The sequence below is a fragment of the Adonisia turfae CCMR0081 genome (genome assembly GCF_011009555.1).
GTDB classification, from domain to species: Bacteria; Cyanobacteriota; Cyanobacteriia; order Phormidesmidales; family Phormidesmidaceae; genus Leptothoe; species Leptothoe turfae.
Map to the genome: position 1 here is coordinate 227,239 of NZ_QXHD01000003.1, position 115,343 is coordinate 342,581.

Below are 115,343 nucleotides of genomic sequence, written 5' to 3' on the forward strand. Positions count from 1 at the left end.
GATTCAGCTGAAAGATCTGGAAATAAAAATGTTGGAAAGGCGAGAGCGAGAAATTGCGATCGCACGGGATGAAGCCCTTGCTGCTGCAGAATCTAAAAGCAATTTTTTGGCCAATATGAGTCATGAGATCCGGACGCCCATGAATGGAATTCTCGGGATGTCCGGGTTACTTCTCGATACTGAACTCACACAGCAACAGCGGAATTTTTCAGAAACAATTTGGAATTGTTGCAATTCGTTGATTACTATTATTAACGATATTCTTGACTTTTCCAAGATCGAGTCCGGCAAGCTTGATCTAGAGGAATGCCCTTTTGAATTACGTACCTGTATTGAGGAGTCCCTTGATCTACTCGCCGCTAGAGCAGCTGAAAAGGGTTTGGAACTTGCCTATATTGCTGACCCCTCCACGCCTACTAGATTCCTAGGGGATGTCACTCGTCTACGCCAGATTTTAGTAAACCTGATTGGTAATGCAGTGAAATTTACCCATGAGGGTGAAGTATTAGTTAAAGTTCGCACAACGCCACTCCAACAATCTTCCATAGAAGATATTGAACTAAAAGACATCAGTCATGCACAGGGTAAAGAATCCCTGGTTACCCTTCATTTTGATATTCAAGATACAGGAATCGGCATTCCTACCGATAAAATGGATCGTCTTTTCAAATCATTTAGTCAGGTTGATGCATCTACTACTCGTCAGTATGGTGGTACAGGCTTGGGGCTAAGCATTAGCAAACAACTCTGTGAACTAATGGGTGGCAAAATGATGGTAACTAGTGTTGTTGGAGAGGGATCGTGTTTCTCGTTTTCGATAGTAGTAGACGCTCTACCCACGCTAGAAAATGAGCAAGTCTCTGATATCGCCCATCAACTTAAAGACAAACGGGTATTGATTGTAGATGATAATGCTACTAATCGTGAGATTTTGACCCTCCAAACTCAGTCCTGGGAAATGCAACCCATCACTGCCCAGTCAGCCTATGAAGCTTTAGGCATCTTAAGTTGTCAGCCTTCCTTTGATGTGGCTATTCTTGATATGCAAATGCCAGAGGTCGATGGCCTGACCCTGGCTCATAAAATTCGTGATCAGGTCTATGGTAAGAAATTACCTCTGATCATGCTCACATCCTTAGGTAGACCTGAGGTTGATCCTAAAGCCCTAGATCAAGCTAAATTTAGTGCTTTTCTAAACAAACCCATTAAACAATCTCATCTTTATGATGCTCTTGCCCAAGTATTTAGTGATCAGCCTATCAAAATACAAAAGTCTATATCTGATCAACAATCTGGACTAGATAGCACTTTGGCTCAAAACCACCCCCTCAGAATATTGGTCGCAGAAGATAATCTGGTCAATCAACAACTTATTCGTCAATGGCTTGATAAACTAGGCTACCGTTCTGATATTGTCGGCAATGGTTACGAAGCCATCGATGCCTTAAAACGGCAGCCCTACGATGTCATTCTAATGGATGTTCATATGCCTGAAATGGATGGACTGACTGCTACAGAGAAAATTTGTGAGCAGTGGTCTACAGCTGACCGGCCTCATATTGTTGCCTTAACTGCCAGTGCCATGAAAGGTGATCGCGATCTATGTATGGCTGCTGGCATGAATGACTACATCAGTAAGCCAATTCATGTTCCAGACTTGATCGCTGTACTAAAAAAAGTAACACCTTTAGAAGTATCTAGTTGTGCTCCTACTTTAGACAGAAACCTACTGGAACCCACCTTAATAGCGTTAGGGGGGGTAGAGTCTGATACATTTTCAGACTTTAAAGAACTATTTATAAGTGAAGCATCAGCCTTAGTCTCAAAAATTGTAGAGGCTATTCAAACCAATAATCATGAACAACTAGAATATACTGCTCACGCCTTAAAATCCAGTAGTGCAGCACTTGGTGGAGTAAGTCTTCAAACGTTGTGCCAAACTCTAGAAAAAACTGGTCGCTACAAAGACCCAATAGATACTAGTTACACTGAGCAAATAACTTCAACGTTTATGACGTTTAAAACAGCGTTAGCAGCATTACAGTAATTTACTGTTTACAGCATCTAATTTCAAACTTCAACAGAAAGGTCTTTTTACCGCTCCATAAAGTAAAACTTATTTCTAGAGTAAGCGACGCTAATTTTTTATTATAAGGACTGCTAGATTATGAAAAGAGTAGCAAAGAAACTTTTGCGCCAGTTTCGGCAAAGTTTAGCATTACGCTACTTAACCATAGCTGGGTCTTGTGCACTCACTACGCAACTGGTTTTTGGGCTAATCCAAGTCCAACGAACTCAAGCACGACAAATCACTAGCTTACGTAATCAGGTAGAAAGCAAAGCTGATTTTCTTAGCGATGTTGTTCCAGAAGCAATCTTGAGCCTCGATCTTTTGTACTTAGAGACATTAATGCAAAAGACTACGGAAGATGTCGACATTGTTTATAGTGTAATTATCAATCAAGAAGGCAAGATCATCACACAATCCCTCGACCATAAGAATTCTTTAGTCAAATCAACAATAGATAAGTCAGGTACTCAAGCTAGTGATACATTAAGTGTCTTACAATCTCTCAGTACTCTACCCCAAATACGCCAGGTAGAAATTCCCATTGAATCACTTGAACAGCCCTTAGGGGAAGTTCGCTTGGGCTATTCACATCAAAGACTACGTCAAGAAAGCATCTTGGCAGTCCTATTCCATGTCAAAATAGCGGCATTGGTAAGTCTGCTATTGGGTCTACTTACGATAGTCCTATTTCATCGGCAAGTACATACCCCTCTTCGAGCATTAAACAAATTTGCCCGATCCTTTGAAGAAGGGAATTTGGAACAACGCATTCAAATTAAATATCCGGATGAAATTGGTCAGGTCAGCCGAGCCCTTAATCAAATGGCTGATCAATTACAGGAAAATTTAGTTGGACTTGCGATCGCACGTGATGAGGCATTGGCTGCTGCCCAATCAAAAAGTGATTTCTTAGCTAACATGAGTCATGAAATCCGTACACCCATGAATGGCATCCTTGGAATGTCTGGTCTATTACTCGACACCGATCTCACCCAGGAACAACGAAATTTTTCAGAAACAATTTGGAACTGTTGTAATTCCTTAATCACTATTATTAATGACATCCTCGATTTTTCTAAAATTGAGTCAGGGAAGCTCGATATGGAAGAGTGCCCATTTGAGCTTCGAACTTGTATTGAGGAATCGCTAGATTTACTTGCCACTAAAGCAGCTGAAAAAAACTTAGAACTTGCTTATCTAGCAGAGCCAGGTATACCTGACCGACTAGTGGGTGATGTCACTCGATTACGCCAAATTTTAGTCAACTTAGTGGGTAACGCAATCAAGTTTACCCACGAAGGAGAAATATTAGTCAAAGTTCATGCCAAGCCTTTTACTACTGCTTCACAAACACATATAGACCAAGATATCGAAAAGGATTATGTAACCATCCATTTTGATGTGCAAGATACAGGTATTGGCATCCCTACCGACAAAATGAACCGTCTCTTCAAATCCTTCAGTCAAGTGGATTCTTCCACTGCACGAAAATACGGTGGTACAGGATTAGGACTTGCTATTAGCAAACAACTTTGTGAACTAATGGGTGGCAATATGAGTGTCACGAGTGTTGTGGGAGAAGGTTCTTGCTTTTCTTTTTCGATTGTTGTTGAAGTACTGCCCTCCTTAGAACTTGACATAGAATCTGAAACACATCAACTCAGAGGAAAACGCGTACTAATTGTGGATGATAATGCCACCAATCGTAAAATGTTGGCTCTTCAAACTCAATCCTGGGATATGCAATCAACAGTAGCCCAGTCTGCCTATGAAGCCCTGGGTATTCTAAGTTGTCATCAAGATTCCTTTGATGTAGCTATTCTTGATATGCAAATGCCGGAAGTGGATGGGCTGACACTTGCTAATGAGATTCGCACTAAACCTTATGGGAAAACTCTCCCTCTGGTAATGTTAACATCTGTGGGAAAACCAGAACTTGCAGAAAATGCTTTGAAGAAAGCTAACTTTCAGGCATTCCTCAATAAACCCATTAAACAATCTCATTTGTATAACGTTCTCAACCAGGTGTTTGTCGATCAGCCTGTCAAGATACAGACACCTGAGGTGACAAATGAGGCGGATTTATATGATAGTACGCTAGCCCAAAAACACCCTCTCCGAATTTTAGTTGCAGAGGACAATCTAGTAAATCAGCAACTGATCCGCCAATGGCTTGGCAAAATGGGTTACCGACCTGATTTAGTCGGTAATGGTTATGAAGCCATCGATGCCCTGAAACGGCAAACCTATGATGTAGTTCTGATGGATGTCCATATGCCTGAAATGGATGGACTGACAGCGACTGCTGAAATCTGTAAACAATGGTCTGTCGACAAACGGCCTTATATTATTGCCTTAACGGCCAATGCAATGAAAGGTGACCGTGAACGGTGTCTAAATGCTGGAATGAATAACTACATTAGTAAACCCATTCATGTTCCAGATTTGGTAAAGGCATTGAAACAAGTGCAACCCTTAGAAACCTCTCACCAAGCTCTTGCCTTAGATATGACAAGACTTGAGTCAACATTAGGCGCATTAGGTGGAGTAGAGTCAGAGGCATTTTCTTCCGTTAGACAACTTTTTATCACCGAAGCATCAACATTAGTCGATAAGATCATTCAAGCCATTAAAACAGGCAATTCTGAACAACTAGAACAAAATGCCCATGCATTAAAATCGAGTAGTGCAGCTTTGGGTGGTGTAATTCTTCAAAACCTATGTCAAGCGTTAGAAAAGTCAGGTAGACAAAGGGAAGTTGTGGATCTAAAGCTATCTGATGAGTTAAATTTAGCATTTTCCAACTTTAAAGCGGCTCTAGCAAGTCTATAAAGGCAATTAAGCGCCCCTGGCTAATAGAGTTAGATGCTGCTGTTAGTAGCTAAAATATGATCTTTTACACACTGATGAGTACATGCGTAAGCATTAACTTTAAGCTGGGGCATCTAACACAATCAGACATCCTTCTACAGTTAGATAAGCTGTCCGACCTTTACCGATAGCAACCTCATGCCCTCCAGTAAATGCACCAAAAGAGGGTAGCGTTAGCCGTTGGAACTGATGCTCATGGTAAAAGCAGGGCAGCCGCAGACTATCAGTAGTAGATTTTAATTACACAACCGGGTGTGTATGGCTACAAATATTCATGTAGCCTTTGGGTAGGTGCTTCAGGCTAACGGGCTCATGGCTGAGCAATAGCTTGCCTAGAGAAACTGAATGATATAGTTCATATTAAAAACAGACTTTAACACTATTCGGTCATGATTACCAACAATTAGGGTAACTTTAGCATCCATCTCTTCCAGGAATTTAGACCAGGCAGTTGCTATTTCAGCCACCATGCCCTGACGAGAGTGGAATAGATCTCCGAGTACAAAAATTTGTTCGGGGTGGACTTTGTTACAGTGCGATCTCAATCGCTTCAATGTTTTGCCATTCACCTGCTGCGCCACTGGGATCCCGGCCATTTGAAACGTTTCTGCCTTACCCAAATGCACATCTGATAGTAGCAAAGTATGATATTTAGGCACATACAAAACCCGTTCTAATAATACCAGTGTCTTTCCCTGTGATAGATCTACCTGGTGCCCGATTCTCATGTCATTTGACATATTTAGTCAACCTACTGAAGGCACCGCATAGTATTCTGATGCCGGTAATAGTATTAATCCTAAACTACTACAGGTAGATAGGATTAACAAAAATATTTGTCCGTGACATCTCTATTAATATGGTGGTTTTACTAGCCTAAGGAGCATTCAATAAACCAAGCTCAAAAAAACTGTTTTATTTGCATTTTAGGCAGTATAAATACAGATTTATCATCATTTCTGGATTTTTTTAAGCCTAAATCATGCCTAAAAGAACTGATAAATGACTAGACTTTACAAAGAAATCAAATATTGCAGTAAACCGTATATTTTCGGATTTCTCTGTTCATGCTCTGTCACTAAAATAACACTATCTAAAACAAATTGCGTAGATAAATTGCATAGGCAACAGACAAACAGCGTAATCGTTTGAATTCACTTTAAGGCATTGCTATTTCGAACTCGGGCATTCTAAGCCTTTAGACTGTATCGGAATTAAAAGAGAGACGAAACTAATCCACAGCTTTATTAAACAAGCATTTCAAACCTTTTTGAGAACCCCCTAAAATCGTTTCATATCAAAATTCACACTGTTTCAAAAAGTCACTTAGCCAACTTATCTCAAGTATCAAGGGCACAGACATGCTTTATCAATAGTCCCAAGACTTTTTCATATTTTTTGTTGCTTACTGTTATCTAATCAAACGTCTATCTTTTTACGAGTCCCAGTTCATCATGAAATCCTCTGTCAGTAATTATTTAAGCTGAGGTTCTACTCTTATTATTATTCCTGACATGAATGAGCAAAGAAGTCTTGAAAGATTATTTCCTTATATCGATGGTGCGTTTCAAACCATACTGGATCAAGCCTTGGTCAATCAGCATATATCCACTAGAGGTTTCTCTGTATTTATTAGGGAGATCACTTAGTGATTCAACAAAAGTTAAGCGAAATTATGTAAGCAATTTGTTGCAGATCTGGTTGTTTTTTCCCATCTCAATGTTCGGCAAAACAGATATCTTATTTAGTGAACCAATGAATAAAACCAGGTTAGTGCATCTACGTTTTTTCTAGTTTATGCTTAATCACAGCTATAGAGCTTTCTATATATCAGGTTGCTATCTATCAATGAATGTTTTCTACCATCAAATTTCATTTGCTAATCATCATATACACTTAAATGACAATGCAAAAGCATGCTCTGATGCAGCGAATTATAGAGCAGTTGTTACCAGAAGAACAATGCTTATTTAGCGAATATCAGATTGAAGCCCTCCATCGATCTGCTCTATCTTTACCTAAAAGAAATCATGCCATCAATGTACGTTTGTCAATTCCTTTCCCAGGAAAAGGAATTTATCTCGTCCTTTTTGCAGGTAAAGAACTCCGTTCAAAAAAACGTCTGCTTGCTGACAGAGACTTTCAGATACTCCCTAGAGTTATTCTTCTTCTTATTTCACTTCTCGGTTGTGCAACTATCTTTGGTCTAGCTTACAGTCAACGCATATTAGCTATCAATAATCAACGTAATGCATCTAGTCTGAATGAATCATCAGACGTAATCCATCCTACCGTCGTGCCTTTCAAATATGATCAAGAGCAATGTGAGACAAGCTTTCGTGAGTGGAGGGATGGTGAATGTATTGATTACGAGCACGACCATACTTTCTAGGTTCAAGTCTAACGCTTATCCACTAAACTACATACTCTCAAAAATAGTTATTTATTAGCAAGTTGATCTTTCAAACGTTCTATACGCTCAAGCAAACTCTCATTAGATAGGCGTGCGCTAAGATGCTCTACTAACAAAGGAAATGCTAAGGGTGAAGGTCGTTGTGTAGTTTTCCACACCACCTTAAACGCCTGTAGCCGTGCCAAAGCTATGCTCAGACGTTCTAGCTCTAGTTGTTGTTCTAGGACTTCCCTCTCTGCCTGGAGTAGCAGTAAGTTATCTGCCTCGTATTTAGAAAAAACCTCGTAAATTAAGGAAGCACTGACTTGGAGTTGGCTACCGGTTTTACGGGATGACGGATATCCTTGAAAGATCAGATTAGACACCTGAGCAATACTGCGAAAGCGTCGCTGGGTCAACTCTGAAATGTTGAGACTGGCTCGAATGTCTTTAACAATATTATTCAAGTTAAAGAAATGAGCCTGGTGGTTTTGAAAGATAGACTCAAAAGAATATCCTTTGGGAGCTAATATTTCAAAATCGTAATCATTGGCAAAGACGGTGAATGTCGCTTTTTTATAGGGCAAAACGATGGGTCCATAGAAATCCTAAGCCCTCATGAGCAAATCTTCCCTCAAAGGGGAATGCATAGAGATGTTGTCCTTAGTTCATGCCACTCATCCAAAATCACGGTCCGTAAGTTACCAAATCGCTGACGCGCCCCTTTGTAGGACAGCGGCACCGATAGAGACTCAGGTGTAGTAATCAAAATCTCATGCAGTTCTTCTTTTGCCGCTCCTTCTGGGATGCTTTAGTATCCCCAGTGCGAGACTCTACCTGGAGTGGCCAGCCCATTGCTGTAATGGGCTTTTGGATGGCTTGTTCAATGTCGCGAGATAGAGCTCGTAGGGGTGTGATGTAGAGTAGCTGTAGGCCGTGACCAGGATTAACCAGCATGTCGGCAATGGGTCCCATGACGGCTGCATAGGTTTTACCGGAGCCAGTAGGTACCTGAATCAGACCACTTTTGCCTGTCAGGTAAGCTTCCCAGGTTTCTTTTTGAAAGGGTAAGGGTTTCCATTTCTGGAGTTTGAACCAGGCCAAAATTGGCGATAGGGTAATTGCCATGGATACTTAACCTGGATGTTAAATGCCTTGCCTACAAACAATTGCCCAGGTCATCCACAAGGAGATGGAAACTCGGATTCTGTGAATTTGGATCGAAATCCTTGTTCTCTCCTCCATTGTCTATCTTCTGTAGTCCCTCTTATCTTCATCCTCCGCCCACTTATGAGACCTTTGCTTTGCCCAGGGTATAGCCATGGCAAAACACTCAAAACCAATGAAATTTCTTACCCCAAACTTACCCCATAAATCGATCTAAATTAGACTTAATAATCACCTAACGCATGTTCTGGTATATGTACATTAAGGGCATAAAAAGCGGATGATGGGACTCGAACCCACGACATTCAGCTTGGGAAGCTGGTGTTCTCGCTATATTTAGCGAGGGTTTCAGGCTTTGCTTTTTGCTTTTATACCAGTTTTATACCAGTTTTGATTTTATAGTTCATTTGTTCGTTAGACGCTCAGCTTTTTAGGCTGAGTGTTTAACCTCGTTTGCTGCAGCGGAAAATTTAAGCGTTGCATTGGTTGATGGTTGAGTAACCTCCTGATCGATTTGGAAGAAAGCATTCGCTAGATAGGAGTTCAGGTAGTAAAGCTGAGAGCATGTTTGCATCAGACTTACAGTCATGTGTTTATGTGCAGTGTTCTCAGAGGCGTGCTAATCCAGATGAGATGGTTTCTATCTGAAATGGCAGCAAGCCAGGTATTTGCTCTGGAATAGAGTTGAAATTATTGGATCTCAGACAGCGTAAGCTATTGAACTATTGCTTTATTATCCTCCAAGCTTGGATGGCTAGAATATCAAAAGGTTTGAAACCTTGAAGCTAAGGTCTAGGTTAGTAGTATGGATCAATCGACAAGCCTGATGCCTCCTGGCCAGACTACGCTATTAAATCTGGATATTGATTCAGCCCGTTTGAAGCAACGGGATATCCCACGCTCACGCCGTGCTCATTACAGGGCAATCACAAATTGGCTTACCAAATATGACCTTTCCATAGCCAAGACAAATAAGGATAAGTTAAAGGGCATTCTTGAAGCATTTCATCATTTTTGTGCCCTAGAAGAATGGACAAATGCCGCCTATCTTCTATATATGCCTCTGAATACCCCCACTCGTGAGGAAGTTCATAACCAACTGTTTACTTGGGGCTATTACAGCGATGTAATTGCACTCTATGAAGAACTGTTAGGTAAAGGTAGCGCAATGCTAGATGCCGTGCTCATGAATGGTTTGGGGGCATCGTATGACGTATTGGGAAACTATGACCGGTCGATTGAGTGCTACCAAAAATGTTTGGCAATCGCTCAAGAATTAAATCATCCAATGATTCAAGCTGAGGCCTTTTGTAACTTGGGCAATGTCCTCAATTCACAAGGTTACTACGGTGAAGCGGCGGAGTACTATCAAAAGTATTTAGCAAGTGCGAAGGAAACCCAAAGTTTTGAGGATGAAGGAAGAGCTCTAAGTTTACTGGGTAGCATCTATGCTGCCATAGGGGAACCTGAAAAAGCGATTAATGTTCTGGAGAAGGGATTAAAAATTGCACAGGATGTCAAAAATTTGGAGGAGGAAGCATCTGCCTGGGGGAATTTGGGGATTGTTTATCAAAACTTAGGCCAGTACTCAAAAGCTACGGAGTATTACCAAAATTATTTACGGATTGCTGAAGAGATTGGCAGCTCATATCATCTGGGAGCTGCTCAAGGCAATATAGGCGAAAATCACTACACTGCTGGAAGGTATGGTGAAGCTATCGATTGTTTTCAGAAATATCTTCGCCTTTCAGAAGATATCGGTAATGAATGGGACAAAGCTTCAGCATTAATCAGCTTAGGCAATGGATATTTAGCAATAGGAGATAGTTCGAAAGCCCTTGAATTGCATCAAGCGAGTTTAAATATTGCACTGCGCTTGAACTCAAAGTCTATTCAGGCAGATGCTTTCAGATTTCTAGGGAAGACCCATCAAGCAATGGATCAGCACAGTGAAGCTGTGGATCTGTTGGGGAAAAGTGTTGTTCTCTTTTCTGAGATTGGCGATCGCAAACGGGAAGCACGTGTCCTAAGTGAGCTAGGGCTTAGTCTTCAGCACTTGGGCAGGTATAAAGGCGCGATCGCAACCTACCAAAAAGGACTTGCGATCGCAAAAAAACTAGAAGCCCCTCAAAGCGAAAGCCAGTTTCTATGCAATCTAGGAGCTGCCTATGATGTGATTGGTGACTATCCAAGGGCGATTGAGTATCAGGAACAAAGTTTAGACCTTGCTCTATCTACTGACGATACTAAGAATCAGGAAATCTCTCTTCATAACTTGGGCCTCACCTACTTTAATCTGTCAGATTACTCAACAGCCCTTGACTATCAACAACGTAGTCTGGATATAGCACAGACAAACGGTAGCCAATATGGAATTTTACAAGCCATGATTGCCCTTGGAACAATTTGGCAGACCATTGGTGACACTGGAAAGGCTTTGTACTATCAAGAAGCTAGTCTGGACCTGGCGAAAACTATTGGAGATCGTCGGCAGGAGTGTAACGCTCTCGGAAATCTAGGGCTAATTTACGATGATCTTGGAGCTTATAAGAAGGCTCTAACCTTTTTTCAACAAAGTCTTCAAATTGCAGAGGAGATCGATAACCGTGAGGATCAGGCGCTTTCTTACGGAAATTTAGGAAATATCCAGTACTACTTGGGCGAGTATATCGAAGCGGCTAAATTCCATGAACAGCATTTAGAGATCGCAAGGGAGCTGGAAGACCCCAGTGGTGAGTCCCAAGCTTTAGGTAATCTAGGTGTGGCGTATGATGCCATGGGGGAGCATAAGAAGGCCATTGATTTATATTATCAAAGTCTTGCCATAGCTAAAGATCTTGGCAATCGTCAAGGTCAAAGTCAATCCCTTGGTAATATTGGCTTTAGCTATTACTGCTTAGGGGATTATCAACGGGCCTATCAGTTTCAATCTCAACATTTAGCGATCGCCGAAGAGATTCAGGATCCTTGGGAAACTAGTAATGCTCTCTGTAACTTGGGGGCAACCTCCATCAAACTGGAACAGTACGTCGAGGCTCAGGAATTTCTAGATGCTTCGTTGTTGCTGTGTGAGGAATTAGGGAATTTACCGACCAAGGCAGAAGTGCTTATGCGGCTGGCAGAATTGGCCTATTGTTTGGGGGATTTCAATCTAGCTCGTGCCAGATGTCGTGAGGCGCTAACGCTTGCAACAGACCTGGAAATCCCCTTGATTGAGGACTGTCAAAAGCTACAAGAGAGCATTGACCAGGAGGAGAACCATGGATAGTATTCTGCCACCTGCCGATGCCATTTTGGAAAAGCTTGAGATTGAGCCGAAGTCAGTCAGAACAATTAAATCCGCTAAAAAACGTAGTCAATATCGGGCTGTAATAAATTGGCTGACGCGCTACAGTTCCTCGGTTGGAGCAGGCAATCTGGAGCAGGTGCGGGGTTGGTTAGAGGCCTTTCATCACCTATGTGAGCTGGAGGCTTGGGAAAAAGGGGCAACCCTACTGTTTAGTCGGTTGGAAACGGAGACCCGTGAGGAACTGCACGATCAGTTGAATATCTGGGGGCATCATACCGAACTTAATCAGGTGTACTCTCGGGTGGCCAATCAGATCTCACCTAAACTGAATGCCATTATCCTCAACTCTCTGGACCGCCTATGGACTGACCTGGGGGACTATGACAAAGCCATTGACTATCATAAACAGAGCTTAGCGATTGATGAAGAGTTGGGCCAAATGCAGGGGGTTGGCGCGTCCCTCGGTAACCTTGGCATTATCTACTCTTCCATCGGGGAATATGAGACTGCGATTCAGTACCATGAGCAGCATCTGAAGGTAGCTCGTAAGATTAAAGATAAGTAGCTAGGCACAATTAATTATTAGATGGTCTAGGGCATAATTACCTGCTTCACTCCGGTCTATCATGCCATCGATAATGGCTTCAGCTAACTCATCTTCGTACTCGAACATGCGACCCGCAAGTTCATGAGTTTTGAGCTGAAGCCACTCGGTCTCAATCGGATTTAATTCAGAGCAATACGACGGCAAGAAGACAATCACCAAACCTTGAGAGCGCCATCTCCCCCAGCGTTCTTTGACGACCCGGCTTTTGTGAATTGAGCCGTTATCTTGAACAACGATGGTTAAGCGCTGGGTTTCAACAAAGGTGCGCTCTGCCTTGGCCGCGATCTGGTCCATGACCGCCATATAGCGTTGTGAATCAATGCTCCCAACCGCCAAGGCATACTCAAAGCTCTCCTGGGGATCCCAAACCCCTAAAATGCTCACCCGTTGTCCCCGACGGGACGTTTGTTCCAATCGTTTTTGAGTGCCGATGCGAACATAACTGTAACTGACAGCGGACCATTGTGCACACCCGGTTTCATCGAGATACTTCACCTCAATCTGGCCAGCCTCGGCTAGAGTCTCAAGGATAGCGAGGTGCTTTTGAGCGAGCGCTTTAGCGGTCGCATCCTGACGGTTAAGATGGCTGTGACGGGTCCGTTTCCAACGAAATCTTTTTTTTCAACAGACGACGAATCCGATCGGCGCTGAGCGTCACCTTCCGGTCTTGCTCTAGCTTGACCGATAACTGACGACTATTGTAGGTCCGTTCATCGTTGGTTACACAGGCTTCTAGATAATCAAGGTCAGCCGGTTGCCAAGTCGGTTTACGGCCTCGACCTTTCGATTCCCAAAGACCACACAAACCATCTGTTTTCCAGTGCTTAATCGTCGTTCGGATGGTATGTTCGTGACAGTTAAACACCTCGGCTAGCGCCGGAGCATTCCAGCCGGATGCATTGAGGAGAATGATATGAGCCCGATCTCGAACCCGATAAGGCACCATCCCTGCCTTGCGTAACTCGGATAGGGTCTCGATTTCGTTGGCGGTCAAAATGGCTCGCAGAGCAGCTGGCATCGCTAAAGGTAATTCATCATCTTTTCTATCTTATAGATAATTACACTGATCTACTTATTCCTGGGGAAGGAAATGCTTTGGGTGGTTTGGGGCTGGCCCATTTAGCCCTGGGCCACATGCGTAAAGCGCTGCACTGTCATCGACAACATTTGAAACTGGCCAAGACTAGCGGTGATTTGCAGGGGCAGGCGATCTCAACTGGCAGTATTGCCAATGTTTATCTATCTCAGGGGGACCTGGAGCGTACCCTGGACTTTTGTGGCCAGAGTTTGGCACTGTCCAGGGAAATTGGCTATCGACAGGGGGAGTTAAACGGATTGGGGACCCTCGCCAATATTCATTTAGAAGCTGATGATATTGAAACAGCGATTGGATATTACCAGGAGGTTCTGGAGATTGCTGAGGAATTGCGAAGTCGTCAAACTCAAGGAATTGCTCTGCTAGGGTTAGGGGTGGCCCACAGTGAGTTGGAGGACTATGAGACGGCTTGGGACTATCTACGTCGCAGCTTTGCGATCGCGCAGGATATGGACGATTATTCTGGGCAGGCATCAGCCATGAGTAATATGGGGCTGGTGCTCACTAGCCTGGAGCAGTACGACGAGGCTCAAACTTGTTTAGAGGCGGCAGCCACTATGCTCAGTCAATTGGGAGAGCCCTATGGTGAAGCGATGACTCTGCGAGGACTGGCTGAACTACATGGTCAATTAGAGCAGTATGAGGTGGCTCTGAACTATTGCAACCGAGCGTTGGCATTGGCTAAGAAATGGGGGCTGGAGATTGCAGAAGACTGTGCTCAACTCCAGCAGGAACTAAAAATCTCAGTTATTCACACACCCAGCTCAAACACTTTGCTTTAAAGTTTGAATCTTTTTTATCAGTATTCTCCTTTTTGGCTAATCTAAAAGTGATTATTGCTGATTTTTATAAATGTTTTCCATGTCTTGTTGAATGAGCGATATCTGCTCACTCACTTCATTGACCTTTTCATGCTGCTCTAACGCTTCATAAGCGCTAACAAGATGCTTGAGAACTTCCATTTCATGTTCATAATCGCCAGTCTCACGGATAACGCTTAAGCTTTGTTGATATGCATTGATTGCTTTTAGCTCATCTCCTAGAGAGTAATACGCTATCCCTACACCTCTAAGTGCAAATGCCTCTACTTTCCTATCATTTACCCTCTTGGAAAGTTCTGCTAACTTCTGATAAGACTCAGCTGCAGGTAAATACATTTCCAAAGCTAAAAAAGAGTTTCCAATTTGCATAATAGCCTTGCATTTACCGTCTAAATCATTGATGCGTTCTGCAGTAGCTAAGTGCTGTAAGGAATATCCAATGGCTTTTTGATAGTGCCCTACTTGAAAAAACGCATGGCTCAGATTTCCAAGTGTAGTGCTATGTAATACTGGGCTATTAATTTGTTGGCTAATAGATAAACCCTTTTGATAACAGTCAAATGCTTGAAGGAATTGCTCTGTATGCAAATAGATGCTTCCTAAACTAGACCATGCTCTTGCTTCACCGTCATGATTTCCAACCGTTTGTGCATTGTGTAAACTTTTCTGGTACTGAATAAGAGCCTGGTGATAATTTCCTAAACTGAAATAGACATTACCTAGTCCAAGAAATGTTGAACCTGCTCCCCGGCGTTCTCCTAATTCTTCTTCAATAGAGAGAGCATCTTGATAGTACTGAAGAGCTTGAGAATACTTTTTTAAGTAGAAATAAGTGTCACCCAAATGTGTTAAGGCTGTTGCTTCACCATTTCGATCTTCTATTTTTCTTGCAAGGATTAGCCACTCTTCGAAATGCTTAAGTGCTTGTAAGTGTTTACCAGTTGCGTTATAGATGGCTCCTAGATTTCCTATTGTTCTTCCTTCTTCAGGGCACCTCGATAAATCCAAAAATGGAGTCTCAATATGAGATCATGATCAGAGATTAGGTTGATAGGGAATCATCTGATGGGACAACAAGGATTTTGGGATGTTGAGACGCGTCATCAAAAACTGGAATCCAAGAAAGATCTGTTGATCTGCCTGGATGAGATGATTCCATGGGATGAGTTTCGAGAGATGTTAGAAAGCGTCTATGCGCAGCCCCGAAAGCGTAAAGCAGGTCGCCCCCGGATAGATGTCATCGTGATGTTTAAGCTATTGATACTGCAACAGCTTTACAGGGCACTCGGCAACAATTTAACCATTTCAGACCTGAACTGCTTAACGCTAAAGCGACAGAGCGGCAGCAACGTTATCACACATTGTTGACTATTGTTGGAACGCTTCTTGTGCCCCTACGTCCTCATCGCTGTGAGCCGAGAGTCCTCAAGCGTAGGCCCAAACCCTTCCCCAGGATGCAGCAACCGCGTTCAGTTCTCAAAGCTAAACTAGTGGCTTGATTCGACCTACGTCAGTGACATTCTGCTTTAGGGATTCTGTTTGATTGCCAATTGCAAAATAAACATTGCCGAGACCGAGTAAAGCACTTCCTTTGAGTTTGGAATTGCTTCCAGCAAGTTTTACCTGTTTAGTATGATATTCAATAGCGTGAGAATATTGCCCAAGATTATAGTAAGCATTCCCTAACTCATTTCGGTAAATCGAATCAAGAACTTTATCGACTTTGCCCAACAGCTTTTCATAAAGAACAACTTTCTCTTGATGATATCCCCACCGACCGAGTCTAAGGCTAAGGGAAAGACCTTCGTCCTCAGGACTGCTGTAGTATTGAAGCGAGCGAATTTGATTGGCTTTAACCCATTCCTCTGCTTGGCATAGATGATTAAAAGCTTCTAAATAACCTTTAAGGTTTTCCAAATTAGAAGCTTCTGTCGGAGGCTGGTATTTCGTAAGCCAATTGACAACAGCTCGAAAATGGGTGCGTTTCCAGTGAGATTTGATAGCTTTGAGTTGTTCGGGGGCAATTCCAAGGGTTATGAGCAAAGATTCACCAGCAGCTATAGAGTTATGCATTATCCTTAGCTAGTTTCTTAAGATTTTCTAATGGTGTGGCCCTAATGCAAATTGTGTTGCCTGTATAGGTATAGCGCTGGCTATCAACAGGGTGACAGCTCCAATAGGTTTAGATGCCAATATCGCTTTTGTCATTCATTTGTGTATTTTAGCTTGATGCTATTTTTTATTAGATTATTTTGTAGGAAAGGTTTAAACTTAGAAGACTTATAGGAATTAAGAACATAAAAGGTTGAACCTGGCTATAGTGGGAACTGCAAATCCTTATTAGAACTTGAGCTAGCTTCCTTATGGCGGAGTCGCTGCTACCTCCACCACTGCCAAGATTAGCTTTGTTAGGGATCACGCCTGACAATGTGCGGTATGTAGAGCCCCGTAGTCGTCGTACCCATTGCCGGGCAGTGATGAATTGGCTGACTAAATATGAGCCAGTGGCTGATGCCACTAATCTAGAGCAGGTCAAAGGCTATCTTGAGGCGTTTTACCATCTGTGTGAGATGGGTGAGTATGAACGGGCGGTCAGTTTGATCTCCACCAAGCTAAATACGGCGGCGGATGCTCATCTGCACTATCAGCTGAAGATTTGGGGCTATTCCCAAGAACGAATTGACCTCTACGAAGCGGTGATTGATCATGTGAACCCTCAGTGGAATGGAATGTTTCTGCATTTTCTGGGGACGACCCACTACACCCAGGGGAATTACCAGGAAGCCAAGAGGTGTTGCGATCGCAGCCTACAAATCACCCAAGAAGCCGGAAATGAAATAGATCGAGGCATGGTGCTCAGCAGCCTGGGAGATATCTACTATGCCCTGGGAGACTACGATCAGGCCATTGACCATCAGGAGCAGTGGTTAGACATTGCTCAGCAGGAGGGTGTTCGAGCAGGCGAGGGCATTGCTCTGGGCAGTCTTGGTAACATTTATGAGTCTAAAGGAGAGTATGCCAGGGCGATTAATTACCATCAACAACATCTAGCCATTGCCCATGAAATGGCGGATCTGGAGATGGAAGGGACAGCCCTGGGTAATCTGGGTAGTTGTTATCACTCTCTGGGAGACTATGATCAGGCTAAAAACTATCATCAACAACATATCACTCTGGCCCAGGAGATTGGTAATCGTCAAGGAGAAAGTAATGCGTTAGCAGGGCTAGGGAGTGCTTGTTACAGTTTGGGCGAGTATGGCGATGCCAAAACCTACTTTGAGCAACAGCGGCAGATTGCCCAGGATATTAAGGATGCAGTGAGTGAGGGGAATGCCTTAGGTGGCCTGGGGAATGTATGCTTTGCCACCGGAGACTATGACAATGCCCTCAGATTTCATCGACAGCATCTATCCATTGTGCAGAATCTGGGGCATCAACAAAGTACTCTCCATGCCCTGGGAGACTTAGGGAATATCTACAGTGCCATTGGTCAATATGGGCAGGCGGCTGACTACTATCGACAACAATTAACCATTGCCCAGGATATTGGAGACTCCCTGGGAGAAAGTGTGGCCCATGGCAACTTGGGGGTGGTTGACCATGCCCTAGGTAACTATGGGGATGCACTACAGGCGATTGAGCGGCAGCTCGTGATTGTTCGGCGAATAGGGGATCGCTATCGAGAGGGTCAAGCGCTGGGGAATCTGGGGAATGTTTATCGCTCTACAGGTAATACCCCCAGGGCAATTGAATGCTTTGAACAGGCGATCAGTATTGCTAAGGAATTGGGGGATAAGCCGGGTGAGGCTAATGCCTTTGGTTATTTGGGGAATCTGTTTTATGCTCTGGGCCAGTTCCCAAAAGCGCTTGATCATTACCAGCGACATTGGAGCCTGGCTAAAGCCTTGGGGGATCTCCCTGGTGAGAGTCGGGCGCTAGGAGAATTGGGCAGTGTGCATCTAAAGCTGGGCAACTATGAGCTAGCGCTAGAGTATCATCTGCAAAACCTGGAGTTAACCAGGCGCATGGGAGATGTTGCCGGGGAAGGTGCCACCCTGGGTAATATTGGCAATGTGTACGATCAAATGCATGACTATGCTCGGGCAATCACCTATCATCAGCAGGATTTAGAGATCGCGCGGCAGATTGGTGAACGACGGGCGGAGGAAGGGGCGTTGGTGAATTTGGCCAATGCTCAGAGTGAATCAGGGTCTTGGCATGAGGCAGCTGAAAATTATCAGCAGGCCTTGGCCATTGCACAAGAAATAGGCGATCCTTGGGGCGAGGGCCTAACCCTATCGAATTTGGGTGAGACGCTGACTAAGCTAGGGCAGTATGACGAGGCTTTGGAAATGCTACAGACGGGTCTCAAAATTATCAAAGAGCAGCAGGCGCAATCGCTGGAAGCATCAGCCTATCAATATTTAGGGATGCTATATCAGGCGATGGGGGATAGTCAGCGGGCGGCTAATTATTTTGACCAGGCCATTGCGCTATCAACTGAATTAGAGATGCCTTTAGAGGAGGAATGCCGACAGCTGCGAGCGGCTTTACTGTCCCAGGTGAAGGAGTGAAAGATCAGCCATGGCCCAATTCTCCGTTCCTTCCCAAAGTATTTCAATTGAGTCAGAGCAGCGGGTTTTGCCAGAGTTTTCTGATCTGTTGTTAGAGCTAGAGATTGATCCGGAACAGGTAAAAATGTACGACCTCGCAGTCGGCGGAGCCATTACCGAGCTGTCTTAAACTGGTTAAGGACTCCCCAGATGAGGAGCAAAGGTTCAAACCTGGCCTCTATCCAGGGAGCATTAGAAGCGTTTGAGCATCTCTGCAATTTAGAAGAGTGGCAAAAGGCAGGAGACTTATTGTCTGTTGAATTGAGGACGCCTACTGAGGAACAGTTACATATTCAATTAGAGACTTGGGGGCATGACAGAGAGCGTATAGAACTTTTCAGCCGAATCTTAGGAAAGTTGGATGAGGATTGGGACAGCATTTGGCTGAATGGTTTAGGCAATTCCTACTTCAGTCAAGGAGACTATGAAAAAGCATTGGTGTATCACCAACAGCAGTTAGAGATCGCACAGCGAGCGGAGGATTTAGAACGCCAGGGTGTAGCCTATCGTGGTTTGGGAAATATCTATGAAGCCCAGGGCAGGTATGCGGATGCGATCGCAGCCTATGAAACCTATTTATCATTGAGTCAGCAAGCGGAGGATATTGCTGGGGAAGCGACGGCGCTATCTAATCTTGGTATTGTTTATGATTCCCAGAGTCAGTTTCAAGCTGCAATTGATGCTTATCAGTATAGTTTGGAAATTATCGAAACGCTGGAAACCAAACAGGATACCTGGATAGATCACTCAAACATATTGGGCGGATTGGGGAATGCCTATTATTCTCTGGGACAGTATCAGCAGGTCTTGGACTATCATCAGCAGGTTTTGTCGATTGCCGAAGCGATGGAGGATAAGCCTGGCCAGGGAGCGGCTTGGGGCAACCTGGGCAATGTCTACTATGACTTGGCAGACTATGATCAGGCGGTAGAGGCCCATGAAAAGGCTTTGGCGATTGCCAAGGACATTGGCGATCGTGAAGCAGAAGCGACTGCCTTAGGTAATTTGGGCAACGTCTATGATGCGTTTGGAAACTATGGGAAAGCCGTACGACTGCAGCAGCAGATGCTATCCATAACCCGGACAATTGGCGATCGCAATGGTGAACACAAAGCACTGGGTAATTTGGGCGCAACCTACTATATCCAAGGCCAGTATCAGGAATCCCTCAACTATCATCAACAGTATCTCGCTCTGGCCGAGGAACTGGGTATTCCTCAAAGCCAGGGTAAGGCCTATGGCAATTTGGGAAGTACTTATGAATCTCTGGGTAATTACGATAAAGCCCTTGACTATCATCAGAAACATTTAGCACTTGCTCAACAGATTGGTGATCGCGAAGGAGAAGGCACAGCCCTCACTAATTTAGGGAATGTCTATTTTTCATTGGCAGAGTATGAAATAGGGATAGATTATCTTCAGCAATCCTTTTTTCATTGGCAGAGTATGAAATAGGGATAGATTATCTTCAGCAATCCTTGAAAATTTGTGTTGAGATTGGCGATCGCTTAGGGGAAGCGACAGCGCTCGGTAATTTGGGAAATCTCTATGCCGAGCAGGGAGATTATGGCCAGGCATTAGACTATTACCAGCAGCATTTGGAGTTAGCACAACAGATTAAAGATGTGGCAGGACAACAACGTGCTTTGAGTAATTTGGGCATGCTTTATGAGTCTTGGGGAGAGTATAGCCAGGCGATAAATTGTTATCAACAAAGTCTAGCGTTAGCTGAGCAGTTAGAGAGTAAATCTGGAATAGCAACAGCGCTGGGGGCACTAAGTACTGTGGCGTTACATCTTGGCAAAATGTCAGAAGCCTTGGAGTATGGACAGCAGGCATTAGCTCAGGCTAAGCAGACAGAAGAACCGAATGCTGAGGGAACTGCCTGGGGAGATCTCGGCAATGTCTATGCTGAGTTACAGGATTATGAGCAAGCACTAGACTGTCATAATCGGCATTTATCGCTGGCCCAGGAAAATGAGGATTTAGATGGTCAAGCTATGGCATTTGGGAACTTAGCGAACTGCTATGATTCTTTGGAGCAGTACGAATTGGCCATTGACTATCATGGGAAGCTATTAGAGATCGCACGGGATCTGGGAAATCCAGAACACGAAGGCATGGCGTTGTGTAATTTAGGTGTGACGTATCTGAACTTGGAAAACTATGATGCTGCATTGGTGCAGTTAGGTGCAGCTTTGCAGGTATCGGAACGTATTGAGAATTATCCCACGGTTGTCAATGTATTGTTTAATTTGGCTGAGGTGCATCAAAAGCTTGAAAACTGGGATGTTGCTATTGATTATTATGAGCGATTGCAAAAGTTAGCCATGCAGATGGAGATTCCACTTGTAGAAGAGTGCCAACACCTACACTCTGAATTGATTGCTGCTCAAGAAAGTCACCGTTAATTTTTCTAAAGGGAAAGTACTTTGCGAATCTTTTAATCTAGTGAGCAGTTAATGGAGCAGTGACGATAGTGGTGGAATATATATCCTGAAAATGGTTCAAAATTCGTTATCTGATTATGATGTAACCGCTGCTGGTCAGGAGCTTTTTCCGCAAATCAAGCGGTTACTGTTAAAGGATGGGAAAAGACCTTCTGCTAAGAGAAGATCCCATGTTACAGCAATCAGAAACTGGTTATGTCACTATGCAGCACCTCGCGAAGCACCTAATTTAGAACGTATCCGGGGATATTTAGAAGCGTTTTTTCATCTATGTGAGATCGATCAATGGCAAGAATCGGCCAATTTGCTGTTACTCCAGCTTTATCCTGATAGGGATGACAACCTGTCATCCCAGCTTGATGTATGGGGATATTATCAAGAACAATTAAAACTCTTTCAGCAGTTGCTGGGTAAGTTAGAACAGTCACGAGAGGTGTGGATTTTACGAGGTGTGGGCAATGCTCTGAGTTCCCTTGGAAATTATCAGCAGGCTATTGGGGTTTATGAGCAAAGCCTACAAATGGCCCAAGTCTGTGAGGATATGTATGGTCAGGCTTGTGCCCTTGGTAACTTAGGCAATGCCTGTGAAGCATTAGGAAACTATAACGATGCCATTGATCGGCATAATGAGAGTCTGCAAATCTTTCAAGAGATTTCTGAACCAGAAGAAGAGGCCAAGGCACTTGGAAACTTAGGGATTGCCTATGACTCTCTGGGAGAATACACAACAGCCCTTGACTATCTTGAAAAGCAGTTGGAGTTATCGGAGAAAATCAATGACGTTCGCCAGCAAAGCACGGCTTTAGGCAGTCTGGGTAATGTTTATCAGGTATTGGGTGACTATCAGAAATGTATCGAGTTGCAAGAGTAGAAGTTAGAGATTGATCGTGATGTGGGTGATCGATATGGGGAGGGTTCTGCTTACAGTAACTTGGGAAATGCTTACTATTCATTAGGAGAGTATGCTAGGGCTCAGGAGTTTCATGAGCAGCATTTAGCAATTGCTGAAGAGATTGGCGATCAGTATGGGCGGCAGACGAGCTTTACTAACCTGGGTTTAGTGAGTTATGCGTTAGGACGGTATGAAGAGGCTATTGTCTCACATCAGAAAAGTTTAGGACTGGCCCAGAAATTGGGCAATCGTCTCGGGGAGGCCAGTGCCTTTGGCAATATAGGTCTGGTTTATATTGCCAAAGGGGACTATGAAACAGCTTTGACATTTCTACAACCACATCTGGAACGTTCCCAGGAAATTGGAGATCAGTATGGGGAAGGCATTGCCCTCAAGAATTTAGGTCATGTCTATGGGGCTTTGGGGGATGTATCGAAAGCGTTGGAATGTTTTCAAGATAGTTTGCAGGTGGCCAAAAAGATTGGGGATTTGCCTGGTGAAGCAGCGACACAAGGCAGTTTGGGTAACTTCTATTTTAGTTTGGGTAACTATGAGGAGGCGATAGAGGCTCACCAGAGGCATCTTGAAATTGCAAAACGGACTGGGCGCAGATATGCGGAAGGAACGGCTTTAACGAATTTAGCCAGTGCTACCAATTTTCGATACATAAGCTACAAATAGAGTAGAGGAAATCAATGGAAGTCATCCCCATGGCCAGACCCCTTAAACTCGATATTAAAGAATCTGTCGAGGACTTGAAAATACTCTTGGGAAAACAACAAACCGGCCAAGGGAAAGAACGTATACAAGCCCTATATCTACTGAAATTAGGTGATATCAAAACAGTCACTGCCTTGGCGACTGTATTAGGCCGTCATCGCGTGACGGTACAGGATTGGTTGGCTCGCTATCGAGCCGGTGGACTCACAAACTTGTTGAGTGAGAAACCGACGACGGGAGGTCGTAAATGTTCTATACCTCCCTGGGCAGTCAAGGCCTTACGTGAGCGATTGAGGGAACCTCAAGGGTTTAATAGCTATGAGGCAATTCAACAATGGCTGTATAACACGTTGGGGGTGAAGGCCTCCTATTCGGCGGTTTATCGGTTAGCCCATTACAAGCTGAAAGCTAAGTTGAAAGTTGCCAAACGCCAAAGCCCAAAACAAGACCCCGAGAAAGTAAAACAGTTTAGGACGTATCTCGGTGATGACTTGACGGTATTGAACAGATTTTGCCAAGAGCAATTAACCCCGAGTGATCGACCGGTTCGGTTTTGGCTTCAGGACGAAACCAGGTGGAATTTGACCAGTATTTGCCGACGTTTAATTACGACCACAGGTGTCAAACCCGTTGCCCCCTTTCAATGGAAATGCGATGGCTACTGGTTGTACGGCCTGGTAGACCCGTTGAGTGGAGATCAGTTTTATTATGAATTCTCTCATCTCGACCGAGTTTGTTTCCAACAGTATTTAAGGTTATTTGCTCAGACGTATTCTGATGAGTGGCACATCATTCAGTTAGACCAAGCTTCTGCCCATACAGCCAAGGCACTCAAAATACCCGAGAATATCATTTTGATGTTTCAACCCAGTCATGCACCAGAACTTAATCCGATTGAGCGGTTGTGGGAACATTTGAAAGATGCCATGGCATGGCAATTGTTTGAGACTGTTGAAAACTTACGACATCACGTTCGAAACCTCCTAGAGAGCCCATTTGAGATCTTTTAGCAATTACGCGAAAATGCTAAGTAGTGTCTACTCCAGGTATGATGGCATATTCAAGCAGTCTGACTGATGCAGAATGGGACATCCTAGAACCACTGTTGCCCGAGGTGTTGCCCCCAAGGAAGAAGACTCGTCCTCCAGAATGGAGTTATCGAGACATCATTGATGGCATGCTGTATCGCCTCAAGAATGGCTGTAATTGGGAAGACTTGCCCAAAGATCTGCCCCCCTATTCAACGGTCTACTGGCACTACAAACAGTGGCGGGATGCCGGAACGATAGAGAGGTTGATGACGATTCTGCACGCACAGGTGCGTGCCCAGGTTAAAAAAAACCGAAATGGACCACATTGATCATCATTGACTCTCAAGCGGTGAAGAATACCTGCAACGCCAGTATCGAAACCAAAGGATTCTGTGTCTACAAAGCAACGAATGGCATCAAACGGCATCTCGCGATTGATACACTTGGATTTCCCTTCTTTACCCTGTGTACCCCAGCCAATGTGTCTGACGATGCGGGGCTGCTTGAGTTGTTCACCATCAACATCGACTATTTCCGCTCAAAACCCGTCAATATTCCAAAGATTACTATCTTGGTAGACCATGGCTACCATCCGGATACGCTGATACCTGCACTCGAAGCGGTGTATCCACAGATCATGCGAAAAATCAGATTTGAGCGGTCATCCAAACCCTCCAAAGCCGAGAAAGCCGCCGCCGGTAAGACAGGCTTCGTCCCCGTTGCGGCCCGTTGGATTGTCGAGCGTTCCAATGCCTGGATGGAACGCTGCAAGCGTTTAGCCAAGAACTTTGAGAGAACCTTGTCTCATGCCAATGCTCTAATTAATCTATGTTTTGTTAGACTCATGCTCAAGCGGCTTGCAGTCAATGCTTAGAGATCTCAAATCAGTTCTAGAGAATTTGATTACAGATATTGTGAAGTCTTTGACAGGATGGGATTATATTTTAGATGCCCTATTTGTAGCTGGCATTTCGTAAAACGGTAGCCTACACTGCGATGATGGACTATGAGCAGGCGCTTACTGCCTATCAAGAGGCGTTGGATATTGCCAGGGACATTGGTGATATCCATAGTGAGGGTCTGACATTAGGGAATTTGGGGAATGTTTATGAGGATTTAGAGGAGTACGAAAAGGCCCTGGAGGTTTATCAGGCAAGCTTCCGAATTTCTGAGGATCTGGGGGATCAGCATGGGATTGCTTCGGCCCTGGCAAATATGGGAAGTGTTTTTCTGGTGACTGAAAACTATGAGGAAGCTGAGGAGTATTTGCTATCAGCCATAGAGATTTTTGAGGATATTAAGCAGCTTTCTGCTGAGGCGATTACGGCCCATAAGCTGGCGATTGTTTATTTCTCGGTAGAGCTGTATGAGTCAGCTCTGGAATATTGTGATAGAGCCATTGATCTTGCTGCTCAAACAAGTCTTCCTTTAATTGAGGACTCTAGAAGGCTGAGGGAAATGATCGAGCAAGCTGAATAAGGTTTCAGAAAACATTGCCTAGCGATTAGAATGGAAATAAAGGCTACCTTAGGAAGCCTTTGCCTGTTCAGATAGGACCGGGTCCAAAACAAGGGTAGACATGAGCGATATTCTTCCCCCCGCTGAATCAGTTTTGGAGAAGCTTAGCATTAAGCCGCAAGCGATCAAATCTATTAAACCACCCTCAAAGCGCAGTCAGTACCGTGCCGTATTGAATTGGCTCACTCAATACAAACCGCCATCGGAAGCAACTAATCTAGATATTGTTCGGGGGTGGTTAGAGTCTTTGCATCATCTTTGCAGAGCTAACGAATGGGAAAAAGCTGCATTACTACTATGCAATCGACTCCAAACATCTACCAATGAAGAGTTTCATAATCAGTTAAATACTTGGGGATATTACAATGAGCAGTCCGTCCTGTATCAAGAACTGCTAAAAGTTTTAACAAGTGAATCACATTTAGAAAATTTATACAATAAGTTTCAGAATGTAGGCATTAATATCGAAGATCAAAATATAAAAGCAATAATTGGGAACGTATATGACGATTCCCAAAATTTAAGGAGACTTCTACAAAGTATTTGCCTAAATGGTTTAGGCAATGCTTCCTATTGTCTAGGAGAATATGATGACGCGATTAGTTACCATAAGAAGAGTCTAACTACCTCACAAGAAATTAGTAACCGATCAAGAGAGATGATATCTCTCGGAGGTTTAGGAGTCGCTTACTTCTCTAAAGGAAACTACTCGAAAGCAATTCAATGCCAAGAAGAAAGTTTCAAGATCTCACAGGAAATCAAGAATCTTAAGGGAGAGGAGCAAGCTCTAGGAAATTTAGGGAATACTTATTTTGCCCAAGGGAACTATTCCAAATCTATTGAATACCAACAGAAAAGCTTAGAAATCGCACAAAGGATTATGGATCGTCGAGGAGAAAGCTCTATACTCGGCAGCCTAGGACGTATTCATGATTTGACAGGTAACTATGAGCAAGCAATTCAGTATTACTTGAGAGGCTTAGAAATTGCTAGTGAAAACCAAGATAAATTACAGGAAGGAAAACTCCTGGGTAACTTAGGAGCTTCCTATCAAGCATTAGGAAATTTTCATGAAGCAATTTATTATCACAACCGACATTTAGAGATCTCCAGAAAACTTCAAAATCGTTACAGCGAAGGAATGGCACTTGGAAACCTAGGAATTGCTTATTTTTCAATAGGAAACTATGAAACGGCAGCCAGCTATCAGCAGCAACGTTTAACCGTGGCCAGCACTATCCAGGATCTTGAGGGTAAAAAATCGGCTTTAGGGAATCTTGGAAATATTTATTGCATAACAGGGTTATATTCTGAAGCACTTGAGTATTACTTGCAGTGTCTAAGTATTTCAAAAGAAATCAACGATCTTTTGGGAACTGAACAAACTGTAGGAAATATTGGAACTGCTTACTATGCTTTATAGCGTTCCTATTTGATTGGTGAGAATGTTCCATACATATGCATTTTGGGAAAGTCAAAGAGTTCCAGGGCACAAAACTGCTCAAATAGAGCTTTGAGGCCAGTGAATGACGGCTTCAATCCAGCCATCTGTCTGACCCAGGTCTTGGCTTGTAACCAAACATCCTCAATCGGATTTTGAGTTGGGTCGTTGGGCGCAAAGCGAATGCAGTGGATACGCCACTGGGATTCTGGCAGTCCTTCATTGAGCTCGTTTAAGCACGCTTGAATCTCCTGAGAACGATGATAACTGGCTCCATCCCATAGAATAATCAAGCGCTGGTTTGGAAACTGACGCTGCAAGAACTTGAGATAGGCCAATGTACAGGTCGTATTGCCGGCAGCGTGGGCCTCAACGAAAACGCGTTTACTTAGCAGGTCCAAGGCCCCATAGTACGTCTGCCGGTCGCGTTCATTGACAATCGGGACCTCAACGCGCTGATTTCGACGTCCCCAAACGTAGCCTTCGAGATCCCCACTCATCAGATGACATTCATCGACAAACAACACCCTCACTTGGCCACATTCAATCTCGGTGCGGTAGCGTGCCAATAGCCGTTGGATGTCGGCTTTTTTTTAGCCACTAGAGCGGGATCGGTTTTGGGGTTGACCTTGCTGGTTTTCTTCCAACTCAGACCAGCGGTCTCGAATAAGTCGTAGTAACTCTGTTTGGACTCATAGCTGACCCCATATTCACTGGCCAGGTGATACTCCAATTCATTCAGTGTCCAGATAGCTTTGGTCCCGAGCCACTCGATAACAGCGGCCTTTTGAGCAGCACTCAGATAGCTTTGACGACCTTTATGACGCGGTGCAAAGCTGCTGAGTCCCTCGGCCTCGTATCGCTGCTTCCAGTTTGCAATGAAGCCCATCGACACGTCGAGAATACTGATAATCGATTCGTAGGTATGCCCCTGATAGAGCAGTTTAACTGCTAGGGCTTTCTTCACCTGACGACCATCACGTTGCGTCTTGATGAAGGTTTTCAATTCTTCGATGGCTGCGGTTTGACTGGATACTGGTATCTCCGAACTCATAACGATACGGGGGGAACATGCTCTGATGAATACAATTTCTCAGATCATACCGATCTACCCTCAAGAATCAAGACGGATGACTATAGCATCCTAAGACAATCAAACTAGTTACTTGGGTATAATACAGATTGAATCAGATACAACTGTCCCACTCGATATGCATCAGGACGTTTGCTATAACCAAGGTAGTGTAATAGTTTGGTTTGGAGAATAGGAAATTGGTGGGCACCATAAGGACTGTTGGGCAATTCACTAGCCTGCAGTTCGTAATATTTGCAGCTATTGTTGTAGCTAGTTGTGACCAAGCTTTATAAGACTGAACTCCTATGGCTTATTGCTTGAATCCTCAGTGTTCTGCACCTGAAACGCATCAACCTAACCTAAAAGTCTGTCCTAGCTGTGGTTTCGTCATTAGCCTTCGATCTCGTTATGTTGCCATCAAACCCATTGGTCAGGGTGGTTTCGGTAGAACGTTTTTAGCAATTGACCAAGGCTTTCCCACTAAACCTCGATGTGTCATTAAACAGTTTTTCCCAGCGCTCAGGTCAAGCAAGCATCCGGATACAGTTACTAAGCTTTTTTATCAAGAAGCCAATCAACTTAAGAAGCTAGGCCATCATGGGAACATACCCAGGCTAATAGACTACTTTGAGCAAGATAATCATCTTTATCTTATTCAGGACTATATAGAGGGGCAAGACTTAGCCCATGAGCTACAAAAGACAGGCACCTTTTCTGAAGCGCAAATCTGGCATGTCCTAAATCAGGTATTGCCCACGTTAAAATTTATTCACAATCACAATATTATTCATCGTGATATTAAGCCTACCAATATCATTCGTCGCGCCACTGACCAGAGCCTGGTATTGGTAGATCTGGGGGCAGCAAAACATGTCACGGGTTTAGCCCTGGCCCAAACGGGTACAGTCATTGGCAGTGCTGAGTATACAGCCCCTGAGCAGGCGCGGGGAAAAGCTGTTTTTGCCAGTGATATTTATAGCCTGGGGATTACCTGTATTCACCTACTGACAGCTGTTTCTCCTTTTAGTCTCTATGAGACTGGAGAGGGAAGATGGGTTTGGCAAGACTATTTACAGCAGCCCGTCAGCCCGAGACTCGCTCAATTGCTAAATAAGATGATCCTCATGCCAACAAATCATCGTTATCAAACCATTGAGGAAATTCAGACATCTATCGATGGGGAGAATGCTCAATCAGGTCCCGCATCATTCCTCAAGACTCCCGAATCCAAAGCACCCTATGGCAGGGGAAAAAGATCTTCTAATCGCTTCAAGAACAAAGAAGCTTCCCCATCACCTCAGCCATTGATTGCTAAAACTCCGGAAGAAAGTCCCCTCGCTGTCCCCTCACCATCGTCTGAATTATTAGATACCGATCAGTACACACTATCATTAGATGCCAGCGATCAATACACACTGCCTAATTCTAACCTCAAGACTCCCGAATCCAAAGCACCCTATGGTAGGGAAAAAAGATCTTCTAATCGTTTCAAGAACAAAGAAGCTTCCCCACCACCTCAGCCATTGATTGCTAAAACTCCGGAAGAAGGTCCCCTCGCTGTCCCCTCACCATCGTCTGAATTATTAGATGCCGATCAGTACACGCTATCATTAGATGCCAGCGATCAATACACACTGCCTAATTCTAATAATACCGACAGGCAAGTTACTCGAAATAGTACTAATCCATTTATCTTTATAACAACAATTTCACTTGGCTTGCTAGTAGCGTTTTTTGGGGCGTTGGCGGTAATATACTATCCTTCTCTACTAGAAAGTACTTTTCAGCGATATGGAACTACAGGCTGGCTTAATTCGGAAAAGAGTAAGTCGATGTCGACTGATGCAGACATTATTGTTAATAGCGAGGGTTTAGAGCTATGGGGACCAATTATCAGCAGAGATGGAAAATTGTTGTATACAATTTCGGGACCTATCGAAGATCTACATGTTAAAGTCTGGGAACTTGAATCCGGCAATCTGGTAGATGATATTCCTATAGAAGAATCCCATATTGAGACGAGCTATGATCGACATCAATACCTATTAGCAGGTCATAACTATCAGGGGCTAACAATCTTTGATCCGACTAATGAGCAGATATTTACACCAGTTGATGATTTTATACCTCCAGGAGAATTTGCCCATAGCCCGGGTTCTGATATCTCGGATTTTAGCCTAAGCGAAAATCAATCCTTTTTAGTAGAAGATGCGGTAACCCAGACAGATCAAGGGGAACCCCTACATAGCATTAGTGTTTGGGATTTAAGGTCACATAAACGATTGATCCATGAAGAAACAATTTATTCATCCGATAATCCCTGGGTAGGGATCTTCTGGTCTTTGTTATCTAGTAACGATCATCATCGTAGCCACCTATTTAGTGCTGATAGTCAACATATTGTTGTTGACAGGCCAAATGGGGTTGAAATTTGGAATGTGGATTCTGGTACCCGACTCTTTTCATTAGGAGCAGATGCTGCTAGCTTTACCACAAAGGAGAATATTCTCATTAGTGAAAAACATAGAGAAGTTGTGGTAGAAAATGATACTACTTCATTTTCTAGGCTGGTCCCCTATGACATTACTGTTTGGGATACCAGCCAGCAACGTCCTATTTTAGAGTTAGGAGAAGGTCGCATTAGCTTTACTGGGACTGGAGAACGATTTGTGTTTTATGATAACCAAACAAATCAGCTCAGCCTATTTGACACCCAGTCAGGAAAAGAAATTCGTGAATTTTCCCAATATGATCTATCTGCCCATGAGCAGATCTCTTATATCACACTCAGTGATGATGGTGATTTACTCGCTACTATTATATCCGAAGATCGTGTTGATACTCCGAATTCTTGGCAAGATCGCCTGATATGGTGGGATACTAAAACAGGTGAGGTTGTAGGTAAACCTCAAGCAATTGGTGGTGATTATCAGGGTTTCAACATTGTTCAATTTACCCCTGATGGTCGTTACCTTGTGATTGGTCAAGGGTTTGATGATGCCCCATTTCAAATTTGGAAGACGCCGAAGTGGGACTGAGAAATTTAAGTACCCGATATCCCAGGTCACCCTATAGGTGACATGCCTCCCTCGCTTGGTAATGTTTTTTGCTCCACACTCAATGCAGCAAATGCCCTCGGCCCAACACATCGTGCGAACAGTCTTGTAGCATTTATCCTCATCGATTAACTTAAAAAGCGTTAGCATTGCTGGGCTGACGGGAGGCGGTATGCCCTGACATACCCTGCTCAACTTGAATTTAGCACCCTTCCTGAAGCAGCTATTGAGCCATTGTATATAAGCTGTGTAAATCAAGGTGTTATCACCACGAAAGTGGCGGATAAGATCCAGAATTATGGGTCTGATCTACCAACTCTAACGCTGAATATATAGCTATTTCGGCACGCAAGGTATGTCTGTTAGGGCTTGGGAAACCTGCTTTAAGCGTGCAACATAGTAAATCACTGGAGCCGACGACCTCCGCTAGCCGACGGCATCGTACTCGACAAGTGTTAGCGGCTTAGCTCAATCGTTGGACGGCAATTGAAAGTTCGCTACCAGAACAATCAAACTTACACTTTCTTTCTGGAAGCGATAATTACATCGCTCCACCACTACCCTAGTTCGCATTTAGGAGGACAAGATGATCAATTGCTACTTGCTGTTTCATAAATGTGGGAATAACTACATCCAAAATGTCCATCGCATCGATAAAAAGACTGGGTTTGTCAATAGCGTGCAGCCTGATAAGGCTGACAGTGTAGGCGGCTACGACAGGCCTGGGAGCGTGGTGAATATCCGTTGCCGCAACTTCGGTTCCGAGGCACTCGAAGCAACGGGCCTCCTGGATGTCGAGTCAGCGAGGTTCTTAATTTTTACGCGGGACCCGGCAAGTTTTATCTTCAGCGCAGCGAAGTACCATTTGCGAGGTGGTGAAGCATGGGCGGTAGAGAAAGTTCATGCAGCTCTCGGCGGACAGACTCTGACGCAAGTTCTCCGGGACGCAGAATCTCTTGACGAACAACATATCGCCATCATGAGGCAATTTGATTGGCTATATGAGCGCCAGGTGTCGCTTCTCGAACACCTGACCGATTCGAGGTTCATGCGAGTTCGCTGTGAGGACATCTTCACTTCGACTGAGGACGCTTACTTCGCCAGAATCGCTAGCTTCCTGCGCTGTTCGGCACGACCGTCGATTCTGGACAGGTTGCTCCGTCAAGCCAGCAACGAGCCACGTTTTCTGAGCGCCCTCAAAGCCGCGTCACCCGTCTTCAAGCAAAAACTTCCGAAGCATTCGACGGGTGCCTTCGCTATCGAGAGACCGTATCATGCGTTAGGTCCCAAAGCGAAGCGTTATTACGATGCTCATTGGCAAGGGTACGCGCGCGCGCTGGGCTACGACTGTGGCGACTGAGTTGGCTAACCGTCTTACAAAATGTTCTGCTACGAACATCCAGTCATACGAGATTTACCCCACATGCTGAATTAACGTTGCCAAAAAGTTTACTTCAGAATCAACACTGGACAGTGAGATAATCGCACCACTTGTTCAGCCACCGACCCAATCAAAAAACGACTGACACCTTTGCGCCCATGGGACGGCATGACAATTAAGTCCGCATCTATCTCTTGGGCATAGTCCACAATTTTTGACGTAGTGTCCCCAATGACCACCTCAATGTGAAGCTTGTCGTAGCCCATTTCGTTAAGCTTTTCATGGGCAAAGGCCTGGACTTTTTGCTTGCGGTCTTCATCACTGACTGTGTCCCACATGGCCGCTGGATCGGCAGGGTGCAACGGTGCAAGCACATGAATCAGTTTCAATGATGACCCATCGTCCACAAGTTCTTTGGCAGGCCCCAGTGCCTGATAAGAAAGGTCAGAAAAGTCTATGGGAATCAGAACAGATTTTCGCTTAAGCCAACTCATCTCAGTTACCTCCATTTATTTAAAGACTGTTTCCTGAGCAATTGGAGTCTGGGGTAGCATTTCTCCCGAATTGAGCCGCTCCATATAGCTCTTCAACTCCCTAGCAATCAGTCCAGACATCAAGAAGCAACCCAACAAATTAGGCAGCGACATTGCCAGGGCCATAATGTCGCTAAAATCAAGCACGGGACCTAAGTTAACCACTGCACCGACAAAGACACAGAACAAAAAGATGCCCTTGTAGATGTTAACAGTGCTGTCACCAAACAAAAATGCCCAGGATTGTTGTCCATAATAGCTCCAGGAAATCATGGTTGACAGGGCGAACAAAAATCCGGCCACGGCAATCACATAGGGGAACCAGCTAATAACTGTTTCGAAGGATGCTGCCGACAGCTGGGCTCCATTGAGATCAGCAGCGGTGGGATCGGCATAAACTCCGGTCAGAACAATTACCAGTGCTGTCAAATTACAAATAAACATGGTGTCGATAAAGGGTTCTAGCAAAGCCACAATCCCTTCTCTAATCGGTTCATCTGTCTTGGCAGCAGAGTGGGCAATGGCCGCTGAACCTAATCCTGCCTCATTGGAGAATGCTGCCCGCTGAAAGCCAATCACCAGGGCACCAATCGCTCCACCTGCCACTGCCTCTGGGCTAAAAGCTGTCGCAATAATTGTACCAATGGCACCGGGAACCTCCGGTAGTTTAACTAGCATGACCCAGAAACAAGCGATGGCATAAACCACAGCCATAAACGGCACGAGAACGCCGGCAACAGCACCAATCCGTTCAATACCTCCCAAGATAACCAAACCCACAATCAGAGCTAAGACAATACCAAATAGCCAGCTAAAACCGTTTAGAAATGGCAACACATTAGAAACAGCGGCAAAGGCCTGGTTGGCCTGAAACATGTTGCCAATGCCCAAGCTACCAATGGCACAAAGAACAGCAAAAATGACTGCTAATGCTTTACCCACCGGAGCCATGCCCATGGCCGACAATCCCCGAGATAGGTAATACATGGGACCGCCACCCACGGTGCCATCAGGTTTGATGACGCGATACTTTTGACCCAGGGTACATTCGGCAAATTTACTCGACATGCCTAGAAAGCCTGCCATGGTCATCCAGAATGCAGCGCCTGGACCACCGAGACGAATTGCGATCGCAACACCCGCGATATTACCAATCCCTACAGTTCCTGAAAGCGCCGCTGCCAGGGCCTGGAAGTGAGAAACATCACCTTCGTCCTCCTCACTGTCGTATTTGCCCCGCACCACATCAATGGCATGTTTAAAGGCGCGAATATTGATGAATTTAAGCCGGAACGTGAAAAAGACAGCGCCAATCACCAGCCAAAGAACAATAAATGGCATACCATTCTCGCCACCAACCTTGAAGTAAAAGATCAGGTTGAGAACATCTACGACACCCTGGACACCAGCCTCAATGGAACCTAAGAGACCAACGGAGGCAGCATCGTCCTGGGCAAAAGCAATCTGGGGGAGAAAGATAAGTAAAAATGCCAGGGCATAGAGATAGTGTTTCAATCTGAACAGTGTTTTTTTCATGGTATTAACTCCAAACGAGAGAGATAATTGAGAATACTGATTGTCCCATCTTCTTTTTTGAGGAGGACTCAGTGAAAATTTTGATTGATCGAGCTACAATGAGATTGCTGCAATCTTTCCTCTGCTAATAGAGAGGGTTTAATCCATTGGCTAAAACCTTATATTGAGATTGATTGGATATCTTGAACCCGCATTGGATGTAGAACCCAATGCTAATTGAGGGTGTCTGCTAAAGTAACAACCTGGCTATGGGGCTCTATACATGGATCGTTTACCGATCGCTCAACCCCTTTAGCGAGTTTTAATTTGATCAGCCTTGTGACTTTGAGTCCCAGGCAGGATATCGCTACCCCGCCTGGAGTAAAATATGAGCTAGAGGAACTAGATTAGTGACACCATCTTAATTTAGAGACTTTAGAGATCTAGTGAGACAACATCAGGAACTGGATAAAGCAAAAACAGCATCACAGAGAGTATCTGCTAGCCGATCGGCGTCTTCTCGACTCATCACCAACGGTGGAGCCAGAATTAGCACATTGGTAAAACCAGGAATTGTGTTCGTGTTTCGACCAATAATCATCTGCTTGTCCATGCAGTATTTAGTTACCGAAGCAACGGCATCGCTATCTAAAGGTGTTTTGCTGGCCTTATCTTTGACTAGCTCCACACCCAGCAGCAAGCCTTTGCCTCTAACGTCACCTACATTGGGATGCTCTAACAGCCGTTGCAACTTTCCAAGCAGATAATCACCCATCTCAGCCGCACGCTCACACAGGTTTTCTCTTTCTAGGATTTCGATACTTCTTAGACTGACTGCTGTGCAGACAGGGGTGCCGCCATAGGTAGTAACATGCCGAAAATGGCTATCACTGCCAGGGTCGTCTAAGAAAGCTTCGAAGATAAACTGTTTTACCACTGTGGCAGACAGGGGCATATAGCCACTAGTAAGACCTTTTGCAAAGGAGATAATGTCTGGCTCCACACCCCAGTGTTGATGGCCAAACATTTTTCCAGTGCGACCAAAGCCGTTAACGACTTCGTCATAGATGAGAAGAATGCCGGTGCGATCGCAAATCTCTCGCACACCTCGCAAATAGCCTTCTGGCGGCACAATCACCCCACCCCCAGAAATGATCGGTTCCACAATCACCGCTGCAACAGATTCAGCCCCTTCATAGAGAATTGTCTGTTCCAGTTCTCGCAAGCAGGCGGCATTGTAAACATCTTCCGGCTGTCCATCACCAAACCGATAGTAGTAAGGTGGGCTTACATGAAGAAAACCAGGAACTAAGGGCTCATACTTGAGCTTACGTTCAGCCTGTGCCGTTGCGCTTAGCGCTCCCATGGTGTGACCATGATAGCCTCGATAGCGAGAGATAATTTTGTAGCGTGGGCCTGAGCCAGCAGGAGCCGTCTGAGCATGGTACTGACGAGCAATCTTAAAGGCTGTTTCATTGGCCTCTGAACCGCTTGTGGAGAAAAACACCTTACCCTCGTAACCCAATAGCTCCAATAATTTATGAGCCAAACGAATGCCCGGCTCATGGCTCATGGTGAGCGGGAAATAGGCCAGATCGACCATTTGCTCATAGGCAACTTCCGCCAACTCCTGACGGCCATAGCCAACATTGACGCACCACAAGCCAGAGATACCGTCGAAATATTCGATTCCGTTTGTATCAGTCACATAACACCCCACACCCCGTGTCATACACTTGGGAGGCTTCTGAGAAAATGACTTGTGTTGCACCAATGGATGCCAAAGTGATTCAGCATCCATTGTTCCTAAATCAGTCTTTTCTGGACTCAAACTAGCAAACATTAAAAATGATCCTTAAAGCGAAAGAGCATTTTCCAAGAGCCAAGTTACTTTTATCGTGAAGCGAATTCATGGGATGTTTTCAACACAATAAAAGTATTTAAAAGCTCTCTTCTGTATATTTACACACGATTCAATAAAGTTTTTCTTAATAGAAAAACCAATTCGAAAGCAATGCTCGTTAAAGAAAACATGTCTATTTCATGACAGCAAAAAATAGACAGCAAGAACAATGACTGAAAAACTTTGCTGCCCTTTTGATACTTTTATGGATTTATAGATAGATGCCAGAGAGAATAAGCCGCACTCCAATAATTGCTAACAAAATAGTGATAATTTTTCGAAAAACATTAGGGTCAAACTTCTTTGCAAGTATGACACCTAACAATAATCCCAGCATTACACTCGGTACAGCCATTAAAAACTGACGAATAATATCTGCCGAGAGTCGATTTTGAAAGCCATGCCCTACAACAACAATCGCCACACTCACCCAGAAAAAACTGGTGAGGTTGCCTTTGAATGTTTCCGGAGACCAGCGTTGACTCGTGCCATACAAAATGACTGGTGGTCCTGGCAGATTAAAGCTGCCCAACAAAATACCTGATGTGAATCCAGCCCCATAAGCCCACAATTTAGACTTCAAAACAGGCACCGCTGGACTCCTTAAGGAATATAGAGCATAGGCAACAATGATCAGCCCTAGGGTAATCAACATCAGTCCTGGAGGAATGTAATTCAAGGCTAGAAAGCCAATGGGAATCCCTAGGACGGATCCCAACAACAAGTGGGTGACCACTTTACGGTCAAACGATTGGCGGTAGTAGATACACAGTATGAGATTGTTCGTTAATGTGGTGAGGGCAACAAGGGGAGCTGCTGCCTGAATACTGGTTATGCCAGACAAAATTGGCATAGCTACCAATGCAAACCCAAATCCCGAAATCCCCTGGATAAAGGCCGCTCCAAACACAGTGATGACAATGATCAATGCCATCGTTATACTGAACTCCGATGAACATGGGTGACCGAAGACTGATCCGTCGGCATGACAAAGATTTCACTGATATTGACGTGGGCGGGACGAGTGACTGAAAACAAAATTGTGTCGGCAATATCATCGGGGGTGAGGGGCGTCATTCCCGTATAAACTGAGTTAGCCTTATCATCATCGCCTCGAAACCGCACATTACTAAACTCAGTTTCCACTAACCCTGGCTCGATGTTAGTCACCCGTACAGGCGTGCCTAGCAAGTCTATTTTTAACCCTTCTGATAAGGACTTCACTGCTGCTTTAGTAGCACAATAGACGCTGCCACCCATATACGTTTGCCGGGCTGCAATGGAGCCAATGTTAACCACATGTCCCTGGCCCCGTGTCACCATGCCGGGTACGACGGCACGGGTGACGTATAACAGACCTTTAATATTGGTATCAATCATCTCCTCCCAATCTTGAATCGGGGATTCATACTGTTTTTCCAACCCCCGGCTCAGACCAGCATTGTTAATCAAGATGTCAATGGTTTTCCACTTTTCAGGCAGCCCTTCCATGGCAGTCATGACTGCCTGGCGATCTTGCACATCTATGCACAGTAGAAGGGTTTCGGTCTGATAGTGCTTTTGTAATTCATCCGCAAGCGCTTGCAGTTTCTCTTTACGACGAGCCGCCAGGATCAGGCGGGCACCTGCCTGGGCAAATAATCGGGCACAGGATGTACCGATACCGCTGCTAGCGCCAGTGATGAGAACGCATTGCTCAGTTAGAGATAGTGCCATAGGGAATAATTACTCCTGGTATTGCCTGTTGTTTAGTCATCTTATCCCCCCCAGAATTGGGGGGCTAGGGTGGCCTCGATCACCGATGGCTTCTTTACCGGTTGTCTTGTTATGGGAATATTCTTCTGCAAAAGAATCAACCCCACCGCCGATCCACACCATGCAGCGATCCCAAGACCAACACCAAGTATCTCCCCACCCAGGAATGCTTAGCGCTGGCAAAGGTCAACCTTCCCAATCTGCCCCACATTTTTGGAATTGAGAGGTCTAAGCCCCAGGTAAATGACCTGGAAACATGGTCAGTATCAACAGATGAGAACAAATATTGTACAGGTGCTGCCTCCAACACCAACCGTTTGAAAAGCTTACTGTTTATAGCTACCTCAAACTTTCCACAGCTTCCGCTGGAAATACGCTCAACCTAGAGTTAAACGCAATCCCTGTTTGGTCATTATTGACCAACAGCTTTAAGCTCAGCGGATCTAAACTGTCATGTAGGCTTACACAAACACTCCAGCGTAGGGCGAACCGACGCCGTTCCATTTGAGCAAGTGCTTATGAAGCCTCCCTTCTTTGAGATTCAAATTAAAGGGCTCATGACTCGGGCTTAGAGATGAAAAGTAGATAAATAGCACCACCATCTTTTGAGGCCTATGTAGCGAGTCTTCAATGTTATAACTCTAGCAAGGGATCGTCATAGTTTTTGTATAAAAATCTACTTATTGAGTTTTTTTACCATTTGTTATCAACAGGCTACAAATTCTATTGGGCACCTCTATTTATTGATTTTTTGAGGAATCGAGTCTCAAATAAGACTGTTATCCAGCCTTGTTTCTGGAAATCAGAATATGAAATAAACACCCCCCATGCATTGTGTCCGTTTTAGAGCTGAATATCCCATCCTTTAGGCAAATACTTCAGCCATGTCTTGTTTTTGCCAGAAGACATACCGCTTGAGATTGTAGGTCAAGTTTTTGAGGCCGAGCATGGTTTTGGCCCTGGCTAACCCAATGGTGCGAACAACTTTGCCCCCCATCTCATTGACCATCGACCCAAATACATGTTCAACCTTGGCCCGGGTTTTTGAACGCTCACGATTGTCCGCTATCTGCACCTCTGTTAGGGGGCGATTGCGATAGGCTCGTTCGTTAATATGGCTCTCAAAACCCATCATCTCTAACACGGTGACAATCGCTATCGAGAGATAGGCGCTATCGGCCCAAATCTCATCATCAGAATTGTCCGCATCTAGCAGTTGACCCAATACCTGAGAATCATGAACCGAGGCATCGGTGACCGTATACCGACGAATAAACCCATGCCCCGCATCCCGATTGATATGGTTTTTATACCCGTAATGAGACGTGCCATTCTTTTTGGTCCAACGAGCCTCCACATCCTTTTGGGATAGCTTATGAGGCTTGTCCTGCCAATCCTCAGGCACCTTGCCTGCTTTGACCTCGGCATTATCGTCTCGACTATTCCGTTGTTTAGGCACTGGCACTAAGGTGGCATCGACGATTTGACCACATTGGGCTTGGTAGCCCGTTGCCTTCAGATAGGCCCCAAACTGCTCAAATAGTCCTTCCACTAACTCGGCCTGGCGTAAGCGCTCCCGAAATGACCACACCGTTTTCGCGTCTGGCACCGCATCTTCCAGGCCCAGATGTAGAAATCGCATAAATGACAACCGGTCATTCACTTGGTATTCCAGCTCATCGTCACCAATGTTGTAGAGCTGTTGCAGGATTAACAACTTAAACATGAGGATGACATCTATCGGGCGACGACCTGCTTTACGCTTACGGGATTTGACATACACGCTTTCTAACAGCGGTCGAAACTCATCCCACGGAATCAGCTCGTCCAGGCAGGTCAACAGGTCTTTTTTTGATTCCAGCTTTTGATGACGGATCTCAAAATCCCAAAATCCTTGTTGTCCCATCAGAAGTCTCCCTGTCAACCCTAATCCGTAACCATGATCTCATATTGAGACTCTATTTTTGAATTAATCGAGGTGCCCTATTGATCAATCATCAAGATTAGTGCTACCGTTCAATCTGTCAATACTGAAATGAGAGCGGGTGGCTTTCCCCACATCCCCACCTTATATTTCAGCAAGTATTACAACAACAACGTTAGGACACACCCTCAACCGATAGGAGGTTAATTTGTTATGAGAATTGGACTGCCCAAAGAGATTAAAGATCAAGAATTTCGAGTTGGATTAACGCCTGCGAGTGTACAGGCCCTGTGCCAACGGGGACACCAAGTCGTCGTTGAGGAAAATGCAGGACATGGGGCTGGGTTTACAAACGTGGATTATGCTGCCGCAGGGGCGACCCTGGTAACGGACGCTGCTATCCCCTGGTCTCAGGATATGGTGGTCAAGGTTAAAGAACCCCAGTCCTCTGAATATGGATACTTTCGGCATGATTTATTGTTGTTTACCTACCTGCATTTAGCAGCAGAACCTCAGTTGACTGAGGCATTGATGGCCAGTGGGGTGAGTGCGATCGCATATGAAACCGTCATGACCAACGACAGCAAACTACCGCTGTTGACACCCATGAGCATTATTGCAGGGCGATTAGCCGTTCAGTTTGGAGCCCGATATTTAGAAAAACAACAGGGTGGTCGCGGTGTTCTCCTCGGGGGTGTTCCTGGTGTACAGCCAGGACGTGTGGTGATTTTAGGTGGAGGCATTGTTGGTACGGAAGCTGCACGCATTGCCGTAGGTATGGGGGCTCAAGTGCAAATTTTAGACATTAACATTGAGCGTCTTGCTTATCTGGAAACCTTGTTTGGGTCACGGGTTGAGCTACTCTATAGCACCTCAGCTCAAATTGAGCGTGTTGTTCCTGAGGCTGATTTATTGATTGGTGCAGTCTTAATTCCAGGTCGTAAAGCACCCACCCTGGTTGACAAAGCCTTAGTTTCTAAAATGCGTCCCGGCTCAGTGATCATTGATGTGGCTGTGGATCAAGGGGGGTGCATTGAGACATTGCGACCTACCTCACACACCCAACCCACCTATATTGAGTCAGGTGTTGTGCACTTTGGTGTGCCTAATATGCCAGGAGCAGCGCCATGGACAGCTACCCAGGCATTGAACAACAGCACCTTACCCTATGTGCTCAAGCTAGCTGACCAGGGACAGGATGCGTTATTAAAAGACGCCGCTCTGGCCCAAGGATTAAATGTCGCTAATGGCAAAATTGTTCATCCAGCTGTACAAGAAGCCTTTCCTGTGATGGTTGCGGCATAGGGCCTAAGCTCACATCGCTCACCAAATTAATGGCATCGGTTCATTTTTCCAAAAGAGCCATCGACGTGACTCAAATGGTGATTGGTGCCAATTCAGTTAGGTGCTGGGGTACCTGCACCTAACTGAATAATCGAGAGAAACCCGGCATAGGTAGAAACAACAAGAGTTTTGCCATCCGAGGATAAGTCCATACTACTAATAGCAGAGCCAATGAATAGCTGCCATCGAAAGTCTCCAGCAATGCTAAATGCTCGGATATAGCCAGAGGCATCACCCACAATAAACTCATCCTGGTGGCTCACTCCAGCATATACTCTGGCTCCATCCTCTAGTTGAGCAATGCGATTATCTTCCTCATAGAAGTCAGTCTTCATCCCTTTTAAGGCATCGGTAAGTATACCGATTGTTGTGCCGTTATAGAAATGACAAGCATTGAATGCCACCATACGCCCATCTGCACTGAACAGAGCATAGTGTGGATATTCACTGTGGGGACCAATCTCACTGATCAGGTTCAGCTGAGCATCAAAAACTAAGTGACAACTGTTTTGCGCACCCACGGCAATCAAGTGACCATCTTTAGATAGCGTCCCATGCTCCATACTTAAGTCCAGAGATAACTCGTCATCTGCGTGATTCTCCTGTAACAAATGGATAAACGGTTGATGCGCTGGTGGCCATTGCTTCCTCAGTCCAACCCAATCACCTGTCTGATTGGCCTGGCGTATAGCCTCAATGGCGGCATTCGCCAAATGCTCACGGCCCGGTTCTTCAGGTTCCTCCCCAGCCTTGTCCCAACTGGTTCGCAAACCCACTTCCACAAACGCATTAATTGCCGCAATATATTGCAGCGTTTTTTCACACCATTCTGCTTGAGAAGATACCTAATTCATGAAGAAAGGTTGCGATCGCGCCTCGTATCATCACAACAAGATCTGACGGTTTATACACTACTGCATTCCCCATCAGTAGTGCTGGAATAAACACATTTGAACTCACAAAGTAAGGATAATTCCAGGCTGCAATATTAGACTTAAAAAGTAATCAATCGAGGGATATCCAGCCTTCGGGTCGAGGTTGAACATCAGAGTGGTGGCATCAAACGCTGTCAGATTTTGGTGCAAAAATTCCGTAATCGGGTTGAGGCATTTGTGGCTGATGTGATGCAAACAGCTTGCGGACTTCACAACGTTCATTTAGAGTTACGTACGGATGTTACGCTATAGCGGGGTAGACGAAGAGGGCAGAGCAAAGCTGTAGATGCCTTTCTCTAGTTCCGATAATGTCTAATAGTTATCGGGTGAACTTGAGCTCGCTTGGGGGCTTGCGAGATTTCTATTAAAATTTAGTGCGTTTCTATTCTCTAAATCTGAGATGTAAGTCTTCTACAAAAAATAGGTTGAGACATTATAAGAAAAGTCAAGCAATATGGGGCCTAGACAATGACCTGCACAAATCTATTAGCTATAGAATCTATTGCCATTAAAGGGCGCGGTGTGGTTACTACAAAAGCCATTGCTGCTAACACCGTGCTTGAAATTGCTCCCGTTGCCTCATTTCCATCAACAGAACGTAAAATCATTGATACAACTCAAATTGCCAAATATTACTTTGTTCAACCAGAAGCCTATCAATGCAATCATGAGGTTGATGGGTATTTTGTTTTTGGTCTTGCTTCGCTATGCAATCATGACAGCACTCCAAATTCAAAAGTTGAGTGGGTAACCGACGAAATTGGCCTATGGTCACATCTCACGAGTATTAAAGATATTGCATCAGGTGAAGAAGTAACCTTGTATTATACCAATATAGATGAGTATGATTTCTCATAAGTATCATTGAGATATATCGAGAATCAGAACAATATAGATGCAAAAAATGGGTGTTTATTTGCTGACTGATGCAAGTATTTTATGTAGTTACTTAACCAGCCGCTGGTGGACACGATTTGAGAAACATCCTGAATTTCGCGGTGTTGTGGTCAGGGAAAAACGTCCAGATGTATCTATATTACAAGCACGCCATGCGTTTCATACGCGATATGCAGGACAACATAAACTCTCAGCAGATCAGTGGCAGGAGCTGATAGAACTGTATCCAAAAATCAGTGAAGCAGAACAAGCAACAATACAGGCCATAGTAAACACGCATGGCCTGTGTTCTGATGCAGTTAGCCATCATCCAGACACGATCTTTCTTGATGATGATGTAAACAGCGAAACTGCTCGACAATGGCTACAGTCAATTACCCAAACAGCTTCATTACCTTGGCTGTTTAGCTGTATCGGGCAACTTTTCAAACCACAGTGGGTGGATACACTGGCTGGGTGTTTGGTGAATAGTCACACTGCTGTGTTGCCCTATGCAAGAGGTATTTACACAATTGAAAATATAGCTGCAACACAAGATATTGTGGCATTTCGGCAAGCTGCGGGGTTTACCATTCACTATATAGATGCACAAGTGGATACAGGGGCAATTATTCGTGCCGAACGTGTTGTTGATCCTTTCAGATTTAAGACTTTATGGGATTTAAAGGCATACCTTTATATGAGCAGTTTCGATTGTTACATCAATACAGCTGAGGTAATGCTAAATTGTCCTGAAACTGTTCCTGCTGGTATTATTCCTGATCCGGCGTTACGTGGCAAAAATTTTAAGAGCAAAGATTTTTCTGCGGCTAAGAGATACGAGGCCGAAACAGGTTACTTAGCAATGAAGGAAATAGTTCGGCTATCTGCCTGATCGGGGCCAGGGATTTCGGGCTTTAACTAATCTAGGAATAGTGCTAGGGATTTGGAGGGTTGTAGGGCACTGGCGCTACTCCATTACTCATCTACCCATCTACAGCCCCAACCAGGGCCTTTATTTTTGTGCAGTCCCCTATGTGCTGTTGATGGCCATGGAATTGCATAGCTCCCGATATTTTTGATGCAGGCGCACTTAGACTCTAGTGAATTAGCGTCTATTCTCCGATCCGAAATTCCGATCCGAAATAACGAATACTCCCCCTTTATATTCTATTCTAAAGTAGTGCTAAGTTTCAGATCGCTATCAAGCTAAGTTAAAATTTATTGGTAGTGTATACATATTCAGGTTCATGCAGGAGAGTCTTGGTAGGGTTTATCCCCTGCACTGACACCGAAGGCGCATTCCCAAAAACGCTCAGGTCGATTTACTGCTGAACTGTAGGAAAATCTGGAGAGTGCTGTTTTAGGCAGCCACCGAAGGGGCAAGCAGAGTAGTCCTAGTTTTGGTTCTAGTCTGTGAATCTCTCAGGTAAAAGGACAGAGAGGGGCGTTATCGAATGCTGTCTTTTTGCGGCGATTTGCCGAGAGGTTTCCCATGGAAGTTTGTGTCTTAGGGGCTGGTGTTGTTGGGGTGACTACGGCATGGTTTCTCCATAATGCAGGGTTTGACGTTACGGTTATCGAGCGGCAGCCAGCCGCCGCTTTGGAGACTAGTTTTGCCAATGGTGGACAAATCTCCGTTTCCCATGCTGAACCTTGGGCAAATCCAGGTACACCCGAGAAAATTCTCAAGTGGATTGGCCGTGAGGATGCTCCCTTGTTGTTTCGGTTACGGGCCGATGTGGGCCAATGGTGTTGGGGATGGCAGTTCTTGCAGGAATGTGTGCACTCCCGAGCCCGTCATAATTTGATCCAGCTGTTGAATCTGGGCACATTTAGCCGTAGCGCTTTGCAAGCCCTGCGCTCAGAAACAGGCATCGCTTACGATCATCTCACGAAGGGCATTCTGCACTTTTATACTAGTCAGCGAGAGTTTAAGGCGGCCATTAAGTCGACCAAGATTATGCAAGACTTTGGCTGTGATCGTCAGGTGGTGACAGCGGAGGATGCTGTTCGTATTGAGCCAGCACTTAAAACTGTTCAGGACAGAATTGTGGGGGCAACCTATACCGACGCTGACGAGTCTGGAGATGCCCATCGGTTTACGCAAAACTTAGCTCACCTATGTGAGCAAAGAGGGGTTAAATTCTTGTGGAATACCCAGGTGCATTTGCTTGAAACACTTGGTGAGAAGGTGAATGGATTGCAAATTTCCCAGGCAGATGGCAGTCGCGCCACCCTTAATCCAGATGCTTGCGTAGTCTGTCTGGGTAGCTACAGTCCACAACTAGTTAAGCCGTTGGGTATTAATTTGAAAATTTACCCAGTTAAGGGGTATTCAGCCACATTTCCAGTGGAATGTGAGGATTTAGCCTATACCACCAGTCTTACGGATGATGAGTATAAGGTGGTTTTCTCTCGACTGGGCAATCGGCTACGGGTGGCTGGCACAGCAGAGTTGAATGGCTATGGGTTAGCGTTGAATGCAGCCCGTTGCAATGCCATTGTTGATCGGGTGATGGAGCTATTTCCGGGGGCCACTAATCCAAAGCTGGCCAAGTTCTGGACTGGCTTACGCCCCTCGACGCCCTCTAATGTGCCCTATATTGGAAAAACTCGTTACTCTAATTTATTTGTCAATACAGGCCATGGCACCCTGGGTTGGACCCATGCTTGCGGTTCGGGTAAAGCGATCGCAAATATCATTTCAGGTAAAAAACCTGAGGTGAACTTTCAGTTTACTCAAACGCTATAGAGAAAGTTTTTGATGAGTGTACTCTAGGGATTGAACTAATTCAACTGTACCTGACCCAAGGGATTTTCAGCGTTCTACCTATAGATGTCGCAAACGTTCAATACATTCAACTCTAAAGGCTCTACGCTCGTAGCGTTACTTTTGGGAGCCTACAGTGAACTCAATATCAACAAATGCAGCAACATACGAGTTACATGGAATGGAATTCGATCTGTACGTTGCCCAACCAGAACGCGTGACGAAGGCTCTGCCGGCCATTTTTGTAGCCCATGCATGGGATGGTTTGAACGAGCCTATGGAGAATATTACCCAACGTGTAGCACAACTGGGATATGTCGCCGTTGCCGTCGATGTGTACGGTAAGGGTATGCGCGGTGATCCCACGGGTGACAACTCGCATTTAATGATTCCCCTGCTTGAGGATCGAGGTGTTTTGCGAGATCGCTTACAGGCTGGTTATGCGGCTATCAGAGAGATAGAGACGGTGGATACTACCCGAATTGGTGCCATAGGGTATTGTTTCGGCGGCTTGTGTGTACTCGACTTGGCGAGGTCAGTGCCAGATGCCCTTCAGGGTGTTGTTAGTTTTCACGGCGGACTGACTAGAAACAGTCTGAAGGATACGAAGCCAATGGAGGCAAGTATTCTTATCGAACATGGTTGGGATGATCCGTTAGTACCCATCGATGATTACCTGGCATTTGCCCATGAGATGGACGAACGTAAGGCTGATTGGCAGGCGCACATTCATGGTGGCGCAGTACACGCGTTTACGTTTGAGGGTGCAAATATGCCAGAGAATGGCCTGCAGTATCATGAAGCAGCGGCTCGACGTTCATGGAAATCTATGATTGATTTTTTTGATGAAGTTTTCTGAGGCTGCTGTTGACCAAAGACGAACACAACAGTAGCTGGGACCATGGGAGCCCGATACCATTGGCCTGCTAGCGAATGCCTTTATTTCCGATTAAGTCTATTCTCTACTTTTCAGTTCAGTATGGAGCATTGGAAAGCAACGGTTTATGGATGAGTATTAGCAGTTTTTAGGATTATCTGTAAATGTCACAGCATAATAATCGCGTTCAGAAGATCGAACTGAAATTTCAGCTTTGGGGATGGGCTTTATTCATCCTATCGGCAAGCTTTTTTATGGCGGCAAGTATTAGGGTGGGAGATGTATTAAGTCTCTTGGGTAGTTTATTTTTTCTCTTTGCTTGTATCTTGTTTGTGATTCCCCTAGTTATTATGAGAAAGTCATGAGTTGCCTAATCAATTGGTAGCGATTCGATGATTCTCTTCAGAATACGCTAGCGGTCGGTCGGACAATGCTGATGCCTTGTTTAGTGTATTCTACAGCACCCGCTTTAGTCAGTCCGACAACAGCATACTTAGAAGCGTAATATTGTGTAGCATAGTGAATGCCATAGCCAGCCTTTGATGCAGGCTCCGGACAGCTTGAAAATTTGGCGATGTCGCATGCCATCCGGCTGGCAATCGACTTTTGTCTGGTGGCGAAGGGCTAAGTCACTTCGCCACCAGACAATGGGCTATCACTGTTCCAGAAGTTCCAACTGGAAGAAGATGCTGAGGATATCCTCGGCGAACCATGCCTCGGTGATTTTGCCGTCGCGAATACGGTAGAAGGCCATTCCGTCCCACTGCGCGCGCCGGTTGGTAGTCTCATAGCTCATGAAGGATGCAGAATTCATTCCGCTGTTGGTAAACCGGTCGATCACAAGATCATCGCCAATCGCATGGATCTCGTCGATCTCCAGATACATGTCCGTGAAGGCGGTTCCAGCGGTTGCACGCACGAAGTCCATATAAGCTTCGATGCCATGATACTCTCCAAGGCTACCGCCGCGCCAAACCATGTCGTCATGCCAGTAGTCCGGAATGGCATCGATATTGCCACCATTGACGACTTCGGCCACGAAGTCACGGATCAGGGTGATGTTTTCATGTTCGACGCAATCCGTCGCGTCTTCGGGGCATCCCGTCCTGCTGACGGTGTCTTCAGCATAGACCGGGAGCGCGGACCAGGAAAGGGTCAGCGCGGTCAGTGCAACTGCGATGTGGTTACCAAGAAATGGGCGTATGGTCATGGTGCTCTCTTGTTTTATTCGGTTTGAAAGGGGGAAATGCCTAAGTGACCTCGTCGTAGTTCACTGAGGTCGATACATCGCGCCATTGGGCGTCGGTCTCAGCGAGGGCTTGCGCGAAAGCACCGGCATATTCGACCGCATCCGTGCCGATCAGTAGTTCGTTCGGGATATCCTCACACCCGGCCAGATCAACAAGCACATTTGCGACTTTGACCGGGTCAATCGGCTGCGTGCCCGACATCTGGCGCAGCATGTCCGCGCAGACTCCGACGGTTTGCTGATAAGGTTCGCTGATGGCCGGTATTTCCATTGAAGATCCAGCCCAATCAGTACGCATTGCACCCGGTTCAATGGTGGATATCTTGATGCCAAACGGGGCGACTTCCTGTGCAAAACCGAGAGAGAAACCGCGCACCGCGAACTTCGCGGCCTGATATGCTGTCAATCCAGGCGAGGCCATGCGTGCTCCTACAGATGCAATCTGGAAGATCACGCCCGAGCCTTGCTTGCGCATAAGAGGGGTAATGGCTTTGCAGACATAGACCACACCAAAGAAGTTGGTCTGCATTTGTTCTTCGAAATCTTTGAGGGTGATGTCTTCAACAGATGCCGTGTTTCCGTAGCCTGCGTTGTTCACAACAACATCGATACGCCCGAAGCGGTCTGTAGCTTTGTCGATGGCGGCTTGCACAGCGTCGGCATCGTTGACATCCAATGCCAAAGGCAGCAGGCGGTCGCCATGTTTTCCAGCCAGATCGTCAAGCTGTTCGGGTTTCCGGGCGGTCGCTACAACCGAATGCCCAGCAGCCAATGCCGCTTCAACAAGATCGCGACCCAAGCCGCGTGAGCTGCCTGTGATGAACCATACTTGTGTCATTGTTTTCTCCATGAAATTTGAGTTGGGAGGGAATTGAGGGACCGAAATGCGATCAGCGATCGAACGGAAGGTTCAGTCCGGTTTTGGATCGTTTTCCGGTTTTGGGCTGTTTGGATAGGTGTGGCTAAAACTGATTTGCATTACAGAAACATGCCGCCAGAGACTTCGATTCTCTGCCCGTTAATCCAGCGGTTGTCCTCAGAGAGTAAAGATGCGATCGCACCGCCAATATCATCGGGTACCCCCACCCGTCCAAGGGCCGTTTGGGATGCAATGAAATTATTGAGTTCCTTATTGTCGCGGACGACACCCCCACCAAAATCCGTCTCGATCGCGCCAGGGGCCACAACATTTACCCGGATTTGTCTGTTACCTAACTCCTTTGCTAGATATCGGGTTAATACCTCAATCGCCCCTTTCGCGCTGGCATAGGCCGAGTACCCTGGCAAGCTGAACCTTGCTAGCCCTGACGAAAGATTCACGATGTGTCCGCCATCTTTGATCAAGGGCAAGAGTTTCTGCGTGAGGAAGAAAACACCTTTGACGTGAATGTTGAACAGGCGATCAAAGCCATCTTCAGTGATCTCAGTAAATGGCTGATTGAATCCAAACCCTGCATTATTGACCAGGAAATCAAAGCGATCCGTTTGCCAGGTATGTTGCAAAGATTGCTTTACCTGTCCGACGAAATCTTCAAACATTTGGGTATTCGAACTATCCAGTTGCAGGGCAACTGCCTCACGCCCCATCTCCTTAATGTCAGAGACAACTGCGTTGGCTTTAGCCTCATTGCTGTGATACGTCACGATCACATCGACGCCTTTCCGGGCCAGGGTCAATGTGGTGTTTTTACCTAACCCTCGGCTCGATCCAGTCACTAATGCAATTTTTTGATTGTCCTGTGGCATGGTTTTACCCTTTCTGCGCTTGCTTGGGTTGATCGTAGGTCGGGATACATTGGCTCTGAATGCCCAAATCTGGCAGGTTATTGCCTAATCCTCTCAACCTAGATGTTGGTCGAGAAGCTATTCTCTACAATGAACCCGTAGGCAACGATTGCAGTCGTCCAAACCCAGCATGCAGACTGAAACGATTTACCACGATCAGATCGCTAGTCGCTGTGCAGAACTAGCGATCCGGGCAGCACGACACACGGATAGTCAGGGCAATGGCGTTCACCTAACTGAGATCGCTCAACTGGCATTCATTCGAGATGATGCTTCCACGATGGTATGTAATGTTTATGAACCGGCACTTGCCATCATTGTTCAGGGCAAAAAGGAGATATTGCTCGGTGAAGAGACTTATCACTACGGTGTTGCTCAATATCTGATGGTTTCTGTTGAACTACCCGTCAGAGGATTTATCGTGGAGGCAACGCCCGACAAGCCATATTTAGGTTTTCTGTTAAAACTCTCCCCCTTTCAACTCTCTGATATTGCTACCCAGGTTCAACTCAAAACAGATGCCAAAGACAGCTCCTGTCGAGGGTTGTTCGTCGGCGATGTCGATTTGCTCCTGATTGATGGTGCGCTCAGACTGACCCAGCTTTTAGATACGCCACAGGATATTCCATTTCTAGCACCGATGATTATCCGCGAAATCTACTACCGTCTGCTCACAGGGAAACATGGTGAAGCGATACGTCAAATTGCCACCTCCGGTAGCCACATGCAGCGCATCGCCGGAGTTATCGAACGGATCAAAACTGACTTTACCCAATCGCTACGGGTTGAAGCGCTGGCACAGCAAGCTAACATGTCTGCTTCATCCTTACATCGTCACTTTAAAGCAGTCACCTCAATGAGCCCGCTACAGTACCAAAAACAATTACGATTGTTAGAAGCGCGTCGCCTGATGCTAACTGAAGACGTCGACGCGACCCATGCTGCCTATCAGGTGGGATACGAAAGCCCCTCGCAGTTTAGCCGTGAATATTCCCGTATGTTTGGGGCACCCCCCATCCAGGATATTCAGCGGTTACGGATAGCCTGATTTGTATCCAAGGGTACACAGTCTTCCTCGCTAACTACCTACACTCGTCTTGGTGTGACCAAGCTCAACTGAATGAAACCGATTGCTTTTTCAATGCTTGCGATCGCAACCCTGGGAATACTATCAAGTCCAGTGGCTGCTGACGATCATGTATCTCCTAATGGTGTTAGAACGTTAACTCCTGAAGGCGGTATTATTCCAACTGCCACATGGAGTCTGGGGACCCGTGCGGGAGACTATATCTTTGTTGCAGGGATGCGGGGGATTGATCCCGAACTGAATGCCCTGGTTCCCGAGGCTGAAGGTCGTGTCCGACAAGCATTTTTAAACATGCAGCTGATTGCTGAATCAGAGGGAGCCAGCCTGCGGGACGCAGTACGTCTAGTGGTGTATGTGACAGATATGTATCGCTATCGCCCAATTGTCAACCAGATTCAGCAAGAACTCTGGGGAGAGGGTCCCTATCCACCCCGCACGATCATTGAGGTAGATCGGCTTAATCAAGACGATATTGTTGAAGTCGAAGGCACATTCTACGCTCCTATCGAAGAATGAGTAACCCCTAAGCTCCTAGCTAATACAATGTCAGTTGTTGTTGGCCAAGGTGCTAACGGTGATGTCAGGGGTGATAATCTTACAACCTTTGCTAGCAAAGGTTGTAGGATACCGTAGATATTTGCAGGCGTACAAGCAAACCGTTCGGCTGTAATCGAGAGAGAATTTTGCTAAGAGACAGATCAATGTTGGAGCAATCGTCTGTCATTACTGTAGTGTAGTCAGCTATCTCACTTGCGATGATCGGTTTTTAGTGATTTATAAATGGGATGGGTGCAGGTTGCGATTGTGGCAGCCTCCGCCAATAATTTTGCCCCGCACACAACGTTAGAGCGGCCTGAGCAAAAACGATCAGCTAAGAGTTAAAGGTACTGCACAGCCGCACAACTCTGCCCCAGCGAAATCTTCCGAAAGTCTATACCTTGAAGCATTATCAGCAGGCTCGAAACTCTCGGATTGAGTTCTTAAAGGTGGTGACGTTCCCATGATGAGACCATTGACCATGGACGACAGAGTTTTCTGCACCACTAAGGGATTTGGAGTCAGAACTTGTGCGCGTACAGTACCTCCATCACGTCACAGAGATAGGCAATGCCCGAATAATCGTCGAAAAACTTTGCTGCAACCTCATCTGAAATCTTCACGGCCATCTCCCGACTTGGGGTAAGTACCTCGAACTTTACATTGGAGTAAGTGCCAGAAACGGTGGGTTGTCCCGACGAGCGCACATTGCGACTGCCTTTACCGCCAGCGTCCACCACCGTATAACCGGGGGCCCCGGCTTCGTCGATGATCTTGGCGATCTGTTTCAGCAGCAACTTTTCCGTGACGATGACGAGCTTGCTGGCTTGCTGGGTCATTTAGGTTACCTCTTGATGCGTTTTGTTGTGATAATTCAAGATAAGAATCTATGGTTTTATCTTGAACCATATATTTAAGTTTATGACAAAGATCGACCAATCCACTACCCTCTTTTGAGTAAGATGGGCTCAGATTAGCGGAAGCATTTTATAAAAAACACTTATCCTTTTGGATGTGGGCTTTGTATCGTTGACGGCTTGTGTGCCGATTGAGGTCGTAAGAGAACAAGGCTTCTTCACTAACTTTGAAAAAAATGTGGTCGTCGAAGCAAATCTAAGTATAGACTTAAGAATATCGTTCAAGGTAAAAGCATAGACTTTTGTCTTTCGTTCGACATCAATGTCAAGTGTGAGCGATCCAGTCTCTCTCCTGGAGAGTATCTCCAGTCACAGGTGAATTTCTGACAGGTGTTTGCGTAACGACGGGCACTTGTCTGCCACCGTCATATATATATTTGATCAGCATGGAACGGACACCATGAACAAGTTTGACTCAACTAAACTGCGGACCAAGTTTGACAACACCAGCGAAGGCTGGCTAGTGCAGGTATATAGCGGTGATCGCCGTTTGCTCTGTGTTTTAGACGCCTCCCACGGTTGGAGCTTCTTGCTCGGTTGCGGTCTTGGTTTACTCCTTTCAGTAACTTGGATAAACGCCGCTCGTTACAGTACCCCCTTAGAGCCGACCCCACCAACAGAACTACCCGCATTGCAAATGGATTGATACGACCCATCCTAGGGATAAGATATTCGCCTTGAGGCATCGTCATTGGACCTCAAGGCGCTTGTGGAGCTACCCATCACAAAGACGGGGTGGCCTCAGACCCCCCATATTCGGGGGTATAGATGGGGCGAGCAAATTGCTAGACGAGAAGAGACAAACACTCTCTGGTTGCACAGGATAGATGGGCGAGTGGATCTCACCTGCCTCGCAAGCCAACCAATTCAGCTGTTGCCGATTGCTAAATATTTGGTTGGGTCCAGCCCAGATAAAGGTGAGATATCAGAAATTTGGTTGTTGGACAGCGACATTAAGGCCTCAAGGGAGGCTAGCGGCGAGATATTAGAAATTTGGTTAGGTCAATAGGGCTCAGGTTTCGAGCAGTTTCAGTGCTGATAGCGGCGGCAGGTCAGATCGCTATGCATACCCCTCGGTCAAGTGCTTAATTGAGGTTTCGTTAGTGGATGTTTGCTAGGCGGATAGGCTCAATATTCTATTGACAAGGTGGGATGGCAGTTATTTGACTCTTGGGTCAAGGGTATGTCGCCTTGAGAAAACTCTGCGATCGCAATTTACATTAACCAGAAGCGAAGATCACCAAACAGAAAAAAGAAAAACTTATGATTGGAATTTGACATTGCGTTCCAAATCCTTGTTGAGAGTGCGCAAAAATCTGTGCATTTCAGGATAGACTTAAATACATAGAGATTTAGATTTTAATAGATCAAAATCTATAGAAGGTAATGCAAAATAGCAGTTATCTTCCAGCCCTGTTTGGAGAGTGGCCCTCTCTGAATACTCTGTCGACAGGTTCTCGCGTAACACCTGTACTTTAGGGGTGAAGCGCTTTACCCCTACTTTTTAAAGCTCACTTATCACAATAATCATTCCTCGTTAGAGGAGGCGGAAGGAGGTATTAGTGGATTTCTTGTCCGATTTTTTGACGAACTTCCTGGCGAAGTTGCAGTCCCCGACACTCGGCTTTCTAATTGGTGGTGGAGTTGTTGCCGCCCTCGGTAGCCGACTGGCAATTCCGGATGCGGTCTATAAGTTCATCGTCTTTATGCTGCTCATTAAAGTCGGCCTGAGCGGCGGCATTGCGATCCGCAATGCAAATCTGGCGGAGATGCTTTTGCCGGCAGCGTTTGCCATGGCAGTGGGCATCCTTATCGTGTTTATCGGGCGTTACACTTTGGCCAAGCTGCCAAACGTCAAAGTCGTGGATGCCATTGCGACCGCAGGCTTGTTCGGTGCCGTGAGTGGTTCTACCCTCGCCGCCGCCCTGACACTAATGGAAACGGGAGGTATGCAATACGAGCCCTGGGCCGCCGCACTCTATCCATTTATGGATATCCCAGCGCTCGTGACTGCGATTGTCTTGGCCAGTGTTTATCTCAGCAAGCAGCGCAATGCCGCAGACGAGCATCTCAGCAAGCAGGAGTATCTCGGCCAGCAAGAGTATCGCGCCCAGCAGGGAGGAGGTACCGCAGTTGAGTATCGTAGCAAGCAGAGCAGTGCCGCAAATAATAAGGTCAAGATATGGCCCATCATTCAAGAAAGTCTCCAGGGCTCTGCTCTATCGGCATTGCTGCTCGGTATTGCTCTAGGTCTCTTGACTCGGCCAGAAAGCGTCTATGAGAGTTTCTTCGATCCCCTCTTCCGTGGTCTGCTTTCGATCCTGATGCTAATCATGGGTATGGAAGCCACGGCAAGAATTAACGAGCTGCGTAAGGTAGCCCAGTGGTATGCCGTATACGCCCTGGTGGCACCGCTGCTGCATGGCTTCATTGCCTTTGGTTTCGGCATGATCGCCCATGCTGTTACGGGCTTCAGCCCTGGAGGCGTCGTCATCCTTGCCGTCATCGCCGCCTCCAGTTCAGATATCTCAGGGCCGCCCACTTTACGAGCCGGCATCCCATCAGCCAACCCTTCCGCCTACATCGGCTCGTCCACAGCTGTTGGCACACCGGTTGCGATTGCCTTGGGAATACCGCTCTACATCGCGCTTGCCCAGGCGCTGATGGGCAGCTGATTCTAAACGGGTTGCGGTCTGCCGGTGCTCCCCTAGTCCGGCGACCAACGCTAAGGCTATGTCAAGGTCTGCGGCATCTTCATTCAACAGCCGCGCGGGTCCATAGGTCTGGGCCAATGACTTCTTTGCTGGCGTTAATGTCCCGCAGGTACACAACACAGCCACCCAAAAAGCCGGGTTCACGCCCCGGCTTTTTGGGTTTAATCGTCTGGGTTTTGTGCTTAGTGGTGCAGGTACTCGATCAAACGTTTAGGATATAGAGTCGCAGTGCCTTGCCTGCACTATCAGAGAACAGAGAAAAGCTGCAATTGTGCTTGGGGACAATTATGTTGTCGTTGTCGTCGTTGTCGTCAATACCCATGTCCAAATTAGTGCTGATTTTGGACTGCTTAAATCTCTCAATTAACTGTCTGAAATAACTGGGCCAAATCCTCTCAAACTGCATGAGAATGGTGTGATTCTTGTCGAGAAAATTCGCATCACATTGGAGTGGTTTTTAGAGATTAGTTATATTGTTAGTATTAAGATATCGTTCGGGATTCCCTTGCAATGAGCCTTATAGAGGTCACTACGCTTTTTACAATGATGGCTGCTTTAGCAGCTTTGCCAAGTGCAAGTGTTGCATTGGTTGTTACGCGTGCAGCAACTTTGGGCGTTAAAAGTGGGATTGCTGTGGCTATGGGTATAGTTTGCGGCGATCTTGTATTTGTGGCCCTGGCAATCCTAGGTCTGTCTGTTGTTGCTGAAACAATGGGTGGTTTTTTTATACTTGTCAAAGTGTTGGGCGGCATGTATCTGATTTGGCTCGGAATATCACTGTGGCGATCCAATGATGAACCTGTTGACATCGCAACGTGTAGTATAGGTAATGCCAAGCGGGGGCTGACAACAAGCTTTGTCTCAGGCTTTATCTTAACCTTGGGAGATGTCAAAGCAATTTTCTTCTATGCCAGCCTATTACCTATGTTTGAAGATCTATCAACGTTAGCAGTCTTTGATCTGATAACTATCGTGTCAATAATAGTTTTTGGAGTTGGTGGCGTAAAGATTTTATATGCTGTGTTTGCTACCCATGTTGCACGTTTTCTGGAACGAAGGAAACTTCAAAAAGTGTCAAAAAAGGTTGCAGGTGGTTTAATGATTGGAGCTGGTAGCTACCTTATAGTCAGGACCTGACATACTCTAGAGAAAAGCATATAAATAAGCACCCGTTAACTAAACGGGATGACGGTACCAGACCCTTCAGTATCGTGGTCATTCGCCTTGGGGGCAGACTATCAGCGGTCTTTTTGACGAGCTGTTTTTAAATTACGACCATCCATCAGCGTATTGCAGAGGGACTGTATCCTGCCCATTGGTGCCAGGATTAGAGGCCAGTGATTGCTCATGATGCTTAGGATCCATAGCTGGAAGTGGTGCGTTAGGGAAACTTTATTGAGAGTTGTTCGAGATTTCAGTCACCGTAAAATCTCTGAGGTTAGTAATCTAAAAAAATGGAATAGTCTGGTAGAAAACCTGATTAAGTCTGGTGTTTAGTCTTTTAGTCTAACAACAGTTTCCTCAGAAAAATCTACAGATACAGTCAGATTATTTCTTGGTAAGAATATATTTTCAACCATGCTAGCTTTAAAGTCCGTGCTCTCCAGCCGTATTCTATTAATTCCGTTCCTGGGTGTTTTATTTCATCTGCCACCTGCCCAAGCCCAATCAATTACAGTGGATAGTAATGGAGCGCAAACCATTGTCACAGTAGATGGCAATCAGTACAATATCGACGGTGGTAGCCTATCAGGAGATGGAGCCAACCTGTTCCATAGCTTTGAGCAGTTTGGATTAAGCTCAGGAGAAATAGCCAACTTTCTCAGTAATCAAAATATTCAAAACATTCTCGGGCGCGTAGTTGGCAGTGACCCGTCAGTTATTAACGGCCTCATACAAGTTAGTAACAGCAGCGCCAACCTGTATCTAATCAATCCAGCCGGAGTCATCTTTGGCGCTGACGCCACTTTAAACGTGCCAGCAGATTTTATGGTGACTACCGCCGATGGTGTTGCCATAGACGATGTTTGGTTCAATGCCATCGGTGAAAATGACTATGCTAGCTTAATCGGTAATCCCCATAGCCTGTTGTTTGGCAGCAGCCCCGGTAGTATTGTTAACGCAGGAAACTTAGCAGTCAGTGACGGCAACAATCTTAGCCTCATTGGTGGCACCGTCGTCAATACTGGCACTCTCTCAGGCAACCACGTCACTATGGCCGCTATACCGGGTCAGCGACGGGTACGGATTGATCATCCGCAGCTGCTACTGAGTCTGGAGATGCCAGCAGCAGCTGAAAATGCGACTGAATTAGCTGATGCAAGTTCTCTTTCAGATCTTTTGACTGGAGGAGACGTTACCGTTGCGACTGGCGTAGACGTAGATGATGCTGGACGGATCTGGTTATTAAATACATCCGTTAATCCAGGCGATGTGGTTGTCGCTGGAACAGTATCTGGTAACCAAGTGCAGCTAGCCGCTGCTAATCAAGTCTTGGTTCTCGAAGATCCCACTCAAACAATTCGCACCCACGGTGGTCAACACAGCGCTCCAATTATCACCCGATTTAGTGAAAACGGCACCAATGCTAATGAGCTAGTCTTTCTGGATGCGATCGCACCCGATTACACCCAACTACTTTATGGAGCCAAGGCCGGGACCACTACGGTAGTCGTGCCCACCAGTGAAAATGGCATTGATCGCGTCACCGAGATTCTCAGCCAAGTAGGAGCGACAGATGTTATTGATGCCATCCATATTGTCTCGGAGGGCAATGAGGGAGAATTTTGGTTAGGTAATGCCTATATCAGTGATGAGACTCTGGAACAATATAGAAGTCAGTTACAACAGTGGGGCGGGTTAATCGGTGCCGAAGCTGATATCTTGATCTACGCTTGTTTAACAGCACGAGGGGAAAGTGGACTGGCACTGCTAGATCAAATTGCTGGATTAACCGGAGTTGATATTGCTGGCAGCACGGATTTAACCGGCAGTAGTAGCCGAGGCGGTGACTGGACTCTGGAGCGTTCGATCGGCACGATTGAAGCGGATAATGCCTTTGAACAAACAACCCTGACGGAGTATGACGGCCTGTTGCAAGTCTTTACGGCCACCGATGCCACCAGTTTGATTGATGCCATTAATACGGCCAATGGCAATGTAGAAACAGATACCATTAACCTGGCCAACAACGTTACCCTCACCGCAGTGGATAACATGACCAATGGGGCCAATGGCTTACCCTCCATTACGGCAGCGGAAAAGCTAACCATCAACGGTATGGGCAATACCCTGGAGCGGGATGCCACTGCGCCTGACTTCCGTCTGCTGCATGTGGCCCTGGGTGCCGAATTAGAAATCAACGAAACCATCCTTTCCGGTGGGGTGGCCGATACTGGTGGTGCAGGAGACGATGGGGGAGCTATCCACAATAGAGGCACCCTTACCGTCAACAACAGCACCATTTCCGGCAATAGAGCGGCAGATGATGGGGGGGGGATTTCTAGCTATGGAACTATCACCAATGCCGCGTTAGTGACTATCAACAACAGCACCATTTCTGGCAATACGGCTGGAGGCAACGGCGGTGGCCTGTCCAACACCACATTCACGTCTCCCGCACCTCCCGCACCGAATGCATCGGTGATAAACGTCAATAACAGCCTCATTACTGGCAATAAGGCGAATGTTGGCGGCGGCATTGCCAGCCTGGGACAAAATTCGGACAATAGTGCAGTGATAACTGTTAACAACAGTACTATTTCTGGCAATGAAGCCGTTTTTGGTGGGGGTGGTATCTACAACCGGGGGCAAACTTCCCTCTTGGGCTCAACCATCACCATCACCAATAGCACCATTGTCCAGAATGAAGTGACCAATCCAGGTAGTTCAGCTGGTGGCATTCTCAATCTTCACGTGGGTGTCGGTGCCAATACGGCGCTGATCACCTTGAACAACAGCATCGTTGCCCAGAATGTGGCTACGGTACATCCGGATGTGCGACGAATAAGTGCCATCATTTCCCCGATTGCCGATGGGGGCAATAACCTGATTGGCGTTGATTCCCAGGGCCTATTCACCACCAGCACCCTGGTCGGTAGTGACGCCGCTCCAGTCGATCCAGAGCTGTTGCCCCTCGGCGACTACGGCGGTCCTACCCAAACCCATGCTTTCTATCTCGGCAGTCCGGTGCGTGACACGGGCAGTAATGCCCTAGCCACAGCGGCAGGTCTCACCACGGACCAACGGGGAGCTAATCGCTTCAATGACCTAGTAGATATTGGCGCTTTCGAGTCCCAAGGTTATGGCCTGACGGTGGTGACTGGAGATGGCCAAAGTACCCTGGTGAACGAATCTTTTGACACAGTTCTGGCAGTTCAAGTCACAGAAAACTTTGTTAATTCGGCACTACCGATTCCTGATGTCACTGTCACCTTTACGGCAAATCCTGGCAGTAGTGGAGCAAGCGCCAGTCCAGATAGCAGTGTCATGACCGATGCCACGGGATTGGCCACCGCTACCAGTCTGCTAACGGCAAATGAAACCGGCGGTGATTTTACCGTGACTGCGGATGCTGCAATGTTAGACTCTGCCACGTTTAACCTGACCAATACGGCACCGGAACCAGAACCAGAGCCGGAACCAGAACCAGAGCCGGAACCAGAACCAGAGCCGGAACCGACACTACCATCTAACCTTTTAGAACTGTGGATAGATCTGCAAGCAACGCGACTACTCTCCGATCCCATTTGTGAGACAGTCCCTGATGTGGACATTGTCGTGGACATACCAGATCTAGACTTTCCAGCTATCTCCAATGAAAAGAGTCAAACTATATCAGAAACAGATTGCCAGTTGCATTACTAGGAAAGAAGATATCCTGCTTGTCTTTTTCATTGATTAATGTGATTAGGTTCCTATCTATGCGACAGAATATTCCTAAGATCACGCTTCTGCTTTCCATACTTTGCGTATCCCCAGTCCTTGCCCAACGCCCTGACCCCAACCAAGATCGCCTACCCCAATCCCTACCCAATCCTGAAGAAGCGATTCCATCTGACACAACTCCCGAGATTACTCCACCTGAATCTCCTACAGAGCAGCCGATACCGGGTGAGGATGTGGTTATTTCTGTTATCCAAATTGAGGTGTCAGGCAGTACTATCTTTGGTCCAGAAGAGTTTGATCCGCTAGTCCAGCCTCTAGAAGGAAGAGACGTTTCTTTAGCAGAGCTACAGACCCTAGCTGATGCCATTACCCGTCTTTACTTTGATCAGGGCTATCTCACGTCTCGGGCGATTCTACCAGAACAAGATATTACTGAAGGGTCTATTCTCATCCAAGTGATTGAAGGCAGTATTGGTCAGATTCAAATTGAAGGCAATCAACAAACTCAAACCCGTTATCTAGAGCAGCGCCTTGGTCTGGGAACCGATACCCCTGTTCAACTGGGGGCAATAGAAGATCAGCTCAGGTTACTACAACTCAATCCCCTATTTGACTCTGTGGAAGGCACCCTGCTCCCCGGAGAAGACCTGGGAGAAAGTGTTCTGGCAGTTACCGTGGATGAGGCAAAACCGTTTAATGCGGATCTCTCCATCGATAACTATTCACCTCCCAGTGTGGGGGATGTACGCATGGGCATCGGTCTAAGTTACCGCAACCTGACTGGTTGGGGAGACCAGATTTCCTTGGCCTATCATCGTTCCACCACTGGGGGGTCTAACCTGTATGATATCGGCTATCGAATTCCGTTAAATGCCATGGACGGAACGCTGCAGCTACGGACGCTGATTAGCGATAGCACCCAAACCTTGACCAGTCTGGATGTCAGCGGTGACTCTGAGTTTTATGAAGTTAATTTTCGCCAACCCCTCGTGCGTACACCCCGAGAAGAATTTGCGCTCTCTTTAGGATTTGCCTATCGTGAAGGCCAAACCTTTCTGTTCGGTTCTCCTTTTCCCTTTGGTAGCGGCCCGGATGCCAATGGCATTAGCCGTACCAGTGTGATTAAATTTGGTCAGGATTACATCCGGCGAGACCCCTCTGGCGCGTGGGCGTTTCAATCTCAATTCAGCCTGGGTACTGGCCTATTTAACGCGACCAATAATGGCTCCCCCACTCCCGATAGTCAATTTCTCAGTTGGCTAGGACAAGCTCAGCGAGTTCAACGGTTAGATAAAAACAATTTGCTGATTATACAAGCCAGCGGTCAACTAGCCTCTGATAGTTTACTGGCCTCAGAACAGTTTGTTATTGGGGGTGGTCAGTCCCTACGGGGATATCGTCAAAATGTTCGTTCTGGGGATAATGGTTTTCGTCTATCAGTGGAAGACCGAATTACCGTGCTCCGCGATCAAGACACTCAATCATCCATCCTCCAAATCATGCCATTCCTGGATATGGGATATGTATGGAATCAAAACGGCAATCCCAATGTACAACCCTCTCAGCGTTTTTTGGTGGGAGCAGGTCTCGGCGTTGCCTACCAACCCTTGGAGGGGCTTAGCCTGCAGCTGGATTATGGATTACCGTTAGTCGACTTGAATGATCGGGGTGACAATGTCCAGGATGATGGCTTTTACTTCACTGTGAACTATCATTATTAACCTTGTTGCAATTGATCTTGGCATACAGGTCAACGTTTTTGATGCTCGGCTGATGCAGTTGTAACATTGACTTCTGCAAGGGCTTCATCCGGCAAAACAAATGAGTTGCGCAACAATGTCTCATCCCAGGCAATCACCTCAGGGAAACAAATCCCCGGTAGTATAGAAACACCAAAGATTTCCTGAACAGCATCCTCAAATCTCAAAAAAGCCAAAATCGTGGCAGTTTCTATATTAACAACCCAAACACCACAGTTCCTTTCTTGCAACCGTTCAGTAATGGGGAGCCCACTAAATACGGCAGTTTCTCTTACCTGTGACAGCCCTACAAAAGCCAGCGGCCCCCAGAAATCTAACCCTCTGGTAAAGCCAGGCAATTGCACAACCGCATTTAATCGTCCTGTTTTTAGATCGACTGTTGATAAATTTCCCTGACCCGATTCTAAAACCCATAGCTGATCACGATACCATCGGGGAGAATGGGGCATTGAAATGTTCTGTGCTAACAGCTGATTGGTGGTAGTGTCCACCACAATGCCGCCATGGGCTTTATGCTCACGCCAACCGTTAGCTGTATCTGTGGGTGCCAAGGCTGTCACATAACGTGGTTGATGATCACGTATACCTAACCCATTTAAGTGGCAGCGATCATTAATATCATAGGCGCTGACAAATGGTGGTCGCCAGCGGGGCATAAAGCTGTTTTTCCGATCCAGAGTACATAAACAAGAAAATCGAGTATTGATAAACCATAGTTCATCATCAATATAGGCCATTTCATGAATGTCAATATCGCCTGTTATATGACTGTTGCGAGGTAGATAGCAGGCATCATGTTTATTAGGCGGATCAAGGGTCTGACCCACTGCTGGAACATTACGAAATTCCCAAATTTGATAGCTTGTTCCTAGGGCTATTTTCTCAGGATCGGCAGCCAAACCCATGGGTTGATCAAAAACGCGAAAATGGGTATTTACCACATTGCCATCGGCACGAACCACAATCAGTTTGCCCGCTTGATAGGTAGATACTACCAGTGATATACCACATTGAGTCAGTATTTCCGTTAGATTTTGGGTGTGAACACTTCGCAAGGGCTTAAGAGACACAGTATCGGAAGAGTAAGATGCCATAGGCATAGGTGAGTTAGGAGATAGAAAAATCTCATCTCCTAACCATAGCGTGTTTGAACACTATCTGAAAAGAGTGAACTTATTTTTCTAATGGAATTGGCGACAGCTCTAATATCTCGGTCAGAAGTCACACAAACTCGGTCATGATTTCGGTCATCCGATTGTTTTGATCAATGTAGATCACTTAGACCGCATTTATTTTCAAGGAGAAACAAGTCTTATGGCTAACTATAATGTAGGAGCATTACACGATCCGATCGTTAGTTACACCAACTATAGTCTTACCCAAGGCGACCCAACCGATGTCTTTCGATTCAGTGTCTTTGGTGGTTTTATGGGTAATCGCGAAATTGGCATTCGCTTACACGATATTAGTGCTAATGACAATGCCAATCTATCGCTGTGGCGAGATACAAATAATAACGGTACCATTGATGCATCCGACGATTGGGTTGCCTTGGCTTTGGCTCCCAATAATGATGATGACACTATTAGCTTTAATGCTTCAGCAGGTAATTACTTGCTTCAAGTAAATCGTGTAAATGATAGCGTTGGCAGTGTCAGCTATGACCTGGATCTACAGGCCACCCACAGTGCTGGTACACTCGGAGGATCGGTTAAAAGCTACAGCGGTGGTTATCTCAGTAACACTAATCCAAAAGATGTTATTGAGTTTACGACAAATCACCCTTTTCAGAGAAACATCAACGTAGCCGTTGACAACATTACCAATGGCGGCAATGTTAGTTTACGAATGTACAGAGACAATGGCAATGGTGTTTTTGATGCGGCAGATACCCTTGTAGCTGGGGAGTTGTACTCTTCGGGTGAAAATAGTCTGAACTATAGAGGAACTGCGGATACCTATTTTGTTGAGCTAGAGTACTTCAATAGTGATAGTACCTTCTTTGAGTATGACCTCAAGCTCTCTAGAAGCAATAGCAAGGCTAGCAATTTACTTGTCGGTGAATTTGATGTTGGTGACCTTACAGGTTTTGGCTATAGTAACGACGGCGTGGTAGGCAATGGTTTCACCACTGATACGTATGAGTTTAGTTTGGGACTATACGAAGGGGTGGATATTACGCTGACAAATTTGACAGGTGAGGCCTATATGCGCCTGATCAAAGATAACAATAACAATGGCATTGTGGATGCCGGAGAGGTGATTGCTGCAGTAAGCTCTGCAGGCGTCCTTGACAAACACATCAACGATATAACCACGTCTGGAGATTATGCTCTGCAGGTTGTTATGGGACCTGGCGGCGGTAACGGCGGTGTCAACTATACTGTTGATCTCAATCACTTTACGACACCTTATCCTTAGGGCATACGGATAGGTTTAGAGCCGTAGTTTGAGATTACTCCGCTGCGGCTCCTAAAAAGATTTTAGTTGCCTGCCCATTTTCAAAAGAGACAATTATGCCACCATAGATCGAGCCAGCTACTAACTACTGATGGGGCTGAGTACCCCTGGTACTAATGCCGATACACAGTTGTTTCTCCTTGGCCTACCTCTCTCCGAAGATTCGTGGTGATGGGCTTTCCTCATAACCAACAGTTGGTTCTGCCAGGCCTTTGATAACTTTAGTGTGTCGTAGGGAACAGATCATTTGCAATAGCTGTTCCCAACAGCACCAGCCCACACCCCAAAATCATGGACGATGTTACGGCTTCTTGTAGGACAATGGCCCCCCACAGCATGGCAAACATGGGAATCAAATAGGTAACAGTCAGCGCCTTGGTGGAACCAATATTTTGAATCAGTCTGAAGTAGAGAATGTAGGCAAAGGCGGTAGATAATACAGCTAGGGCCAGAACAGCTATGGCAACACCTGCAGATGGCACCTGCTGAGGAATCGTGAAGGGGAGGGCTGGAATGATTACCAAAGCGGCTCCCAGTTGACTGCCTGTAGTCACAACTAATGATGGAACACCAGCCAGGTTTTTCTTAATGTAGGGAGCTGCGATCGCGTACATTAATGCAGCGGATAATGCTGCAACTACGGCCACTAAAAAACTAGGGGTGGTGTCGACAGCTTTCCAACCGACGAGGATAACAACACCAATAAAGCCCAGCACAAATCCCACCTTGCGGGATGGTGTCAGTCTCTCGCTCAACCACACCGAGGCTACCACCGTTCCAAAGAGCGGGGCTGTCCCATTCAAAATAGACGTAAAGCCTGCGGGGAGCGATACGGACGCGAAGGCCAACAGCAAAAATGGAATTGCGGAATTGAGGCACCCAACGATCAACAGGGGCATCAGCTGACGACGCATTGTTCCCATAAGACGTAGCCGAGCCAGTACTGGTAACAGAACTAGGCCTGCCAGCAAAACACGAAACTCAATGAGCCAAACGGGTCCTAACACGGGCGCTGCAATCCGCATAAACAAAAATGAACCACCCCATAGGGCCGCCAGCAATAACAGTTCCAGAATATTTGATAGCTTCATGGCTGCACCTCTGCCTGACTAGCTTCCCAACCTAACAGTGCAGTCTTTCGGTCTAAGCCCCAACGATAGCCACCGATCTCTCCTGAACCACGAATCACTCGATGGCAAGGAATCAGATATCCCACCGGATTACGACCAACTGCATTGCCAATGGCCCGAGCTGCTGTGGGTTTGCCAATGGCCGTAGCTAAGCTCTGATAGGTGGTAAGCCCCCCAAACGGGATTTGTAATAGGGCACGCCACACTTGAATCTGAAAATTTGTGCCTTTGACATGGAGGGTTAAGGGAGACTGCTGATCAGATTGAAATATGCGATCGCACATGATCTCAGTCTCGTTTTGATCGCTGATAATATCAGCCTTGGGCCATTCTGCTTGCAAGTGCTGTACAGCAGGGGACTCGTCTACATTATCGAGAAAGTGTAAATTGCAGATACCCCGATCAGTAATCGCGATCAAACAGCCGCCAAACGGTGTGTCATGAATGCCATAGCGAATCTGTAATCCTGCACCTGATGCTTTATATTCCCCCGGTGTCATCGCCTCCAATTGCACAAACAGATCATGTAAACGACCTGAACTTGACAAGCCTGACTCTAGCGTTAGTTCCAACAGGCTTTTAGTTTCAGCAATTTTAGATTTCGCATATTCAAGGGTGAGGTATTGCAAAAAACGTTTTGGACTAATACCAGCCCATTTTGTGAATAACCGTTGAAAATGATACTCACTAAGATTTACATGCCGAGCAATCGTGGCCAAACTCGGCTGCTCCAAATGATTTTCGCGAATGAATGTAATTGCTTTGGCTATTTGCCCATAGGTGTGTGCGCTATAATCCGTAGCCTTCATTAATAAACTCATGCTGTCGCCTTGATCATATGCTAGTTGCATTTCATCAAGGTATCGATAACAGCAGGGGCCTACCACCCGTTTCTTGCTAACTAGACTGACAATCCCATGGTTCGCTATTAAGATCTGGCATTACTATCTCACTATCCTATAAAAAAGAACCCACCCCATAGAAAGCCCACTGCAAGGCGAGGTAGATCCCAAAAACGCCAGTATAGAAACCAACAACGGCCAACGCTATTTTCCACAATTTCCACCCCCAAACTTTCCAAAACTTTACCAACACAAAAAAACTGTAAAGCGCCAGGAATTAAAGCATTTCTCCGTGGAATTACCCCTAACGCATCTACGACGGCCTCCGGGTACCCTAAAGTCGTTTGCCGCCTGGTGCACCAGGCTTTTATTTCTACCTTTAGCACTAAACAACTAGTGCCTAACCATGGCCACGCTCAATATTCGCGGTCTTATTTTTCTTATGACTGCTGCTATTCCTGGCCACCTAATCAGTTACTTTTCCTTCGATTATGTGCCACAACCAAGATTGGGCTTTGCTAGTATTTTTATGGTCATCATCGATCTTGTCTATCGCGCCCGACAAGATAACTTAAACAAACAAATTCCTATGCAACCAATTGATATCCTACCACCTGAAATTGCATCACAGATACCAAATGAGACCATACCTTATATAACTGAAGACATGGCTCGACAAGTGGTCGATGCTCTCAGCAACAATCTATCTGTTTCTCCGGAAAGGCAAGCTAGGATTGATGCATTTGTGGAAGAGAAAAATGTTGAGTATGACGAGTGGTTACGAGAGAGAAGAGCAGAAGGCCTTCCTGACCCTGAGATACATGGAGTAGTGTTTGTTATTCCACAATAATAATGGTAAGCAGACTAACTTGCCTTGACGATATAATATTGGAGAATGGCTTAATTTCAGTTTCTAAGAACTGGGGTTTTTCTTCACCCGACTCACACAGGGAAGCCTATGTCTTTGAAACAGACTTTGATAGTGTGCTGTGTGCATTAGATAGCACTCTTGGTATTGAGCAGCATCTCTCAAATGTCTATGGTAAAACTGTTAGCTTATTCGACAGGAAATACGCGCTGCTTTACCGGCTCAAAGGATACAAGTACATCATTCTCGATATTGACCAGATTTGTCTGGAGCAGGCACTGGACATTAGGCTGCGCATTCTTTCAGAATTGCTTCCAGCAGCATCAGTAGCTAGATTTTTTACAGGAGAAGAGGCAGGATACGTTATTTATAGAAATGGAATACTAGAAAAGTGTTTTATTCCAGCTTTCTCAACTATAAAAGGCTATGAGGACCTCACAGGACGTGAACTTTGGGACTATTGGGGATACCTTGTTGAGGCTAGTGATGTAAAACGGCAAGAATGTGGAAGAGACGAAAATCCACCTATGACAAGCACATACTATCATGTAATTGATAGAATAGAAGATATTGATAGTTTTGTCATAAAGGAGGAAATTACGGCAGATAGACCTTATCCTAGAGGGCGCATAATGGATAGGCTGGGCATCTATATTCCAGAGTTTCTCCCTATGCGAGATTCGGAATCAAGTAACAACTATATGTTCGACTTCCTAGAAATGGGCAAAGACCCATTTGATAGGATTGATTGCTTATGGTTTTCCCAAAACGCATATCTCGACGGCTAAATAATAACATCAAAATTTTAAGCCTTATTGATGTTGTTACTCAGCTGACATAAACCACCAAGCCAGATGACTACATTGGGCACAGTCAAACCAAGTTAAAAGGTATATTAAATCAACTATAGTTATAGCTTGAGAAGTAAAATTCTCTTTTATAAAATTCATATGAGTCCGAAAAAGAAAGATTTTAGTTAAAAGCCCGACTATTCCTATAGAAACTAGGTCATCTAGGAAAATATTATGCGCTTTAGTGTTTAGATGACCAGACGAATATATCGTGTTCTCGTCTTGGCAGAATGCTTGGCTATTCCCAATATAAACAACTTCATAGGGTGAACAATATTTATCGGCTTCTGCTATCACCAGACCATCAAATCCCCATCCGAATAAAGGTCTTTTAAAGAGGGTTTTCGCGCTGGTATGGTGGGCGTGGTGGCGGCAGCACTGTCTTTATGCCCATATGGTTGTTTGGCATTATTACATTCGTCTGTGTGTTAACAGGCCACGCTGACGTTTAAACTCACAACAACGCCTTCTTATCCAGCTTGCCCAACGACGTATACGGTAGCTCCTCCCGAAACTCAATCACTCCAGGTATCTGATACCGCGCAACCCTGGTTTTTAACCAATCACGCATAGCCGACACATCCAACCCACTGTCTGGCTTTATAACAATTACTGCCTTTAGCCGTTGACCAAACTCTTTATCTGGTATCCCCAGCACCGCTGCCGCCTCTATGTGCGGATGCTGCATTAAAACGGTTTCTAACTCAATCGGGTAAACATTCTCACCACCAGAGACAATCATGTCATCCACCCGACCACAGAGAAAAATATCTCCTTGGTCATCTCGATAGGCCAGATCGCCCGTCTCAATTAAAGTCTTACAATACGATGCGATCTGGTTTGCTTCGCTTCAGCTGCTTGTTGCTTGGCTGATAGGCCATCTGGGAAGCAGATAAAACAGGCCCACAGGCGTTAACAACCGAGTGCAATATAGCTTCCCTAGCAGCGTGCTCATCAGGTTCTTGATTTGCGTCTATGTCCGAGGATCACTTCCCAGGGCCAGCGACCGATTACGGATGCCAACTGTCCAGCCATCAACCACCATGGGGCATAGGTGCGCCTGCGGGAAATAATTGCTCGACAAATTAACTGCGCCACCTGCTCGGGCAGCATGGCAGGCATGTCGTTATATGCCTTGGTCGGTTTAATCATGCGTGTACGCACCAGCGGTAGATAAATGGATGTGGTACTGACACCCTGGGCATTTAATTCCAGAGCGACGCTGCGAAACCACTGGTCAAATGCCGTTTTTGAAGCTTGATAGGCCGCCCACTTAGGGGCAGGAATCAGCAGCACATTGACCGCAGAAATATTAATCACCTGTCCCTGCCGCGCCACTAGACCAGGAATCAGACCCAGCATCAGCTGCACCGGGCCAACGTAGTTCAGATTCATGGTGCGGGTAAAATCATGCATTCGATGGAGGGAGTCAAAAATAGAGCGATGGATGGATTTTCCGGCATTGCTGACAAAAACATCCACCCGGCCTGACAGCTGATGCAGTAATGCATCCACCTCAGCCGGATTTCGTAAATCGCAGGGTAGTACGTCCGCTCGCCCACCTTTTGCTTCAACCCGCTGTCTTACCTGCCTCAGTTTCTCAGCTGTGCGCGCCACCAGCAGCAGATGGGCACCCGTATCTGCCAGACTCTCTGCCAAACATTCACCAATGCTATAGCTTGCCCCCGTAATCAATCCAGTCTTGCCCGCCAGCCGTTGCTGTAGCTTGGCTCGACTAAATCCGAGAATTGGGAAAAAGAGAAGTCTCACGGCTCAATGATTTTTAAAAATCATCATAAAACTACAGAAAATGCCTGTTCCATAATGCATTTTCTGCAGTTAAAAAAATTGTTTTGAACTGTTATATTGAGACTTTTTCTGGAACGTTGGCAGGTGCTTGTTTGTGCTGGATTGTCCGACCTGTGATCAGCTCTACCACATCCATGCCGTTAATTATCACACCGGGTACGCTGGGATAACCGGCAGTGGCCCCCACCAGGAACAGGTTTGGCAGCTCTGTGGTATAGCCCATACGGTGCAGACCCACCTGTTTAGGAATCAGCTTAGCGCCATAAATATTGCCTTGGGGCTGGCCCAGGTAATACTCACTGGTGGTGGGTGTACCATACACTTTCATCCGAGCATAGCGATCCACATCAGGAATCAAGTCGCGTACGCTGTTCATAATCTGTTTATACAGCTCACGCTTTTTGGCTTTGTAGCCTGCTTTATCGTATTTATGTAACTCTCCAAACGGCTGATAGGGACAGACAGTGGCAATTTCTAAAACATGATGTCCCGCTGGAGCCATCCCAGGTTCACTGGATTTTAGGGTGGGGCAAGAGAGAAAGATCCATGGATGACTGAGATCACCAGCGAGTTGTTTCTGATATTCCTGGTTTAAATTGCCGGTGGGGTAATACCAAATATTCCAGTTACCCAGACCATAGCGCTCTGGTTCAAAGCGGCTATCTAAGCCCAGATAGAGGTTAAAGGCACTGGCAGAATAATCATAGCCGGTCAGACGTTTGGTTTCTTGCTTACTGAGCACGCCAGGAATGTGCATCAGCTGTACCGTTAGCTTCGGGTCTAGATCGCTGATGTAGGCCTTTTCCGCATGGTAAATGTCTCCGTTGGCCGTAATCAGCTGCTGCACTCGATGCTCGCTGACCTCAATATGTTCTACGGGGGTGGATAGCTGCACCACCCCACCCCCAGCGGTGATGGCTTCTACGATGGTATCGACAAAATGTTTGAAGTGATGTTTGGGATAATAAGCCCCTTCTGCATAATCTGACACTAAAGAGGTGTGGGTCATCAAGGCAATTTCGTTGGGGGGTAGGGCATAATCACCGCTTTGGCCTGCCAACAGATTCTGTAGTTTGGGGGACAGCCCCACATGGTTGTACAAATCTTGCAGGGTCCAGTTACGCTTACTGTAGAGATTCCAGTATTTGGGCAGCTTTAACCAGTCAGACCACTTGCGGTCATACCAGTTAATTTCGTTGGTCAGGCCGCGAATTTCTGTGTGCAACTGATGAATCTCATTACAGTAGCGGTTAATGGCCGTTTGCTCATCTGGAAACGTAGCGAGAAGACGCGATCGCAACGCCTCCCAATCCAACGGAATCTTAAAATCCACCTCCGGCGTAATCACCCGATCAATACCTTCTGGATCCAGCGAATTAAACTCCACGGGCCGCTCAATGTAGCTAAGAAACTGACCAATGGCCTGATCCGGCGCACACTGAGAAATGTAATGCACGTCTGCACAGAATCGATAATCGCCAAAATCAAAGGTGTGACAACATCCCCCTGGCAAATAGTGTTTTTCTAAAACAGCCACCCTATGGCCCTGACGTGTTAAACAAGCTGCCGCAGAAAGCCCTCCTAAGCCAGCGCCCAAAACAATGTAATCAAAGCTTTCCATAATTATCTCCCAAGCGTATGTTATTCAGTTTTTTTAACGTAGGGGCTGACCTTGTGCCTGTGGGCGTTCCATGAAATGCCTCTGTACAGCCATGACTTAGGACCTTATAAAACCCTCATCCCTAAATCAGGTCACAACAGCCTTAAGTTCTCTCTTTTTTCTTACAAAGAGAACTTACTAATCAATCAGCTGCCCAATACCTATATTGTTATCGAAATTTTAGATATTGGTTTCACTCCCTACACATTTCCTCACTAACGAGAGCGGTAATGACCAAAGGTTTAACAACTAGGGTAAGGAATATCTGTACGAGGAAGCATTGTTAACTTTAAGGGAATGTATTGTAGCTGAGAATACCTTTCCAAGAGCTTTGGAGTGATGAATAAATTGACGACTTCCCAGTAGGCCTATGCTTCTGGCCAGCTAATCAACAACCTGGCAACATCACACATTAAAGTGCCATTAGGAGAGGGAACTAAGCTGCTAAGGCTACTTAAAATAGGAACAAGTAAGCAAATATTAAATATTCGTTTCCTAGATAATTTCCCTAAAATCATTATAGATGAAGTATACCTAAGCCCGTGGGATGACAGAGCCATTTAACGACTGAGTCCGAATTCTCTTCAGATTTAAATTTTGCTGCATTTCCTCTATTATCCTGAATCCCGTGTTAGCGTTTTGCCTATGGCTTATTTTCGGTTATGCAATTCGTCTAACCAACGGTTCTCCGAATTTAACTCTGCACACGCTTACTATTGGAGAAGTTCGATGACGATTTATGTTGGCAATTTATCTTTTGACGTCACACAAGATGACTTAAATCAGACTTTTGCAGAGTACGGCACCGTGAAAAGCACCCATTTACCCACCGACAGGGAAACCGGTCGGAAGCGTGGATTTGCTTTTGTTGACATGGCAACAGAGGCAGAAGAGACGGCTGCTATTGAAGCACTGGATGGCGCTGAGTGGATGGGCCGTAATCTGAAAGTCAATAAGGCAAAACCCCGTAGATAATGCAGCTCATCCTGATTGGCTAATTTATTGGCTAATGAGTACGAGCTAACGATTTCAACTACTTTAAGCGGCTCTAACTTAGCGGTTCAGGGCCGCTTAAAGTTGTATTGTATGTAATTGACTGTCGACTATTCCATAGGGTTGTGGAGAACGCAGGGGATATTCAGTGCTGACTCAACGCTAACGCCCGGTCGCAAACAACCGATACCCAAACGCCATTGATGCCGTGGCAACAAAGAACTGCCAAAGACTGGTCGGGTTCAGAATGGCTCGACTACTCACGAAAATACAGAGAATCCCACCAGCAACGAAAATCCAACCTAATTGCTTCATAAATCCCAATGGCATAAACACTAACAGGCAAATGCCAGCACACAGCAAGAAAATTGATGCATCAGCCGCAATGCCGCGCCAAAAGTAGGGATTCACATTGGTGGTGAAAAAGATGTTTCTGCCTAAGTAATAAATCCCTAGCAGCATCAGGACAAGGCCAATGAGTTGGACGAGTAATCTCATGTTGAGGAGGATGAATTTGTTGTTAGATACGGTGAGCTTAGCAGAGGTATGCAGGGGGTGAGGTGCGATCGCACGCCTAAAAAGCTCTTCACTAAGACAATTATTAGAACTGACACACGCTACTCACCGCATCCGCACTGGGCGAGCGAATGTCTGCATCGTCTGACGTTACAAGAGCATGCTCGCGAATGCGATCGCACCCCCACCCCACCCAATCTTGCAGGCTGCCCCCTTCCCAACGTCGCAGAAAGCCATCACTGTTGGCACTGAGGATCCATTGGCCATCGCCACTGAATAAAACCGTGCTGGCGGTGGCATTATGGCCTGTTAATGGATTGCCAATGGGCTTGCCGGTTAAATCCCATAGCCGTAGGGTCTGATCTCGGCTGGCGCTGACAATATAGTCACCATCAGGGCTAAAGGTAACGGCTATCACATCGCTAAGGTGACCTCTAAACGGCTCGTCTACCATAGGGCGACCGTTGCTGTCCCAGAGTCTGAGGGTGCGATCGCGACTGGCCGTGATAAACATTTGGCCATCGGGACTAAAGGCCATGGCATTCACATCATCCGTATGTCCTTGGATGGGGTCGCCAATGGGGGTGCCCTCTAGATCCCACAGGCGAATGGTGCGATCGTCGCTGCCGCTAATCAGCCGCTGGCCATCGGGGGTAAACATCACCGTATTCACCTTATCGGTGTGCCCTTCAATGGATTGCCCTACAGGATTTCCCTGCAGATCCCATAGGCGGATAGTGGTGTCGTCACTGGCGCTGGCCATCAGCGGTTGGGTGGGATGAATCGCGACTGCATTGACGGGTGCCTGGTGGGCGGTGAGGGTTGCAAGCCCATAGCCCTGACGATTCCAAAGTTTAACAACGTTGTCTTCACCGCCACTGGCAAAGGTTTGTCCATCCTGACTAACGGCCACCGATAGAACTGCATCGGTATGTCCTTGAAACGTAAGGGCTCTGCCCCCGTTTGGCACCAGGTTAATCTTGCCGTCAGCCCCTGCCGTCACCAGGGTTTGGCCATCACCGCTAACTGCCATGGCATGCACCGCACCATCGTGCAGCTGGGTGGCCTGGCGCAACAGGACAGTTTGCATATCCCATAGCCGTAGTGTCTGATCTTCACCACCGCTAAGAATAGTGTTGCCATCGGGGCTAACGGCAACAGAATACACATAGTAATCGTGGCCAGTCAGGGGTGGTCCCACCGGCTGCCCATCTCGGCTCCACACCCGCACAGTGTTGTCGTCACCACCGCTAATCAACCATCGGCTATCGGGGCTAAAGGCCAGGGAGATGACATTATCGGTGTGGCCCTCTAGCTGGTGCCGTAGATTGCCCTGACGATCCCATATCCGCACAATGTTATCGTTACCACCGCTAGCGATCAGGCTGCCATCGGGGCTAAATACCACCGACATAATGGTACCGGTATGCCCTCGCAACGTTTTCAACAATTGCCCTTGAGGACTCCAAACGTGAAGCAGCCCATCTTCGCGACCGCTGACAATTTGTGTACGGTCCGGACTAAAGGCCACCGACCAGACCGTACTTTGGCCATCTGCCTGAAACGGTGGGTACAACAGTCGGCCTTGTCGATTCCATAACCTGACAGCCCCCCCCTGATCACCACTGGCAATCCAGGCCCCATCTGTACTGAACGCAACGGTCTTCACATGTCCCCAATGTCCTGCCAGTGGATTCCCCAACGGGTTGCCCTGCAAATTCCATAGCCGTACCGTTTGATCAGAACTGGCACTGGCAATGGTTTCACCGTCTGGACTAAACGCTATGGACCAAATATCATCCGTATGGCCTGCAAAGGGTTGACCAATCACATTGCCGTCTTTGTCCCACAGTCGAATAACAGCATCGAAGCCGCCGCTGGCAATGATCTCCCCGTCTGGGCTATACACCGCTGCCCAAACCGCATCTTGATGCCCTAGCAATCGGTTTTTTTCCACCGTCGCACCCATGGCATTTCGCAGGGTAGAGCGCACAGAAAGACGCAGTCCGTTCAGGTGGGCGCGGCTTTTGCCAACCAACTTGAGAGAGTCCAACAGCCCTTCTACAGGTTTAGTAATCAGTAACCGGCTGGTCTCCGCTGCGTTCTCATCTAGCACCAAACGACTGTTGTTCCTAAAGGCAATGGCACTGGCTCCCGCTGCAATCACAAACAAAATACTCACACCTGCCAGCAGAGATTGGGTAATTCTCATACGTCGCTTTTCACGACGGGCCTCGGCTTCAGCGGCATTCTGACTGGCGGTGATAAAGCTCTGTTGCTCTGCTGTGACGGCAGGGTTTTTCTGCTTTTGTTGTGTGTCTTGCAGCCATTGGGTTGCGATCGCACTCTCCGCCCCCCGCAATAGCAAATCATGACTCTGCTCTTTTTGCTGCCATTCCAGGGCGCGCTGGAGCCATTTTGTATGACTCTGCACATGGTCGCGATCCGTATCCAGTGTGCGGATGAGGTGATTAAAATGGGTGGTGAAGTTGCCCCGTTGCTGGCTAAAATCTAGCCACTGAACCTGGGCAAGTTGGGGATGCAGGTCAGCCGTCTCTATAGGCTGATGCAAAATAGTCACAAATCGCTTGTTAAAGCGGGCTCCATGGTCTACCTCTAATTTGCAATAGGGTGAGTTGACGGACCGAGGGGACAAAATAAACAAAAAATTGTCAGATACCTCAATGCCCTGGTAGATCTCTCGCTGAAAGTTGGCAGTACCTGCGGCAATACTCTCCTGGTCAAACCAGGTGGTTTTACCTTGGCTTTGCAAAGCGCCATTGATCTTACGGGCAATATCGGCATCGGCACTGGAATAGGAGATAAATACATCGATGGAAGACAGGGGTGGCTGGTCTAAACTGGCCTGGATAAAGTCATGGTGCAACGTCATTGCTGGCTGCACGGTTCGCCCAGTCGCTGTTTTTAACCAGGCCTCTGCATGGCTTAGATCATAGCCCCGCAGCAACACACTAGGATTCTCCTGTTGCCGTTTCCACTTTAAGGCTTTGGTCAAGAGAATTTTGTGCTGGTTATAATAAACCGCATCCTGGTTGAGGGTCTTAATCAACCCGTTTTCGTCCAGCTGATAATCATCTTGATTTAAGTTATCCGTTAAATCGATATATTGCAGTGAGGCCAGTTCCGGTGGGCTCTCAGCGGACCCCAAGGGCCTGACTAAAATAGGAATAATTCGCTTGTGAAGGGTCAGGGCATACTTCAATTCATACTGGCAATATTTGGACCGAAGAGAATCGGGCGACAGCAGATACACCATGGAATCAGCTTCTTCAATGCCCCGATCCACAGCCCGTTTAAAGGCCTCTCCTGTGGCGATATCCGTCTGATTACTCCAAACCGTAAACCCCTGACGTCGCAGCGATCGCCGAATGTTGTCCATAACGTTGGCATCCGCCTGGGCATAGGCCAAAAACACCTGAGTCATCATGTTGTTAGCATTTTTAATGCTTTCAGTAATGAACTCACAATGCAAGTCGGTGGGCTCACAGGGAGCCTGTTCGTCTTTAAACCGTTGTTTCAGCCAGGTTTCTGCTAGCTGTCGTTTTTCTCCTAATAGTAAAAACTCCGTTTGCTTTTGTTGTCGCTCCCACCCAAGGGCCTGATTTAAGAAGTGAGTGTGATTCTCCACATAGTCTTGATGACGATGGAAAATCTGATGGAGGTCCGTTAAAGATTTTTCAAACTCATCTTGCTCTGGCCGCATGTAAACCCAATTGATTTTACCAATCTGGGTGTTCATGTTGGGAAAGCTAGAATGCAGTCCCCTGGCCTGATAATCTTGCCATTGTGCATCGCCGCCGTGGGGATTTCGCTGTTGCCAGATTTCTCGATTAATCTGCTCTACGTGCAATATGGGGATAATCCGTTTTTGATGACGCTGGGCAATTTCAATTTCTTTACTACAATAGTCTGAGTTGACGGAGTGGGGTGAAATAATAAAGAGAAAATTATGGGATTTTTCAATGCCGCTATCGATCTGGTTCTGAAAATCTACGGCCAGGGGGATATCGTTAAAATCACACCAGATGCGATAGCCAGCATCCGTCAGCCGTTTACCCAGGTTGACAACAAATGCCTTACTGTCAGCACGACCATACGAAATAAAGGCATCGTAAACGTCACTCATAACAGACTCTAAAATATCGAGTTACTGGTGGTGATATACCCTGGTGATGATACACCCAGGGTATATGCCCTCAATATTTTATCTAAGCAAGCTGTTTGAATTCTTAGAATCTGCCTCACCCCCCCTTAAAATCAGGGGGATAAGTTTAATTTATCTAGAAGTTGCCTTAAAAATAGCTGAGTTCAACCTCGATCCTGTTTTCTGCGCCTGCTACCAAAAACACAGCGTCTCCAAATTCAGGTGGCCCGGTTAGCGCTTCTGGGTTTCTGGAAAATCCAAACCCCTCGGCAGGCATGCCGACAAAGTTGCGGTTAAACTCATTGTCGTTGTTAGCATCATGGAAGACTGAAACCGCATAGCTACCAGGGGCCAGATTCTCAAAGGTGGCTACGGGGGGGGAGTCCTCTGTCAGCGTTAAACATAGGCTTTCCAGGGCCTCTTCTCGATCCCCAGGAAATCCATCGCTGCTATTAAAGAGGTTAAGGCAGACCTGTCCTTGGGGGGTATTGACACCACTGATCTCTACTGCCAGCTGGGTGTGCTCAAGTTGCCCATGGGCCGGATAGGCTAAGCTGCCCACCGTGGTCATCATCAGAACACCAGCTACAACATGGCGATTATGCATTTGTAACCTCCTAATGAACGTTTAGTTAGTGAGCCGATTAACTCTACTCATTCCCTATTGTGCTATCCGCATTCTAAAATCGGCTGCGTCTATTCTGCGAAGCTTTGGTAAACAATTTTCTGGAATTATTCAGGGGATAAAAAGCCCTGGCCCCAGATGGGATCATAGCCAGTGGTCAGATCTGAGGCTAAAAACGCCTCTAACGATAGACCGTTTGCGATCGCACGTTCCGTCACGCCCCTTACATCCATCAGCATTTGCCGATAGGCCTCTAGCTCAGCCCAAGGGGAAAGGGCACCATGACATCGATAAACGGATAGACCCCATTGAAAGCGATCCAGTCTCATGAATGTGACTCATTAACGATTTAGTTATATGTAGCACATTTAACAAAAAACAAATCAAAATTAATTATTCAGACGCATCCCTGGGAAAATGAGGCCGCTGGAAAGATTGCTCTTGAGCTAACAGATCGGTTGCTTCCTCTACCCCCATAGGTTCAGCACAATAGTCTCCTTGTACCGCATTGCAACCTATTTCTTTTAGCCAATGCAGTTGTTGCCGTGTTTTTACACCTGCTGCAATCGTTGTCAATCCCAAAGACTGGCACATGGTAATGATTGACTCTGCAATAATCTGATTGACTCCGTTTAATTCCATTGAACTCACAAAGCCTTGGTCAATTTTGAGGGCTTTTACAGGTAGCTGATGCAAATGGCGTAGGCAGGAGTATCCTGCTCCAAAATTATCAATAACAACGCCCACACCAAAGTGCTTGAGTTGATTCAGCAAAGGTTGGGTGGTTTCATAATCCTGCACCAGCATGCTTTCTGTTATTTCAATCATTAAACTGTTGTCTACAGGTCTATGGACGGCTAAAACTTTCTCAAGCTTGACCAGTAGCGATTCCTTGAGGTGTTCACCTAAAAAATTGATATTGATCCCTGGAGAATGTTCAGGAAAATGAGTTTGCCAGAGCACTAACTGCTGACAGGCTGTTCGCAACACCCATTCGTCAATAGGGGCAATCAGCCCAATCTCCTGGGCAATGTCAATAAATCGATCTGGCAACATTAGTCCCTCTTCAGGATGCTGCCAGCGGAGTAGGGCTTCAAAGGCTTCTATTTTTTGAGTTTTCAGATTAACAATGGGCTGATAGTAGAGTGAAAATTCTTCATTTTCCAATGCCCTGTGCAACTTGTTCTCAAGGTGCAGTCGCTGCACCACCTGTAGATGCATGGTGGAATCAAAGACAACATACTGCCCTCGCCCCCTACGCTTAGCGTCATACATGGCGACATCGGCATCGCGCAAAAGTTCAGAGGCTATGTAATGATGTTGTTGTCTGGATAGGGCAATACCAATACTTACCCCTGGAAATAACCGTTGGTTCGCAATGTTAAGCGGTGTTTGCAGCACTTCTAAAACGCGCTCTGCCACCATGGTGGCTTCTGCCAGGTCTCCAATCTCCTCTAGGAGAATGACAAATTCGTCGCCGCCCAAACGGGCGGCTAAATCTGTTTCTCGAATGACGCCCTTGAGTCTGGTGGAAATTGCCAACAGCAGCCTGTCTCCAACGGAGTGACCCAGGCTATCGTTGATGACCTTAAAGTTGTCTAGGTCTAAAAACATTACAGCCAGCTGGGTTTCATGGTGTCGCTTGACTCGTTTAAGGGCCAACTCTAAACGTTCCATCAACAGACTACGGTTGGGCAAGCCCGTTAGCGCATCGTGAAACGCATCATGTTTTAATTTCTCTTCTGCTTTGATGCGATCGCTAATATCCTGAATAACAGCCAACGTATGTTGAGGATTACCTTGGGCATCTTTTACAATGGATACTCCCGTATTGGACCAAAAAAAGCTACCGTTTTTTCTTAAATAGCGTTTTTCATGAAAAAGGTAAAGGACTTCATTGGTAAATAGCCTGTGGGCCATAACCTGACTCTGGTCTCGATCATCCGGATGGGTAATCTCGCTAATGGGTTTGGCCAGTAATTCTTCGCGAGAGTATCCCAGCATTTCATAGAAGCGGGGGTTGGCATCAACAAATTTGCCATCGAGCGTGCCATTGGCCAACCCAACAGCGGCTTGATTATAAATACTGCGATAGCGTTCTTCACTGTCCCGTAGGGCCTTCTCAGTCTGGCAGCTCTGGGTAATATCGACGGCCATCGTAATGGCAATGCGTCGACCATCTGCCAGCTTTTCTAACGGTGCGGAGCTAAACTGCCAGATCCGCTGCTTGCCTTTGGCAATATTGATAGTTTGTGTGTCCTCATCTCCACGAGATGCCAGACTATAGTTCTTCGCAATGACAGTTTCGAGCATCTCAGTCGCCCTCTCACCATAGGCTAGCTGGGCCCATACTTGAGTAGTGGGCAGATCCTTCTGGGTAAATCCTGTCAGCTCAGTCCAAGTACCGTTGATATGCAGGACCTCACCGTCTTCGGCATGGATCATGATCGGAAATGGAGCCATTGCGATCGCACGGCGAAACCGTTGCTCACTCATCTGTAGACGGGCCTCTGCCTGTTTGCGATCGCTAATATTCTGCACCAGCATCAACACTTCATCTGCACTACAGGGAACAACCCTAACCTGCTCGATTTGTTTGTTGCCATCAATCAAAAGAGTGTGTTCATAGGTTTCAATCGATTGGGTTGCCAACGCCTTTTGCAAAGCCTCTAACCGTTTTTGAGCGATATCTGGCGGTAGCCGATCAGTGATATGGGTGCCTACCCAATTTTGTAGTTCACCGAGGACGGGAAAGTCGGGGGACGCTAAAAACTCAAGATAGATGCCATCGCGATTGATGCGCATGATCAAGTCAGGTAAGGCATTAATGAGGGCCCGATGGTGGGCTTCACTGGCCAGCAACTCGGCCTCAACCTGCTGGCGACGCTTAACCTCTTGGTTTAATCGATAATTTTGTATGGCAACCACAATCAAACTGATCATCGAGCTGCCCAAAGCTAGCATCAGAACCGTTTGCTTTATTTCCAAATCAAGCTGTGATGTGAGCTTTGGCGAGCCAAGCCACTCTCCCAAAAAATAGAATTGTAATCCAATTGAACTACCCTCAAGCATACTCGTAGATTTCTAACTTTAGTACAGCGTTAAAAAGCCTCTGTACTCGAATACTGACGTTCTAATGGCTCTATTTGTGGCCTCTAATCGACTCTAAGAATATTAGAAACATTAGTGTTGATTCATAACCATTATCTTTTTTAATTCAAAAAATAAATAATCATACAGGTTGCTGAACAAAGTGCCCCATCTATGTCAAGAGGAGACCTAGACAAAGTGCCCTATTTGTGTGACGAGGAGACCTAGACTAGATATAGATGGCCTGCTCCATACACTAGAGGACGTATAGAATGATGATCGGCGAGCTACAACTGTTGGAGTATGAGTTTACGATTCGGTGTGGCTTTTTCTTCGGCATACTTATGTTGATGCAACTATGGGAAGCCATGGCCCCTTGCCGGCATTCCTCATCTCCCAGGGTAATGCGATGGTTTAGCAATGTTGGATTATTGACCCTGGGTACGATTGTGTTACGAGCCATCTTTCCCTTGGCATCATTAGGTGTTGCTGCCATTGCTAAGGAACAGCAATGGGGAATATTTTACACGTTGCCTCTGACGCACTGGCAGACTGTAGTGCTATCTGTTATCTGTCTGGATTTCATTACCTACCTAAACCATGTCCTGTTTCACGCCTTGCCAGCACTGTGGCGATTCCATCGAGTGCACCATGCTGATCTCGACTTTGATGTGACGACAGGCCTAAGATTTCATCCCGTTGAAATCTTGCTATCAATGGCCAATAGAATGATTATCATTTTGTTGTTAGGGACACCCATCGTTGCTGTATTGATATTTGAAATCATTCTCAATGCAACATCAATGTTCAATCATGGCAACGTTCGTTTACCTGCCCCATTAGAGCGCTTACTACGGCTGTTTGTAATCACTCCAGACATGCATCGCATCCATCATTCTGCCATCACCAAAGAAACCAATAGCAATTTTGGCTTCAATATTCCCTGGTGGGACTACATCTTTGGAACCTATCGCAGACACCCCTTGGCTGGCCATCAAGAGATGGTCATTGGCCTTGTTGAACACCAGCAAGATTTACGGGTTGTGCAGTTGCATTGGATGCTGGTTTTTCCTTTTCTCAACCATTTATCAAAGACTGAAGAGCCAGTCCTTCGTACCCGCTAAGACATGGGCACGGGAGATATTGCAAAGATCCAAAAAATGGAGCGCTAAAATTAGTTAGATCCGTTGGGGTGCTGCTGAATACGTAGTTTTATAGGCAAAGGAATATATGACGAAGCCTAAAGAGGCCCGTTTTAGGCAACCTACAGTCCAGCCTATTCAGGCTGCTGTTCATCAAGTCATTGCCAAAGAATCCCTTAGCAACGAGCGTAAGGTTGCCTATGTCAAAGTAGTGGTGGTGCTAATTTCAAGCATTCTAGATGTGCTCGTTTTCTTTTTCCCACAGCGCATCATCGGTGAAGCCTCTGTTTCGCCTACCGTTGCTCTGATTTCTGTTAGTGCCTGCATCATATATAGCGGCTTTCTCCTGGCCCTATGTCAGCCGACTGCCTGGCGCTGGCTACCCAAGCTACAGATTGCCATTCCCCTGTTTGATGGCCTGTTACTCGCACTTTTCATTACCAATATTGCAAGTGTCTTAGGGGAAACTCAACCCAAAATTGTCACTAACGTTGCTGCATTTTGTTGTTTACTAGCGGTCTCTGGCGGTATTCGTATTCGCCGTCAGGCGTCAGCGATTACCACCGTTTTAGCCCTTGCCAACTTTACCTATGCTATTTTTCTGTTTCAGTTAAATCTAGCAATCGGTGTGTTTGCACTGTTTACCATTCTGGGTACCGGGCTCATGGGCATGCTCACCTCTGGCATTGTCCGCCGCCAAGGCAAAAATGAAGCGGGCCGTCTATTGATGCAGCAGTTTCTGCCAGCGAATGTTGTTGACGCGGCGTTTGAAACACCGACAGATCTGATAGAAGAGCCCATGACCTTTGATGTCACGGTTATGGTGACTGACCTACGCGGCTTTACTCACTATGCGGAAAAACTTGAACCCGCTGATGTATTTGAGTTTCTGAATCAGCTCCAGGGTCTTTTGTCCACCATCGTCAAACGCCATGATGGTTGGGTTACCACCTTTATGGGGGATGGTATGCTGGCCGTCTTTGGTGCGCCAAACGTGTTAGACAACCACGCAGACCATGCAGTACAGGCGGCCCAGGCAATTTTGTCAGAGGTCGAACAACTGAGCCCTTTGCCCATTGGCATTGGCTTACATTCAGGCTCCATCGTTGCCGGTTGCCTAGGCACCGATGGTCATCTGGAATTCTCTGTGATTGGAGATACGGTCAATGTTGCTTCTCGACTGGAATCCTTAACGAAGGAAGTGGACTCTTCTCTATTGATTAGCAAAACTACTCAGCAACGCCTCAAAAGCCTATCCCTTAAATCCCTAGGCCAATTGCCTATCCGGGGGCGTGATCAGCACATTGAAGTGTTTGTGCTGCCTTCAGGTGAATAGTTTGTTGACAATATTTACGATTGCTGGTCTGGAAGAAAAACCCGTCTAGTGCCATTGCTATTTGACGGTATCCCACAACTAACGTCATCTTGAGGATCAGCAATGCCCAATATTTTCTGGGCCCTTGACAAAAACGTGTATTTTGATGATCATCGAAATATGTCAGATAGCCAATCGCGTTCCGTCGAAGAAATAGCCGCTGCCTTTGCGGCCCTTGGACAGCCTTCACGACTTAATATCGTGCGGCTTCTTTTATCGGCCCATCCCCAAGGTTTACCTGCGGGCGAAATTCAACGGGAGCTAGGGATTACGGCTTCAACGCTGTCTCACCATTTAGATAAACTGCGTCAGGTTGGGCTGGTGCAGGCTGAGAAGGATCGCCAATGGATTTGGTATAGCGTCCAGTCTGATGCCCTTAAGTACCTGATTGATTTCCTTTTTGAGGAATGCTGTACCCGTAATCGAGTTGTTGATCCTGAAACCTTTGAACTAACTGACGTCGCTGAACCTTTGCCTTGTCCTGATCGTCCGGATTGATTTTTGGTGGGCGGTGCCCACCCATTGGTCGGGGCATTCCATGAAATGCCCCGACCAATGAAAAATTTTTGACCTTTATTTTGATGTTTTTCGAAATACCGAAGGACTGCCCGTCATGACTTCAACTGTCTTCAATCGCTTTAATCGCAGTGTTCAACAGCTAGATAAGGTTTTTATCACCATTGTCCTTATCTTTCTTGCCTTGGCTATCCTGGTGCCGCCTCAGTTTTCTGGTAGCTTGGGCTTCCTGGTCAGCAGCCTGGTGCAGGTGTCTCCCTTCTTGCTACTGTCTATCGGGATTGCGGCCTATGCCCAGGCCAGTGGTGCAGATAATCTGATTGCCAAGGCGTTTCAAGGACGTATCTCGGTAATGATTGTTGTGGCTTCCCTATTTGGAGCACTTTCGCCCTTTTGCTCCTGTGGTGTGATCCCACTAATTGCGGCGCTCCTCTCCGTGGGGGTGCCGGTTTCAGCGGTGATGGCTTTTTGGCTATCTTCCCCACTGATGGATCCGTCCATGTTTATCCTTACCGTGGGTACTCTGGGATTGCAATTCGCCATTGCTAAAACCCTAGCGACAATTGCCATTGGTCTGCTGGGCGGTTTCGGTACGCTGGCCTTGATGAACTTGGGTGTATCGACTGTAGCCTTCAGAAATCCTTTGCGTGAGGGAGCCGGTAATGGTGGCTGTGGCGGTAGTCGCGTACGGAATCCTAAGCCGGTTGTGTGGAAATTTTGGCCTGAGGCGGAGCGCCGCCAGAAGTTTTGGCAGGGAGCACGTAACAATGGCTGGTTCCTGGGTAAATGGCTAGCGCTGGCATTTTTGCTGGAGAGTTTAATGCTGGTATATGTACCCAACGCCTGGATTCAGACGATTGCAGGAGATGGTAGTCTGTTGTCCGTGGTGGGTGCAGCTCTGGTGGGGATTCCCGCTTACCTGAATGGATATGCAGCATTACCTCTAGTCGCGGGTTTAGTGAATCAAGGTATGGCACCGGGGGCTGGTATGGCATTTTTGCTGGCAGGTGGGGCCACTAGTATTCCAGCCATGATTGCAGTCTTTGCATTGGCTCGTCGCCCAGTGTTTTTGGCTTACTTAGGCTTTGCCTTTATCGGTTCGGTGACAGCGGGCTTAGCCTATAGTGTGATGTTTTAAGGAAGAGGTCGGGAGTCAGGAGATAGGGGAGAGAATTTTTCTGACTCCTGACTCCTGAAATCTGTCTCCTGAAACTTCTGACCACAGCTCGTTTACTCAGTATCTTTTACGTTATCCAACCATCCCCATGCATCATCGTCACTAGAGTAAACGGTTTTATTTCTCTACCCATTCACTTTCATTTTCTCCCTTTCCTTCTAATTTTACCCATGACATTTGACCACAAACCACGCATTCTTTTTCTTTACGGCTCTCTTCGTGAACGCTCTTACAGTCGTCTTCTAGCGGAAGAAGCTGCTCGTATTATTGAAGACTTTGGAGCTGAGGTAAAGTTTTTTGATCCTCGAGGATTACCCCTCCACGGTGCAGAACCGGATACTCATCCGAAAGTGAAAGAGTTGCGTGACCTCTCGCTATGGTCAGAAGGACAGGTATGGTCGAGCCCTGAGATGCACGGCAACATCTCAGGGCTAATGAAAACCCAAATTGATTGGATTCCCCTAAGCATGGGAGCCATTCGCCCTACCCAGGGCCGTACATTGGCTGTGATGCAGGTATCTGGCGGTTCCCAATCCTTTAATGCGATTAATACCATGCGAATTTTGGGACGCTGGATGCGGATGTTTACCATTCCGAACCAGTCCTCTGTGGCTAAAGCCTATCAAGAGTTTAATGAAGACGGCACCATGAAGCAGTCCGCCTACCGAGATCGAGTGGTAGATGTGATGGAAGAACTCTATCGGTTTACCCTGCTACTACGAGACAACGTAGATGAACTCACCGATCGCTACAGTGAACGTAAAGCAACTGCAGCGAAACAGCTAGAAGAAACGGCGAAAAACGCTCTGACCTGACCCATAGAGAGCCAATCCATAGGGACCCATGCCTATGGGGCCTGGGATACGGGTATGCAGCCAAATCTTTTGTAGGGCGCACGGCTGTGCGCCCCTACGGAGATAACCCGATGTAATTTTGTTTTTTTAACTTTTATCCCTCTGATCGCGATTGTAGGTAACCACTTCGTGGAGGGTGACCCTACCATCTTCGTTTAGATCGGCAATGGGGTTGCCAAGACCTACCTGGGCAGCACTGGCCGCGCTAGCCACTGCCCCCATGGACATCAAAACTGTTAGTGTGGATAAGAAGAAGCGTTTCATTTCAAAAACCTCGATGCAATGCAAGGTGTTAACCAACGGGTTATCACCTCTGACAGTTTTTAAGATAGAAAGCTCGTCTGAGTCTCACCGCATACTTGGTTAAGATCCAGCTGAGAGTTAAATGAACAAAATTAATCTTCTTGAGAGAATGAATGATAGTCAATGTAGTACGGACCTGTGCAACGTAATCTATCGAAATCCGTAAATAGCCAGAATCTCAACGTATCCTACCTTTAGAGGCTAGTTATATATATTTCTTCCAATAACCCATGGCTCTGAAGCCAACATCCCGTAAAATTCTTTTTCTGGCGGCTAATCCTAAAGACACCAGTCGATTACGGCTAGATGAAGAAATTCGGGATATTCAAGAGGGGCTCAAACTATCAACAGGCAGGAATGCTTTTGAAGTTATTACTCAATGGGCCGTGCGTACCAAGGATTTGAGGCGAGCTTTACTGGAATATGCTCCACAAATCGTTCATTTTTCTGGCCATGGGGCAGGTGAATTGGGCCTCATTTTAGAAAATGAAATGGGGCATGCAGAGCCTGTGGCAGCGACCGTGCTGGTTCAATTGTTTAAACTTTGTCCGAGTGTAGAGTGTGTGGTGCTCAATGCCTGTTATTCCCAAGTACAGGCATTGGCCATTGCCCAGCATGTTCCCTATGTGATTGGCATGAATCAGGCCATTGGCGATGTTATTGCCATTCAGTTTGCGGTGGGATTTTATGATGCCCTGGGCTATGGTCGCTCCCTGGCAGAAGCCTATGAGTTTGGCATGGCGGCGATTGCCGTTGAGCCCATTGTGATTTATCGAGATGTATCTATCCATGCAGAATCTGCAGGGGTAGCCGAGCCTGTAGCTCCCGTCTTGATTCAGTTGAAACGGGCACCGAGTTTACCCCTGAGGCAGCCCTCAACAGCACTTTCAAAAAAAGCATATCGCGATCGCAACGCCCTGCTCAATAAAGTCAAAAGCTATTGGATCAAAGGTGTCTTAGAGCATTCGCTTCACCATCAGGTGCTGATTAATTTAGGACTAGAGGAACGAATAGATCTGGCCGATCCATTTAACATTGTCCTAGGTATGGTGGAGGCTAATCAGCACGCTCTGCCTGCCAATAGCCAAATTATCGATATTTTTGATGAGCTAGGTCCTAACTGTACCCTGCTGATTTTAGGAGAGCCTGGTTCAGGTAAAACCATTACTCTATTGCAATTAACCCGAGATTTATTGACCCGAGCAGAACAGGATGTCAATCATCCCATGCCAGTGGTATTTAACCTTTCCTCCTGGAATGGGAAACAATCCATCGCGGATTGGCTAATAGCAGAACTAAACTCGAAATATCAGATTCCCAAGGTCACCGGTCAAATCTGGATAAAAAACAAAGAGATTCTGTTGTTACTGGATGGTCTAGATGAAGTAAGAGCCGATCGCCGCGATGCTTGTGTCTTTGCCCTAAACAAGTTTCAGCGTACCCAGGGTACAGAAACCGTGATTTGTAGTCGCATTCAAGACTATGAGGCACTTTCCCAGCGTCTCACAGTGCAACAGGCTATTTATATAAAACCGCTACAGCCTACTCAGACTAATGAGTATCTTAGCCACCTGAGGGCTGACCTCTCCGGACTACAGCAAATTCTAAAAGCAGATGAGGCCCTACAAGAGCTGGCAAGATCGCCACTTATGCTCAACATTTTGATCTTGGCCTATGAAGGCATTGCGCCAGAAGATTTTCCTCAAATGAGTGTAGAAGCTCATAGAAAACAAGTGTTCAACACTTATATTGATCGCATGTTAAAACGTAGAGGGAAAGATTCGCATTATTCTTACGCCCAAACAATGGTTTGGCTGAGTTGGTTGGCTCAACAGTTAGTTAAGTCTTCCCAAACTATTTTTCTCATTGAGTGGCTTGATTACAACTGGTTGCCAACTAACTGGCAACGGTGGCTATACAGTATTTTAAGTTCTCTGCTGATGGGACTTGCATGGGGACTAATTATTACCTTTAGTATTGGACAGCATTCGCTCTTGATTGGGCTCATAGCTGGGGCTCTATATAGCTTTTTCAATATCCCTTTAGTGTGGCTTGTACTGGCAACTGAACGGGTGAATTTCAACCCAAAACAAGCATTTTTGCATCAATTAGCTGGTAGTCTGTGGACTGGATTGATGACAGGTTTGAAGTTTGGAACAATAGTTGGAGTTGTCACGAATCTTCCATCCTCCCAACCGATAAGCATTTCTGCAAAAGTATGGGCAATTATAACAACTGCAGGACTAACAGCACTCTTTGTCGGAGGTTTAGATTGGTACTCAGGAGGAACCTTGGGATTGAGTTTTGTCAAACCTATCGAAGCGCTGAGGTGGTCTTGGGCAAACGCAAAAAAATATTTAATCTTCACCTTAATTGGTGTCATCCCATTTGGGGTGATACAGGGTTTAACAAATATTTTGGGAGATAACCCCATTGAAGGCCTACTCCTCGCAATGCTTGGCAGTTTCGTGGTTGGACTTTTAATCAGCTTGCGGACAGGCGCTAAGATTGAAACCCGTACTATTCCCAACCAAGGTGTTTGGCGATCGCTCAAAACAGCATTAACAACAGTACTAATACTTTCGGCTGTCTTTGTTCCTGGAGTTCACCTGTTGAGTCAATGGTTCACCGTTTTCCCAGATTTAGGGATGTTTTTTGGCCTATGGCTTGGGCTATTAATGGGGGGAACTGCTTGTATTGTTCACCTCAGTTTACGCCTCGTGTTTTATTGGCATGGGTGTATGCCTTGGAACTACGCCCGATTTCTTGACAGTGCTGTCAAATTAGCTTTTCTGCAAAAAGTGGGAGGTGGTTATATCTTTACTCATCGATCATTAATGGAACATTTTGCTCAATTAAAGTCTTCTTCTTAACCGCTGGAGGTTAGCTATGGTAGCCATTCAACAGTCAGCTCAACAAAAATTTGTTCCCGTTGCTCAGGTTTCGGAAAATGAGCACACAAACTGACTCAGCACGTCTTTGGAAAACAGACCTGCCAGGTGTTGAGCTGTTTGAAGCCCAACTTCACCAGCATCGATTTGGTAAACATTTTCATGAGGCCTATACCATTGGCTTTAATGAAAGTGGTCAAGGCTGCTGCCTACACCATGGTGAAAATCGTATTCTGGGTTCTGGTAGTTTTAATTTGATTAATCCAGGTGATATTCACACAGGGCAGGTTGCTTCAACGGAAGGCTGGGGTTTTCGCAATATCTATGTGGAGTTTTCGCAAATCGAACAGCTCTTAACCCAGTTGGACTGGCCAGGACATGACATCCCTTACTTCAAAGCACCGATCGTCAAAGCGCCCTCTGTACAGCCCATTTTTTATGAGCTGTTTCACTGTTTAACAACACCAAGTTCTCAGCTCAAACAACAGTCTCTGCTACTAGAACTGTTGTCAAAACTCTTCCAGCTCAATGCAGAAAATTCATTTATTGTTAGGCCTGTCCAACCAGAATCAACAGCGGTTGCCCATGTGCGCACCTACCTTGAAGCTCACTATGCCGACAATGTCTCCCTGGATAAGCTAGCTCAGTTAGTGAACCTGAGTTCCTATTATTTGATTCGTTGTTTTCGTCAGCAGGTGGGCTGTGCGCCCCATCAGTATCAGCGTCACTGGCGACTGATTCAGGCAAAGCGAGCGCTACGGAATGGCGGATCGCTGACTGAGATCGCAACCGACCATGGTTTCTATGACCAAAGCCACCTCAACCGCGCCTTTAAGAAAACCTACGGTGTCACCCCTGGGCAATATCAAAAGGGCAATTCCGTCCAATACGGTTGGGGGTAGTCATTTTTAACCTGGAAGCCAGTCGTGCATCTAGGGATATCATGACCTTCTTCAAAGATTTCTCACTATCTGCGGTGATTTCAGGCTTTGTTAGCATCCTGGTGGGCTTTACCAGTGCCGCCGTGATCGTTTTCCAAGCTGCACAGGCGTTAGGGGCAAACTCGACTGAAATCGGCTCCTGGCTGTGGGCCTTGGGCTGGGGCATGGGGTTGACTGGCATTATTCTCTCCCTGCGCTATCGTGCCCCCATCGTGATGGCCTGGTCTACACCGGGTGCGGCCATGCTGGTGACCACCACCGCCGATGTCACCCTGGCAGAAGCTACGGGAGCCTTTATTATCTCCGCTGGGCTGATTGCTCTATTTGGCTTTACTGGCTGGTTTGAGCGGCTGATGGATCGCCTGCCCCTGTCCCTGGCGTCAGCCATGTTAGCGGGAGTGCTTTTGCAGTTTGGCCTGAATGTTTTTACCGCGATGCAAACCCAGTTTTTAATGGTGTTTGCCATGTTTATCGCTTATCTGATCATGCGGCGCTATAGTCCGCGCTACGCTGTGATTGCTGCTTTGGTTTTAGGGATCTTGCTGGCGGGTGCTCAAGGATTATTGCAACTGGAGACTGTGCAGCTACAGTGGGCTCGACCGGTTTTTATTGCACCAAAATTTTCGATTAACGCCCTGGTTGGCATTGCCCTGCCCCTATTTATTGTCACCATGGCTTCACAGAATGTGCCGGGAGTGGCCACAATTCGCGCTTTTGGCTATCAGGTGCCCACGTCTCCCCTGATTAGCTGGAGTGGGATGGCGTCATTGATACTGGCCCCCTTTGGTGCTTTTGCCATTAACCTGGCGGCCATTACGGCGGCCATTTCCATGGGACGAGAGGCCCATGAAGACCCGGATAAACGCTACGTTGCGGCGGTGACTGTTGGGGTGCTTTATATTTTGATAGGTCTATTTGGGGCCACAGTGGTGGGTATTTTTTCAGCGCTGCCTGGCGAGCTGGTAGTTGCGATCGCAGGGCTGGCCCTCCTTGGGACCATCGGTAAAGGATTAGTCAGCGCCTTAACCCAGGAAAAAGAACGCGAACCCGCCCTGGTCACCTTCCTGGTTACAGCATCAGGCCTCAGCCTCTTTGGCATCGGTTCCGCATTCTGGGGGATATTAGCTGGCGGCTTAGCCACACTGATTGTTCGGTTCAATACACCGTGAGGCTTGACGCCATCAGCTATGCTCCTGGGAGACCATGCTATCAATATGCCTGAATAACACGAGATGACCGGTATTCATGAAAAGGAGGTGTACTTGTTATTACCTATCTCAACTTTCTAATGGTTCTAGGTGTTTCGGTAATTTGCCCATATGAATAAACTGTATGGTGTGTTAAAAACGCAAAACTTTTCGTGTATGTTGCCTTGTATTGACCTTGTTTATGAGTTAATTCATCTGCAAAAAAATAGTTGAACATTCATGACTATCTATCCCCACTTATATTGCTATGACACCCGACGGTGGAGGTGATTTCCGGAAAACGGAAACAGGCCAGGATCTATTTAGTATCAAGGTATTTTTAGTGGCAACGGGTATCCTGGGTGCTGCTTTCTTAGGACTTACGTGGATTAGTCGCGGTGAATTAGGTCTAAGCGATGGCACTGCGCAGACGCCGTCTGAAGAAGCCCAGCTTGAGCCAGCTGAGTCAGACGCGTCGAAAGGGTTTCCCAGCCAGCTGAGTCAAGGTGAGCAAATTTTGCTGGCCACGTCGGCGCTGCCCATTAAGCAGGAAGGGGCGGCAGCCATCGCTTCTGGAGACTACGGTGCTGCCGTTACGGCCTTTGAACGTGCACGTAGAGCAGATGTTTCTGACCCGGAAACATTGGTTTACCTGAACAATGCTCGCATTGGTGAGCAAGAGGCCTATGGTTTAGCTATTGTTGTCCCACTTAAGTCAGATCCCACAACAGCTTCAAGCCTGTTGCGGGGGGTGGCCCAGGCTCAGACAGAAATCAATCAGGCCGGTGGCATTCAAGGGAAATCGCTGCGGATTTTCTTGGCTGATGATCAAGAAGATGTTGCGATCGCTCAGCAAATTGCCACTGATCTCAGCGAATTCCCCGATGTTGTGGGTGTGCTTGGTCACAATACGACAGAAACTGCCAATGCTACATCGGAGATTTACACGGCCAGTGCTCTGCCCTTTGTCTCCACCAGTGCAGGTGCCAGCCCGGCCATTAAGCAACTACTGGCCAACGATTTGCCCATTGCAGATGCCTTAGCGTTTTACATGGCAAGGCTAAACCACCGCACTGCCATTCTTTTCTACGATGGCAATAGTGACTCCAGCCTTGCCTTTAAATCTAATTTTGAAAAGGCTCTTCAGGCTAATCAAGGCACGATGACAGCTGAGGTGAACCTGGCTGAATTATCCGCTAGTCCCCCCACTGAAACACCAACGGCAGAAATCTTTGTTCTATCACCAGGAGATAGTCCCCTCAAAACTGCAACGGAATCCATTGAAATTATCCCTAACGATCAGGTTGACCATTTTTATCGTCACGTTTTTGGTGGACATGAGCTCTTTAGCCCAGAGGTCTTAAATCTATTTGGGTCAATGGCTACCGGGACTATTTTGGCGGTGCCAGAGGCCCTTTATCAAAGTGCTGCATCTCCCTTTAGCGAACCAACCCAAGACCTTTGGGAAAAATCAACAGATTGGAGCACCTCTGCCAGCTACAATCTGACTCAGGCAGTGATTACGGGGCTTAAGCAGTCGCCCACACGGCAAGGCGTTCAACAGGCCATCGATAGTAATACCAATGATGCTGTGCGTTTACTTAGGGTTAGCATCAATCCCGATACTAGAACGGGGTATGAACTCCTTTCCCTTGGGGTCATGACCAAGGACGGGTTTCAGCCAGAAGGGTAGTTAACACAATCGGCTTTACAGCAAATCCCTGATGGATAGGCTATCTACCAGGGATTTGCTGTGAATTCTAAAAATTTAGCTAGCGCCACAGGTTTTAGCTAGCGCCACAGGTATAGCAGGGCAAACAAGATAATCCAAATGACATCAACAAAGTGCCAGTAAAGTTCTGTCGCCTCGATGCCAAAGTGATTTTCATAGGAGTAGTGGGCCGCCTTTCGAGAACGGAATAATACCGCCAACATCATCAGTAAGCCAAACAATACGTGCAAACCGTGAAACCCAGTCAATACATAGAAGGTACTGGCAAAAATATTGGTCGTTAGTCCAAACTCTAGATGGGTGTACTCATAGATTTGTCCACCCAGGAAGACGGCTCCCATTAAAGCCGTGATCGCAAACCACTTACGCATGGCACTGACATTGTTTTGCTTAATGGCTGTGTCAGCGTTGTGAATCACAAAACTACTGGAAATCAAAATGATGGTGTTGATCCCCGGTAGTAGTAGCTCTAAACCTTCGGTTCCTTCTGGGGGCCAGGCTGGGGCCATCAACCGAAAGCTGAGGTAAGCGATAAACAGACCGAGAAAGATCATGCTCTCGGCACAGAGGAAGACAAGCACACCGAACATTCGTAAATCGGGATGTTCATCATGGGCGTGATCACTATGGTCGACGACAACAGTATCGGCTTGGTTAACAGCTGAGCTTTGCATAGGAGGAGAGTAACAAAGAAGAATCCATCTAAACTAAATCTTTTCTAAAATCATCCCCTCCTGGGAGGGGAAAGTTATCCATTAGTGCGCATGGGCCACTGCCGCTGCGATCGCTTCTTCGTAAATGTCAGGATCGTCTTTCACCGGAATGTAACCCAGACCATAGTCATAGGGACCGGTTTTGAGTTCAGGTACCCCTTCAAAGTTTTCATGGGCCGGAGGTGATAGTGTTTGCCACTCTAACGTCAGTGCCCGCCAAGGGTTGGTCGGCGCTTTTTCACCCCAGTGCCAGCTCCAGATAGCATTGATGATAAAGGGCACCGTAGATACTGCCATCAGGTAGGCACCAATAGTGGCCAACACATTCAGGTCTGTAAACTCGGGATCATACAGGGCGACACGTCGGTTCATGCCCTGTAGCCCCAGCTGGTGCATGGGCATAAAGGTGAGGTTCATGCCGACAAAGGTCAGGATAAAGTGCACCTTGCCCCAAAATTCATTCAACATCCGCCCAGTCATCTTGGGAAACCAATGGTATAGGGCCATGTAGATACCAAAGATGGATGCCCCAAACAGAACGTAGTGGAAGTGTGCTACGACGAAGTAGGTGTCATGAACGTGAATATCAAAAGGCACCGCCGCCAGCATTACACCGCTAATACCGCCAATCACAAAGATGGCAATAAAGCCAATGGCAAACAGCATGGCACTGGTATAGGCAATCTTGCCTCGCCACAGTGTGGCAGTCCAACCAAAGACCTTAATACCCGTTGGTACCGCAATGGCCATGGTGGTGATCATAAAGAACATGCGCAACCAGGGTGGAGTACCGCTGGTGAACATGTGGTGGGCCCACACAATCAGACCCAAGAAGCTAATCACCAAACTGGAGTAGGCAATGGCACGATAGCCAAAGATGGGCTTACGCGCATGGACTGGTAGCACATCGGAAATCGCTCCAAACAGAGGTAGTACAAAGATGTATACCGCTGGGTGGGAGTAGAACCAGAACATGTGCTGATAAACAACGGGATCGCCCCCGCCTGTGGGGTTAAAGAATGCGGTCCCAGCCACCAGGTCAAACATAAGCAGAATCAATGCGCCTGCCAAAACCGGTGTACTGATCAAAATCAGCAAGGACGTAGCAATCATGGCCCAGCAAAACAACGGCATTTTGAGCAGCGGCATACTGGGCACTCGCATTTTCAAAATGGTGACCAGGAAGTTGAGCGCACCCAAAATCGATGCGGTTCCACCGATGAGGATACTCATAATCCATATGCCCTGGCCCAACATGCCATTGGAGAGACTCAGTGGGGGATAAGATGTCCAGCCAGCCTGGGCCGGTTCGAAAAAGAAGCTGGCCACTAACATGATGCCGGAGGGGGGGATCAGCCAAAATGCGATCGCATTAATTCGGGGAAAGGCCATGTCTTTGGCCCCGATCATCAACGGAATCAAATAGTTAGCAAGTCCGGCTCCCGCTGGCACAATCCACAAAAACAACATAATGGTGCCGTGGAGCGTCAGCACCCCGTTATAGGTCTCAGGAGTAATAAAATCCGGGGCCGGTGTGGCCAACTCCGTACGAATCACCGTCGCCAGCGCTCCACCGATCAGGTAAAACACAAAAGACGTCACCAAATACTGAATACCAATGACCTTGTGATCGGTACTAAAGGTAAAAAAGTGAGTCCACTTACGCTCATTACCCAAAGGTTGTTGAGGAGACGGTGAGGGATCAGGTGTTTTTACAGCCTCTGCTTGTGCCATGTGAATCGTCAAGGAAGAATTGGAAAAAGAAAAGGAACGTTCTAAGGATGGGGGGTGGGCAATGCCAACCCCTAAGGCATCAACGCCATATCCATGTGGGAATGGGGCATAGGCTCCGCTGGCATATGCAGAGAATCTTTAAAGTGAGCCAAATACTCAGTGTCGGTTTCAGCTGGTTTTTGGCTGGCGGCTGCAATGGCTGTTGAAAGGTCGATGGATCCACTAGCAATACGTTTCTGTACCCATTCGTCATACTCTTCAGGAGAATGAACGATCATTTGGGTGCGCATGCCGCCATGGTAAGAGCCACATAGTTCAGCACAGACAACCGGGTACGTACCCTCTCGTGTTGCCTTAAACACCAAAGTTGTTTTCTTCCCCGGAATCATGTCTTGCTTAATGCGAAACTCCGGCAGCCAGAACGCATGAATCACATCCTGAGCTTTGAGATTTAGCTTTACCAATTTGCCAACGGGAACATGGACCTCACCATCCACAATGCCAGTGTCAGGGTACGTCATGACAAATGCAAACTGCAGGCCCAGTACATCAATATTGAGGGTATCTTCAGCTAATTCACCGGGAGCAGGCGGTTTACCCAAACCAGACGCTGCCACCATGGGATAGCTGGATGTATCTTCATTCGATGATGCGTAGGCAAGCTGGACTGCCTTAGAGGAATGATGCTCCATTAAATTGAGACCGCCCATCTCGGTATAAATTTCAAAGCTATATACCGAGAGACCTAACACAATAATGGCTGGGATCGCCGTCCAAAGAATCTCCAGGGGAATGTTGCCCTCAATGTGAGGACCGTCGGTTTCATCCCCTTTCTTACGACGAAATCGAATCAAGGAAATCACCAGGGCACCCTCAACAATGAGAAACAGCCCGGTACCAATGGTCATCATTAAGTTAAATAACTGATCGACCTCACTGGCTTCGGTGGATGCGGCTACAGGCATCAAACCGTGGTTTTGACCGTACCAAAGACTGATCAGCGTAACGGCAACGCCGATCAGCATGGTGACAATAGAAGTAGGAATACCGTTCACGATTTGAACACTCTCCTGTGGGGTGGTCCGTTGTATAAAAATAGAATGGGTTAACGATGGAGTGGAGAAAACAGATTAAGGACGCTTATTTTTCTTTGGACACAAGAAAATCTACTTGTTCTAAAGTGCAGCTACCTAAGATAGGGTATTCTCGACAAATTGTCGGCCTCAGGTAGTAAGCTGTATCAATTCATTAACCTGTAACTGAACGTAACGTTCATGGGGTTATTGGGGTGAATCGTAGAGCAATATCAATAGAATTCAAAAGACGGATAGAAAGGATTTTCTAAAACTCCCCTCAAGGTAACGCTATCTCTTCGTAAATGACAGTCTTTGTAAAGTTGATTTTAGCTATTTAAGGATTTTCTTCAGATTCTTTTTGTCTTTGTGTATGTCAATGTGGCTAAAAGCCCTGAATAACAAGTGTTTCTGGAGTTTTTGCCTGATGGAGAAGACGTTATCATTTTAAGGAAATTTTATAAATCACACCAAACGAGAAGAAATGCTAAATGTATTTCATCGAAGGTAAAAAAATTTTCTACTCTGTAGAGAAGTGTTTCTGTTAATCGGTTTCAACTTCTCAATTTCTTAAGAGAGTTTTTAGATTCATGGCTCATTCCTCGTTATCCGCTCTCCATGCAGACAGTGTCTCTGGGTTTGATCCAGTGCGTTATCTGCGCCGCTGGGTGTGGAAAATGGCTATAGCAACTCTAATATTGATGGCCATTGGCAGTGCTACTCGTGTGATGAATGCAGGGTTAGCCTGCCCAGACTGGCCACTGTGCTATGGGCAAATTGTGCCTAGCCAACAGATGAATTTACAAGTATTTCTAGAATGGTTTCATCGCCTGGATGCTTCGCTGATTGGCCTGATGGCCATTGGTTTAGTAGTACTCGCTATGCGGTGGCGTGAATCCTTGCCAAATTGGGTACCTTGGGCAGCTTGTTTTGTTCTTTTTCTAGTTATTTTCCAAGGTGTTTTAGGTGGTCTTACGGTGACACAGTTGTTGCGGTTTGATATTGTTACCGCCCATTTAGGGACTGCACTTTTGGTGTTTTGCACTCTGTTGGCCATGGGAATGGCACTTTTGCCCTATCAGGCTAAGGGAACTGCTGGTAAATTATCCTGGCTGAGCGGCCTAGCGGTGGTATTCGTTTATGCTCAAAGCTTGTTAGGTGGTTTGGTTGGTTCCCGCTGGGCGGCCCATCAATGTTTTGGGTTGGCGGAGTTATGTAATGTTGTCAACGCCCACCTGATTGGCATAATTCCTGCTAGCCTGGCAGTAATTTTATTGGCTGTTTTTGTCTGGCGCACGCCTGCTTTGGATAATGTGTTGAGATCGCAAGCTCAACTTGCTTTTGGGCTCCTGATTCTCCAGCTCATTCTCGGCCTTGCCACCTTCCGACTTCATCTGCAGGTTGAGACCCTAACGGTCTGTCATCAAGCCGTAGGTGCTGGTTTATTAGGCACCTTAGTTTGTTTTACTGTCCTCTCCATAAGGGATAGATTCTTTGAAAGCGGCCCCTTGTTAATTAAGTCTTAGTTTTTTTTGAGCTTTGCTCTTCTCAGCTGACTGAGTATTTTGAGTGGTACGCGGTCAGATTTTTTACGCGACGCTTTTGGTGTCAACACTGATCGTCAACAAATAGATCGTCAACAAATAACTCAAAACTAAGATATTGATGCTGTTGCTGATTTAGGGGATGCATCGATCTTGCAGACTTGTCCTCAGCCAGTATTTTCCAGATTAACGTCTCCTTTCTCCTACGGACTCCTTCATACTCTTTTTTGATCCCTTATGCAGCCCTCCAATATTGCTTCTCAGGTTCACCACGAGAACATTAATCAAGTCTTTCGCAGTTATTATCAGCTCACAAAACCTCGCATCATTCCTCTACTGTTGATTGAAACAGCGGCTAGTATGTGGGTGGCCGCGCAGGGGCATCCAAACTTACTGCTGGTGTTAGTCACACTGATCGGCGGTTGGCTGGCAGCAGCATCTGCTCAGGTCATCAACTGTGTATATGATCGCGACATTGATTACGATATGGAACGTACTCGCGATCGCCCAATTCCTTCCGGGCGGATTCAAGTACGGGATGCACTGATTTTTGCAGGGCTACTCGCGCTGTCATCTTTTACCCTATTGGCTGGATTTGCCAATCTGCTGGCGGCCTGTTTGGCGATGGCCGGTATTGTTGTTTACATCGGTGTGTATACCCACTGGTTAAAGCGGTCTTCACCCCAAAATATTGTTATTGGTGGTGCTGCCGGGGCGATTCCTCCCATGGTTGGCTGGGCTGCGGTTACTGGCCATATAGGCTGGGCCGCCTGGATCTTCTTTGCCATCGTGTTTGTATGGACACCCCCTCACTTTTGGGCACTGGCCATACTGATTAAAGATGACTATGCCAAGGTGAATGTGCCCATGTTGCCAGTGATTGTAGGTAATGAAGAGACTGCTAAGCAAATTTGGCTCTACACCATTCTTTTGGTGCCCGTGACGTTACTCATGGTGTGTCCGACGGAAGCTTGCGGTTGGCTATATGGTCTGCTGGCACTATTGCTGGGTGGGTTATTTCTACAAAAAGCCTATGATTTAAAGCAGTGCCCTTGCGATCGCGACTTGGCTCGAGGTGTCTTCAAATATTCCATCTTCTACATGATGCTATTGTCAGCAGCTATGGTGGTGGATAGCCTGCCTGTAACACGGTACACGGTGCAAGCCCTGGTCGGTTTTTTGGGTGGCACTTTCATTAGCTGATCGGCATTGCTGATCCTCGGGATGACTGTGATCCTCTACAGGACACTCGGCCTCACCTGGCCAAGATTTCCCAACTCAAGCTGATACCCTAGGCTACGAATCACAATTACAATGTAGTGTGATTCGTCAGCCCCAAAGGGCACCTACGTGAGGTTTAGGATGTCGCAGCCGCCTGCAGTTGTCATTGAAAGCCTTCAAAAACGCTATGGCGATGTCTTAGCGTTGAAGGATGTATCGCTACAGATTGAACCTGGAGAAATCTTTGGTTTACTTGGCCCCAATGGTGCCGGTAAAACAACGACGATTCGCTGTCTGTGTACCCTGGCATTGCCCGATGCTGGCAATCTGGAAGTGATGGGGATATCAGTTATCCAGGATCCACGGCGGGTGCGACAGCGACTGGGCTATATCGCTCAAGAAGTTGCTCTAGATAAGGTCCTGACCGGTCGAGAGCTGCTGGAGTTGCAGGCGGCAATTTATCATCTGCCCACTAAACTGGCCAAATCCCGCATTGACCAGATGGTTGAGTTGCTGGAGTTAACCGACTGGGCTGATCAGAAAACGGGCACCTATTCCGGTGGGTTAAAAAAGCGTCTGGACTTAGCTGCTGGTTTGCTGCATCAGCCGGATGTATTAGTTTTAGATGAACCGACAGTGGGTCTAGATATCGAAAGCCGCTCAGCGGTATGGCGATTTTTGCGCCAGCTACAGGCAGCGGGTACAACGATTTTAATTACTAGCCATTATTTAGAAGAGGTTGACGCCCTGGCAAATCGAGTCGCCATTATCGATCAGGGTCAGGTGATCAGCTCCGGTACCCCTGCCGAGCTTAAGTCTAAAGTCGGTGGTGAGCGCATTACTCTACGCATCCGGGAGTTTACTCCTTTGAATGAGGCAGAACAGGCCAGTCAGATGCTTCAGGAATTGCCTGTGGTGCAAGAGGTGATCGTCAATAGCGCCCAAGGGAATTCCCTAAATCTGGTGGTAGAGTCTGAGGCCGATGCTCTAATGACAGTGCAAAAAGCCCTCAAAGAGGCAGGTTTACCCACCTTTGGCATTGCCCAGTCGCAGCCTAGCCTGGACGATGTGTACCTGGCGGCAACGGGGCGCACCATTATGGATGCGCAAATGGCCGCTGCTAGTAAGCGGGATATGAAAAAGGAAATGAAACAGCAAAATATGAAACGTTAGCGGGTAGTTTTGAGTTTTTAATTTTGAGTTGGATCTATCCCATGTAGGTATAGTCCAAGTAAAAGGATACTCACGCTTAGGCTCAAAATTCGCTACTCTGACCTCATACATCCAGACAGATAACTCAAACCTCAAAATTTAGAACTTATAGCTATAGATAGATGAGCAGTTCCAGTATTCAAAACAGTCAGCTACAGCAGTGGAAAGATGATGCGATCGCAGCCCCTGGCCTCAGCGAATTTATCCAAGAAACCTTAGCTCTAACCAAGCGCCTATTTATTCAGCTACAGCGCCGACCCTCTACACTGGCGGCTGGCATTATCCAGCCTTTGATGTGGCTGATTCTGTTTGGTGCGTTGTTCCAAAACGTGCCCCAGGGATTGTTTGGCGATAGTGTTAACTACGGACAGTTCATTGGAGCTGGCATCATCGTATTTACGGCTTTTGGTGGGGCACTAAATGCTGGATTGCCAGTGATGTTCGACCGAGAGTTTGGCTTTTTGAACCGGTTGCTAGTGGCTCCACTGGTGTCTCGATTTTCCATCGTGATTGCCTCAGCGCTGTTTATCGCCGCCATGAGCATGGTGCAAACCGCTGCCATTGTTGGCCTCAGTACATTTCTCGGTGCGGGGTTGCCCAGTGTTGCTGGTTTAGGGCTGATGGTGGCCATTATTTTAATGCTGGTGCTGGGCGTAACCGCCTTTAGTCTAGGGCTGGCATTTGCGTTACCGGGGCACATTGAGCTGATCGCCGTTATCTTTGTGACTAATTTGCCGCTGCTGTTTGCAAGTACAGCATTAGTGCCCCTATCATTTATGCCCCGCTGGCTCAGCATCATCGCCAGCCTAAACCCCCTCAGCTATGCCATTGAGCCCATTCGTTACCTTTATCTCCACAATAACTGGAGCTTTAGCAACATCGTCATGCAGGCTCCCTGGGGTGATATTTCCATGGGTACGTCCATTTTGCTGCTGGCCGTTTTTTGTAGTGGTGCCCTAGCGTTGGCGTATCCATTGATTAATCGCCGTATTGCCTAAGCTTGGTATAGACAGTGATTCTGCATATTCTAGATTTAGTGGGTGTTGCTGTCTTCGCCATCAGTGGAGCCTTAGCAGCGGGACGCAAGCACCTGGATTTGCTAGGTGTGGTCGTGATTGCAGTGGTCACAGCCATTGGTGGCGGGACTGTACGGGATATTTTACTAGATCGGCATCCGGTCTTTTGGATCGAAAGGCCAGTGTATCTATCTGTAATTTTAGGATCAGCGTTGCTGACGGTGGTCTATACCAAATTTTTTAGTCCTCCCCATAAATCCTTGCTAGTCGCCGATGCCTTTGGACTTGCCTTATTTTCCATTAGCGGTGCCCAAATTGCCGAACAGGGCAACCTGGCAGCCTTACTCGTGATCGTCATGGGCACAATTACCGGTGCTGCTGGTGGCGTTCTGCGGGATGTACTGTTGGTGAATATTCCAGTGATTTTGAGGCGAGGTCGAATTTACGCAACCGCTGCCATCGTCGGCATTATGGTTTATCTGGCGTTACAAAGGTTGGGTATGGTGCAGACCTGGGCCGCTCTGGTGGGGATGACAATAGTCGCTGGATTGAGGTTGGCTGCCATTATTTGGGGGTTGATGCTACCAATTTTTAGCCTTTCGGATCCCCCACTAGAGCATTAGCCCAGTTAGCCAATTAAAAAAATTGCCTACAGGTATATCAACCCTAAATAGTCTTGCTAAACTATGGGCATAATGCATAGCAAATAAACTCACAGTAACCTTTCCTATGGCAAGCATCCTTAAAAATGTATTCGCTTCTGTAATAGGTCTAGGTTTGATCCTAGGTTTTGCAACCGTTCCAGCACTAGCTCAATCCAATGGTGGGTTTGAGGATTTAAGCGGTGATTCTGATAATAATGAAGTGTTCGGTGGTAGCGGTGTTAGTTTGACTGACCTGCTAAGCAATGCTCGTCGCGCCGATGGTCTAAGTCAGGGTGAGTTTAGCCAAAAAACCGATCGCGATATTGACGAAGCCGCTGCTGATTTTCGTCAGCGTCAGCAGGAAGCCATTGGCACCCAGCAAGGTGGTGTGGTAGGCACACCTGAGTTGGAAGAGCAGCTTTAGTCTTTAAAGGGAAATAGGGCATAAGCAGTAGGGAGCAGCCTACTGCCTAGGTGAAATCCTTAGATAAAGAAGCCTTCGGGGGTAGCATTGCTACCCCCGTTTGTTTTAAGAAAACGACTATTGCCAAGCTTGAAATTTCCCCCCATTGCCCACTCCCCATTCCCTATTTCCCAAAATTTCAAGCCGATACAGCACCAGTCCTGCGACACTTTCCGGTTATGGCCTAACATTGGTTAGTTAGTCATTAATATCGCGCTCAAGGTACCCCTAAGGAAATGACCGCCCCTAATTTATCGAGCCAGTACGATCCTTCCCAGACCGAATCCAAGTGGCAGTCCGCTTGGGAAGACAATGCTGTATTTAAGGCCGATCCAGACCATGGTGGCGATCCATTTTGTGTGGTGATTCCACCACCGAATGTCACTGGTAGCCTACACATGGGTCATGCCTTTGAGAATGCATTAATTGACACCCTGGTACGCTACCAGCGAATGAATGGGCGTAATACCCTGTGGTTGCCAGGAACCGACCATGCCAGTATTGCGGTGCAGACCATTCTTGAAAAAGAACTGAAAGCTCAGGGCAAAAACCGTGAAGATGTAGGCCGTGAAAAGTTTTTAGAGCGGGCCTGGCAATGGAAAGAAGAGTCTGGCGGCACCATTGTTAACCAACTGCGCAAGTTAGGTGTATCGGTAGACTGGACCCGTGAGCGGTTCACTATGGATGAAGGCCTATCAAAGGCTGTATTACAAGCGTTTACTAAGCTCTACGAAGAAGGACTGATTTATCGCGGCAACTATATGGTTAACTGGTGCCCTGCCAGTCAGTCAGCGGTGTCCGATGTTGAGGTTGAAAACAAAGAAGTAGATGGTAATCTCTGGCATTTCCGCTATCCATTGACCGATGGGTCTGGCCATGTGGAAGTTGCTACCACACGTCCCGAAACCATGCTGGGTGATACGGCAGTAGCGGTTAACCCGGAGGATGAGCGCTATCAAGAGATGGTGGGTAAGACGCTAACGTTACCGTTGGTAGGTCGTGAGATTCCAATTATTGCTGACAACTATGTGGACAAAGAATTTGGGACCGGCTGTGTCAAAGTGACACCGGCCCATGATCCCAATGACTTTGCCATGGGTGAGCGCCACAATCTGCCCATGATCACCATCATGCATAAAGATGGGTCGATGAATGAAAACGCAGGCCGCTTTGAAGGCCTTGATCGGTTTGAAGCGCGTCAGCAAGTTGTTGCGGCTTTGGATGACGTGGATGCGCTAGTGCGTATAGAAGACTATAAGCATAGCGTTCCCTATAGCGATCGCGGCAAGGTGCCGGTCGAACCGCTGCTATCTACCCAGTGGTTTGTCAAAATTCGTCCCCTGGCCGATAACGCTCTGAATGCGCTGGATAATCATCAGTCTCCCCGGTTTGTTCCTGAGCGTTGGACCAAGGTATACCGTGATTGGCTGGTAAATCTGCGCGATTGGTGTATCTCGCGGCAGCTATGGTGGGGGCACCAGATTCCTGCCTGGTATGCTGTGAGTCAAACCAATGGTGAAATTACCGACACCACACCATTTTTTGTCGCTGAGTCAGAAGCAGAAGCTCGCGCTAAAGCAATTGAACAGTTTGGCGAAGGCGTGCAGCTAAAGCAAGATCCCGATGTTCTTGATACCTGGTTCTCCTCCGGTCTGTGGCCTTTCTCAACCATGGGCTGGCCCGATGAAAATGCCAAGGACTTCCAGGCTTACTACCCCACCACCACCCTGGTCACCGGGTTTGACATTATCTTCTTCTGGGTGGCCCGTATGACGATGATGGCGGGACACTTTACCGACACCATGCCCTTTGAAACGGTGTATATCCATGGTCTGGTGCGGGATGAAAAAAACCAGAAGATGTCCAAGTCCAAGGGCAACGGCATCGATCCGCTGGTGTTGATCAATAAGTACGGCACCGACGCTCTGCGATACACCCTGATTCGTGAGGTGGCTGGCGCGGGTCAAGATATTCGCCTGGACTATAATCGCAAGACTGATGAGTCATCTTCGGTGGAGGCGTCTCGAAACTTCACCAATAAACTGTGGAATGCCTCTCGGTTTGTGATGATGAATCTGGGGGGCAAAACTCCAGCGGATTTGGGTGAGCCTGAACCTACCAAGTTAGAATTATCAGATAAATGGATTCTCTCTAAGTTTAACCAGACCATTACAGATACCCGAGAGTATCTCGACAAATATGGCATGGGTGAAGCTGCCAAGGTGCTGTATGAGTTTACCTGGGGAGACTTTTGTGACTGGTACATTGAGTTGGTGAAACCCCGTCTTTATGGAAAAGATGAGGATTCAAAGCTGGTGGCACAACAGACGCTAGCCTTTGTTCTTGACGGTATTCTCAAGCTGTTGCATCCGTTTACACCCCACATCACTGAAGAGGTTTGGCATACACTGACTCAGACGGGTGAGGATAGTTATCTGGCGGTGCAGCCCTACCCCACCGTGCGACCTGAGCTAGTGGATGCTGAGTTGGAGAAAGACTTTGACCTACTAATTGGTACTATTCGCACCATTCGTAACTTGCGGGCTGCTGCAGGTGTCAAACCTTCGGCCAAAATTGAAGCGATTCTTAAAACCGATGATGCCAATGAAGTCCGTATTCTGAATGCAACTCAGGTGTATCTCAAGGATGCGGCCAAGGTTGAGACGCTAACAATTGGTAGCACCACGTTGACAGCAAAGACCTTAGCGGTGGCAGAAACTGCTGGTGAAGCAACATCGCCAGATACCTCTAACGATTCCGAGAAATCTGAGTCTGGTGAACTACCAGAAATTGACTGGGCGGATGGTATAGATGCAGTGCAAACTCTTCTAAAGCATCCCCTCGGCTATATGGGACAGGCATACAAAGCCGCTAAAAAGCCTGCATCTGTTCTACTGTTTCTGGGGTTAAGTGCTCTGGGGTTGAGATTGGCGGCAGCTGTGATTTCTGGCATCAATACAGTGCCATTCGTTGGTCGATTTTTCCAGATGATTGGTGTGGGTTACACGGCTTGGTTTGGTGGTCGCTATCTGCTAAAAGCGGCCAACCGTCGACAGCTTTGGGATAACACAGTTGGTCTCTGGGATGAAGTGGTCGGTACCTTTAGCAAGGATGAGAGTGCGCCAGAATATGATGCAGAACTCACACAGAAGCTTGTAGGCATCAGAGACACTCGACAGATGTTTGCCGGTGTATTTGGTACTGTGCAGGTGCTGATTCCGCTGACGGGTCTGGTGGATGTGGATGCGCTGAAGCAAAAGATCGAGAAGTCTCTGGCTAAGGTGGAAGGGGAAATTAAGTCCATCAATGGTCGTTTGAGTAATCAGGGCTTTGTCGCTAAGGCTCCTGCCCATGTGGTTCAGGAAGCTCGGGACTCTCTGGTTGAAGCAGAGACCCAGGCAAAACTGCTGAGAGAGCGGTTGGCAATGCTGTAATTGTGTTGTTCCAGCTGTTGTTAATTACAGAGGCATAGGCGTATGGCGCACTTCCCAAGGTTTAAGTACGGTGTGTTTTTACTCGGTGCAATAACATTCTTGGGCAGCTGCGCAGCCGCTTCTGGGCCAGCTGATCGTCAAGACAGTGTTGATCGTGTCGCTGATGACGTACAAGTGCAAGATGAATTGGTTCAAGAGGATATAGCTGCTGAGGGTGCGATCGCACTAAACCCCGACTCTAATCCTGACAAACTCAATCCAGTAACAAAAGCCCCCTCAGTTGCTAGCCAACCCGTTTCTACCGATAGTGGCCAGGTCTTATTTTCCTGTCATACCGCTGAGGATAAGCTGATTGCCCTATATGACCGGGATACCGTCATCAAGTATGTGTTTGGCCCGGAAGAGCAGCCCGAACTTGTACTCGACGTGCCTCGCGAGGAAGCATCCACATTTCAGTGGCAGGGGATTGGCCGGTATGAAAATTATTCCATCAGCATTCCTAATAAAGACACGGTTTATATAGTGTCTTGGGCACGGGATCGTTTAGACATTAATCAACCGGCTGAGGCTGGCGTAAGTGTCGAAATTGATGGCGAATATATCACCACCGTAGACTGCGTTTCGGATATTATTCACAACATGATCGGCGTGGATTTATCGCCGACACAGCTTTAATCAAACCAGCTAAACTTAATTACAGTATCTAAGTTGTTTCCAGGACAAAGTTAAAGGCAGCTTTTTTACGACCATCGCTATCATCTACAGCCATTAAAAGAGCTGGGTTAAAGAGAAAATCTCCCTGATTGGCAGGCTCCCCTGGAAAGTAAAGCTGAGTGGTAAGAATAGGTTGATTGGGAGCTTGTACCTTGATATGGAAATGACGGGTGCGCCCAGGGTAAATACCGGGCACGATGGTTTCAATGCGGTAGCGTCCATCTGTGTCTGTAAACTGATGACCGCGAAAGGTGTAGCCACGATTGTCGTATTCACCTTGGTTATTGGTGTGCCAGCAGTCTACTAAAGCACCAGCAACGGGCACACACTGCGACGAGAGCACCTGACCTGTAATTAACACGGGCGTGCCCGGCAACCCTGGCTCTAATAAAGATTGGCGTTCTGGGGAATCAGGGGTATAAAAAGGACCTGCGGTTTGGGATGGTGTGGTTGCATCATGACCGCAGGCGGGGGTGGGTGACAGAGCCTGGGCCGTCTGATGTGTAGTGTTTTTGGTCAATAGTGAGCGGCTACAGGTGGCTGATAGAAATGAAACGAGGGTGGCAGGGCCGATTTTCAGAAGCGTGCGACGATTTAACCGTGTATTAGGCATGAGGGACCACCATGGTTTCGGTATTTGATTTTATGGTAAACCTGGATTTTCCAAATCGACTGCCTGTAGCCATAGTTAATCCTTCTAACCATTAAAAGCATTGGTTAGAGGGACATGGGTAGGTGCGATCGCACCTTATATTCGATCAACTGTCACTTTTCGCGAGCAGTGTCTCTACGATGCTGGCTGTTCTCCTAACTCTTCAGCATCTCCAGCCGCTTCTGTGGAACTTTCCGTTAGATTGGTGCCTTCATTGGTATCCAATAGCATCTCAGCTGTTGGAACTCCTGTTTTTTCCTTTTGGAACAAGGCTTCTACGCCATCTTTCCAGTTTTGATATAGGTTACTGATCCGGGTTCTCCATTTCTCACGATTCTGTTCTGCTTTTTGTGGAAACCAGGAGAAGATTAGCAGGTCAAGTACAAGCTCTATACTTCTGACTACGGTCAATATAAAACCTGTTAGGAGTTTGTAATGGATTAAATAGTAAGGTGTAAAAAGAACTGCGGAGAACCAGAGAAGATTATCAAAGACTTCTTTATCTAGATTAAAAGAGATGCTGACGTGAACACGTAAAAGGGTGTACCACAAGGAAATAACAACCAGAGTGCTGACGGTAAACCCTATAAATCCTTCGGTTTTCTGCCATAGGAACTGAACTAAACTCTTTGCTGTTGTCCAAACGACACCTGCCAGTGCCAAGGCTAATACACCGTAGGTAGCAATATTTGTCCAGTCAAATTCACTAAGGTCACCGAACATTGAGATGTCGATCTGCTGCAGCCAATCAATTAGAGATTCCATAATTTTTCGTTCCTTGGCAAGGATGCTTAACGTTGCAAGATAAGGAATTTTCAGCGTTGCCTTTCATCGATAGCGTAACGTCTACATATCGTTCTGTAACGTACGGTTTTCACCATCTATCTGGCCTTTACCTACAGCATCATCTGAGTAGATTCCTGCTTGATTTATGATGTTTCTGACTAAGACTTGTTTGAACGTTTGCCAATCAGTGGAGTGTGTTTCATTCCGATGTCCACCTCCATCATGCAGAAAAATTTTCTAAATGGTTCCCTTCGACTCCGCTCAGGGAACGGCGACTGACTCTCCTCAGGGAGTAGAAATCTACTTGGAACTAACTATTCGCTCCCCTCGACTCCGCTCGGGGAGCACCACCAAACTTTTTGTGAAGGCAAGCCAACAGACAGGCTAACCGCGTAAAGTTTCCTTGAAGATAAGCTTCTCTTAAAAGAGAAAGACCAAGTTAATCAACTTCAGTTAATCTTTTATTAAAGTTCTTCTCATTTGATCTTCATTACTGGCGTATTTTTCGCCCGCTGAGAAGCCTCCTTCCAGCCTTTACCGCTGCTGGGATGAACCGATCTGGAAGATGCGCTATTTAGCCATGTCTTTCAGCTGAAATCATAGTTCGGATCAGCAATGCCCCTGATTTAAAGAACATCACATCTATCCCTTGAGCTTATGCCCTCAAATCGTTTTAAGCTGTTTAGCCATGCTCTGTTAGCAACGCTAAGCACGAGCCTAATGGCTGTCTTGCCCGCCCAGGCAGCCACCTTTCGTGTAAACCCCTATTTGCAACAGCCGTCTTCCGACGGCATGTACTTCACCTGGTTCACTGAAGCAGACATTGCGGGTACCCTCACGATTACTGGGGCTGATCTCACTACACCCCTCACATTCACTAGCAATCCTTCCTTAGAACCCGTTTTGGCTTACACCAATGCCGAAAAGGGTCAGGAAATTGGTGATCTGGGGCAAGGTTCCTGGTTACTGGGTGATAATAACTACAAGCACACGATTGATGTACGTGGCTTAGCACCCAACGCCACTTACGATTACACCGTTGCTCTGGGTGACAATGTATTCAACTCTACCTTCAAAACAGCCCCCACTGCAGATGATTGGGATAGCATTCGCTTTATTACCTTTGCCGATAGTGAAACTCAACCGGCAGGTCGTCTCATTGGTCGTGATTGGCAGCAGGGGGCTTTAGCACCAGGGTCAGCAGCTCGTCCCGATCCAGAGAGCAGCCTGTGGGCTGAGACCTTTGGCACAACCGGTACTCGCCTCCGCTATGCCCTGACTGAAACAGGAGGGTATGCGGCTAACCTCGCTATTGTCAACAGTCGTCAGCCCGACTTCTTGATGATGCCTGGAGACCTGATGCAGGGTGGCGGCTATCAGCCTGGCTGGGATGAGTTCTTCCGTCACAATGCGGGTGAGTTTGATAGTGGTTTATCTGAGTATCCATTGCTGCCTGCCCTAGGCAATTGGGAGAACTTTGGTGCTCTCAATGGTGGCTATGGTATTGATGCTGATGGTCGCTTTGGGCCTAAGTTTGGTCGTGATAAGTTCCACACGTACTTTGATGCGCCTGATAATGGCACACCTGAGCATCAAGACAACTACTACCGCATTGACTACGGCCCGATTACTATTCTCACTTTAGATAGTTCTAATGGTGAGCCTGACGATACCCGCGATAACTATGGTGGCGAAGGCCAGCCCCCGAAAATCAGCGGTCTGGAATTTACTGGCCCCGGTACTGATACTCAGCAAAATTATACTCGTGAACAGTATGAAGCGTCGGGTGGCACCGACTTGGCTGACTTTAATCCTGGTAGTCCCCAGTGGAATTGGGTGATTGAGCAGCTTGAAGATGCCCGTGCCCAGGGTCAAATCATCTTTGCACAGTTCCACCATGCCCCTTACTCTAGCGGTACCCATGGTTTTGCGATGAACCATGAGCTTTCCAGTGGTCAGGGGGGAACGCCCTTGCGTCAGTACCACCCCCTATTTGAAGAGTATGGTGTTGTTGCTGTTTTCTCAGGCCATAGCGAGATGTTTGAGCGCAGCTTTGTTGATGAAGATGGCGATGGCGTTGGCGTGCAATACTACGATGTGGGTGTGGCAGGCGACGGTCTGCGTGGCGAAGTTCGCACAAAGGATGGCCAACCCTTAGGGTATAACGCTTTCAGCCAATGGACGGCTGACCAGGATGAACCCGAGCTATGGCAAGAGGTTGATGGTGTTTTACAGATCATTGAAGGGGGTAAGCACTACGGCCATCTCGAAGTTAATCTTGAGCGTCAAGGAGAGAATACGACAGTCACCTTTACTCCGGTGTATAGCTTTCCGCTGCTTGACAGTGACTACAGTTTGCTAGGCACTGAGCGGCGTGTGTACAGTGATGAGATTTCACTGTTGATTACCTCAGAAGGGACTATTGCTCCGGTGCCTGAGCCGGGTATAGTGTCTGCGCTGGCACTATTTGGTCTGTCTGCCCTAGGCATTAGGAAGCGTCTTCACTAGGGCTTAGCATCAGCAAATAAATCATAGTAAAAACCAAGCAATGGTATGGCTGAAAGCCTTCTTTTGCTTGGTTTTGTGTTAGTTTTACCAACCATCATTGTCAAATCACATCTGGACCATCGCAGGGAGTTTGCACAAAATCGTGTCGAATAGGCCTGCAACCCCTGATTTCTCATTGAAAATCAGTGATTTACACAAAAATCCAAAGACTCTCGGATTTACCCAGGGAACCATTTTAATGTACGTCCTAGATACCAATCAAATTAGACATTTAGCCTGAGGAACCTGCGTCTTTATACTCTTCAATCATCTCCTTGATCACCAAAGCAAGGTTAGGAATATCATTCTGACAGATATCAAAAATCTCGTCTGCATCTAGATCAAAATAATGGTGTGACAAAATATCTCGCACACCCTTAGCACCTCTCCAATTTACAGAGTCATAACGCTCTAAAAAAGCACCTTGTGTTTTGGCATCGATATTCTTCAGATTTTCTCCAATCGCAATTAACATCATGCTAATGCCATCTAGCATATCCAAACCATGATCGCTATCAAGAAAATCAGCGGCAGAGCCAATACCTGAAAATCTTCGCCTAATGCGCCCCAGAGCCATATCAATCTGGAGTAGCTTTTCATAAATCAATACTCGATCAGACATAAATTACATCCTGATCGATTCTACGTTTGAGATAAGGATTCATTCGTTCCCGATAACGCACCACATCTACGGGCCTATCCAAAAACTTTTCTAGTTCTTCCTTGATGTTGACCCTTATAAAAAGGTTAGGACGCTTCATTTCCAGGACAATATCCACATCACTACTCTCAGTCGCCTCACCTCTGGCAACCGAGCCAAAAATACCCAGCTTCGTCACACCGTATTTTTCCTTCAAAGTCGGCTGTATACGGCGTAGAAGGTCTAAAACCTGACTACGTTCAATTACCTTTGTCTTCATTCCATCACCTCCATAACTTTTATTGTATCGTTCTCGGCATCCCCTATCCCTTACTGCCCATGCATTACAACGCTAATAGCTTTTTAGCTTGATCGCTTACTTGATTACCTACTTAATCGACACCTTACTATGAGCCGTCCCAAGCCTCTAACTATGCACTGCCAAAGCATCGCTTATCATAGAGGCTAAGCTGCTTATCCTTCTCTATGGTTCAATCCGACATCAGAACCAAGCTCCATCCCCTAGAAAATGGCGATCATCTCAATCGCTACGAATGTGAGCATCACTACAATGCCACCCTACACCTCCAGAAAGCAGAACTGATCGAAGGCCACCTCCATGGGCAGCTCAAATGACTGTCAAGCCTGGTAGCAAATACTATCCGCTGTTTGAGCATTTGCAAAAATGCAACGAGGATGCAATTACGCTTACATTTGCCAAAATCGAAGCGGTGTTGGATAACACCTTGCCCACTTCAGCATTTAACAAAAAAAATTGGTGGAGCAATCGTGATAGTTTCAGCGCCCTTCAGGCCAAAGCCTGGGTTCATGCTGGCTATCACATCGAAACTGTTGATCTAGCGCAACAAACAGTTACCTTTCGTAAATTTCAGGCAGAATACAACATTCAGAAAAAGGATGGGGCTGTTGTTTGGCAACAGGATGCCATTAAGGCCCTGCGTAAGCACATGAGCCTGACCCAAGCCCAATTTGCCCAAGAGTTAGGTGTGCGTCGACAAACGGTTAGCGAATGGGAAAACGGCGTCTATGATCCCGATCGCTCAAAAACAAAATTTCTAGAACTGATTGCTAAACAATCCAATTTCCAGAAAATGTTGTCAGAACAACAATAGTTGTTTGACTTGTGTCCGGTTAGCGGTCAAAATAAGTTATGCGATCAGGTGTACTCCTGGCGCAAGTTTTTGATCATTACTATTTCGGAGATTACAGCTGATGCTGACCGATCCAACCAAAGGGGCAACTGCGCCCACAGTTCCGCCTGCTCCAGAACCGCTAGCTGAACATCAGTTTGAGATTGTTCGCCATATGCTCTTTGGTAGCCTTACCAGTGTGCACCGGACTATCCAAGAGCTGCATAGTAAGCATTATGCTGAACCCAATGATTGGAGTAAGCCTATGTCTACTGGACGGCCTAATGAGGTGATGGCGATTTTGACGAAGAAGGTGAGAGTGGCTTAAAAGAGCAGCTTTTGGTATAGCTCGATGGGGAGCTATCTACAAAGGAGTATGCTACTGACAATAGAGCATACTCCTCTGGTTTATACAGTCTCTAAGCAACAGAGACTAAAGGTCTAACATCCTGGATGCCACGTATTCATTCGCGTTGAAACCTGCCAACTCTAATAGCATTGCTCCAGCTGGTAGAGAGACTTCAATGGACTGAATACCGTCTGTAACTTCGAAACTCTCAATCGGACGACCATCAACATAGATGTCAACACGGGTAAGCCCCAGGGTTTCTACTTGAAGGGTAAGCGTGTTTTGATTCAACGTAGTTGTCACATTCAACCTACGCACAGACATCCTCGATAGGATCTCTCCAGCCTTGTTAAGGAGATCGATATTGCCTAATAGCAAATCATTCTTTGTCATGTGGTAGCGGGAATCTGGTGTGATCCCTAAATCTTCCACCGGGGTACCTGCTTGTTTGCCAACCCGGAGGGTACGGCGAATAGCAACCCGCATATTAGCCCCGCCGGGTAAGTCCTCATAGGGTGTTCCATCATCCGGTGGACTAGGAAAGCGTAATAATGCTTGCAACAGACCATGGGTCCAAACATTGGCACCGCCCGCTCCCGTATTATCATCGATGCCAAGTACATGGCCAATGTCATGATCTTGGAAGCCTGCTGCAAAAATATCGGTTGCACTGTAACAACGGGCATCGGTGATCAGTACTACGGGGCCGTGATATCTCTGGCCGATTTGATTGGCAAAATCAACGGGCGTAATGGGAAAACCACCTGAGTAGACAGCACCCGTTTTTACTGAACGACGAATTGAAGGTACCCAAGCTCCAAGGTCAATTTGACCGGTGGGATTGGTTTCATGTCGCTGACAAATACGTAGGTTGAGAGACGTATTAACAAACTGAGTAGGCTGTGGTGCTATATCGACAGGCGTTAGCACCTGTAGCAGGCCTTCACTGGCCCAAATGTGCCCCCCCCCATTGCCCCGAACATCCAGAATTAAACCATTCTGCGGTAGTAATTCAACTAACCGAATAAACTCGTGAATAAATGCCCCTGGATCATTCACACTAAACGTAAAGATCCGAATGTGTCCAAACTCTCCAAAGGTTGTGTTCACACTTTTTGCGTGGAAAACACTACCCATGGTGGTTGGCACTGTCTGCCCGGCAACCGCTTTTTGGGTGGATAGTTTGGTTTCTTTCGTTTCTGCTGCCAGTACTTCTGGCGCAAACAGCATTTTCTTTGTTTCTTGAGTGATATGAGCTTCTAAATCAATCCCCTGAGAAGCTGCGCTTGTACTCAATGAATCTGCATTAGCCTCAACAAACGTTGGTGGGGAGGACGTCACAATCCAATCTTGCTTAATTTCGCGATCAATACCGTCAAGATCGGTGTAACCAATCACAACCCACAACGCGTCTGGTGGTAATGAACGTACTAAAGGACGAATAGTGAGTCCATCAATTCCACGAACATGGCGGGCTGCTAAATTACTGCCTGCATGTAAATCTCCAGATAATGCAATGGCGCGACCAATCGGCACCCCATTCCAAAGCTTGATTTCTACACCCGTCTTAAAGTGTGGATGCGAGAATCCCTGAACAAAGTGAGTGGCAATATAATGTGGCTCACCGTTTTCAAAATATTCTTCAATCTGGAAGGGTAAGAAAGCAATCTTGCCTGCAAATGGAAAAGGTAAAAGATAGTTTGTATGTAGATCCCGAACAGAGTTGAAAATATCCAATATTTCACTGTGAAATGTCAGTTCACTCTCTAATTCGGCATCCGTTTCTTGTTCAAGGCGATGTTTGATTAGACGCAGTTTTTGAATAGGATTGACCCCATGCATCGATTCCTTTAAAGGCAAATGAACAAAATTATCCTCAAAAAGAATGAGAGCTTGTTCAACGATTTGTTTACGTTTGTCGAGACTTAAGACACCAGCAGCCGTCTCAAGAAAAGTTTTTAGGTCAGTTGCATCAGCTAACTGTTGTTTAATAGCAGGATGAACGCTATTTAAAAAAGTAAGACCAATCTTTTCCTTATCATGACCATTCAACTTGGAGCTTCTTGTCGCTGACGTGATTCTTTTTGCTCGTTTTGTATCTAGTCGCACCATGGTTTTTCTCCCACGACATTATATATTACGGTTGACAGACATCTTTTGGCAGAGTGTCTGCGCAGAGTGTCTGCGTAGAGTGTCTGCAGAGTGTCTACAATTCGCGCAATCGTTGACTATTCGGCTTCTGAAAAACACTTTCTATTGGCTTGTTTGCTTGTCTAAACCCCTTAGCATAAGCTTGAAAACTTACTAGAAATTGGGCTAGCTAGTTAGCTCTTAGAGAAAAAGATCATCTATGTTCCCAGCATGATACCCTAGGCGGAAAAACCTCTGCCTAAGCTCCAAAATCGTGACGATTAGGTCGTAAAGTTGACAATTCAATCTAAGAACTTAAGTATAGTCACCA

At 46.6% G+C, this 115,343-nt stretch carries 97 protein-coding genes, 1 pseudogene and 1 riboswitch; of the genes and pseudogenes, 57 read left to right on the forward strand and 41 right to left on the reverse strand.

What is annotated here, in order from left to right; genetic code table 11:
• Positions 1-2,047 (forward strand): response regulator (locus DXZ20_RS01750; RefSeq protein WP_163696572.1); only part of this gene is annotated, 2,047 nt, incomplete at its 5' end.
• A gap of 330 nt (positions 2,048-2,377) precedes the next feature.
• Positions 2,378-4,903 carry a response regulator gene (locus DXZ20_RS01755; protein ID WP_250565558.1) on the forward strand — a complete coding sequence of 842 codons (2,526 nt, stop codon included), beginning with the start codon at positions 2,378-2,380 and terminating at the stop codon, positions 4,901-4,903.
• Between the two features lie 371 nt (positions 4,904-5,274).
• Here the strand turns inward: DXZ20_RS01755 and DXZ20_RS37160 are convergent, their stop codons facing one another.
• Positions 5,275-5,538 carry a metallophosphoesterase gene (locus DXZ20_RS37160; RefSeq protein WP_250565559.1) on the reverse strand — a complete coding sequence of 88 codons (264 nt, stop codon included), beginning with the start codon at positions 5,536-5,538 and terminating at the stop codon, positions 5,275-5,277.
• Between the two features lie 1,310 nt (positions 5,539-6,848).
• Here DXZ20_RS37160 and DXZ20_RS01765 point away from each other — a divergent pair.
• Positions 6,849-7,334: a hypothetical protein gene (locus DXZ20_RS01765; protein ID WP_163696045.1), complete on the forward strand. Its 486-nt coding sequence runs from the start codon at positions 6,849-6,851 to the stop codon at positions 7,332-7,334.
• A 47-nt stretch (positions 7,335-7,381) separates the two neighbouring features.
• Here DXZ20_RS01765 and DXZ20_RS38410 read toward each other — a convergent pair whose 3' ends face one another.
• Positions 7,382-7,921 carry a hypothetical protein gene (locus tag DXZ20_RS38410; RefSeq protein ID WP_348918531.1) on the reverse strand — a complete coding sequence of 180 codons (540 nt, stop codon included), beginning with the start codon at positions 7,919-7,921 and terminating at the stop codon, positions 7,382-7,384.
• Between the two features lie 178 nt (positions 7,922-8,099).
• A complete protein-coding gene (locus DXZ20_RS38415; RefSeq protein ID WP_348918532.1) occupies positions 8,100-8,462 on the reverse strand; it encodes a DEAD/DEAH box helicase in 363 nt (120 codons plus the stop codon).
• A gap of 844 nt (positions 8,463-9,306) precedes the next feature.
• On the opposite strand from DXZ20_RS38415, the gene DXZ20_RS01775 reads away from it, so the two are divergent.
• Together DXZ20_RS01775 and DXZ20_RS01780 are read left to right on the forward strand one after the other, a co-directional pair.
• The gene (locus DXZ20_RS01775) at positions 9,307-11,769 is read left to right on the forward strand and encodes a tetratricopeptide repeat protein (protein WP_163696047.1); all 2,463 of its coding nucleotides are present in this window, start codon (positions 9,307-9,309) and stop codon (positions 11,767-11,769) included.
• Positions 11,762-12,355, forward strand: a complete 594-nt coding sequence (locus DXZ20_RS01780; protein WP_163696049.1) for a tetratricopeptide repeat protein — start codon at positions 11,762-11,764, stop codon at positions 12,353-12,355. Before DXZ20_RS01775 ends, DXZ20_RS01780 begins: the two co-directional genes overlap by 8 nt.
• Here the strand turns inward: DXZ20_RS01780 and DXZ20_RS01785 are convergent.
• A pseudogene (locus DXZ20_RS01785) lies at positions 12,356-12,952 on the reverse strand (IS630 family transposase); the annotation flags it as partial.
• A gap of 22 nt (positions 12,953-12,974) precedes the next feature.
• Positions 12,975-13,415 (reverse strand): helix-turn-helix domain-containing protein, encoded by a 441-nt coding sequence (locus DXZ20_RS01790; protein WP_163696051.1) that lies wholly within the window; start codon positions 13,413-13,415, stop codon positions 12,975-12,977.
• 77 nt (positions 13,416-13,492) lie between these two features.
• Between DXZ20_RS01790 and DXZ20_RS01795 the strand changes: the two genes are divergently transcribed.
• Positions 13,493-14,275, forward strand: coding sequence for a tetratricopeptide repeat protein (locus DXZ20_RS01795; RefSeq protein WP_163696053.1), 783 nt, complete (start codon positions 13,493-13,495; stop codon positions 14,273-14,275).
• Between the two features lie 51 nt (positions 14,276-14,326).
• Here the strand turns inward: DXZ20_RS01795 and DXZ20_RS01800 are convergent, their stop codons facing one another.
• A complete protein-coding gene (locus tag DXZ20_RS01800; protein WP_163696055.1) occupies positions 14,327-15,322 on the reverse strand; it encodes a tetratricopeptide repeat protein in 996 nt (331 codons plus the stop codon).
• A gap of 57 nt (positions 15,323-15,379) precedes the next feature.
• Between DXZ20_RS01800 and DXZ20_RS01805 the strand changes: the two genes are divergently transcribed.
• Complete coding sequence (locus DXZ20_RS01805) at positions 15,380-15,682, forward strand: transposase (protein ID WP_250565560.1); 303 nt, start codon at positions 15,380-15,382, stop codon at positions 15,680-15,682.
• Between the two features lie 114 nt (positions 15,683-15,796).
• Here DXZ20_RS01805 and DXZ20_RS01810 read toward each other — a convergent pair whose 3' ends face one another.
• Positions 15,797-16,387, reverse strand: a complete 591-nt coding sequence (locus DXZ20_RS01810; protein ID WP_163696058.1) for a tetratricopeptide repeat protein — start codon at positions 16,385-16,387, stop codon at positions 15,797-15,799.
• 290 nt (positions 16,388-16,677) lie between these two features.
• Here DXZ20_RS01810 and DXZ20_RS01815 point away from each other — a divergent pair, with 290 nt between their 5' ends.
• The 11 genes from DXZ20_RS01815 (at position 16,678) to DXZ20_RS01865 (ending at position 26,961) form a co-directional block, all read left to right on the forward strand.
• Positions 16,678-18,888 (forward strand): tetratricopeptide repeat protein, encoded by a 2,211-nt coding sequence (locus DXZ20_RS01815; RefSeq protein ID WP_163696060.1) that lies wholly within the window; start codon positions 16,678-16,680, stop codon positions 18,886-18,888.
• Between the two features lie 10 nt (positions 18,889-18,898).
• Entirely contained in the window at positions 18,899-19,057 is a 159-nt protein-coding gene (locus DXZ20_RS01820; RefSeq protein ID WP_163696062.1) for a hypothetical protein, read from the forward strand.
• A gap of 20 nt (positions 19,058-19,077) precedes the next feature.
• On the forward strand, positions 19,078-20,382 hold the full coding sequence (locus tag DXZ20_RS01825) for a tetratricopeptide repeat protein (RefSeq protein ID WP_163696064.1): 1,305 nt from the start codon (positions 19,078-19,080) through the stop codon (positions 20,380-20,382).
• 23 nt (positions 20,383-20,405) lie between these two features.
• Positions 20,406-21,338, forward strand: a complete 933-nt coding sequence (locus DXZ20_RS01830; RefSeq protein ID WP_163696066.1) for a tetratricopeptide repeat protein — start codon at positions 20,406-20,408, stop codon at positions 21,336-21,338.
• A gap of 91 nt (positions 21,339-21,429) precedes the next feature.
• On the forward strand, positions 21,430-22,248 hold the full coding sequence (locus DXZ20_RS01835) for a tetratricopeptide repeat protein (protein WP_163696069.1): 819 nt from the start codon (positions 21,430-21,432) through the stop codon (positions 22,246-22,248).
• Between the two features lie 9 nt (positions 22,249-22,257).
• Positions 22,258-22,950 carry a tetratricopeptide repeat protein gene (locus DXZ20_RS01840; protein ID WP_348918537.1) on the forward strand — a complete coding sequence of 231 codons (693 nt, stop codon included), beginning with the start codon at positions 22,258-22,260 and terminating at the stop codon, positions 22,948-22,950.
• Positions 22,951-22,979: 29 nt separating this feature from the next.
• Positions 22,980-23,999, forward strand: a complete 1,020-nt coding sequence (locus DXZ20_RS01845) for an IS630 family transposase (protein WP_163696073.1) — start codon at positions 22,980-22,982, stop codon at positions 23,997-23,999.
• 38 nt (positions 24,000-24,037) lie between these two features.
• Positions 24,038-24,349 carry a transposase gene (locus tag DXZ20_RS01850; protein ID WP_250565561.1) on the forward strand — a complete coding sequence of 104 codons (312 nt, stop codon included), beginning with the start codon at positions 24,038-24,040 and terminating at the stop codon, positions 24,347-24,349.
• On the forward strand, positions 24,346-24,894 hold the full coding sequence (locus tag DXZ20_RS01855; RefSeq protein WP_163696075.1) for a transposase: 549 nt from the start codon (positions 24,346-24,348) through the stop codon (positions 24,892-24,894). The genes DXZ20_RS01850 and DXZ20_RS01855 overlap by 4 nt, the downstream gene beginning before the upstream one ends.
• Positions 24,895-24,983: 89 nt before the next feature.
• On the forward strand, positions 24,984-25,499 hold the full coding sequence (locus DXZ20_RS01860; protein WP_284681654.1) for a tetratricopeptide repeat protein: 516 nt from the start codon (positions 24,984-24,986) through the stop codon (positions 25,497-25,499).
• A gap of 100 nt (positions 25,500-25,599) precedes the next feature.
• Positions 25,600-26,961: a tetratricopeptide repeat protein gene (locus DXZ20_RS01865; RefSeq protein ID WP_163696079.1), complete on the forward strand. Its 1,362-nt coding sequence runs from the start codon at positions 25,600-25,602 to the stop codon at positions 26,959-26,961.
• A gap of 5 nt (positions 26,962-26,966) precedes the next feature.
• Here the strand turns inward: DXZ20_RS01865 and DXZ20_RS01870 are convergent.
• A protein-coding gene (locus DXZ20_RS01870; RefSeq protein WP_431732065.1) for an IS630 family transposase occupies positions 26,967-27,994 on the reverse strand; the annotation gives its coding sequence in 2 pieces (ribosomal slippage) (positions 26,967-27,565 and positions 27,565-27,994; 1,029 coding nt in all).
• 365 nt (positions 27,995-28,359) lie between these two features.
• Between DXZ20_RS01870 and DXZ20_RS01875 the strand changes: the two genes are divergently transcribed.
• Together DXZ20_RS01875 and DXZ20_RS01880 are read left to right on the forward strand one after the other, a co-directional pair.
• Complete coding sequence (locus DXZ20_RS01875) at positions 28,360-31,092, forward strand: protein kinase domain-containing protein (RefSeq protein ID WP_163696083.1); 2,733 nt, start codon at positions 28,360-28,362, stop codon at positions 31,090-31,092.
• A 604-nt stretch (positions 31,093-31,696) separates the two neighbouring features.
• Positions 31,697-32,470: a hypothetical protein gene (locus tag DXZ20_RS01880; RefSeq protein ID WP_163696085.1), complete on the forward strand. Its 774-nt coding sequence runs from the start codon at positions 31,697-31,699 to the stop codon at positions 32,468-32,470.
• 89 nt (positions 32,471-32,559) lie between these two features.
• On the opposite strand, the gene DXZ20_RS01885 is transcribed toward DXZ20_RS01880, so the two are convergent.
• From DXZ20_RS01885 to DXZ20_RS01915, 7 genes are all read right to left on the reverse strand, one after another.
• Positions 32,560-32,985 (reverse strand): universal stress protein, encoded by a 426-nt coding sequence (locus DXZ20_RS01885; RefSeq protein WP_163669584.1) that lies wholly within the window; start codon positions 32,983-32,985, stop codon positions 32,560-32,562.
• A 15-nt stretch (positions 32,986-33,000) separates the two neighbouring features.
• Positions 33,001-34,560: an alanine/glycine:cation symporter family protein gene (locus DXZ20_RS01890; RefSeq protein ID WP_163696086.1), complete on the reverse strand. Its 1,560-nt coding sequence runs from the start codon at positions 34,558-34,560 to the stop codon at positions 33,001-33,003.
• 436 nt (positions 34,561-34,996) lie between these two features.
• Complete coding sequence (locus tag DXZ20_RS01895; RefSeq protein WP_163696088.1) at positions 34,997-36,382, reverse strand: aminotransferase; 1,386 nt, start codon at positions 36,380-36,382, stop codon at positions 34,997-34,999.
• 271 nt (positions 36,383-36,653) lie between these two features.
• Complete coding sequence (locus DXZ20_RS01900; RefSeq protein WP_163696090.1) at positions 36,654-37,376, reverse strand: sulfite exporter TauE/SafE family protein; 723 nt, start codon at positions 37,374-37,376, stop codon at positions 36,654-36,656.
• 2 nt (positions 37,377-37,378) lie between these two features.
• The gene (locus tag DXZ20_RS01905) at positions 37,379-38,158 is read right to left on the reverse strand and encodes an SDR family oxidoreductase (protein WP_006514287.1); all 780 of its coding nucleotides are present in this window, start codon (positions 38,156-38,158) and stop codon (positions 37,379-37,381) included.
• Between the two features lie 36 nt (positions 38,159-38,194).
• Positions 38,195-38,380 carry a hypothetical protein gene (locus DXZ20_RS01910; RefSeq protein WP_163696092.1) on the reverse strand — a complete coding sequence of 62 codons (186 nt, stop codon included), beginning with the start codon at positions 38,378-38,380 and terminating at the stop codon, positions 38,195-38,197.
• 682 nt (positions 38,381-39,062) lie between these two features.
• Positions 39,063-40,103: an IS5 family transposase gene (locus DXZ20_RS01915; RefSeq protein ID WP_163696094.1), complete on the reverse strand. Its 1,041-nt coding sequence runs from the start codon at positions 40,101-40,103 to the stop codon at positions 39,063-39,065.
• A 231-nt stretch (positions 40,104-40,334) separates the two neighbouring features.
• Between DXZ20_RS01915 and ald the strand changes: the two genes are divergently transcribed.
• Positions 40,335-41,426, forward strand: a complete 1,092-nt coding sequence (gene ald, locus DXZ20_RS01920) for an alanine dehydrogenase (protein ID WP_163696096.1) — start codon at positions 40,335-40,337, stop codon at positions 41,424-41,426.
• A gap of 92 nt (positions 41,427-41,518) precedes the next feature.
• Here ald and DXZ20_RS01925 read toward each other — a convergent pair whose 3' ends face one another.
• Positions 41,519-42,235 carry a WD40 repeat domain-containing protein gene (locus DXZ20_RS01925; protein WP_250565562.1) on the reverse strand — a complete coding sequence of 239 codons (717 nt, stop codon included), beginning with the start codon at positions 42,233-42,235 and terminating at the stop codon, positions 41,519-41,521.
• Between the two features lie 49 nt (positions 42,236-42,284).
• Positions 42,285-42,425: a hypothetical protein gene (locus DXZ20_RS38660; RefSeq protein WP_431732062.1), complete on the reverse strand. Its 141-nt coding sequence runs from the start codon at positions 42,423-42,425 to the stop codon at positions 42,285-42,287.
• A gap of 443 nt (positions 42,426-42,868) precedes the next feature.
• Between DXZ20_RS38660 and DXZ20_RS01935 the strand changes: the two genes are divergently transcribed.
• From DXZ20_RS01935 to DXZ20_RS01950, 4 genes are all read left to right on the forward strand, one after another.
• Positions 42,869-43,258: an SET domain-containing protein-lysine N-methyltransferase gene (locus tag DXZ20_RS01935; protein ID WP_163669572.1), complete on the forward strand. Its 390-nt coding sequence runs from the start codon at positions 42,869-42,871 to the stop codon at positions 43,256-43,258.
• 37 nt (positions 43,259-43,295) lie between these two features.
• Positions 43,296-44,171 (forward strand): formyltransferase family protein, encoded by an 876-nt coding sequence (locus DXZ20_RS01940; protein WP_163696098.1) that lies wholly within the window; start codon positions 43,296-43,298, stop codon positions 44,169-44,171.
• 443 nt (positions 44,172-44,614) lie between these two features.
• Positions 44,615-44,727, forward strand: a riboswitch (glycine riboswitch).
• A gap of 44 nt (positions 44,728-44,771) precedes the next feature.
• Positions 44,772-46,031, forward strand: coding sequence for a D-amino acid dehydrogenase (locus DXZ20_RS01945; protein ID WP_163696100.1), 1,260 nt, complete (start codon positions 44,772-44,774; stop codon positions 46,029-46,031).
• 199 nt (positions 46,032-46,230) lie between these two features.
• A complete protein-coding gene (locus DXZ20_RS01950) occupies positions 46,231-46,908 on the forward strand; it encodes a dienelactone hydrolase family protein (protein WP_163696102.1) in 678 nt (225 codons plus the stop codon).
• Between the two features lie 673 nt (positions 46,909-47,581).
• Here DXZ20_RS01950 and DXZ20_RS01955 read toward each other — a convergent pair.
• The 3 genes from DXZ20_RS01955 to DXZ20_RS01965 form a co-directional block, all read right to left on the reverse strand.
• On the reverse strand, positions 47,582-48,136 hold the full coding sequence (locus DXZ20_RS01955; RefSeq protein WP_163669565.1) for an ester cyclase: 555 nt from the start codon (positions 48,134-48,136) through the stop codon (positions 47,582-47,584).
• Positions 48,137-48,176: 40 nt separating this feature from the next.
• Entirely contained in the window at positions 48,177-49,013 is an 837-nt protein-coding gene (locus DXZ20_RS01960; RefSeq protein ID WP_163669562.1) for an SDR family NAD(P)-dependent oxidoreductase, read from the reverse strand.
• Positions 49,014-49,153: 140 nt separating this feature from the next.
• Positions 49,154-49,921, reverse strand: coding sequence for an SDR family NAD(P)-dependent oxidoreductase (locus DXZ20_RS01965; RefSeq protein WP_163669560.1), 768 nt, complete (start codon positions 49,919-49,921; stop codon positions 49,154-49,156).
• A 169-nt stretch (positions 49,922-50,090) separates the two neighbouring features.
• Here DXZ20_RS01965 and DXZ20_RS01970 point away from each other — a divergent pair, with 169 nt between their 5' ends.
• A complete protein-coding gene (locus DXZ20_RS01970) occupies positions 50,091-51,008 on the forward strand; it encodes an AraC family transcriptional regulator (RefSeq protein ID WP_163669558.1) in 918 nt (305 codons plus the stop codon).
• A gap of 72 nt (positions 51,009-51,080) precedes the next feature.
• A complete protein-coding gene (locus DXZ20_RS01975; protein WP_250565148.1) occupies positions 51,081-51,563 on the forward strand; it encodes a RidA family protein in 483 nt (160 codons plus the stop codon).
• Positions 51,564-52,105: 542 nt separating this feature from the next.
• Here DXZ20_RS01975 and DXZ20_RS01980 read toward each other — a convergent pair.
• Positions 52,106-52,423 carry a P-II family nitrogen regulator gene (locus DXZ20_RS01980; protein ID WP_006514274.1) on the reverse strand — a complete coding sequence of 106 codons (318 nt, stop codon included), beginning with the start codon at positions 52,421-52,423 and terminating at the stop codon, positions 52,106-52,108.
• Between the two features lie 478 nt (positions 52,424-52,901).
• On the opposite strand from DXZ20_RS01980, the gene DXZ20_RS01985 reads away from it, so the two are divergent.
• The 5 genes from DXZ20_RS01985 to DXZ20_RS02005 all read left to right on the forward strand — a co-directional run bounded on the left by DXZ20_RS01985 (position 52,902) and on the right by DXZ20_RS02005 (position 61,823).
• Positions 52,902-53,147 carry a hypothetical protein gene (locus tag DXZ20_RS01985; protein WP_163696104.1) on the forward strand — a complete coding sequence of 82 codons (246 nt, stop codon included), beginning with the start codon at positions 52,902-52,904 and terminating at the stop codon, positions 53,145-53,147.
• A gap of 916 nt (positions 53,148-54,063) precedes the next feature.
• A complete protein-coding gene (locus tag DXZ20_RS01990) occupies positions 54,064-55,176 on the forward strand; it encodes a sodium-dependent bicarbonate transport family permease (RefSeq protein ID WP_163696105.1) in 1,113 nt (370 codons plus the stop codon).
• A 582-nt stretch (positions 55,177-55,758) separates the two neighbouring features.
• A complete protein-coding gene (locus DXZ20_RS01995) occupies positions 55,759-56,352 on the forward strand; it encodes a LysE family translocator (RefSeq protein ID WP_348918533.1) in 594 nt (197 codons plus the stop codon).
• 441 nt (positions 56,353-56,793) lie between these two features.
• Complete coding sequence (locus DXZ20_RS02000; protein ID WP_163696109.1) at positions 56,794-60,081, forward strand: DUF4347 domain-containing protein; 3,288 nt, start codon at positions 56,794-56,796, stop codon at positions 60,079-60,081.
• Between the two features lie 56 nt (positions 60,082-60,137).
• Complete coding sequence (locus DXZ20_RS02005; RefSeq protein ID WP_163696110.1) at positions 60,138-61,823, forward strand: ShlB/FhaC/HecB family hemolysin secretion/activation protein; 1,686 nt, start codon at positions 60,138-60,140, stop codon at positions 61,821-61,823.
• A gap of 29 nt (positions 61,824-61,852) precedes the next feature.
• Here the strand turns inward: DXZ20_RS02005 and DXZ20_RS02010 are convergent, their stop codons facing one another.
• A complete protein-coding gene (locus tag DXZ20_RS02010) occupies positions 61,853-62,956 on the reverse strand; it encodes a TIGR03032 family protein (protein WP_163696113.1) in 1,104 nt (367 codons plus the stop codon).
• Between the two features lie 220 nt (positions 62,957-63,176).
• Between DXZ20_RS02010 and DXZ20_RS02015 the strand changes: the two genes are divergently transcribed.
• On the forward strand, positions 63,177-64,283 hold the full coding sequence (locus DXZ20_RS02015; protein WP_163669542.1) for a hypothetical protein: 1,107 nt from the start codon (positions 63,177-63,179) through the stop codon (positions 64,281-64,283).
• A gap of 260 nt (positions 64,284-64,543) precedes the next feature.
• Here the strand turns inward: DXZ20_RS02015 and DXZ20_RS02020 are convergent, their stop codons facing one another.
• Both DXZ20_RS02020 and DXZ20_RS02025 read right to left on the reverse strand, forming a co-directional pair.
• Complete coding sequence (locus tag DXZ20_RS02020; protein ID WP_163696115.1) at positions 64,544-65,413, reverse strand: DMT family transporter; 870 nt, start codon at positions 65,411-65,413, stop codon at positions 64,544-64,546.
• Positions 65,410-66,273, reverse strand: coding sequence for a methylated-DNA--[protein]-cysteine S-methyltransferase (locus DXZ20_RS02025; RefSeq protein ID WP_163669538.1), 864 nt, complete (start codon positions 66,271-66,273; stop codon positions 65,410-65,412). Before DXZ20_RS02025 ends, DXZ20_RS02020 begins: the two co-directional genes overlap by 4 nt.
• A 427-nt stretch (positions 66,274-66,700) precedes the next feature.
• On the opposite strand from DXZ20_RS02025, the gene DXZ20_RS02030 reads away from it, so the two are divergent.
• Together DXZ20_RS02030 and DXZ20_RS02035 are read left to right on the forward strand one after the other, a co-directional pair.
• Positions 66,701-67,144: a hypothetical protein gene (locus DXZ20_RS02030; RefSeq protein WP_163669536.1), complete on the forward strand. Its 444-nt coding sequence runs from the start codon at positions 66,701-66,703 to the stop codon at positions 67,142-67,144.
• 2 nt (positions 67,145-67,146) lie between these two features.
• Positions 67,147-67,950, forward strand: a complete 804-nt coding sequence (locus DXZ20_RS02035; RefSeq protein WP_163696116.1) for a hypothetical protein — start codon at positions 67,147-67,149, stop codon at positions 67,948-67,950.
• A 517-nt stretch (positions 67,951-68,467) separates the two neighbouring features.
• Here DXZ20_RS02035 and DXZ20_RS02040 read toward each other — a convergent pair.
• The 3 genes from DXZ20_RS02040 to DXZ20_RS02050 all read right to left on the reverse strand — a co-directional run bounded on the left by DXZ20_RS02040 (position 68,468) and on the right by DXZ20_RS02050 (position 71,443).
• The gene (locus DXZ20_RS02040) at positions 68,468-68,755 is read right to left on the reverse strand and encodes an AMP-binding enzyme (RefSeq protein ID WP_163696118.1); all 288 of its coding nucleotides are present in this window, start codon (positions 68,753-68,755) and stop codon (positions 68,468-68,470) included.
• A 212-nt stretch (positions 68,756-68,967) separates the two neighbouring features.
• A complete protein-coding gene (locus tag DXZ20_RS02045) occupies positions 68,968-69,783 on the reverse strand; it encodes an SDR family NAD(P)-dependent oxidoreductase (RefSeq protein WP_163669529.1) in 816 nt (271 codons plus the stop codon).
• Between the two features lie 91 nt (positions 69,784-69,874).
• Positions 69,875-71,443 (reverse strand): phytoene desaturase family protein, encoded by a 1,569-nt coding sequence (locus DXZ20_RS02050; RefSeq protein ID WP_163696120.1) that lies wholly within the window; start codon positions 71,441-71,443, stop codon positions 69,875-69,877.
• Between the two features lie 768 nt (positions 71,444-72,211).
• Between DXZ20_RS02050 and rbp the strand changes: the two genes are divergently transcribed.
• Entirely contained in the window at positions 72,212-72,457 is a 246-nt protein-coding gene (rbp, locus tag DXZ20_RS02055; protein WP_163669526.1) for an RNA-binding regulator, read from the forward strand.
• A gap of 180 nt (positions 72,458-72,637) precedes the next feature.
• On the opposite strand, the gene DXZ20_RS02060 is transcribed toward rbp, so the two are convergent.
• The 5 genes from DXZ20_RS02060 to DXZ20_RS02080 form a co-directional block, all read right to left on the reverse strand.
• Positions 72,638-72,973 (reverse strand): hypothetical protein, encoded by a 336-nt coding sequence (locus tag DXZ20_RS02060; protein WP_163669524.1) that lies wholly within the window; start codon positions 72,971-72,973, stop codon positions 72,638-72,640.
• Positions 72,974-73,076: 103 nt separating this feature from the next.
• Positions 73,077-77,138, reverse strand: a complete 4,062-nt coding sequence (locus DXZ20_RS02065) for a TIR domain-containing protein (RefSeq protein WP_163696122.1) — start codon at positions 77,136-77,138, stop codon at positions 73,077-73,079.
• Between the two features lie 166 nt (positions 77,139-77,304).
• Entirely contained in the window at positions 77,305-77,763 is a 459-nt protein-coding gene (locus DXZ20_RS02070; RefSeq protein WP_163669520.1) for a DUF2141 domain-containing protein, read from the reverse strand.
• 125 nt (positions 77,764-77,888) lie between these two features.
• Entirely contained in the window at positions 77,889-78,110 is a 222-nt protein-coding gene (locus tag DXZ20_RS02075) for a hypothetical protein (RefSeq protein WP_163696124.1), read from the reverse strand.
• Between the two features lie 64 nt (positions 78,111-78,174).
• Positions 78,175-80,724 carry a sensor domain-containing protein gene (locus tag DXZ20_RS02080; protein WP_163696126.1) on the reverse strand — a complete coding sequence of 850 codons (2,550 nt, stop codon included), beginning with the start codon at positions 80,722-80,724 and terminating at the stop codon, positions 78,175-78,177.
• Between the two features lie 419 nt (positions 80,725-81,143).
• Between DXZ20_RS02080 and DXZ20_RS02085 the strand changes: the two genes are divergently transcribed.
• The 5 genes from DXZ20_RS02085 to arsH all read left to right on the forward strand — a co-directional run bounded on the left by DXZ20_RS02085 (position 81,144) and on the right by arsH (position 85,896).
• Positions 81,144-81,995, forward strand: coding sequence for a sterol desaturase family protein (locus DXZ20_RS02085; protein WP_163669514.1), 852 nt, complete (start codon positions 81,144-81,146; stop codon positions 81,993-81,995).
• Between the two features lie 106 nt (positions 81,996-82,101).
• Entirely contained in the window at positions 82,102-83,349 is a 1,248-nt protein-coding gene (locus DXZ20_RS02090) for an adenylate/guanylate cyclase domain-containing protein (protein ID WP_163669512.1), read from the forward strand.
• Between the two features lie 102 nt (positions 83,350-83,451).
• The gene (locus DXZ20_RS02095) at positions 83,452-83,886 is read left to right on the forward strand and encodes an ArsR/SmtB family transcription factor (protein WP_250565145.1); all 435 of its coding nucleotides are present in this window, start codon (positions 83,452-83,454) and stop codon (positions 83,884-83,886) included.
• A gap of 115 nt (positions 83,887-84,001) precedes the next feature.
• Positions 84,002-85,042 carry a permease gene (locus DXZ20_RS02100; RefSeq protein WP_163696129.1) on the forward strand — a complete coding sequence of 347 codons (1,041 nt, stop codon included), beginning with the start codon at positions 84,002-84,004 and terminating at the stop codon, positions 85,040-85,042.
• Positions 85,043-85,251: 209 nt separating this feature from the next.
• A complete protein-coding gene (arsH, locus tag DXZ20_RS02105) occupies positions 85,252-85,896 on the forward strand; it encodes an arsenical resistance protein ArsH (RefSeq protein WP_163696130.1) in 645 nt (214 codons plus the stop codon).
• Positions 85,897-86,022: 126 nt separating this feature from the next.
• On the opposite strand, the gene DXZ20_RS02110 is transcribed toward arsH, so the two are convergent.
• Positions 86,023-86,199, reverse strand: a complete 177-nt coding sequence (locus DXZ20_RS02110) for a hypothetical protein (RefSeq protein WP_163696132.1) — start codon at positions 86,197-86,199, stop codon at positions 86,023-86,025.
• Between the two features lie 269 nt (positions 86,200-86,468).
• On the opposite strand from DXZ20_RS02110, the gene DXZ20_RS02115 reads away from it, so the two are divergent.
• The 4 genes from DXZ20_RS02115 to DXZ20_RS02130 all read left to right on the forward strand — a co-directional run bounded on the left by DXZ20_RS02115 (position 86,469) and on the right by DXZ20_RS02130 (position 92,950).
• Complete coding sequence (locus tag DXZ20_RS02115; protein WP_163696134.1) at positions 86,469-89,111, forward strand: NACHT domain-containing protein; 2,643 nt, start codon at positions 86,469-86,471, stop codon at positions 89,109-89,111.
• A gap of 77 nt (positions 89,112-89,188) precedes the next feature.
• Positions 89,189-90,031 carry a helix-turn-helix domain-containing protein gene (locus DXZ20_RS02120; protein WP_163696136.1) on the forward strand — a complete coding sequence of 281 codons (843 nt, stop codon included), beginning with the start codon at positions 89,189-89,191 and terminating at the stop codon, positions 90,029-90,031.
• Between the two features lie 41 nt (positions 90,032-90,072).
• Positions 90,073-91,239, forward strand: coding sequence for a benzoate/H(+) symporter BenE family transporter (locus tag DXZ20_RS02125; protein WP_163696139.1), 1,167 nt, complete (start codon positions 90,073-90,075; stop codon positions 91,237-91,239).
• Between the two features lie 286 nt (positions 91,240-91,525).
• The gene (locus tag DXZ20_RS02130; protein ID WP_163696141.1) at positions 91,526-92,950 is read left to right on the forward strand and encodes an ABC transporter substrate-binding protein; all 1,425 of its coding nucleotides are present in this window, start codon (positions 91,526-91,528) and stop codon (positions 92,948-92,950) included.
• 98 nt (positions 92,951-93,048) lie between these two features.
• On the opposite strand, the gene DXZ20_RS02135 is transcribed toward DXZ20_RS02130, so the two are convergent.
• The 3 genes from DXZ20_RS02135 to DXZ20_RS02145 form a co-directional block, all read right to left on the reverse strand.
• Entirely contained in the window at positions 93,049-93,663 is a 615-nt protein-coding gene (locus tag DXZ20_RS02135) for a cytochrome c oxidase subunit 3 (protein WP_163669430.1), read from the reverse strand.
• 81 nt (positions 93,664-93,744) lie between these two features.
• Complete coding sequence (ctaD, locus tag DXZ20_RS02140; protein WP_163696143.1) at positions 93,745-95,436, reverse strand: cytochrome c oxidase subunit I; 1,692 nt, start codon at positions 95,434-95,436, stop codon at positions 93,745-93,747.
• Positions 95,437-95,507: 71 nt separating this feature from the next.
• Complete coding sequence (locus tag DXZ20_RS02145; RefSeq protein ID WP_250565432.1) at positions 95,508-96,461, reverse strand: cytochrome c oxidase subunit II; 954 nt, start codon at positions 96,459-96,461, stop codon at positions 95,508-95,510.
• 638 nt (positions 96,462-97,099) lie between these two features.
• Between DXZ20_RS02145 and DXZ20_RS02150 the strand changes: the two genes are divergently transcribed.
• From DXZ20_RS02150 to DXZ20_RS02185, 8 genes are all read left to right on the forward strand, one after another.
• A complete protein-coding gene (locus DXZ20_RS02150; protein ID WP_163696145.1) occupies positions 97,100-98,035 on the forward strand; it encodes a COX15/CtaA family protein in 936 nt (311 codons plus the stop codon).
• 255 nt (positions 98,036-98,290) lie between these two features.
• A complete protein-coding gene (locus DXZ20_RS02155) occupies positions 98,291-99,256 on the forward strand; it encodes a heme o synthase (protein ID WP_163696148.1) in 966 nt (321 codons plus the stop codon).
• Positions 99,257-99,415: 159 nt separating this feature from the next.
• Positions 99,416-100,447 carry an ABC transporter ATP-binding protein gene (locus DXZ20_RS02160; protein WP_163696150.1) on the forward strand — a complete coding sequence of 344 codons (1,032 nt, stop codon included), beginning with the start codon at positions 99,416-99,418 and terminating at the stop codon, positions 100,445-100,447.
• A gap of 161 nt (positions 100,448-100,608) precedes the next feature.
• On the forward strand, positions 100,609-101,484 hold the full coding sequence (locus tag DXZ20_RS02165) for an ABC transporter permease (protein ID WP_163696152.1): 876 nt from the start codon (positions 100,609-100,611) through the stop codon (positions 101,482-101,484).
• Between the two features lie 14 nt (positions 101,485-101,498).
• Positions 101,499-102,125, forward strand: coding sequence for a TRIC cation channel family protein (locus tag DXZ20_RS02170; RefSeq protein ID WP_163669443.1), 627 nt, complete (start codon positions 101,499-101,501; stop codon positions 102,123-102,125).
• A gap of 106 nt (positions 102,126-102,231) precedes the next feature.
• Positions 102,232-102,570, forward strand: a complete 339-nt coding sequence (locus DXZ20_RS02175) for a hypothetical protein (protein ID WP_163696154.1) — start codon at positions 102,232-102,234, stop codon at positions 102,568-102,570.
• Between the two features lie 275 nt (positions 102,571-102,845).
• Entirely contained in the window at positions 102,846-106,043 is a 3,198-nt protein-coding gene (locus DXZ20_RS02180) for a valine--tRNA ligase (protein ID WP_163696156.1), read from the forward strand.
• A gap of 42 nt (positions 106,044-106,085) precedes the next feature.
• Positions 106,086-106,718 carry a hypothetical protein gene (locus tag DXZ20_RS02185; protein ID WP_163696158.1) on the forward strand — a complete coding sequence of 211 codons (633 nt, stop codon included), beginning with the start codon at positions 106,086-106,088 and terminating at the stop codon, positions 106,716-106,718.
• 28 nt (positions 106,719-106,746) lie between these two features.
• Here DXZ20_RS02185 and DXZ20_RS02190 read toward each other — a convergent pair whose 3' ends face one another.
• Positions 106,747-107,370, reverse strand: coding sequence for a dioxygenase family protein (locus DXZ20_RS02190; RefSeq protein ID WP_163696159.1), 624 nt, complete (start codon positions 107,368-107,370; stop codon positions 106,747-106,749).
• A gap of 174 nt (positions 107,371-107,544) precedes the next feature.
• The gene (locus DXZ20_RS02195; protein ID WP_163669461.1) at positions 107,545-108,174 is read right to left on the reverse strand and encodes a hypothetical protein; all 630 of its coding nucleotides are present in this window, start codon (positions 108,172-108,174) and stop codon (positions 107,545-107,547) included.
• A 678-nt stretch (positions 108,175-108,852) separates the two neighbouring features.
• Here DXZ20_RS02195 and DXZ20_RS02200 point away from each other — a divergent pair.
• Entirely contained in the window at positions 108,853-110,703 is a 1,851-nt protein-coding gene (locus DXZ20_RS02200; RefSeq protein WP_163696161.1) for a metallophosphoesterase family protein, read from the forward strand.
• A gap of 271 nt (positions 110,704-110,974) precedes the next feature.
• Here the strand turns inward: DXZ20_RS02200 and DXZ20_RS02205 are convergent, their stop codons facing one another.
• Entirely contained in the window at positions 110,975-111,364 is a 390-nt protein-coding gene (locus DXZ20_RS02205; protein WP_163669466.1) for a HepT-like ribonuclease domain-containing protein, read from the reverse strand.
• Positions 111,357-111,662, reverse strand: coding sequence for a nucleotidyltransferase family protein (locus DXZ20_RS02210; RefSeq protein ID WP_163696163.1), 306 nt, complete (start codon positions 111,660-111,662; stop codon positions 111,357-111,359). The genes DXZ20_RS02205 and DXZ20_RS02210 overlap by 8 nt, the downstream gene beginning before the upstream one ends.
• A 206-nt stretch (positions 111,663-111,868) precedes the next feature.
• Here DXZ20_RS02210 and DXZ20_RS02215 point away from each other — a divergent pair, with 206 nt between their 5' ends.
• The 3 genes from DXZ20_RS02215 to DXZ20_RS02225 all read left to right on the forward strand — a co-directional run bounded on the left by DXZ20_RS02215 (position 111,869) and on the right by DXZ20_RS02225 (position 112,861).
• On the forward strand, positions 111,869-112,018 hold the full coding sequence (locus tag DXZ20_RS02215; RefSeq protein ID WP_163696165.1) for a hypothetical protein: 150 nt from the start codon (positions 111,869-111,871) through the stop codon (positions 112,016-112,018).
• Entirely contained in the window at positions 112,015-112,515 is a 501-nt protein-coding gene (locus tag DXZ20_RS02220) for a helix-turn-helix domain-containing protein (RefSeq protein ID WP_163696168.1), read from the forward strand. Before DXZ20_RS02215 ends, DXZ20_RS02220 begins: the two co-directional genes overlap by 4 nt.
• Before the next feature lie 100 nt (positions 112,516-112,615).
• On the forward strand, positions 112,616-112,861 hold the full coding sequence (locus DXZ20_RS02225; RefSeq protein ID WP_163669474.1) for a hypothetical protein: 246 nt from the start codon (positions 112,616-112,618) through the stop codon (positions 112,859-112,861).
• Positions 112,862-112,966: 105 nt separating this feature from the next.
• Here DXZ20_RS02225 and DXZ20_RS02230 read toward each other — a convergent pair whose 3' ends face one another.
• Positions 112,967-114,994, reverse strand: coding sequence for a S41 family peptidase (locus DXZ20_RS02230; RefSeq protein WP_163696170.1), 2,028 nt, complete (start codon positions 114,992-114,994; stop codon positions 112,967-112,969).
• Between the last annotated feature and the right edge of the window lie 349 nt (positions 114,995-115,343).

Excerpts from the sequence above, each read along its gene's own strand:
- DXZ20_RS02125 (WP_163696139.1), top strand. The coding sequence starts at position 90,073 with ATGACCTTCTTCAAAGATTTCTCACTATCTGCGGTGATTTCAGGCTTT.
- DXZ20_RS01850 (WP_250565561.1), top strand. The coding sequence starts at position 24,038 with ATGATGGCATATTCAAGCAGTCTGACTGATGCAGAATGGGACATCCTA.
- DXZ20_RS01805 (WP_250565560.1), top strand. The coding sequence starts at position 15,380 with ATGGGACAACAAGGATTTTGGGATGTTGAGACGCGTCATCAAAAACTG.
- DXZ20_RS02070 (WP_163669520.1), bottom strand. The coding sequence starts at position 77,763 with ATGCATAATCGCCATGTTGTAGCTGGTGTTCTGATGATGACCACGGTG.
- DXZ20_RS02135 (WP_163669430.1), bottom strand. The coding sequence starts at position 93,663 with ATGCAAAGCTCAGCTGTTAACCAAGCCGATACTGTTGTCGTCGACCAT.
- DXZ20_RS02050 (WP_163696120.1), bottom strand. The coding sequence starts at position 71,443 with ATGGAAAGCTTTGATTACATTGTTTTGGGCGCTGGCTTAGGAGGGCTT.
- DXZ20_RS02015 (WP_163669542.1), top strand. The coding sequence starts at position 63,177 with ATGGCTAACTATAATGTAGGAGCATTACACGATCCGATCGTTAGTTAC.
- DXZ20_RS02010 (WP_163696113.1), bottom strand. The coding sequence starts at position 62,956 with ATGGCATCTTACTCTTCCGATACTGTGTCTCTTAAGCCCTTGCGAAGT.
- DXZ20_RS02080 (WP_163696126.1), bottom strand. The coding sequence starts at position 80,724 with ATGATCAGTTTGATTGTGGTTGCCATACAAAATTATCGATTAAACCAA.
- DXZ20_RS02075 (WP_163696124.1), bottom strand. The coding sequence starts at position 78,110 with ATGAGACTGGATCGCTTTCAATGGGGTCTATCCGTTTATCGATGTCAT.
- DXZ20_RS01900 (WP_163696090.1), bottom strand. The coding sequence starts at position 37,376 with ATGGCATTGATCATTGTCATCACTGTGTTTGGAGCGGCCTTTATCCAG.
- ctaD (WP_163696143.1), bottom strand. The coding sequence starts at position 95,436 with ATGGCACAAGCAGAGGCTGTAAAAACACCTGATCCCTCACCGTCTCCT.
- DXZ20_RS02185 (WP_163696158.1), top strand. The coding sequence starts at position 106,086 with ATGGCGCACTTCCCAAGGTTTAAGTACGGTGTGTTTTTACTCGGTGCA.
- DXZ20_RS01875 (WP_163696083.1), top strand. The coding sequence starts at position 28,360 with ATGGCTTATTGCTTGAATCCTCAGTGTTCTGCACCTGAAACGCATCAA.
- DXZ20_RS01915 (WP_163696094.1), bottom strand. The coding sequence starts at position 40,103 with ATGGGACAACAAGGATTTTGGGATTTTGAGATCCGTCATCAAAAGCTG.
- DXZ20_RS02115 (WP_163696134.1), top strand. The coding sequence starts at position 86,469 with ATGGCTCTGAAGCCAACATCCCGTAAAATTCTTTTTCTGGCGGCTAAT.
- DXZ20_RS01810 (WP_163696058.1), bottom strand. The coding sequence starts at position 16,387 with ATGCATAACTCTATAGCTGCTGGTGAATCTTTGCTCATAACCCTTGGA.
- DXZ20_RS01815 (WP_163696060.1), top strand. The coding sequence starts at position 16,678 with ATGGCGGAGTCGCTGCTACCTCCACCACTGCCAAGATTAGCTTTGTTA.
- DXZ20_RS02095 (WP_250565145.1), top strand. The coding sequence starts at position 83,452 with ATGCCCAATATTTTCTGGGCCCTTGACAAAAACGTGTATTTTGATGAT.
- DXZ20_RS01980 (WP_006514274.1), bottom strand. The coding sequence starts at position 52,423 with ATGACCCAGCAAGCCAGCAAGCTCGTCATCGTCACGGAAAAGTTGCTG.
- DXZ20_RS01985 (WP_163696104.1), top strand. The coding sequence starts at position 52,902 with ATGAACAAGTTTGACTCAACTAAACTGCGGACCAAGTTTGACAACACC.
- DXZ20_RS01780 (WP_163696049.1), top strand. The coding sequence starts at position 11,762 with ATGGATAGTATTCTGCCACCTGCCGATGCCATTTTGGAAAAGCTTGAG.
- DXZ20_RS02065 (WP_163696122.1), bottom strand. The coding sequence starts at position 77,138 with ATGAGTGACGTTTACGATGCCTTTATTTCGTATGGTCGTGCTGACAGT.
- DXZ20_RS02215 (WP_163696165.1), top strand. The coding sequence starts at position 111,869 with ATGGTTCAATCCGACATCAGAACCAAGCTCCATCCCCTAGAAAATGGC.
- DXZ20_RS02205 (WP_163669466.1), bottom strand. The coding sequence starts at position 111,364 with ATGTCTGATCGAGTATTGATTTATGAAAAGCTACTCCAGATTGATATG.
- DXZ20_RS01790 (WP_163696051.1), bottom strand. The coding sequence starts at position 13,415 with ATGCCAGCTGCTCTGCGAGCCATTTTGACCGCCAACGAAATCGAGACC.
- DXZ20_RS02030 (WP_163669536.1), top strand. The coding sequence starts at position 66,701 with ATGGCCACGCTCAATATTCGCGGTCTTATTTTTCTTATGACTGCTGCT.
- DXZ20_RS02225 (WP_163669474.1), top strand. The coding sequence starts at position 112,616 with ATGCTGACCGATCCAACCAAAGGGGCAACTGCGCCCACAGTTCCGCCT.
- DXZ20_RS01765 (WP_163696045.1), top strand. The coding sequence starts at position 6,849 with ATGCAAAAGCATGCTCTGATGCAGCGAATTATAGAGCAGTTGTTACCA.
- arsH (WP_163696130.1), top strand. The coding sequence starts at position 85,252 with ATGACATTTGACCACAAACCACGCATTCTTTTTCTTTACGGCTCTCTT.
- rbp (WP_163669526.1), top strand. The coding sequence starts at position 72,212 with ATGACGATTTATGTTGGCAATTTATCTTTTGACGTCACACAAGATGAC.
- DXZ20_RS01970 (WP_163669558.1), top strand. The coding sequence starts at position 50,091 with ATGCAGACTGAAACGATTTACCACGATCAGATCGCTAGTCGCTGTGCA.
- DXZ20_RS01865 (WP_163696079.1), top strand. The coding sequence starts at position 25,600 with ATGAGCGATATTCTTCCCCCCGCTGAATCAGTTTTGGAGAAGCTTAGC.
- DXZ20_RS01835 (WP_163696069.1), top strand. The coding sequence starts at position 21,430 with ATGGTTCAAAATTCGTTATCTGATTATGATGTAACCGCTGCTGGTCAG.
- DXZ20_RS01825 (WP_163696064.1), top strand. The coding sequence starts at position 19,078 with ATGAGGAGCAAAGGTTCAAACCTGGCCTCTATCCAGGGAGCATTAGAA.
- DXZ20_RS02085 (WP_163669514.1), top strand. The coding sequence starts at position 81,144 with ATGATGATCGGCGAGCTACAACTGTTGGAGTATGAGTTTACGATTCGG.
- DXZ20_RS02110 (WP_163696132.1), bottom strand. The coding sequence starts at position 86,199 with ATGAAACGCTTCTTCTTATCCACACTAACAGTTTTGATGTCCATGGGG.
- DXZ20_RS01775 (WP_163696047.1), top strand. The coding sequence starts at position 9,307 with ATGGATCAATCGACAAGCCTGATGCCTCCTGGCCAGACTACGCTATTA.
- DXZ20_RS01955 (WP_163669565.1), bottom strand. The coding sequence starts at position 48,136 with ATGACCATACGCCCATTTCTTGGTAACCACATCGCAGTTGCACTGACC.
- DXZ20_RS02020 (WP_163696115.1), bottom strand. The coding sequence starts at position 65,413 with ATGAAGCTATCAAATATTCTGGAACTGTTATTGCTGGCGGCCCTATGG.
- DXZ20_RS01965 (WP_163669560.1), bottom strand. The coding sequence starts at position 49,921 with ATGCCACAGGACAATCAAAAAATTGCATTAGTGACTGGATCGAGCCGA.
- DXZ20_RS02040 (WP_163696118.1), bottom strand. The coding sequence starts at position 68,755 with ATGATTGTCTCTGGTGGTGAGAATGTTTACCCGATTGAGTTAGAAACC.
- DXZ20_RS01995 (WP_348918533.1), top strand. The coding sequence starts at position 55,759 with ATGATGGCTGCTTTAGCAGCTTTGCCAAGTGCAAGTGTTGCATTGGTT.
- DXZ20_RS02120 (WP_163696136.1), top strand. The coding sequence starts at position 89,189 with ATGAGCACACAAACTGACTCAGCACGTCTTTGGAAAACAGACCTGCCA.
- DXZ20_RS02150 (WP_163696145.1), top strand. The coding sequence starts at position 97,100 with ATGGCTCATTCCTCGTTATCCGCTCTCCATGCAGACAGTGTCTCTGGG.
- DXZ20_RS01845 (WP_163696073.1), top strand. The coding sequence starts at position 22,980 with ATGGCCAGACCCCTTAAACTCGATATTAAAGAATCTGTCGAGGACTTG.
- DXZ20_RS02190 (WP_163696159.1), bottom strand. The coding sequence starts at position 107,370 with ATGCCTAATACACGGTTAAATCGTCGCACGCTTCTGAAAATCGGCCCT.
- DXZ20_RS02220 (WP_163696168.1), top strand. The coding sequence starts at position 112,015 with ATGACTGTCAAGCCTGGTAGCAAATACTATCCGCTGTTTGAGCATTTG.
- DXZ20_RS02145 (WP_250565432.1), bottom strand. The coding sequence starts at position 96,461 with ATGCTGATCGGCGTTGCCGTTACGCTGATCAGTCTTTGGTACGGTCAA.
- DXZ20_RS02035 (WP_163696116.1), top strand. The coding sequence starts at position 67,147 with ATGGTAAGCAGACTAACTTGCCTTGACGATATAATATTGGAGAATGGC.
- DXZ20_RS02090 (WP_163669512.1), top strand. The coding sequence starts at position 82,102 with ATGACGAAGCCTAAAGAGGCCCGTTTTAGGCAACCTACAGTCCAGCCT.
- DXZ20_RS02005 (WP_163696110.1), top strand. The coding sequence starts at position 60,138 with ATGCGACAGAATATTCCTAAGATCACGCTTCTGCTTTCCATACTTTGC.
- DXZ20_RS02160 (WP_163696150.1), top strand. The coding sequence starts at position 99,416 with ATGTCGCAGCCGCCTGCAGTTGTCATTGAAAGCCTTCAAAAACGCTAT.
- DXZ20_RS01940 (WP_163696098.1), top strand. The coding sequence starts at position 43,296 with ATGCAAAAAATGGGTGTTTATTTGCTGACTGATGCAAGTATTTTATGT.
- DXZ20_RS01945 (WP_163696100.1), top strand. The coding sequence starts at position 44,772 with ATGGAAGTTTGTGTCTTAGGGGCTGGTGTTGTTGGGGTGACTACGGCA.
- DXZ20_RS01885 (WP_163669584.1), bottom strand. The coding sequence starts at position 32,985 with ATGAGTTGGCTTAAGCGAAAATCTGTTCTGATTCCCATAGACTTTTCT.
- DXZ20_RS02025 (WP_163669538.1), bottom strand. The coding sequence starts at position 66,273 with ATGAGTTTATTAATGAAGGCTACGGATTATAGCGCACACACCTATGGG.
- DXZ20_RS01960 (WP_163669562.1), bottom strand. The coding sequence starts at position 49,013 with ATGACACAAGTATGGTTCATCACAGGCAGCTCACGCGGCTTGGGTCGC.
- DXZ20_RS01890 (WP_163696086.1), bottom strand. The coding sequence starts at position 34,560 with ATGAAAAAAACACTGTTCAGATTGAAACACTATCTCTATGCCCTGGCA.
- ald (WP_163696096.1), top strand. The coding sequence starts at position 40,335 with ATGAGAATTGGACTGCCCAAAGAGATTAAAGATCAAGAATTTCGAGTT.
- DXZ20_RS01935 (WP_163669572.1), top strand. The coding sequence starts at position 42,869 with ATGACCTGCACAAATCTATTAGCTATAGAATCTATTGCCATTAAAGGG.
- DXZ20_RS02180 (WP_163696156.1), top strand. The coding sequence starts at position 102,846 with ATGACCGCCCCTAATTTATCGAGCCAGTACGATCCTTCCCAGACCGAA.
- DXZ20_RS38415 (WP_348918532.1), bottom strand. The coding sequence starts at position 8,462 with ATGGCAATTACCCTATCGCCAATTTTGGCCTGGTTCAAACTCCAGAAA.
- DXZ20_RS01880 (WP_163696085.1), top strand. The coding sequence starts at position 31,697 with ATGATCAATTGCTACTTGCTGTTTCATAAATGTGGGAATAACTACATC.
- DXZ20_RS02195 (WP_163669461.1), bottom strand. The coding sequence starts at position 108,174 with ATGGAATCTCTAATTGATTGGCTGCAGCAGATCGACATCTCAATGTTC.
- DXZ20_RS02175 (WP_163696154.1), top strand. The coding sequence starts at position 102,232 with ATGGCAAGCATCCTTAAAAATGTATTCGCTTCTGTAATAGGTCTAGGT.
- DXZ20_RS02210 (WP_163696163.1), bottom strand. The coding sequence starts at position 111,662 with ATGAAGACAAAGGTAATTGAACGTAGTCAGGTTTTAGACCTTCTACGC.
- DXZ20_RS02200 (WP_163696161.1), top strand. The coding sequence starts at position 108,853 with ATGCCCTCAAATCGTTTTAAGCTGTTTAGCCATGCTCTGTTAGCAACG.
- DXZ20_RS02230 (WP_163696170.1), bottom strand. The coding sequence starts at position 114,994 with ATGGTGCGACTAGATACAAAACGAGCAAAAAGAATCACGTCAGCGACA.
- DXZ20_RS37160 (WP_250565559.1), bottom strand. The coding sequence starts at position 5,538 with ATGGCCGGGATCCCAGTGGCGCAGCAGGTGAATGGCAAAACATTGAAG.
- DXZ20_RS01975 (WP_250565148.1), top strand. The coding sequence starts at position 51,081 with ATGAAACCGATTGCTTTTTCAATGCTTGCGATCGCAACCCTGGGAATA.
- DXZ20_RS02165 (WP_163696152.1), top strand. The coding sequence starts at position 100,609 with ATGAGCAGTTCCAGTATTCAAAACAGTCAGCTACAGCAGTGGAAAGAT.
- DXZ20_RS01895 (WP_163696088.1), bottom strand. The coding sequence starts at position 36,382 with ATGTTTGCTAGTTTGAGTCCAGAAAAGACTGATTTAGGAACAATGGAT.
- DXZ20_RS01820 (WP_163696062.1), top strand. The coding sequence starts at position 18,899 with ATGGCCCAATTCTCCGTTCCTTCCCAAAGTATTTCAATTGAGTCAGAG.
- DXZ20_RS02000 (WP_163696109.1), top strand. The coding sequence starts at position 56,794 with ATGCTAGCTTTAAAGTCCGTGCTCTCCAGCCGTATTCTATTAATTCCG.
- DXZ20_RS02130 (WP_163696141.1), top strand. The coding sequence starts at position 91,526 with ATGACACCCGACGGTGGAGGTGATTTCCGGAAAACGGAAACAGGCCAG.
- DXZ20_RS02060 (WP_163669524.1), bottom strand. The coding sequence starts at position 72,973 with ATGAGATTACTCGTCCAACTCATTGGCCTTGTCCTGATGCTGCTAGGG.
- DXZ20_RS01950 (WP_163696102.1), top strand. The coding sequence starts at position 46,231 with ATGGAATTCGATCTGTACGTTGCCCAACCAGAACGCGTGACGAAGGCT.
- DXZ20_RS01905 (WP_006514287.1), bottom strand. The coding sequence starts at position 38,158 with ATGGCACTATCTCTAACTGAGCAATGCGTTCTCATCACTGGCGCTAGC.
- DXZ20_RS02155 (WP_163696148.1), top strand. The coding sequence starts at position 98,291 with ATGCAGCCCTCCAATATTGCTTCTCAGGTTCACCACGAGAACATTAAT.
- DXZ20_RS02100 (WP_163696129.1), top strand. The coding sequence starts at position 84,002 with ATGACTTCAACTGTCTTCAATCGCTTTAATCGCAGTGTTCAACAGCTA.